The organism is Clostridium sp. Marseille-P3244, assembly GCF_900120155.1.
Taxonomy (GTDB): domain Bacteria; phylum Bacillota; class Clostridia; order Lachnospirales; family Lachnospiraceae; genus Mediterraneibacter.
This window is the reverse complement of record NZ_LT635548.1, coordinates 1-115,343: the sequence shown is the minus strand read 5'-3', so window position 1 is coordinate 115,343 and position 115,343 is coordinate 1. Positions and strand designations below refer to the sequence as shown.

The 115,343-nt window shown below is 46.9% G+C and carries 103 protein-coding genes, 3 tRNA genes, 1 other RNA gene, 1 CRISPR repeat array and 2 other annotated features (1 of these 110 running past the window's edge); of the genes, 89 read left to right on the top strand and 18 right to left on the bottom strand.

Annotation, left to right across the window (positions count from 1 at the left end; all coding sequences use genetic code 11):
* Positions 1–223, top strand: partial view of a cysteine desulfurase family protein gene (locus tag BQ7367_RS00530; protein WP_072523687.1) — the 3' portion only. Its footprint begins 932 nt before the window's first position; the window shows 223 of its 1,155 coding nt (coding positions 933–1,155); the start codon falls outside the window, past its left edge; its stop codon occupies positions 221–223.
* A gap of 56 nt (positions 224–279) precedes the next feature.
* On the top strand, positions 280–1,488 hold the full coding sequence (gene thiI / locus BQ7367_RS00525) for a tRNA uracil 4-sulfurtransferase ThiI (protein WP_442855318.1): 1,209 nt from the start codon (positions 280–282) through the stop codon (positions 1,486–1,488).
* Between the two features lie 58 nt (positions 1,489–1,546).
* Here thiI and BQ7367_RS00520 read toward each other — a convergent pair whose 3' ends face one another.
* Positions 1,547–1,780 (bottom strand): HPr family phosphocarrier protein, encoded by a 234-nt coding sequence (locus BQ7367_RS00520; RefSeq protein WP_072523685.1) that lies wholly within the window; start codon positions 1,778–1,780, stop codon positions 1,547–1,549.
* Positions 1,781–1,894: 114 nt separating this feature from the next.
* Here BQ7367_RS00520 and mtaB point away from each other — a divergent pair, with 114 nt between their 5' ends.
* From mtaB to BQ7367_RS00450, 14 genes are all read left to right on the top strand, one after another.
* Positions 1,895–3,211 carry a tRNA (N(6)-L-threonylcarbamoyladenosine(37)-C(2))-methylthiotransferase MtaB gene (gene mtaB / locus BQ7367_RS00515; RefSeq protein ID WP_072523684.1) on the top strand — a complete coding sequence of 439 codons (1,317 nt, stop codon included), beginning with the start codon at positions 1,895–1,897 and terminating at the stop codon, positions 3,209–3,211.
* A 131-nt stretch (positions 3,212–3,342) separates the two neighbouring features.
* A complete protein-coding gene (locus tag BQ7367_RS00510) occupies positions 3,343–3,606 on the top strand; it encodes an IreB family regulatory phosphoprotein (protein WP_072523683.1) in 264 nt (87 codons plus the stop codon).
* Between the two features lie 6 nt (positions 3,607–3,612).
* Entirely contained in the window at positions 3,613–4,056 is a 444-nt protein-coding gene (gene ruvX / locus BQ7367_RS00505; RefSeq protein ID WP_072523682.1) for a Holliday junction resolvase RuvX, read from the top strand.
* Positions 4,057–4,073: 17 nt separating this feature from the next.
* Complete coding sequence (locus BQ7367_RS00500) at positions 4,074–4,334, top strand: DUF1292 domain-containing protein (protein WP_072523885.1); 261 nt, start codon at positions 4,074–4,076, stop codon at positions 4,332–4,334.
* 68 nt (positions 4,335–4,402) lie between these two features.
* Positions 4,403–4,864, top strand: a complete 462-nt coding sequence (locus tag BQ7367_RS00495; protein WP_072523681.1) for a Fur family transcriptional regulator — start codon at positions 4,403–4,405, stop codon at positions 4,862–4,864.
* Between the two features lie 97 nt (positions 4,865–4,961).
* Entirely contained in the window at positions 4,962–6,632 is a 1,671-nt protein-coding gene (locus BQ7367_RS00490) for a ribonuclease J (protein WP_072523884.1), read from the top strand.
* Positions 6,633–6,634: 2 nt separating this feature from the next.
* On the top strand, positions 6,635–7,354 hold the full coding sequence (locus BQ7367_RS00485; RefSeq protein WP_083588832.1) for an O-methyltransferase: 720 nt from the start codon (positions 6,635–6,637) through the stop codon (positions 7,352–7,354).
* Complete coding sequence (locus BQ7367_RS00480; RefSeq protein ID WP_072523680.1) at positions 7,351–8,577, top strand: peptidase U32 family protein; 1,227 nt, start codon at positions 7,351–7,353, stop codon at positions 8,575–8,577. The genes BQ7367_RS00485 and BQ7367_RS00480 overlap by 4 nt, the downstream gene beginning before the upstream one ends.
* 33 nt (positions 8,578–8,610) lie before the next feature.
* Positions 8,611–8,997, top strand: coding sequence for a GntR family transcriptional regulator (locus BQ7367_RS00475; protein WP_072523679.1), 387 nt, complete (start codon positions 8,611–8,613; stop codon positions 8,995–8,997).
* A gap of 23 nt (positions 8,998–9,020) precedes the next feature.
* On the top strand, positions 9,021–11,453 hold the full coding sequence (locus BQ7367_RS00470) for an ATP-dependent Clp protease ATP-binding subunit (RefSeq protein ID WP_072523678.1): 2,433 nt from the start codon (positions 9,021–9,023) through the stop codon (positions 11,451–11,453).
* Between the two features lie 103 nt (positions 11,454–11,556).
* Positions 11,557–11,970 (top strand): endosialidase, encoded by a 414-nt coding sequence (locus BQ7367_RS00465; RefSeq protein ID WP_072523677.1) that lies wholly within the window; start codon positions 11,557–11,559, stop codon positions 11,968–11,970.
* A gap of 78 nt (positions 11,971–12,048) precedes the next feature.
* A complete protein-coding gene (radA, locus tag BQ7367_RS00460; RefSeq protein WP_072523676.1) occupies positions 12,049–13,425 on the top strand; it encodes a DNA repair protein RadA in 1,377 nt (458 codons plus the stop codon).
* An 88-nt stretch (positions 13,426–13,513) separates the two neighbouring features.
* Positions 13,514–13,969: an acyl-CoA thioesterase gene (locus tag BQ7367_RS00455; protein WP_072523675.1), complete on the top strand. Its 456-nt coding sequence runs from the start codon at positions 13,514–13,516 to the stop codon at positions 13,967–13,969.
* Position 13,970: 1 nt separating this feature from the next.
* The gene (locus tag BQ7367_RS00450; RefSeq protein WP_072523674.1) at positions 13,971–14,888 is read left to right on the top strand and encodes a DUF1848 domain-containing protein; all 918 of its coding nucleotides are present in this window, start codon (positions 13,971–13,973) and stop codon (positions 14,886–14,888) included.
* Between the two features lie 77 nt (positions 14,889–14,965).
* Here the strand turns inward: BQ7367_RS00450 and BQ7367_RS00445 are convergent, their stop codons facing one another.
* On the bottom strand, positions 14,966–15,355 hold the full coding sequence (locus BQ7367_RS00445) for a MurR/RpiR family transcriptional regulator (protein ID WP_159431599.1): 390 nt from the start codon (positions 15,353–15,355) through the stop codon (positions 14,966–14,968).
* 19 nt (positions 15,356–15,374) lie between these two features.
* Here BQ7367_RS00445 and BQ7367_RS14385 point away from each other — a divergent pair, with 19 nt between their 5' ends.
* A complete protein-coding gene (locus BQ7367_RS14385; protein WP_159431598.1) occupies positions 15,375–15,536 on the top strand; it encodes a hypothetical protein in 162 nt (53 codons plus the stop codon).
* A gap of 38 nt (positions 15,537–15,574) precedes the next feature.
* Positions 15,575–17,086, top strand: a complete 1,512-nt coding sequence (locus BQ7367_RS00440) for an FGGY-family carbohydrate kinase (protein ID WP_072523672.1) — start codon at positions 15,575–15,577, stop codon at positions 17,084–17,086.
* 96 nt (positions 17,087–17,182) lie between these two features.
* Here BQ7367_RS00440 and BQ7367_RS00435 read toward each other — a convergent pair whose 3' ends face one another.
* Positions 17,183–17,467, bottom strand: a complete 285-nt coding sequence (locus BQ7367_RS00435) for a hypothetical protein (RefSeq protein ID WP_072523671.1) — start codon at positions 17,465–17,467, stop codon at positions 17,183–17,185.
* Positions 17,376–17,948, bottom strand: coding sequence for a hypothetical protein (locus BQ7367_RS00430; RefSeq protein WP_072523670.1), 573 nt, complete (start codon positions 17,946–17,948; stop codon positions 17,376–17,378). Before BQ7367_RS00430 ends, BQ7367_RS00435 begins: the two co-directional genes overlap by 92 nt.
* Positions 17,949–18,090: 142 nt before the next feature.
* Between BQ7367_RS00430 and BQ7367_RS14520 the strand changes: the two genes are divergently transcribed.
* The 10 genes from BQ7367_RS14520 (at position 18,091) to BQ7367_RS00385 (ending at position 30,899) form a co-directional block, all read left to right on the top strand.
* On the top strand, positions 18,091–18,240 hold the full coding sequence (locus BQ7367_RS14520; RefSeq protein ID WP_200786663.1) for a hypothetical protein: 150 nt from the start codon (positions 18,091–18,093) through the stop codon (positions 18,238–18,240).
* A gap of 247 nt (positions 18,241–18,487) precedes the next feature.
* Positions 18,488–19,036: a signal peptidase I gene (locus tag BQ7367_RS00425; protein WP_072523669.1), complete on the top strand. Its 549-nt coding sequence runs from the start codon at positions 18,488–18,490 to the stop codon at positions 19,034–19,036.
* 2 nt (positions 19,037–19,038) lie between these two features.
* Complete coding sequence (locus tag BQ7367_RS00420) at positions 19,039–19,824, top strand: SipW-dependent-type signal peptide-containing protein (protein WP_072523668.1); 786 nt, start codon at positions 19,039–19,041, stop codon at positions 19,822–19,824.
* Between the two features lie 98 nt (positions 19,825–19,922).
* On the top strand, positions 19,923–20,498 hold the full coding sequence (locus tag BQ7367_RS00415) for a hypothetical protein (protein ID WP_072523667.1): 576 nt from the start codon (positions 19,923–19,925) through the stop codon (positions 20,496–20,498).
* Positions 20,499–20,511: 13 nt separating this feature from the next.
* Complete coding sequence (locus BQ7367_RS00410) at positions 20,512–25,959, top strand: RHS repeat domain-containing protein (RefSeq protein WP_072523666.1); 5,448 nt, start codon at positions 20,512–20,514, stop codon at positions 25,957–25,959.
* Between the two features lie 21 nt (positions 25,960–25,980).
* Positions 25,981–26,628: a hypothetical protein gene (locus BQ7367_RS00405; protein ID WP_072523665.1), complete on the top strand. Its 648-nt coding sequence runs from the start codon at positions 25,981–25,983 to the stop codon at positions 26,626–26,628.
* A complete protein-coding gene (locus BQ7367_RS00400) occupies positions 26,625–28,271 on the top strand; it encodes a hypothetical protein (protein ID WP_072523664.1) in 1,647 nt (548 codons plus the stop codon). Before BQ7367_RS00405 ends, BQ7367_RS00400 begins: the two co-directional genes overlap by 4 nt.
* 83 nt (positions 28,272–28,354) lie before the next feature.
* The gene (locus BQ7367_RS00395; RefSeq protein ID WP_072523663.1) at positions 28,355–29,431 is read left to right on the top strand and encodes a hypothetical protein; all 1,077 of its coding nucleotides are present in this window, start codon (positions 28,355–28,357) and stop codon (positions 29,429–29,431) included.
* Between the two features lie 27 nt (positions 29,432–29,458).
* Positions 29,459–29,947 (top strand): NfeD family protein, encoded by a 489-nt coding sequence (locus BQ7367_RS00390; RefSeq protein ID WP_072523662.1) that lies wholly within the window; start codon positions 29,459–29,461, stop codon positions 29,945–29,947.
* A complete protein-coding gene (locus BQ7367_RS00385) occupies positions 29,940–30,899 on the top strand; it encodes an SPFH domain-containing protein (RefSeq protein WP_072523883.1) in 960 nt (319 codons plus the stop codon). The genes BQ7367_RS00390 and BQ7367_RS00385 overlap by 8 nt, the downstream gene beginning before the upstream one ends.
* Before the next feature lie 95 nt (positions 30,900–30,994).
* On the opposite strand, the gene BQ7367_RS00380 is transcribed toward BQ7367_RS00385, so the two are convergent.
* The gene (locus BQ7367_RS00380; RefSeq protein WP_072523661.1) at positions 30,995–31,207 is read right to left on the bottom strand and encodes a chorion class high-cysteine HCB protein 13; all 213 of its coding nucleotides are present in this window, start codon (positions 31,205–31,207) and stop codon (positions 30,995–30,997) included.
* Between the two features lie 134 nt (positions 31,208–31,341).
* Here BQ7367_RS00380 and BQ7367_RS00375 point away from each other — a divergent pair, with 134 nt between their 5' ends.
* The 24 genes from BQ7367_RS00375 to ilvN all read left to right on the top strand — a co-directional run bounded on the left by BQ7367_RS00375 (position 31,342) and on the right by ilvN (position 49,373).
* Positions 31,342–32,250: a S8 family peptidase gene (locus BQ7367_RS00375; protein WP_072523882.1), complete on the top strand. Its 909-nt coding sequence runs from the start codon at positions 31,342–31,344 to the stop codon at positions 32,248–32,250.
* Positions 32,251–32,339: 89 nt separating this feature from the next.
* Positions 32,340–32,690, top strand: a complete 351-nt coding sequence (gene ylxM, locus BQ7367_RS00370) for a YlxM family DNA-binding protein (RefSeq protein ID WP_072523881.1) — start codon at positions 32,340–32,342, stop codon at positions 32,688–32,690.
* A gap of 13 nt (positions 32,691–32,703) precedes the next feature.
* Positions 32,704–34,065: a signal recognition particle protein gene (gene ffh, locus BQ7367_RS00365; protein WP_072523660.1), complete on the top strand. Its 1,362-nt coding sequence runs from the start codon at positions 32,704–32,706 to the stop codon at positions 34,063–34,065.
* Positions 34,066–34,148: 83 nt separating this feature from the next.
* Entirely contained in the window at positions 34,149–34,394 is a 246-nt protein-coding gene (gene rpsP / locus BQ7367_RS00360) for a 30S ribosomal protein S16 (protein ID WP_072523659.1), read from the top strand.
* A 25-nt stretch (positions 34,395–34,419) separates the two neighbouring features.
* Positions 34,420–34,647 carry a KH domain-containing protein gene (locus BQ7367_RS00355; protein WP_072523658.1) on the top strand — a complete coding sequence of 76 codons (228 nt, stop codon included), beginning with the start codon at positions 34,420–34,422 and terminating at the stop codon, positions 34,645–34,647.
* Between the two features lie 100 nt (positions 34,648–34,747).
* The gene (gene rimM, locus BQ7367_RS00350) at positions 34,748–35,266 is read left to right on the top strand and encodes a ribosome maturation factor RimM (RefSeq protein WP_072523657.1); all 519 of its coding nucleotides are present in this window, start codon (positions 34,748–34,750) and stop codon (positions 35,264–35,266) included.
* A 29-nt stretch (positions 35,267–35,295) separates the two neighbouring features.
* Complete coding sequence (trmD, locus tag BQ7367_RS00345; protein ID WP_072523656.1) at positions 35,296–36,072, top strand: tRNA (guanosine(37)-N1)-methyltransferase TrmD; 777 nt, start codon at positions 35,296–35,298, stop codon at positions 36,070–36,072.
* Between the two features lie 88 nt (positions 36,073–36,160).
* Complete coding sequence (gene rplS, locus BQ7367_RS00340) at positions 36,161–36,508, top strand: 50S ribosomal protein L19 (protein WP_072523655.1); 348 nt, start codon at positions 36,161–36,163, stop codon at positions 36,506–36,508.
* 81 nt (positions 36,509–36,589) lie between these two features.
* Positions 36,590–37,252: a signal peptidase I gene (lepB, locus tag BQ7367_RS00335; RefSeq protein ID WP_072523654.1), complete on the top strand. Its 663-nt coding sequence runs from the start codon at positions 36,590–36,592 to the stop codon at positions 37,250–37,252.
* Between the two features lie 31 nt (positions 37,253–37,283).
* Entirely contained in the window at positions 37,284–38,123 is an 840-nt protein-coding gene (gene ylqF / locus BQ7367_RS00330) for a ribosome biogenesis GTPase YlqF (protein ID WP_072523653.1), read from the top strand.
* Positions 38,124–38,146: 23 nt separating this feature from the next.
* Positions 38,147–38,683 (top strand): signal peptidase I, encoded by a 537-nt coding sequence (lepB, locus tag BQ7367_RS00325; RefSeq protein ID WP_072523652.1) that lies wholly within the window; start codon positions 38,147–38,149, stop codon positions 38,681–38,683.
* Entirely contained in the window at positions 38,676–39,443 is a 768-nt protein-coding gene (locus BQ7367_RS00320) for a ribonuclease HII (protein WP_083588830.1), read from the top strand. The genes lepB (BQ7367_RS00325) and BQ7367_RS00320 overlap by 8 nt, the downstream gene beginning before the upstream one ends.
* Positions 39,444–39,800, top strand: coding sequence for a YraN family protein (locus BQ7367_RS14200; protein WP_083588829.1), 357 nt, complete (start codon positions 39,444–39,446; stop codon positions 39,798–39,800). It abuts the gene before it with no gap.
* A gap of 50 nt (positions 39,801–39,850) precedes the next feature.
* On the top strand, positions 39,851–40,729 hold the full coding sequence (gene pgeF, locus BQ7367_RS00315) for a peptidoglycan editing factor PgeF (protein ID WP_072523651.1): 879 nt from the start codon (positions 39,851–39,853) through the stop codon (positions 40,727–40,729).
* A gap of 22 nt (positions 40,730–40,751) precedes the next feature.
* The gene (locus BQ7367_RS00310) at positions 40,752–41,738 is read left to right on the top strand and encodes a mechanosensitive ion channel family protein (RefSeq protein ID WP_072523650.1); all 987 of its coding nucleotides are present in this window, start codon (positions 40,752–40,754) and stop codon (positions 41,736–41,738) included.
* A 57-nt stretch (positions 41,739–41,795) separates the two neighbouring features.
* Positions 41,796–41,868: transfer RNA gene (locus tag BQ7367_RS00305), tRNA-Gly, on the top strand.
* A 206-nt stretch (positions 41,869–42,074) separates the two neighbouring features.
* Complete coding sequence (locus BQ7367_RS00300) at positions 42,075–42,509, top strand: MarR family winged helix-turn-helix transcriptional regulator (protein ID WP_072523649.1); 435 nt, start codon at positions 42,075–42,077, stop codon at positions 42,507–42,509.
* Positions 42,510–42,609: 100 nt separating this feature from the next.
* A complete protein-coding gene (thyA, locus tag BQ7367_RS00295) occupies positions 42,610–43,458 on the top strand; it encodes a thymidylate synthase (protein ID WP_072523648.1) in 849 nt (282 codons plus the stop codon).
* 49 nt (positions 43,459–43,507) lie between these two features.
* On the top strand, positions 43,508–43,996 hold the full coding sequence (locus tag BQ7367_RS00290) for a dihydrofolate reductase (protein WP_072523647.1): 489 nt from the start codon (positions 43,508–43,510) through the stop codon (positions 43,994–43,996).
* A 6-nt stretch (positions 43,997–44,002) separates the two neighbouring features.
* Complete coding sequence (locus BQ7367_RS00285) at positions 44,003–45,004, top strand: metal ABC transporter substrate-binding protein (protein WP_072523646.1); 1,002 nt, start codon at positions 44,003–44,005, stop codon at positions 45,002–45,004.
* Positions 45,004–45,756: a metal ABC transporter ATP-binding protein gene (locus BQ7367_RS00280; RefSeq protein WP_072523645.1), complete on the top strand. Its 753-nt coding sequence runs from the start codon at positions 45,004–45,006 to the stop codon at positions 45,754–45,756. Before BQ7367_RS00285 ends, BQ7367_RS00280 begins: the two co-directional genes overlap by 1 nt.
* Entirely contained in the window at positions 45,749–46,579 is an 831-nt protein-coding gene (locus tag BQ7367_RS00275) for a metal ABC transporter permease (protein WP_072523644.1), read from the top strand. Before BQ7367_RS00280 ends, BQ7367_RS00275 begins: the two co-directional genes overlap by 8 nt.
* A gap of 134 nt (positions 46,580–46,713) precedes the next feature.
* Positions 46,714–46,994: a binding site (T-box leader), on the top strand.
* A 69-nt stretch (positions 46,995–47,063) separates the two neighbouring features.
* Positions 47,064–48,782 carry a biosynthetic-type acetolactate synthase large subunit gene (gene ilvB, locus BQ7367_RS00270; RefSeq protein ID WP_072523643.1) on the top strand — a complete coding sequence of 573 codons (1,719 nt, stop codon included), beginning with the start codon at positions 47,064–47,066 and terminating at the stop codon, positions 48,780–48,782.
* A 93-nt stretch (positions 48,783–48,875) separates the two neighbouring features.
* Positions 48,876–49,373 (top strand): acetolactate synthase small subunit, encoded by a 498-nt coding sequence (ilvN, locus tag BQ7367_RS00265; protein ID WP_442855314.1) that lies wholly within the window; start codon positions 48,876–48,878, stop codon positions 49,371–49,373.
* 733 nt (positions 49,374–50,106) lie between these two features.
* Here ilvN and BQ7367_RS00260 read toward each other — a convergent pair.
* Entirely contained in the window at positions 50,107–50,889 is a 783-nt protein-coding gene (locus BQ7367_RS00260) for a 4Fe-4S binding protein (RefSeq protein ID WP_072523641.1), read from the bottom strand.
* Positions 50,890–51,068: 179 nt separating this feature from the next.
* Here BQ7367_RS00260 and BQ7367_RS00255 point away from each other — a divergent pair, with 179 nt between their 5' ends.
* The 4 genes from BQ7367_RS00255 (at position 51,069) to BQ7367_RS00240 (ending at position 54,650) form a co-directional block, all read left to right on the top strand.
* The gene (locus tag BQ7367_RS00255; protein ID WP_072523640.1) at positions 51,069–52,490 is read left to right on the top strand and encodes a hypothetical protein; all 1,422 of its coding nucleotides are present in this window, start codon (positions 51,069–51,071) and stop codon (positions 52,488–52,490) included.
* A 116-nt stretch (positions 52,491–52,606) separates the two neighbouring features.
* A non-coding RNA gene (gene ssrS, locus BQ7367_RS00250) (6S RNA) lies at positions 52,607–52,785 on the top strand.
* Between the two features lie 113 nt (positions 52,786–52,898).
* Positions 52,899–53,762 (top strand): YihY/virulence factor BrkB family protein, encoded by an 864-nt coding sequence (locus BQ7367_RS00245; protein ID WP_072523639.1) that lies wholly within the window; start codon positions 52,899–52,901, stop codon positions 53,760–53,762.
* An 18-nt stretch (positions 53,763–53,780) separates the two neighbouring features.
* Positions 53,781–54,650: a class C sortase gene (locus BQ7367_RS00240; protein ID WP_235837505.1), complete on the top strand. Its 870-nt coding sequence runs from the start codon at positions 53,781–53,783 to the stop codon at positions 54,648–54,650.
* A gap of 116 nt (positions 54,651–54,766) precedes the next feature.
* Here the strand turns inward: BQ7367_RS00240 and BQ7367_RS00235 are convergent, their stop codons facing one another.
* The 6 genes from BQ7367_RS00235 to BQ7367_RS00210 form a co-directional block, all read right to left on the bottom strand.
* The gene (locus BQ7367_RS00235; RefSeq protein ID WP_072523638.1) at positions 54,767–59,770 is read right to left on the bottom strand and encodes a bacterial Ig-like domain-containing protein; all 5,004 of its coding nucleotides are present in this window, start codon (positions 59,768–59,770) and stop codon (positions 54,767–54,769) included.
* Positions 59,767–60,093: a hypothetical protein gene (locus BQ7367_RS00230; protein ID WP_072523637.1), complete on the bottom strand. Its 327-nt coding sequence runs from the start codon at positions 60,091–60,093 to the stop codon at positions 59,767–59,769. Before BQ7367_RS00230 ends, BQ7367_RS00235 begins: the two co-directional genes overlap by 4 nt.
* A 157-nt stretch (positions 60,094–60,250) precedes the next feature.
* Positions 60,251–60,895: a PrsW family glutamic-type intramembrane protease gene (locus BQ7367_RS00225; RefSeq protein ID WP_072523636.1), complete on the bottom strand. Its 645-nt coding sequence runs from the start codon at positions 60,893–60,895 to the stop codon at positions 60,251–60,253.
* A complete protein-coding gene (locus BQ7367_RS00220; RefSeq protein ID WP_072523635.1) occupies positions 60,892–61,521 on the bottom strand; it encodes a hypothetical protein in 630 nt (209 codons plus the stop codon). Before BQ7367_RS00220 ends, BQ7367_RS00225 begins: the two co-directional genes overlap by 4 nt.
* Positions 61,505–61,861 carry an ABC transporter gene (locus tag BQ7367_RS00215; RefSeq protein ID WP_072523634.1) on the bottom strand — a complete coding sequence of 119 codons (357 nt, stop codon included), beginning with the start codon at positions 61,859–61,861 and terminating at the stop codon, positions 61,505–61,507. The genes BQ7367_RS00220 and BQ7367_RS00215 overlap by 17 nt, the downstream gene beginning before the upstream one ends.
* Positions 61,851–62,393: an RNA polymerase sigma factor gene (locus BQ7367_RS00210; protein ID WP_072523633.1), complete on the bottom strand. Its 543-nt coding sequence runs from the start codon at positions 62,391–62,393 to the stop codon at positions 61,851–61,853. Before BQ7367_RS00210 ends, BQ7367_RS00215 begins: the two co-directional genes overlap by 11 nt.
* Positions 62,394–62,609: 216 nt before the next feature.
* Positions 62,610–62,852, top strand: a binding site (T-box leader).
* 100 nt (positions 62,853–62,952) lie between these two features.
* On the opposite strand from BQ7367_RS00210, the gene pheS reads away from it, so the two are divergent.
* From pheS to BQ7367_RS00170, 8 genes are all read left to right on the top strand, one after another.
* The gene (gene pheS / locus BQ7367_RS00205) at positions 62,953–63,972 is read left to right on the top strand and encodes a phenylalanine--tRNA ligase subunit alpha (RefSeq protein WP_072523632.1); all 1,020 of its coding nucleotides are present in this window, start codon (positions 62,953–62,955) and stop codon (positions 63,970–63,972) included.
* 36 nt (positions 63,973–64,008) lie between these two features.
* The gene (gene pheT / locus BQ7367_RS00200; RefSeq protein WP_072523879.1) at positions 64,009–66,429 is read left to right on the top strand and encodes a phenylalanine--tRNA ligase subunit beta; all 2,421 of its coding nucleotides are present in this window, start codon (positions 64,009–64,011) and stop codon (positions 66,427–66,429) included.
* Between the two features lie 96 nt (positions 66,430–66,525).
* Positions 66,526–67,551, top strand: coding sequence for a tRNA preQ1(34) S-adenosylmethionine ribosyltransferase-isomerase QueA (gene queA, locus BQ7367_RS00195; protein ID WP_072523631.1), 1,026 nt, complete (start codon positions 66,526–66,528; stop codon positions 67,549–67,551).
* 180 nt (positions 67,552–67,731) lie between these two features.
* Positions 67,732–69,282: a DUF1538 domain-containing protein gene (locus BQ7367_RS00190; RefSeq protein WP_072523630.1), complete on the top strand. Its 1,551-nt coding sequence runs from the start codon at positions 67,732–67,734 to the stop codon at positions 69,280–69,282.
* A gap of 15 nt (positions 69,283–69,297) precedes the next feature.
* Positions 69,298–69,978: a P-II family nitrogen regulator gene (locus tag BQ7367_RS00185; protein WP_072523629.1), complete on the top strand. Its 681-nt coding sequence runs from the start codon at positions 69,298–69,300 to the stop codon at positions 69,976–69,978.
* Positions 69,979–70,046: 68 nt separating this feature from the next.
* The gene (locus tag BQ7367_RS00180) at positions 70,047–70,850 is read left to right on the top strand and encodes a C39 family peptidase (RefSeq protein WP_083588828.1); all 804 of its coding nucleotides are present in this window, start codon (positions 70,047–70,049) and stop codon (positions 70,848–70,850) included.
* Between the two features lie 65 nt (positions 70,851–70,915).
* On the top strand, positions 70,916–72,019 hold the full coding sequence (locus tag BQ7367_RS00175; RefSeq protein ID WP_442855326.1) for a glycosyl hydrolase family 18 protein: 1,104 nt from the start codon (positions 70,916–70,918) through the stop codon (positions 72,017–72,019).
* Between the two features lie 86 nt (positions 72,020–72,105).
* A complete protein-coding gene (locus BQ7367_RS00170) occupies positions 72,106–73,245 on the top strand; it encodes a cobalt-precorrin 5A hydrolase (protein ID WP_072523627.1) in 1,140 nt (379 codons plus the stop codon).
* A gap of 113 nt (positions 73,246–73,358) precedes the next feature.
* On the opposite strand, the gene BQ7367_RS00165 is transcribed toward BQ7367_RS00170, so the two are convergent.
* From BQ7367_RS00165 to BQ7367_RS00155, 3 genes are all read right to left on the bottom strand, one after another.
* On the bottom strand, positions 73,359–74,624 hold the full coding sequence (locus tag BQ7367_RS00165; RefSeq protein WP_072523626.1) for a Glu/Leu/Phe/Val family dehydrogenase: 1,266 nt from the start codon (positions 74,622–74,624) through the stop codon (positions 73,359–73,361).
* A gap of 204 nt (positions 74,625–74,828) precedes the next feature.
* Positions 74,829–76,103 (bottom strand): phosphopyruvate hydratase, encoded by a 1,275-nt coding sequence (eno, locus tag BQ7367_RS00160; protein WP_072523625.1) that lies wholly within the window; start codon positions 76,101–76,103, stop codon positions 74,829–74,831.
* A gap of 4 nt (positions 76,104–76,107) precedes the next feature.
* Positions 76,108–77,511, bottom strand: coding sequence for a glycerate kinase type-2 family protein (locus BQ7367_RS00155; RefSeq protein ID WP_072523624.1), 1,404 nt, complete (start codon positions 77,509–77,511; stop codon positions 76,108–76,110).
* A gap of 325 nt (positions 77,512–77,836) precedes the next feature.
* On the opposite strand from BQ7367_RS00155, the gene BQ7367_RS00150 reads away from it, so the two are divergent.
* From BQ7367_RS00150 to BQ7367_RS00125, 6 genes are read left to right on the top strand one after another with little or no spacing between them, the layout of a single operon-like run.
* Positions 77,837–78,958, top strand: coding sequence for a tyramine oxidase subunit B (locus BQ7367_RS00150; RefSeq protein ID WP_072523623.1), 1,122 nt, complete (start codon positions 77,837–77,839; stop codon positions 78,956–78,958).
* 20 nt (positions 78,959–78,978) lie between these two features.
* Positions 78,979–80,205, top strand: coding sequence for an NAD-dependent dihydropyrimidine dehydrogenase subunit PreA (gene preA, locus BQ7367_RS00145; RefSeq protein ID WP_072523622.1), 1,227 nt, complete (start codon positions 78,979–78,981; stop codon positions 80,203–80,205).
* Between the two features lie 41 nt (positions 80,206–80,246).
* Positions 80,247–81,593 carry a cytosine permease gene (locus tag BQ7367_RS00140; RefSeq protein ID WP_072523621.1) on the top strand — a complete coding sequence of 449 codons (1,347 nt, stop codon included), beginning with the start codon at positions 80,247–80,249 and terminating at the stop codon, positions 81,591–81,593.
* A gap of 24 nt (positions 81,594–81,617) precedes the next feature.
* Positions 81,618–82,961 (top strand): amidohydrolase family protein, encoded by a 1,344-nt coding sequence (locus BQ7367_RS00135; RefSeq protein ID WP_072523620.1) that lies wholly within the window; start codon positions 81,618–81,620, stop codon positions 82,959–82,961.
* A 16-nt stretch (positions 82,962–82,977) separates the two neighbouring features.
* Positions 82,978–84,351: a dihydropyrimidinase gene (gene hydA, locus BQ7367_RS00130; protein ID WP_072523619.1), complete on the top strand. Its 1,374-nt coding sequence runs from the start codon at positions 82,978–82,980 to the stop codon at positions 84,349–84,351.
* 12 nt (positions 84,352–84,363) lie between these two features.
* Entirely contained in the window at positions 84,364–85,584 is a 1,221-nt protein-coding gene (locus BQ7367_RS00125) for a M20 family metallopeptidase (protein WP_072523618.1), read from the top strand.
* A gap of 61 nt (positions 85,585–85,645) precedes the next feature.
* On the opposite strand, the gene BQ7367_RS00120 is transcribed toward BQ7367_RS00125, so the two are convergent.
* Positions 85,646–86,491, bottom strand: coding sequence for a MurR/RpiR family transcriptional regulator (locus tag BQ7367_RS00120; protein ID WP_072523617.1), 846 nt, complete (start codon positions 86,489–86,491; stop codon positions 85,646–85,648).
* 155 nt (positions 86,492–86,646) lie between these two features.
* Here BQ7367_RS00120 and BQ7367_RS00115 point away from each other — a divergent pair, with 155 nt between their 5' ends.
* Together BQ7367_RS00115 and BQ7367_RS00110 are read left to right on the top strand one after the other, a co-directional pair.
* Positions 86,647–87,348: a GntR family transcriptional regulator gene (locus BQ7367_RS00115; protein ID WP_072523616.1), complete on the top strand. Its 702-nt coding sequence runs from the start codon at positions 86,647–86,649 to the stop codon at positions 87,346–87,348.
* A 91-nt stretch (positions 87,349–87,439) separates the two neighbouring features.
* Positions 87,440–87,512 (top strand) — tRNA-Thr (locus tag BQ7367_RS00110).
* 272 nt (positions 87,513–87,784) lie between these two features.
* On the opposite strand, the gene BQ7367_RS14380 is transcribed toward BQ7367_RS00110, so the two are convergent.
* Positions 87,785–88,342 carry a zinc ribbon domain-containing protein gene (locus BQ7367_RS14380; RefSeq protein WP_159431597.1) on the bottom strand — a complete coding sequence of 186 codons (558 nt, stop codon included), beginning with the start codon at positions 88,340–88,342 and terminating at the stop codon, positions 87,785–87,787.
* 724 nt (positions 88,343–89,066) lie between these two features.
* Positions 89,067–89,139, bottom strand: a tRNA-Ala gene (locus BQ7367_RS00100).
* 251 nt (positions 89,140–89,390) lie between these two features.
* On the opposite strand from BQ7367_RS00100, the gene BQ7367_RS00095 reads away from it, so the two are divergent.
* The 17 genes from BQ7367_RS00095 to BQ7367_RS00010 all read left to right on the top strand — a co-directional run bounded on the left by BQ7367_RS00095 (position 89,391) and on the right by BQ7367_RS00010 (position 115,174).
* On the top strand, positions 89,391–89,786 hold the full coding sequence (locus BQ7367_RS00095) for a PaaI family thioesterase (RefSeq protein WP_072523614.1): 396 nt from the start codon (positions 89,391–89,393) through the stop codon (positions 89,784–89,786).
* Positions 89,787–89,835: 49 nt separating this feature from the next.
* A complete protein-coding gene (locus BQ7367_RS00090) occupies positions 89,836–90,960 on the top strand; it encodes a DUF362 domain-containing protein (RefSeq protein ID WP_072523613.1) in 1,125 nt (374 codons plus the stop codon).
* 117 nt (positions 90,961–91,077) lie between these two features.
* Positions 91,078–92,448: a sodium-dependent transporter gene (locus tag BQ7367_RS00085; RefSeq protein ID WP_072523612.1), complete on the top strand. Its 1,371-nt coding sequence runs from the start codon at positions 91,078–91,080 to the stop codon at positions 92,446–92,448.
* A gap of 293 nt (positions 92,449–92,741) precedes the next feature.
* Positions 92,742–93,659: a 1-phosphofructokinase gene (gene pfkB, locus BQ7367_RS00080; RefSeq protein ID WP_072523611.1), complete on the top strand. Its 918-nt coding sequence runs from the start codon at positions 92,742–92,744 to the stop codon at positions 93,657–93,659.
* 77 nt (positions 93,660–93,736) lie between these two features.
* Positions 93,737–95,665, top strand: a complete 1,929-nt coding sequence (locus BQ7367_RS00075) for a PTS fructose transporter subunit IIABC (RefSeq protein WP_072523610.1) — start codon at positions 93,737–93,739, stop codon at positions 95,663–95,665.
* Between the two features lie 72 nt (positions 95,666–95,737).
* Positions 95,738–96,484, top strand: coding sequence for a DeoR/GlpR family DNA-binding transcription regulator (locus BQ7367_RS00070; RefSeq protein ID WP_072523609.1), 747 nt, complete (start codon positions 95,738–95,740; stop codon positions 96,482–96,484).
* 552 nt (positions 96,485–97,036) lie between these two features.
* Positions 97,037–97,732 (top strand): CRISPR-associated endoribonuclease Cas6, encoded by a 696-nt coding sequence (cas6, locus tag BQ7367_RS00060; RefSeq protein WP_072523607.1) that lies wholly within the window; start codon positions 97,037–97,039, stop codon positions 97,730–97,732.
* Positions 97,733–97,742: 10 nt separating this feature from the next.
* Positions 97,743–99,503: a hypothetical protein gene (locus BQ7367_RS00055; RefSeq protein WP_072523606.1), complete on the top strand. Its 1,761-nt coding sequence runs from the start codon at positions 97,743–97,745 to the stop codon at positions 99,501–99,503.
* Position 99,504: 1 nt separating this feature from the next.
* Entirely contained in the window at positions 99,505–100,434 is a 930-nt protein-coding gene (locus BQ7367_RS00050) for a type I CRISPR-associated protein Cas7 (RefSeq protein WP_072523605.1), read from the top strand.
* Positions 100,435–101,220 (top strand): type I-B CRISPR-associated protein Cas5b, encoded by a 786-nt coding sequence (cas5b, locus tag BQ7367_RS00045; RefSeq protein WP_072523604.1) that lies wholly within the window; start codon positions 100,435–100,437, stop codon positions 101,218–101,220.
* 109 nt (positions 101,221–101,329) lie between these two features.
* A complete protein-coding gene (locus BQ7367_RS00040; RefSeq protein WP_083588825.1) occupies positions 101,330–103,948 on the top strand; it encodes a CRISPR-associated helicase/endonuclease Cas3 in 2,619 nt (872 codons plus the stop codon).
* Positions 103,949–103,966: 18 nt separating this feature from the next.
* A complete protein-coding gene (locus BQ7367_RS00035) occupies positions 103,967–104,458 on the top strand; it encodes a CRISPR-associated protein Cas4 (protein ID WP_072523603.1) in 492 nt (163 codons plus the stop codon).
* A gap of 56 nt (positions 104,459–104,514) precedes the next feature.
* Positions 104,515–105,513, top strand: coding sequence for a type I-B CRISPR-associated endonuclease Cas1b (gene cas1b / locus BQ7367_RS00030; RefSeq protein WP_072523602.1), 999 nt, complete (start codon positions 104,515–104,517; stop codon positions 105,511–105,513).
* A complete protein-coding gene (gene cas2 / locus BQ7367_RS00025; RefSeq protein ID WP_072523601.1) occupies positions 105,514–105,804 on the top strand; it encodes a CRISPR-associated endonuclease Cas2 in 291 nt (96 codons plus the stop codon). It abuts the gene before it with no gap.
* A 175-nt stretch (positions 105,805–105,979) separates the two neighbouring features.
* Positions 105,980–110,645: a CRISPR direct-repeat array (repeat unit 30 nt; unit sequence GATAAACAATAACATGAGATGTATTTGAAT).
* A 401-nt stretch (positions 110,646–111,046) separates the two neighbouring features.
* Positions 111,047–111,382: a nucleotidyltransferase domain-containing protein gene (locus BQ7367_RS00020; RefSeq protein ID WP_072523600.1), complete on the top strand. Its 336-nt coding sequence runs from the start codon at positions 111,047–111,049 to the stop codon at positions 111,380–111,382.
* A complete protein-coding gene (locus BQ7367_RS00015; protein ID WP_072523599.1) occupies positions 111,375–111,788 on the top strand; it encodes a HEPN domain-containing protein in 414 nt (137 codons plus the stop codon). Before BQ7367_RS00020 ends, BQ7367_RS00015 begins: the two co-directional genes overlap by 8 nt.
* Positions 111,789–111,865: 77 nt before the next feature.
* Positions 111,866–115,174, top strand: coding sequence for an ATP-dependent DNA helicase (locus BQ7367_RS00010; protein ID WP_072523876.1), 3,309 nt, complete (start codon positions 111,866–111,868; stop codon positions 115,172–115,174).
* The last annotated feature ends 169 nt before the right edge of the window (positions 115,175–115,343 follow it).

The following is a 115,343-nucleotide window of genomic DNA, read 5'->3' as shown; positions in this document are numbered from 1 at the left end:
TGCACTGGAGGACAAGGGCATTTATGTCTCTTCCGGGTCGGCATGCTCCTCGAACCATCCGTCAGTGAGCGGAGTGCTCAAAGGAATCGGGGCCCCGAAGGAATACCTGGACGCGACCGTCCGGTTCAGTATGTCTGAGTTTACCACGAAAGAAGAAATTGACTATACGCTGGAAACACTATATAATTGTATACCGGCACTTCGGAAATTTACACGGCGCTGACGCGTCGGCCATACCGGACGGCATAGGCAGTTGTCGACGGCAGATCCGAAGATGACATGTCAGAGATAAAGGAGAGAATCATGACATTCCATTCATTTTTGATCAAATACGGTGAGATCGGGATAAAAGGGAAAAACCGTTATATGTTTGAGGACGCTCTGGTGCGTCAGATCCGGTTCGCGCTGCGGGATGTGGAGGGTCAGTTCCTCGTCCATAAGTGCCATGGGAGAGTTTACGTGGACTGTCAGGGAGACTACGATTATGAGGACACGGTCGAAAGACTTCAGAAGGTGTTCGGCATTGTGGGGATCTGCCCTGTGGTCCGCAGGGAAGTCAAAGAGATCGGGGAACTCAAAAAAGATGTAGTTGCCTATGTCGGCGAAATGTACCCGGAGGGGAACAAATCTTTTAAAATAGAGGCAAGACGGGCCAATAAACGATATCCGATCAATTCCATGGAGATCAACTGTGAACTGGGTGAGGCGGTACTGGACGCATATCCCGGGATGAAAGTAGATGTGCATAACCCGGATGTACGTCTGAATGTGGAGATCAGGGAGGAAGTTTATCTGTATTCTGAGATCATTCCCGGACCGGGAGGAATGCCGGTGGGAACAAACGGCAGCGCTATGCTTCTTCTTTCAGGAGGGATCGACAGCCCGGTGGCAGGTTATATGATCGCCAAACGGGGCGTACAGATCGAGGCAGTTTATTTTCATGCCCCGCCGTACACAAGTGAAAGGGCAAAAGAAAAGGTCATTGACCTGGCGAAACTTGTGTCCGCCTATGCCGGGCCTGTCAGGCTGCATATTGTTAATTTTACAGATATTCAGCTCTATATTTATGAAAAATGTCCTCATGAAGAACTGACGATCATTATGCGTCGGTATATGATGAGGATCGCGGAGTATTTCGCAAAAAAGAACGGATGTCTCGGCCTGATCACGGGTGAGAGCATCGGGCAGGTGGCAAGCCAGACCATGCAGAGCCTGGCAGCCACCAATGCGGTATGTACGCTGCCGGTCTATCGCCCGCTGATAGGATTTGATAAGAAGGAAATTGTGGAGATATCAGAGAAGATTAATACGTATGAGACTTCGATCCAGCCTTACGAAGACTGCTGTACGATCTTTGTGGCGAAACATCCGGTAACGAAACCGGATCCGGCGCGCATTGAAAAGTCGGAACAGAATCTCGCCGAAAAGATCGACGGGCTTATGGAGACGGCCCTGAAGAACACAGAAGTGATCCTGGTCGGGGAATGAGCGGCCGGGACATAAAAAAGCTGCCTCATACTGAGACAGCTTTTTATATGAACAAGATTTATTTAATGATGTAAGGATCCAGCGCGGCAAGAATATCATCGATGTTACCGTCTGCGTGGATATTGAGGTCGATCGGCTTGGAGAGGTCCAGGCTGAAGATCCCCATGATGGATTTGGCATCTATAACATATCTTCCGGATACTAAATCGAAGTCATTGTCGTACTTTGTGATCACGTTTACAAAAGATTTCACTTTGTCGATAGAGTTTAAAGAAATCTGTACTGTTTTCATTCTATTGCCCTCCTTGGATCATACAGTAAAATAAGGCCGTGCGCCTTATGTATATTCTACGGGATGGCCTGGTAAAAGTCAAGGAACAATAAAGGAAAAAGAGGTAATTTTGTCATGAAAAAAGCGGCTCTGCACAACCTGGGATGCAAGGTAAATGCATATGAAACAGAGGCGATGCAGGAAATGCTGGAAAGGGCAGGATATCAGATCGTTCCCTTCCGGGAGGGCGCGGATGTCTATATTATTAATACATGTACCGTAACGAATATCGCGGACAGAAAATCCCGTCAGATGCTCCACCGGGCCAGAAAGCTGAACCCGGATGCTATTGTGGTGGCGGCGGGCTGTTATGTGCAGGCCCAGATAGGGAAAGAAAAAGATTCCTGTATCGATATCGTGATAGGGAATGACCACAAAAAAGACCTGATCCGGATCCTGGAGGAATACGAGGAGCGGAAAAGGGAGAAAAACAGCTCTAAAAACAGATCTGTGGAAGAATGGACAGATGATATCAGCCGAGACAGAGAATATGAGGAGCTGCGCCTGACCAGACCGGGGGATCACACAAGGGCGTATATCAAGGTACAGGACGGGTGCAATCAGTTCTGCACATATTGCATCATCCCTTATATGAGGGGGCGTGTCCGCAGCAGAAAAGCGGCGGATGTGCTGGAGGAAGTACATGGGCTGTCGGAAAACGGATACCGGGAGGTCGTGCTTACGGGGATCCATTTGAGTTCCTACGGGATCGATTTTGACGGCCGCAGACATCTTCTGCAATTGATTCGGGAAATCCATGAGGTGGACGGGATAAAGAGGATCCGCCTGGGATCACTCGAACCGGGGATCGTGACGGAAGAGTTTGCGAAGTCCCTTGCCGCTATGCCCAAGGTTTGCCCGCATTTTCATCTGTCTCTTCAGAGTGGATGCAATGCCACATTAAAGCGGATGAACCGCAGGTATACAAGTGAAGAATATTATGAAAAATGCCGGATCCTGAGAAAATATTTCAACTGTCCGGCTTTGACCACAGATGTGATCGTGGGATTTCCGGGGGAGACAGAGGAAGAGTTCCGTAAGTCTTATGACTTTGTAGACAGAGTGGGATTTTATGAGACACATATTTTTAAATATTCCAGAAGAGAAGGGACAAAGGCTGCGGCCATGGCAGATCAGGTCAGTGAGGAAGTGAAGGCGCAGAGAAGCGCGCGCATGATCAGCCTTGGAGAAAGAAAGCGGAGGATCTTTGAGAGTGGCTTTGTCGGAAAAGAAGTGGAAGTGCTTGTAGAAGAAGAGGCAGAGGTGAACGGCAGGACAGTGCAGACAGGCTATACAAGAGAATATATGAAAATTGCACTAGAAAGTGAGAAAAATCTGAAAAATTGTATCGTAAACGTTCAAATTGATAATGATTTACAAATTATTCATTGAATTTTAAATGGGAGTATATTAGAATTGTAAATAGGGATTCTGGGACTTCCCAGAGGAAACAAGAGCCATGTTCCGGCGTCTGCCGGATGCTCTGTCAATATATAAATTTACGGAGAAGGAGGAACATTAAGATGAGTGACCTGAGTAATACGCAGTTTTTTCAGGTAGAGCCCGGACCTCAGATCTCAGCCAAGGATATCCTTGAGATCGTGTTTAAGGCTCTGAAGGAAAAAGGATATAATCCAGTCAATCAGATCGTTGGATATGTTATGTCGGGTGACCCTACATATATAACCAGCTATAATGGGGCGAGGAGCCTTGTGATGAAAGTAGAGAGGGATGAATTGGTAGAGGAGCTGTTAAAAGCGTATATCGAACACAATTCCTGGGAATAATCAGTTATGAGAATTATGGGGCTGGACTATGGGACAAAGACTGTCGGAGTCGCGATCAGTGACGCTCTTGGGCTTACGGCCCAGGCCATAGAAACAATCAGACGAAAAGAAGAAAACAAGCTTCGGCGGACCTGCGCGCGTATCGAGGAGCTGATCGAAATCTACGACGTAGAGAAGATCGTGCTTGGTTTTCCGAAACATATGAACAATGACATAGGGGAGCGCGCCGAAAAATCACTGGAATTTAAGGACATGCTCCACAGACGGACAGGGCTTGAGATCATTATGTGGGATGAGAGGCTTACGACTGTGGAGGCAGAGCGAGCGCTGATTGAGAGCAATGTCAGGAGAGAGCACCGCAAGAGACATATTGATCAGATCGCGGCGGTCTTTATCCTCCAGGGATATCTTGACCTGACGCATATGAGGCAGGACCGGGCGCGGAATTGACGGATAAGGGGCATTTTATGGATAAGATCAGATTTGCTTTTGCGGACGGCAGCGGTGAGGATGACTTTTATGTTCTCGAGGAGACGATGATAAACGGGAATACTTACATACTCGTTACGGACTCCGAAGAGGATGAGGCCGAATGCCTTATCTTGAAAGAGGCAGGGCAGCCGGAGAAAGGCGACAGTGTCTATGAGATCGTAGAGGATGAGACAGAACTGATGGCGGTCTCAAAAGTATTCGAAGAGCTGCTGGAAGATGTGAATATAGAGATATGAGCACAGAGATGTGATCAGATAAACATAATATATTGATCTACTTACTGCGGGGAGACGAAAGGACGCGGATGGAACGGAAGAAAACAGAGGAACTGCTCAGAGAACGGCTGAGACAAAAGGGTCTTAAAGTGACGCATCAGAGACTGCTTGTTCTGTCGGTTCTGGAGCAGCACGGCGGCAGGCATATGACTGCGGAGGATATCTATGAGCTGGTGACGGAAGATTATCCGGAGATCGGGCTGGCGACAGTGTACCGTACACTTCAGCTGCTCTGGGATATGCAGCTTATAGACAGGATCAATCTGGATGATGGATGTGTGAGATATGAGATCGGACATCTGCTCCGGGACGGAGCAAAACACAACCATCACCATCTCATATGCAGGGAATGCAATAAGGTGGTTCCATTTGATGACGATCTGCTGGATGATCTGGAACGTCACATTGAGGAAGTCACCGGATTCCATGTCCTGGATCATGAGCTGAAGTTCTATGGCCTGTGCAGAGAATGCCAGAAAAGAGCAAAATGACGGTTTTTCTTTGGCAGAGCAGCTTTCAGAGACTGCTGTTCTTTTTGTGCCCGGAAGTAAAGTGATACATAAAACTTATGATGGAGGTGTTTATTTTTTGAAGAAAGAAAACAAGGGGAAATTGCGCATTATACCGCTGGGCGGCCTGGAACAGATCGGTATGAACATTACTGCCTTTGAGTACGAAGACAGCATTGTTGTCGTGGACTGCGGCCTGGCATTCCCGGAGGATGACATGCTGGGGATCGACCTGGTGATTCCGGACGTGACGTATCTTAAAGACAATATGTCCAAGCTGAAAGGTTTTGTTATCACCCACGGACATGAAGACCATATCGGGGCACTGCCTTATGTGCTCAAAGAGATCAATCTGCCGATCTATACTACAAAGCTTACGATGGGGATCATCGAGAATAAGCTGAAGGAGCATAATCTTCTGCGCAGCACGAAGCGGAAGGTTGTCCGGCATGGCCAGTCCATCAATCTGGGGAAATTCCGGATCGAATTTATAAAGACGAACCATAGCATCCAGGACGCGTCAGCTCTGGCGATCTATTCCCCGGCCGGTGTGGTGGTCCATACAGGAGATTTTAAAGTTGATTATACGCCGGTGTTCGGCGACGCGATCGATCTGCAGAGATTTGCGGAGATTGGAAAAAAGGGCGTACTGGCGCTCATGTCTGACAGTACGAATGCAGAACGCCGCGGTTTTACCCAGTCGGAGAGGACTGTGGGGATCACATTTGACCATATTTTCGCGGAACATCAGAATACCCGGCTGATCATCGCCACATTTGCGTCGAATGTGGACCGTGTGCAGCAGATCATCAATTCTGCATATAAATATGGCAGAAAGGTTGTCGTAGAGGGGCGGAGTATGGTAAATATCATATCCACCGCCTCGGAGCTGGGGTATCTGCACGTGCCGGACAAGACCCTGATCGAGATCGATGAGATGAAGAACTATCCGCCGGAGAAGATGGTGCTTATCACCACCGGGAGCCAGGGCGAGTCCATGGCAGCCCTGTCAAGGATGGCCGCGGATGTACACCGGAAGGTGACGATCCAGCCCAATGACACGATCATCTTCAGTTCGAATCCGATCCCGGGAAATGAAAAATCCGTTTCCCGCGTGATCAACGAACTGTCATCCAAAGGCGCGGAGGTCATCTTCCAGGATACCCATGTATCCGGCCATGCCTGCCAGGAAGAACTGAAACTGATCTACTCGCTTGTGAAGCCGAAATATGCCATACCGGTCCATGGCGAGTACCGCCATCTGAAGGCAAATGCCGAGGTGGCAAAATCGTTGGGCATTCCCAAAGAGAACGTATTTATCATTCAGTCCGGGGATGTGCTGGAGCTGGATGATGAATCCGCGAAGGTCGTGGATAAAGTGCATACCGGAGCTGTACTGGTGGATGGTCTTGGAGTGGGAGATGTTGGGAATATCGTACTCCGCGACAGGCAGCATCTGGCCGAGGACGGCATTATCATCGTGGTGCTGACTCTGGAGAGAAGGACCAACCGCCTGCTGGCGGGGCCTGACATTGTATCCAGGGGATTTGTCTACGTCAGAGAGTCTGAACAGCTGATGGAAGACGCCAGGAAAGCAGTGGCCGACGCTCTGGATAAATGCCTGAACGGAAGGCACACGGACTGGAACAAGATCAAGTTAGTGATCCGCGACGCCATGAACGATTATATCTGGAAAAAGACAAAGAGAAAACCTATGGTGATCCCGATCATCATGGATGTAGATGTGTAAAAATGATAGTAGATGAACGTATCGTTACATTCATCAATTCGCTTGAGACAAGAAACAGTGAGATACTGGAGACAATTGAGAGAGAGGCTCTTGCGTCGGATATCCCGATCATTAAGAAGGAGACGCAGAGCCTCCTCAAGGTGCTCCTTATGATCCAAAAACCTATGCGCATTCTGGAAGTCGGAACTGCCGTAGGTTTCTCTGCGTTATTGATGAGTGAATACGCGCCGGAAGGGTGCAGGATCACCACGATCGAAAACTATGAAAAGAGGATCCCGGCCGCCCGTGAGAATTTCCGAAGAGCGGGGCGGGATGAGCAGATCACTCTGATCCCGGGGGACGCGTCGGAAGTCCTGAAAGTTCTGAGCGGACCGTATGATTTTATTTTTATGGACGCGGCCAAAGGGCAGTACATTCATTATCTGCCGGACGTGATGCGCCTGCTTGCGCCGGGAGGGACCCTTGTCTCAGACAACGTGATGCAGGACGGGGATGTGATCCAGTCCAGGTTTGCCGTAGAACGGCGCAATCGGACGATCCATGCCCGGATGAGAGAATACCTTTATGAATTAAAACACAGTGATTCACTGGTCACCGCAGTCATCCCTCTGGGCGACGGCGTGGCAGTGAGTGTGAAACAAGACGCAAAGCCCCGGGAAACAGGGGATGCCACAAGAGATGCGGATCCATCGGAAGACCCGGAGAAAGGAAACAGACAATGAGCAGACATCCAGAATTACTGATACCGGCCAGCAGCCTGGACGTGCTGAAGACAGCAGTGGTTTTTGGCGCGGATGCAGTCTATATCGGGGGTGAGGCTTTCGGGCTTCGGGCAAAAGCGAAAAATTTTACTCTGGAAGAAATGGAACAGGGGATAAGCTTTGCCCATGCGCGGGGCGTGAAGGTCTATGTCACGGCCAATATTTTTGCCCATAATGAGGATCTGCCCGGGATCCGCAGCTATTTCAGTGAACTAAGAGAGATCCGTCCGGACGCGCTGATCATTTCAGATCCCGGTGTTTTCGATATAGCGCAAGAAATCTGCCCTGAGATTGAGTGCCATATCAGCACCCAGGCAAATAATACAAACTATGGTACGTATCGTTTCTGGCACCGGCAGGGAGCCAGCAGGGTTGTGTGCGCCAGAGAACTGTCCCTGAAAGAGATCAAAAATCTGAGAGAAAATATCCCGGATGACCTTGAGATCGAGGCGTTTGTGCACGGAGCCATGTGCATATCCTATTCCGGAAGGTGCCTTTTGAGCAATTATTTTACCGGGAGGGACGCCAACCGGGGAGCCTGTACTCATCCCTGCCGCTGGAAATACGCTGTGGTGGAGGAGTCAAGGCCCGGAGAGTATATGCCGGTTTATGAAAATGAGCGGGGAACCTATATTTTTAATTCCAGGGATCTTTGTATGATCGAGCATATCCCGGAGCTGATGGATGCCGGGATCGACAGTTTCAAGATCGAAGGAAGGATGAAGAATGCCCTCTATGTCGCGACTGTGGCTCGTACTTACCGGAAAGCCATTGACGACTGGAAGGAAGACCTTGCATTGTACCGGGAACATATGCCCTGGTATCTGGAACAGATATCAGGCTGCACGCACCGGCAGTATACGACCGGATTCTTTTTCGGGAAACCGGACGAGAATACTCAGATCTATGATAACAGTACCTATCACAAAGAATATACTTATCTTGGGACTGTGGAAGAGGTGAAAGACGGACTGTGCAGGCTGGAGCAGAGAAATAAATTTTCTGTCGGGGAGACCATTGAGATCATGAAACCGGACGGCCGTAATATCGAGACAGCCGTAAGGCAGATCCTCAACGAGGAAGGAGAAGAGCAGGAGAGCGCGCCCCACGCGAAACAGATCCTGTGGGCCAGGCTGGAAGAGATTCCGGAGAAATATGACATCCTCCGGAGGAGAGAAGCATGATCGTTATGACACTGTACGGAAGGAAGAAATAGAATGTTGATCCAAGTTGATTTTGACAGCGATGAAGCAATATACATTCAGCTTTGTAATCAGATTATCATGGGCATTGCCACGTCCGTGATCCGTGAGGGAGATTCTCTGCCGTCCGTGCGCCAGATGGCAGATATGATCGGCGTGAACATGCACACTGTGAATAAGGCGTACAGTGTCCTGAAAAGAGAAGGGTATATCAGTCTGGACAAGAGAAGGGGAGCCGTGATCGCTCTGGATATTGATAAACTGGAACAGCTGGAAGAGATGAGGCGCCAGCTTCGGATCGTGCTTGCCAGAGGATGCTGCAAGAATGTTTCCCGTGAGGAAGTACACGAGCTGGTGGATGAGATCTTTGACGAATATCGTCTTGAGATGAGGGAGTTATAACAGGAGGATTACAGGAGGAGCCTATGCAGATGTCATATACAAAACAGGCAGAGAACGCCATCCGGTATGCCGCGAAGATCGTAAAGGAAATGAACCATCCATATATTGGTACCGAACACCTGCTTCTGGGACTTCGAGATGAGTATTCCGGCGTGGCGGGACAGATCCTGGCGCAGAACGGGGTGGAGGAAGGAAGCGTCCTCCGGCTTATGGATGAACTGATCGCGCCAAGGGAAGATGTGTTTGCGGGGCGCAGGCCGGAGGAAAGTCCCAGGTACCGGTATATTCTGGAAAACAGTGTAAGAGAGGCGCACAGACTTCACGCTTCGGAAATCGGGACGGAACATCTTTTACTGTCCATAATTAAGGATGTGGACTGTGTGGCGGCAAGGATCCTTATTACATTGAACATTAATCTGCAGAAGATCTTTCAGGATATTATGAGCGCGGTGGGGGCGGATCCGAAGGAATATCAGGAGGAAACCCAGGAAGAGCACCGGGGAGCCGGTTCTGCGATCGAACAGTACTGCACGGATCTGACGGCCAGGGCCGAAGAGGGGAAACTGGATCCGGTAACAGGCAGGGAGCAGGAGATGCTCCGTCTTATGCAGGTGCTGAGCAGACGGACAAAGAATAATCCCTGTCTGGTAGGAGAACCGGGAGTAGGAAAGACTGCCGTGGTCGAGGGACTTGCGCAGCGGCTTGCGGCCGGGATCGTGCCGGAGAAAATGAAGGATAAGCGGATTTATACCCTGGATCTGCCGGGGCTGATCGCAGGGTCAAAATACCGGGGAGAATTTGAGGAGCGGATGAAAGGGCTGATCACCGAGGTGGAGGCCAGAGGAAATGTGATCCTGTTTTTAGATGAGATACACACCATGATCGGAGCCGGCGGCGCGGAAGGCGCCATCGATGCGTCAAGTATTTTGAAGCCTTCCCTGGCGAGAGGTGAACTGCAGCTTATCGGAGCGACCACTCTCACGGAATACCGGAAATACATCGAGAAAGACGCGGCTCTAGAACGCCGCTTTCAGCCGGTGTCCGTAGAAGAACCGACAAAAGAGGAGTGCCGGGAGATCCTGCTGGGACTGAAAGAAAAATATGAAGTACATCACAAAGTAGAGATCCGGCCGGATGCGGTCGACGCGGCAGTGCAGATGTCAGAGAGATATGTTACGGATCGGAATCTTCCGGACAAAGCCATTGATGTGCTGGACGAAGCCTGTTCCAAAGTCAGTCTCAGAGGATATAAGGTACCGGACAATCTGACCGCTCTCGAAGAGGCGGTAAAGGAGCTGGCTTCTCAGAAAGAAGAAAGTATTAAGGCCGGTGATTTTGACAGAGCAGCCGCTATTCAGAAGAAACAAGAGGAGACGGAGGCCAGATTAGAGGCTGTGAAGAAACGTTTTCGGAAAAAAAGTGATTCTTCCCGCCCTGCGGTGACGGAAAATGATATAGCGGATGTGGTGTCCGCGTGGACGAAGATCCCGGTGCAGAAACTCGGGGAGAGTGACGCGGACCGGCTGAAAAAGCTGGAGACGGTGCTCCACAGACGTGTGATCGGCCAGGAAGAGGCAGTCAGTGCAGTGGCCAGAGCTGTCAGGAGAGGACGGGTAGGGCTCAAAGATCCCAGACGCCCGGTCGGTTCCTTCCTGTTCCTGGGACCTACCGGCGTGGGGAAAACAGAGCTTTCAAAGGCTCTGGCGGAAGCTCTTTTCGGAAGCGATGAAGCAATGATCCGGGTAGATATGTCTGAGTATATGGAAAAGCACTCTGTATCCAAGTTGATCGGCTCTCCGCCGGGATATGTAGGATATGAAGAAGGCGGCCAGCTCAGCGACCGGGTGAGGACCCACCCGTATTCTGTCATACTCTTTGACGAGATCGAAAAGGCTCACCCAGATGTGTTCAACATCCTTCTGCAGGTGCTGGATGACGGGCATATCACGGATTCTCAGGGGAGAAAAGTTGATTTTTCCAATACGGTGATCATTATGACGTCCAATGCCGGCGCAAAAGCGATCGTAGAACCTAAGAAGCTGGGCTTTTCGGCCAAAGAGGATCCCGAGGGAGATTACAAGAGGATGAAGCAGAATGTGATGGACGAAGTGAAGCAGATCTTCCGTCCGGAATTCCTCAACCGGATCGATGAGATCATTGTATTCCATGCCCTTGACAGGAAGCATATGAAGCGAATTGTGTCGCTGATGTGCCGGGATCTGACAAAACGTCTTCTGGATCAGATGGATATCCATCTGACGCTTCGGGAGTCCGCGAAAAATCTTATCGTAGATAAAGGCACTGACGCGAAGTATGGAGCAAGACCGCTGCGTAGAGCTCTTCAGACAGAACTGGAAGACCGGCTCGCGGAAGCGATCTTAAACGGAGTGGTCAAATCCGGAGATCATGTGGAGGCAGGGGCGGCAAAAAAAGAGATCCGTTTCATTGTAAAGTAGGTAATCCACAGTTTTTTCATATATGTTTCGGTAGAAAAACGCAAGGTTTTATATTATAATATCGATAAAACAGAACATCTGAAATACGTAGGAGGAAATTAAGATGGCAGCGATAAAGGAATTATTGCGCGCGGAAAATGACGGAACACTCAGCTTCGGAGATTATACTCTGGCGGACAAGACAAAAAAGGACAATTATGAGTTCGAAGGTGACATTTATAAAGTAAAGACATTTGCGGAGATTACAAAACTTGAAAGAAACGGAATGTTTGTCTATGAATCGGTGCCGGGAAGCGCCGTAGAGGGATTCCGGGAGTCAGATACAGAGATATCGTTTACAGTCTCCGCCCGGGGTGATGTACAGTTTACGCTGGAACTGGAGCCTGAAAGCGAGTATGAGGTGTTTATAGACGGTGATTCGGCAGGAAGAATGGGCACGAATTTGAGCGGCAAACTGAGTGTAAGCGTGGAGCTTGGCGCTGAGCAGAGCGCGAAGGTCAGGATCGTGAAATGCTGATTGGACAGAGAGGCGGACTGCAGGGTGGATGGAAGTGTCCACCCTGTTTTCATGCCGGGGTCTGTGAAAGGAGATCGAATGGCAAAAGGAAAGAAAAGTGTATTTTTCTGCCAGAACTGCGGGCATGAGGAGGCCAAATGGCTGGGGCAGTGCCCGGCGTGCGGAGAGTGGAATACATTTGTGGAAGAAAAGGTTGATGCCGGAGCTACAAGGGGAAACGCGGGAGCCGCCCGTTTTGTCCGGGAGTCAGTCCGCAAGGCAGATGTAGTTCCCATTACTGAAGTGACGGCAGACGATGATGTCAGGTGCAGGACGGGGATCCGGGAACTGGACAGAGTGCTGGGCGGAGGGATCGTGCCAGGTTCTCTTGTACTGGTGGGAGGCGATCCGGGGATCGGAAAGTCCACTCTGCTTTTACAGGCCTGTCAAAAGCTGGCCGGGGAGAAAAAAATTTTGTATATTTCGGGGGAAGAGTCGCAGGCCCAGATCAAACTGCGGGCAAATCGTATGGGAGATTTTACGTCCAGTCTGCTTCTTCTCTGCGAGACAAATCTGGAGATCATCAGGGGAGTTATTGAGAAAGAAAAGCCGGAGCTGGTAGTCATCGATTCGATACAGACCATGTACAGCGAGGAGATTTCATCGGCACCCGGAAGTGTTTCTCAGGTGAGGGAATCCACAAATCTGTTTATGCAGCTTGCCAAAGGGCTGTGTATTTCCATTTTTATCGTCGGACACGTGACAAAAGAAGGGACAGTGGCGGGCCCCAGGGTCCTTGAGCATATGGTGGATACCGTTCTGTATTTTGAAGGGGACAGACATGCCTCATACCGGATCCTCAGAGCGGTGAAAAATCGTTTTGGTTCCACCAATGAGATCGGAGTGTTCGAGATGGGACAGACCGGTCTGGCCGAAGTGGACAACCCGTCAGAATATATGCTGAGTGGACGGCCTGAACATGCGTCGGGATCAGTGGTAGCCTGTTCTATGGAAGGGACCCGTCCCATACTGATCGAGATCCAGGCGCTGGTCTGCCACAGCAATTTCGGGATGCCCAGACGTACGGCGGCCGGGACGGATTATAACCGGGTGAATCTGCTCATGGCCGTGCTGGAGAAGCGTTTGGGGATGGCGCTGGGCAGTTCAGACGCTTATGTCAATATCGCCGGAGGGATCCGGATGAATGAGCCGGCCATTGATCTGGGGATCGTGATGGCCCTGGTGTCAAGTTACCGTAACAGACCCATCGATGAAAAGATGATCGTATTCGGAGAAGTGGGACTGAGCGGAGAAGTGCGGGCGGTAAATATGCCGGAGCAGAGAGTGGCTGAGGCAAAAAAACTGGGATTCGAGACCTGTGTCCTGCCTGAAGTCTGTTTAAAAATGGTGAAAGGAATACAGGGGATCAAACTGATAGGAGTGAAGACGATAGCAGACGCTGTCGGAATATTCTGAAAACATCGTTAAAAGGGGACAGGCTCCTTTTAAAAAGTGCCTGTCCCCTTTTTGCAAAGTTATCAGATAATTCAGAAAAGGAGGAGCTATGAACCCTTATTTAAGAACTGCGAAATATTATGAAACGGATCAAATGGGAGTGATCCACCATTCAAATTATATCCGCTGGATGGAGGAGGCCCGTGTAGAAATGCTGGATCAGATGGGATATCCATACCGGCGATTCGAAGAAATGGGATATATCAGCCCTGTGCTTCACGTGGAGTGTGATTATAAAAAGAGCGTGCGTTTTGATGACAAAGTAAAGATCGTGGTAAGCCTGCAGTCACTGGGGAGGGTGAAATTTACGCTCAGATATGATATCTACAACCTGTCGGAGAATGGGGAGCTCAGTGCGTGTGGTACTACGACCCACTGCTTTCTGAAGCAGAACGGCAGGCCAGTGCTGATCGACAGAGAAATGCGGGAATTTGCAGAGACGTTGAAAGGATTACAGAGTCAGGAAGCATCCGATAAAAACGAAGCTATGACGGGAGAACAGTGATATGATCCTCAGTGCCAGCAGGCGCACAGACATACCGGGTTATTACCCGGGGTGGCTGGCGCGCCGGTTTCAGGAAGGGTACCTATGTGTCAGAAATCCAATGAATCCCCGGCAGGTGAGCAGGATTTCCCTTAATCCCGATGTGATCGACTGCATTGTGTTCTGGACAAAGAATCCGCTGCCGATGTTCCGGTATCTGGATCTGTTTGAAAAATATCCGTATTACTTTCAGTTTACTTTGACCGGATATGGAAGGGAGATCGAGCCGGGACTTCCGGATAAAAGAAGTGTTTTGATCCCCGCTTTTCAGGAATTGTCAGGGAAGATCGGAAGTGACAGGATGATCTGGAGATATGATCCGATCTTTTTGTCCGGCCGTTATACTCTGGAATACCATGAAAAGGCTTTTTCGGAGATCGCCGGCAGCCTGTCAGGCTGCACAAACAGAGTGGTGATCAGCTTTCTGGACGAATATGAAAAAACAAGAAGGAACATGAGAGGAACCGGCCAGATAAGTCTGACAGAGGAACTTATAAGAGCGGCGGCGGCCAGGTTTGCCGCGGCCGCGCGGCGGTATGGAATGGAGATCGTTACCTGCGCGGAAAAGATCGATCTGAGTGATTACGGCATTGAACATGGTGCCTGTATTGACAAAGAGTATATCGAGAGACTGCTGGGGTGCCGCCTGAGAGGAAGAAAAGACCCGGGGCAGCGCCGGGAGTGCGGCTGTATGGAAAGTGTGGAGACGGGAACATACCATACGTGCAGGAATGGCTGCAGATATTGCTACGCAAATGACTCTCCGGGCAGAGTGCGTGAGAATGTGTTAAAATATGATGAATCTTCGCCTCTTCTGTGCGGCTGTCTTCAGGACAGGGACATCATCACTGAGCGGAAGATGAAAAGTCTGAAAATATGACCGAAAAAGCGGGCGCAAAAATATTTAGAGCCGGGCGGTATATCCGTCCGGCTCTCTTTGATCAATCTGCCCGGGTATCAGTTCTTGTTAAGTCTTAGATAATCATTTCCTTTATCCAGAAGAGGCTGGATATCTTTCTGCTTTTTCATCAATATTGAAATGTATAAAATGTCCAGCAGACAGAGAGAAGGAACTCTTTTAGCCAGTACTTCATCCATTACATCATACGCGAATGAAGCGGTAAGTAAAACGATATCGGAATGTTTCGCCAGAGCGGAGCCGGGGAAATTTGTGATCGAGATCACCTTGATTCCCTGTTCATGAGCAATCTTTGCCAGGTTACAGACATTGCGTGTCCTGCCGGAATGAGAGATACAGATCAGAGCGTCGGACTCAGACATCTGGGAGAGCGCGATGAGCTGGGAGTCAAAATCAGCGGACGCGGTAGTCTGGTATCCGATCCGCATAAATTTCTGAGCGGCCGAGGTGGCAAGAAAGGGGAACATGCTTCCGGTTGGACTGGCGAAAGGCGCACGGATGAAAACGGATGTGAAGAAGGATGAGATCATTACATACGACATGGTTGAGCTGAACGAAGATTCTGTCCTTCTCCAGCTCCGCAGGATGCAGGATCAGCTGCTACAATAAATATTTATACAGGGGAATATCCCGGATTGGAGGGAACCATGGCAGAGTTATATTTCCTGGGGTTGGACGCGGGAACCACAGGGTGCAAGGCGGTCGTGTTTGACCGGAGGGGACGGCAGATGGGAAGGGGATACCGGGAATATCATGTGGTCTGCGGAGAACCCTTCCAGGCAGAGCAGGATCCGGAGCTTGTCTGCTCTCTTCTCAAAGAAAGCATAAAAGAAGCCGTAAAAGAAGCCGGGATCTCAAGAATAGAGGCTTTGAGCCTGAGCGTACAGGGAGATGCGGTGATTCCGGTGGACCGGCAATTCAGAGTGCTGCATCCGGCAGTGCTGGGGATGGACTATCGTTCTCGAAAACAATGCCGGGCATTTGAAGAGAAGTATGATGAGTGGGAACTGTACAAAGAAACCGGACAGCCGCTCCATCCGATCAACATGATGGCAAAGATTATGTATTTTATGGATGAGAAACCAGAAATCTCAGAAAAAACATGGAAATTTGTCACGTATGAGGAATTCATCCTGGAGAGGCTCGGAGGAGAGCCGATGATCGATGGCAGCATGGCCAGCCGTTCTATGGGATTCAGTCTGGAAAGGGGGACATGGTCAGACGGTATTTTAAATAAAATGGGGATCCCCGGGGAAAAACTTTCCCGGGTGTGTAATTCTGGCATGCCGGTCGGACAAATGGAGAAAAAGACCGCCGAACAGATGGGGATATCCAACCGACCACTGTTGATCGCAGGCGGACATGATCAGCCGGTAGGGGCTGTGGGAGCAGGAATCGTGGAGGAGGGCACCGGGCTGGACAGTACGGGTACGGCAGAGGTACTTTCTGTGGCTTACAGGATTCCTGCGGTAAATAAAAGTATGCATGACAGTTTTTATGCCTGTTATTATCATGTCATCCCCGGTATGTATTTTTCATTTGCACATATGCAGACCGGAGGGATCCTGCAGCAGTGGTACAGGGATCAGTTCGGCAGCCCGGAGCTGGCAGAGGCCGGGAAGAGAGGTCTGGATTACTATACTTATGCACAAAGCAAATGCCCGTCAGGACCATCAGCTGTTCTTGTTCTGCCCCATTTCAACGGGAGCGGCACTCCTTTGTGTGATATGGAGAGCAAAGGCGCTTTTGTGGGACTTACATTGGCAACCACCCGGCATGAGATCCTGAAAGGGATCATCGACGGTCTCTGCTATGAACTGAAATTCAATAAAGAGACTATGGAAAGCGCGGGCGTACCCCTCAGCAGGATCAGAGCCGTCGGCGGAGGAGCCAGATCGCCCCTGTGGCTGCAGACAAAGGCGGACATTATGGAAATGCCTGTAGAAACTCTTGTCTGTAAGGAGGCGGGCTGTCTGGGAGCTGCCATTCTTGCCGCTGTCGGATCCGGTATATATACAGATATCCCGGAGGCCATTAAAGAAATGGTGAAGACAGACAAAGTTTACGAACCCCGGAAGTTATTCCGGGAACGGTACAGAGAGCAATATGCACGATACAGGAAACTCTACGAAAGTCTTGGCCCCGTCTTCCATACATAGTATGCATATTGTTTGTCACGATATATATTTAAGGCGCCGAAGCAGGGGAGATTTAAAATATTTCCTCTGTGTAAGGCGCCTTGAAGACTAAAATTTTCAGGAGGTATGTTTCTGAAAGACCGCGCTGGCCATCCGTACAGTACGGTCGATCTGTTCCTGTTCCTTTTTGCTTTTCCCTTCTTTTAAAATTTCAAGAATGAGGTTTATTTCATCCGGTGAAAACCGGATTCCTTTTTTGTTGGCTCCTGTGATGAGAGCCAGCATAACAGGGGCCAGGTCTTTTCCGGATTTACCTGCCGTCTGTGAAGCGGCCATTTTGATCAGCTCCAGTTTCGCCGGATCCAGTTTCTTTATCGCCGGATTGTCCATCCACTCGTTCATCTGTATCATCTCCTTTCTCTTCGGAGTCTGCGGGCTGGGAAAACAGATCGCTGCAGGTCTCGAATATTTCTCTTTGTTCCGGCGTCAGCATACCGGAGAGGATCTCCATAGGATCAAAAGGCATACCATTTTCACCGGAGAGGTTCGTATCCTGCATGATCTCCATAACGGACATCATTTCTTTTAGATTGATTACCATATCCAGGGCAGCGGCTTCGCGGTGGTTCAGATAAGGCCGAAAACTGCTGAGAATATCCAGAGGAGTGCTGCTGTTACTGTCCCCGAATGCCTGGGCACTGACCCCTCCCGAACCACGGAACAGCCGGACAGTCTCTCTGAATTCCCGGAATTTGACAAAGGATGCCAGTACCTGCCGGCCGGATGCGGGGGCATACGGGATGAGCAGTTTTATTATCTGGAGCTTTGGCGATGTAACAAGTTCATCAAAAGGGGTCATGAATCCGGGATGATCGTTATCCATTCCACAGAGGCTCCTGAGTTTAGCGTTGTAAATATATATGTTCTTTGGGAGTTATTTATGAATCAGGAACAGGCTATGTACCGTAGCCTTCCGGAAAAGGATTCATAAAATATAAAAGAACAGAGAGAAAGGAATAGAAAAAATGTCAAGAAAGCTGATCATTGAAGGAAACGCGGTGTATGAAGTGGACGAGGAATGCATGCTGAGGCGGCGCCTGGATGACGAGAAGGATAAAAGGGATAAATATGCCGGGGATCGTAAGGATAACAAAAATGAGAACAGAAACAGATGACCGGAGATAAATGAAACAGCAGGGAGTGTGCCATTGCGGCACCTGCCCTGCTCAGAAAAAAGAGAGATATTTAAAATGTGAATGGGAATATGTTTTATATGTACTTTATGCAGAAAAAATGTGTAAAAATTACATTAAAATTAGTTATTCTTACAATACTAATTTACAAGTGCAAAAATAATGTGATAAAATAAGTGCAATAAGAAGGAGAAAGGAGTGAAGCTCGGTCAATGAAAAGAGAGCGGTTATGAGGAGAGCGTGGAATATCCTGTCCACTGTGATATTGATCGCGGTGGTTTTTCTGTTCATCGCATTCGCAGGCATCAGACTTGTCGGTCTGACTCCGTACATGGTGGCCAGCGCAAGTATGGAGCCAGAATATCCGGTGGGATCTCTGATCTATGTAAGAGAGATTTCTCCGCAGGAGATCAGGGAAGGGGATGTGATCACGTTTTATCTGGAAGACGGACAGACTGTGGCTACACATCAGGTCTACAAAGTTGACAGGAATGAGGAACTGTTCTATACACAGGGAATCAACAACAGAGATTCTGAAGGAAATATCCTTCATGATGCTTCCCCGGTGGCCTACAGCTCTGTATTGGGATGTCCTGCAGCTGTTATCCCGTATCTCGGATATGTGAATCATTTCTGCGCCACCGCGCCCGGAATTTATATATTGATCGGGACGGCGGTCCTGGTGCCGGTCATTTCGATCTTTATTGACAGATGGAACGGAAAAGAAGTACAAGACAGAAAAAAAGAAAAAAGTAATAAAAAGAAAAGGGGGACTTGAAAATGAGTTCTGGAACACGTAAAAACACAAAGAAAAAGTCCTGGGCGATCGCGCTGCTTTTAATCTGCCTGCTGCTGGCGGCGGTGGGAGGAACAATCGCCTGGCTGACGGCCAGGGATTCTCTGGTCAATGAATTTACAGTCGGAGATTTCAACGAGCCGACGACAGATCCGGATACAGAGGAACCTCTTCCGTCGGAGGACGGAGAAAAGCTGCAGGGACATCTGTACGAAAAGAACTGGGATCCGGATAACGCGAAATTACTTCCCGGCGGCAATGTGGCAAAAGACCCCAATGTAGGCATCGGAGACGGAAGTGAAGACGCATATGTTTACCTTTATGTAAAAAATCCAGCGGAAAATGGAGCGCTTTATTTTAAGCTCAACGACAACTGGAAGGCGGTAGACGGTTTTGTGACGAAAAAAGAGGGAGTGGAAACCGGGGATCCGGGATATGAAGACGGCGCAGCCTATTACATAGAGGGACTGTTTGTATACGTAGGTCCGTCAGGCGGTGACACGGCCGCCCGGCTGAGTACGGGAGATACCGGGAAAGACGCCTGGACAGGCACATTGTTTGATGAGGTATGGGTCGATGAGGGAGCAAAGAAAACAGATCTGACAGACGAAACAGGCAAAGTGCATGATATGGAAGTGACAGCGCTTCTGCATCAGGCGTCAGACGGCGAAGGAGGAAATCTGGAAGCTGACGCGGATACCTGGGCAAAGGATCAGGCAGGAAAGCTTGCCGGTGGAGTGGATGGAGTCGGTTCTGATGAAGGACTGTAATGACCATGCTTTAAAAACAGCCACGAGAATCAGAGAAATGATCCTGTACATAGATAAAAGATAAAGGAAACAGAGCAGGAAAAAGGAGAGACTGAGATATGAAAAAAGAGAGAAAAAATATCTTTATAGCATGTGCAATGGTATTTTTGGCTCTTGCCATATCTCAGTCTCTTGCGTTTCATACGGTAAATGTAGATACCGAGAGCATCGTGACTTTCGGAAATCTTGGATTGAAGATCCATGAAACGATGCTGGATGAGAACAACAGAGAAATTCCTTATTCACCGGAAAACAGCACCCCTCTGACCAGAGACGGCAGCCAAAGCCGCATTGTCCGGGTAGAAAATACCGGACGGCAGCCTATGTTTGTAAGAGTTTCACTGGATATGGAGGGGACAGACAGAAACGGGGAAATGATCGACAATGCGGACGCACTGGCCGGATACACATGGAACCAGACCGACTGGACATACAGTGACGGATGGTATTATTACAAGCGTGTGCTCGAGCCGGGAAGTGAAACGAAAGAACTCATGACGGAAGTCATGTTCGATATAGACCGGATTTCGGCAGAATATCCGGGAGGAAACTTTAAACTGGATATTTCCGCGCAGGGAGTCCAGAGTAAAAATAATGAAGATGAGGCCCTGAAGGCTGTTGGATGGCCAAGGTAGGAGGAAGACGAAAATGAGAGAGAAAATAATAAAATATTTGCTGGCAGCGGCCTGTGGATTTCTCTTCAGTGTTCTTTTCGCCTCCGGGGCGGCAACAGAAGCGCAGGCCCAGGAACGGGCGGCCCAGACGGTTGAGATCAGGGATGAGGAAGACCTTTGGCGGGTCGCTGCGCAGAGCCGGGGGTGGAATTTTGCGGGAGATACATTGACGCTTTTGAATGATATCGAACTTACATATGCAGGACATGAGGGAGAAGCGCTGACGATCGGGAATGCGGATCTTCCTTTTGCCGGTGTTTTTGAGGGGAACGGTTATACCATCACAGGATTGAAGTACGAGGAAGACCCGCTTACTCCCAGTGCGGATACAGGACTGTTTGGTTCTGTCAGAGGAGCCAGTATTCGGAATCTGGTTTTGAAAGACGCTGATATAGACGCGGATGTGCGCGGCGGCATCGCAGTCGGTTACTCAGAGGATTCCGAGATATCCGGCGTAAGAGTGGAAGGCGGCGGCCTGAGCGTGGCGGCTGCGGATAACGTGCTGCTGATCGGTACAGATCTGGGGATCAGAGGCGGAGGCATTGTGGGCGAAGCTAAGAATTCCGTTCTCTACAACTGCGAGGTGAGGGACTGCTTTATCCGTTCCAACAATACGGCAGGCGTGGCGGCTCTGGCCGGAAAACCCCTGACCCTTGGAGGGATCGCGGGGTGCGCGGAGGCTTCTACAATAGAATACTGCCGGGTGACCGGAGAAGATCCCTATGATACCGTTACGCCGGACGACAGTTCAGATAAGACCAGGATCAGTATTCACTATGATGTGGCAGTTGGCGCGCTGGGTGGAAATACACTTTACGTAGGAGGGATCGCGGGACGTATCTGGTCCGACGATGAAGGAACGGGGACAAAGATCATTGATTCCTTTTCCACAGCAGATATGTACTACTACTGCGCGACCTATGTCTCTGTCATAGGTGTCAACATCGGACATATCGGAGGAGTGACAGCAGAGGTGTGGGACAGTGGATGCGAGATCACCCGGTGCCACTACGCGGGGACGACGGCATCGGAGCAGTGGAATCCGATCCTGGTGATTCCGATCATTCAGAAAAATGTAAATATTGACGGTGTCGCGGATCTTTTTTCAGGAGATAAGAACAAGGTTACGGGGACCCACTTTAAACCGAGTCTGAATCCCGGTGTCGATATGGAGACGTTGGGAAGCTCTGCTTCTACGGGAACTGCCGGGCCATGGAGCGATGAACTGTATGAAAACCGGGACGCCTGGGAAGCAGAGGGATATGATTTTACCGGCAGTGAGCCAAGAGATTCTGCCTACAGTGACAGCCATGTCAACAAATGGGTCATGGACTACGATCTGGGGATTCCGGTACACGGGAATTCTGTCGCGGCTGATCTGGATTTCCCGGGAGCGGGAAGCGTGACCATTGACGGGACAGGACTTGTAAATGCGCCGGTGAGTACAGATGATCCTTATAATTTCGCGGTTCAGGGCTATCGTACATATGACAGTCAGATCAAGATTACAGCCGGGCTGACAGATGTGAACGGCCAGGAAGATGCTTTCCGTCTGGAGGGGTGGTATCTGAAGCGGGGCGGTGAGGCCGACAGAGGAACTGTGACAGATATCAGGTCATACTATGGGACGGTTACCGGGGATGAGGACAACAAAGTGGGAGAAGAGGACACTTATACGGCAGATACACAGGCGCCGGAAAAAGGACTGGAAAACGGGGACCTGTATGTGGCGCACTGCCAGGCACAGGTTTTGTTCCACGATATCAACGGTGCCGTCATTGACAGGTCTACGGGAGCGACAGAAGACACGGCAGATCTGTCGGATGATTACTATGACTATCAGGCGCAGATGGAAAGCAGGGAGCCTTTGAACCTTCCAGGAAACGGAAGTGAAGAATATAAGTTTTACGGATGGACAGACGTGCCAAAAGATGGGACTTTGGGCGGATATGCCGGGATTACGTCAGACGTACTGGAAGAGCTTCGGGCAGGCGGGCATATCTATCAGTCCGGAGATTCTGTGGAAAAGCCGCTGAAACTTTACCCGATTTATACAGATTTTAAAAATAATATTATAACTGTGATAGAAGGGTATGACGTTCAGGATGACGGGACCCCTGTTTACAGCCGGAGAACGGGCGTGGGCAGTACCACTACGGAAGTAGATGAAAACGGGGAAATCCAGATCTGTGCTTTGCCGGAAAGCGGTGTTGACTGGGAAACGGCGGGTTATGTGTTCCGAGGCTGGTATGAAGTGCCGGAAAACACCGCCGATTATAATAATCCTGTGGATGCCGCCGGGAATTCCTATCCGGGCATCCTGCTCACAAAAAGCACGGAATATAAACTGGCCGATGTAGATTTCTCAAGAAAGCATGTGTATGTGGCCAGGTTCGAGTACAGGGTGGACTATTATGTGGAACCACAGGGGGTCAACGGATGGGAGGAAATCTGGGACAGCTCACAGCCATATTACAGCGACTGGCAGACATACAACAGCCCATTTAAAGATCTGGACGGACCTGCCTTTATGAGAGAGACAGTGGTACACTGGGGGAATCAATACAGAAAAGACGATTCGGCTGAAAGCTGTACAGACTATTACACTCCGGATAACCTGAGGATCACATCACCGTTTCGTGTGTATTCTCATACTACAAATCAGGGGTCCGGCGGCAATACAAATTATAATATCTATGTTGACACAGATTTCCCCGGTTCCGGATATATAGAGGATATCAGCAGAGGGACAGATGAGATATACTGTGAATTTATTTTCACCCCGGACAGCAGCCGGTATCATCTGCTCTTCTGGACGCTGGAAAGAGAGGGCGGACTGCTTGACGGGGCATGGTCATATGCAGGCAGCGGAAGCGAAAGACATCTGGAAACATATGTGTCAGCCGCAAATAACTATAAAGGCCGGGCATTTGTAACGGCGGATCTCCGTTTCTATCAGAAAGGAAGAACTGAGGGGCAGGAGTATGATACGGTGACCCGGAGATACGGGGATCCTGTATTCCTGGAAACGGAATTTACAGAGGATTTCTATTATCCGCATATATATACGGATGAGCGGGTGGACGCGAGGACAGAGGAAAGGGAAACGATAGAGACTTCATTTACCGCGCGTCCTTCGCCGGAGCCTGAGGATCTGACCGGTGACGGATACTGCTTTCTGGGATGGATCGACGGCAGCATCAGCCAGGCGGAGAAAGATTATATTTATGATGTGGAGGGAGATGAGTACTGTACTTCTGACGCCAGAAAAGTGATCCCGTATCTTCTGGACGAAGAGACCCTGCTGGTCACCGAGGCCATGGATCTTTATCCCGTGTATGTAAAGCCGGAGATTATAAGAACGACAAATATCGCGGAGAAAGGTGTGGCTTCCGTGGGAGATTATGTCCTGAACCTTCCGGAAGATCCGGCGTTCTTACTGAAGGACGGAAGTACGACAGATGTTACGCTGGAGGGACTTACGATCCATGATGACGGTACGGCTTCCTTTACGCTTGTGGTGGAAGACGGAAAGACACCGGTCTATGACGGGGCGGAACAGACATATCAGTTTGACCGTCTGGAAGCTGTCACTTCAGATGGAAAAAGAACCATTCTCCAGCCGGATGCCGGCAGTAACGGGCTCACCTTTACGGTAGAGAATCTGCCCCTGGGGCAGTCATGTAAATATATTGCGTACTATGAACCTCTTCTCGTTATCTATCATCTGAATGACGACGAGACAGACGTGGAATTCCGTAATACCGGGGAGAGCCTCGGAGCCGCGCCGCAGCCGCTGTATTCTTCAGATGAAGTGGGTACCGGCTATAGTCTGGCGGGCTGGACGACAGAAAAGCCCAATATAGGCGGCAGGCAGTATTATCTGCTGGACAGCTATGATGACCTTACCGGCATTCCTGTGGTACGGCCGGAAGACCGGGTGACCGACATAATGGAGCTGTACCCGGTATATGCTCCGGTGAAGATACAAGTCTGTTCCAATATTGACAGTCTGCTGACCGAAGCGGAAAAACAGGCGCTCCGATATTTAAACAGTGATCTGATTGCGGGAACCGTTACAGTAAACGCGCAGGATTCCACAACGGTGGCCGGCCGGAATTATGTATTCACAGGCTGGAAGAAAGTGGAACAGGATATCAGGACGGATTTTTCAGAAGACCGGACCGCGGTGGTGGAAACTGTTTTTGAGGAGGCCATCTACGAGGCTCAGTACGAGACGGGATATACAGTGAATTATCACACTTTTAATGAAAGTGGGGAGGATGAGATTCTCTGGAGTGTTCTGATCAGTGAGCATGCTGACAGAGCGCAGGAAGGAAACGCAGGATTTGTTCATGAAATAACGGTGACAAGACCGGATCCGGACGACCCGGATGAGACGATCAGCGAAGAAATAACGGTTCCCTATGACATAACTGCGTTTGAAAAGATCAGCAGCAGTCTTACGGGAAAGGAATCTTTTGAAGAATGGCAGTGGGTGAAACCGGATGGGACCTGTCTGTCCTGGGCTGAATTCAGCGGGGAGCCGGTAAGAGAGGATATGGAACTGTATCCGGTCATCTGGAAGACGGAAGTGACCCGTACAGACGAGAGGGATCCGTCTCAGACAGTGGATCTTCTCACAGACGGGAGTGTGATTTTGCAGGTGGATTTTGAACCGGAAAATGAGGACGGATCTGCCGCAGATGAGGAAGCAGTGGTCAATATTAATTTCAGCGGAGTCTATGCGTGGCCGGACCTGAAAGTGACTGTCACGAGACAGCAAGGGGCAACGGCCGGATTTACAGGAGTAAGGGATATTCCTGTAAATATATATTCAGAATATACAGTGATCCCGCCGGAGGATCCGACAGATCCGGACGCACAGCCTGGGATATCCAAAAAGCTGCTGGCATCCGGAAAGACCGACGATATGGGGATTGCAGAATTCAGTTTTGAAGGAGAACTGGTCCTCAAAAAGGAACTGAGTTCGAAAGGAGAGGACTTCGACGGACAGCCGTATATCTTTACAGTTTCCCGGTTGAATGAGAACGGTGAGGTGACAGATTCCACGAAAGTGGTTGTCAGGGCCGGAGAGGATGTGACTATGAAACTTCCCTTCGGGACATATTCTGTGGAGGAAGAAAGCGGCTGGGCATGGCGGTATGTACCGGAGTATACGGTAGACACCAGTCCTCCGGAAGAAGCAGGAAACCGGGTGAAGTCAGAATACGGAGAATCCGGGGGAAATACCGGGGTGGACGCAGATCCGCGGGAGTTGTCCGGAAGCGTGTATATCAACAGTCGGGTATCCACCGTGATCTGCAGGAACAGTATCAGTTCGGAACATGATAAATGGTTTGATCATGGCACCGATAAAGAAAATGTATTTGGGATTGTGGACAGTCTGGACGGAAAATAAACAGTGACTGGAGGAAAAGGCATGACATCAGGCAGACGCCGGAGAAGGCACAGAGGGAAAAAGAAAAATCACATATATATCCTTATTACGGTCCTGGCGGTGATCTGTGCCGGGACGGCCGGTATAACCCTGGCTTACCTCTCCGGTCAGTCCAGGCTGACAAACCATTTTGGGATCGCTGAGGTCTCGGCAGAGGTGGAGGAAGATGTATTTGACAGTGCTTCCGGAATTAAGGAGGGTGTGTCGATCAAGAATACAGGGACGACCTCTGCATATATCCGTGCCACTGTAACGATATACTGGAAAGATGAAGATCAGAACATACTGTGGGGAACGCCGGAGGAAAACGTGGATTATAAGATTCTCTGGAATCTGGGTACAAATCCGGGGGCCGGAGGTTGGATAAAGGGAGCCGACGGATATTATTATCACACAACACCGGTAGAAGAAAACACGGATACGGCAGAACTGATCCAGAGCTGTGTGGAACAGAATGCGGCAGGCCACAGGGAGGAAGGAAAATACCTTGTCGTGGATATTGCGGCGCAGGCGATCCAGGCAGAACCTGCGCAGGCAGTCCTTGAGGCATGGGACAGCGCTGTGACCGGAGTAGATGACGGTGGGGTGCTTACGGTCCATACAGAGGATACAGGAGGTGGGAACGGATGATGAATATGAGAAAATATGGTTCTGCTCTGCTCTGCGCGGGACTGCTTCTGATTTTCGGGGGAAATTTATCTGCTTTTGCGGCAGAACAGCCCGTGGTGATCTATGATGGCCAGACCAGGGAATTTAGATTTGAAAATACAGAAGATACAGATCTGTTTCCGGAGTTTAAAGAGATGATGCCTGGGGACAGTACAGTACAGAATATTGCGGTGAGAGTCGAGAATACGGAGGGGCCGGTGGATGTCTATCTGACTCCGGGAAAAGACACGGAAGAACTCCCCGGGATTTTTCAGAATGTGACGATGGAAGTGCGCGCGGACGGCAGTCTTATATCTGAGGGAGCTCTGGGGGACACGGACGAAACGGCGGAGGGAGTAAAGCTGTTTACATTCGAAAGTCCGGGAGAAAAAGAACTGGAAGTTACATTGAAAATTTCCAAAGAGGCCGGAAATGAACTGATGGACGCCAAGGCATCTATAGACTGGACATTTACTGTGCAGGACTACGGAGACGGAAATACAGTGAGGATCAGGGCGATGGATCTGACGGCATATACAGGAGGAAACTCAATGAGCGGGGACAGTTTTCCGACGGCCCGCTATTTCGTAGGAACTCCGGATAACGTGGATCTGTCGGACCTGATATTTTATATAGACGGAGCAGCCCCTTTTCGGATCGAAGAGGGGGATGGCGTTCTGATCCAGGAACTGGAAGAAGTATTTTATCATAGTTCCGAAGAGATACCGGTGACGCCCAGCGAGGATGACAGAACAGCCGGTATCTATACGATCGGAATCAAAGAAGAAGGGCACCTGACCGCGGTGTCTGACAAAGTGACATACAATGTAGAGTATGAACCGGGCACTCTTACAGTACGCTATGTCTCGGATCCGGAAGGGATCCTGGAGGGGCAGAAGGATATTGCCGTGCCTGTACGAAAAGACATGGCAGAAGAAGAGGTCGTTTTGCCTAAGGGTATGGCAGTGGGAGTAATTTCTGGAGATACTATGCTGCGCACCAATGGGAAATGGGCCGTTACGGGACTGACTGAAGAAGATGGAGAAGGGCAGATCGCTCTGCTCTGTGATGATATTCTCTCTCTTGGGACAGATGTGGAGAGCCGGATCGAACAGCTTACAGAGCGGGCAGAAGATTTTCTTGCGGACTCAGGATATTCATTAGAGGAAAGAAATTATGAATATCGATATCTGGATTTGATTAACGAGCATGATGGAAATGTATGGGTCAGCTCTTCCAAGGGAGTGGATGTCTACTATCCTTATCCGGAGGGGACATCCTATGAGACAGCAGACAAGACCGCATTTCTGATCCTTCATTATAAAGGGCTGCACAGAGAATATGGTTTCCGGCCGGGTGAAGAGATCAATGAGCTGATCGCAGACAGCAGGATAGAGATTCTAGATGCAGAGGCGACCCCCGCCGGACTGAAATTTCATGTGCCGGAAAGTGGGTTTTCTCCTTTTGCCGTTACATGGCAGCCTGCCGAAATCGCGTCGGCCGCGGCGAAGACCGGAGACTCTCTGCAAGGGCCCTGGTGGGGAACCGCATGTGTGAGTGCGTGTGTTCTGCTGCTGACCACAGTTTATATCAGGAAAAACAGAGCCTCCAGGAGGCATGACTGATTTACAAATTTATCAGGTGTGTGATATGATAAGTGCATAAGTTCAATTTAATGGGAGGATTTTTGTAAAGAGGCAGTGAGAAAATGGCAGCAAAATGCAGATTATGCGGAGGGAAACTGAAACAAAACAGATGCGAACTGTGCGGGCTCGATAATTCTATCTATGACCGGGAAGAGCGGGAACTCTACAGAAGACAAAAAGATATTTCATCTAAAGCGGCGGGCCGGACAAACGTTTCTGTGGGGACCCGCACCGTTGCGTCCAAAAAATCGGGGACAACTTCCGGTTCTGCCGTGCATACAGGAACCGGAGCGCTGCGAAAGAGATCCCTGCAAGGCAAGAAGAGAATCACAGGGATTACAGTGACCGTGATTTTATTCGTTATGCTGGCAGGGTTGATCCCGGCTTTGTTACAGGGAGCCGGGACAGTTCTGGAAGGGATTTTTGACGGGCAGGGAGAATCCTACAGTTTATCAGAAAATTATTCGTATGTTTCGGAAGATGACCCATATGCGTATGTGACCCGGGAGATTCCAGATACAGGAAGCTCCTATGAGACGTTGATCGGAAGCGGCGTTTATCAGATTGGCGTACATATACCGGAAGGGACTTACCGGATCGAATTGTGGGGCGGGAGCGGCGGCGTAATGCTGGATGATTACGACAATATTATTTTCGAATATGATTCCTTCGGGGAGGAGGAAGAGTATGGTGAGGTGACGCAGAAGGATGATGTACGGATGTATAACGGCGCGCGGCTGACTGTGGACGGCGGGGTCGTTATACGGATCTCCACTTCCAATGCCCAGCCGTTAGTCCGGGAGATAACGGAGAATCCCAATCAGGAGACAATTATTCTTGAAGAGGGGAGTTATGTGGCCGGAGAGGCATTCTCAGAGGGAATGTACAATATCTGTCCGGAAAATGAAGAGGATCTGTTCCTCTATGTGACGGTATCTTATCCCAGTGAGAATACGGATTATTTTTATCCGGAAATCAACACATATGAGGCCGACGGTGAACGTTATGAAGAAAACGGTGTAAGAAATGTGGTTTTTCCGGCCGGAACACAGATCGAAGTGGAAGGCGGAACCGTAATGCTGGAGCCCAGCGCGGAATACTATGAAATTAATTATGATAATTATCCGGCGGGATATTGACGGATAAAATTCTGGGGAGGTATCTATATGGTGATAGAGGCGGCGATCTTGTCGACATCAGCACTGAGTCTGATCTGGCTGGGGATTTTTATCATTCTGCTGGTGATTGAAATATTTACAGTAGGATTGACTACAATCTGGTTTGCGGGCGGAGCGCTTGCGGCCATGGCCGCAAATCTGCTTGGTGTGGATCTGGTATGGCAGATCATCATTTTTCTGGCAGTATCCCTTCTGCTGCTTATCTTTACCCGTCCATGGGCAGTCAAGCATCTGAACCGGAAGCGGCTCAGGACCAACTATGAAAGTGAGATCGGAAAGATCATACGAATTACGGAAAGAGTGGATAATTTAAGTCAGACAGGGAAAAGTATCGTGGACGGGCAGGAATGGACCGTACGCGCGAAGGAAGATACAGAGATCCTGGAAAAGGGTGACACTGCGGTGGTGGTGGCTGTTTCCGGGGTGAAACTTATAGTAGAAAAGGTAAAGGAGGGAAAAAATGAACGGAATGTTTAGTTTTATCAGTATCGGAGGAATATTATTTCTTATTCTGATCGTGATCGTCGTGCTTGTTTTGATTTCCTGTGTAAAGATCGTACATCAGGCGCAGGCTGTTGTGGTAGAACGTCTGGGAGCGTATCTGACAACATGGAATACAGGCCTTCATTTTAAATTGCCCATTATCGACCGGGTGGCGAGAAGGATCGATCTGAAGGAGCAGGTGGTGGACTTCCCTCCCCAGCCCGTGATCACGGAAGATAATGTGACGATGCAGATTGATACCGTTGTATTTTATCAGATCACAGACCCCAAGCTGTTCTGTTACGGTGTGGCAAATCCGATTATTGCCATTGAAAATCTGACAGCCACCACGCTCAGGAATATCATAGGAGACCTGGAGCTGGATCAGACGCTTACTTCCCGTGAGACGATCAATACCAAGATGAGGGCAGAGCTGGATCTTGCCACGGACCCGTGGGGGATCAAGGTAAACCGGGTGGAGCTGAAAAATATTATCCCGCCGACAGCGATCCGTGATGCCATGGAAAAACAGATGAAAGCAGAGCGCGAGAGACGTGAGGCCATCCTGCGCGCGGAAGGAGAAAAGAAGTCCACTGTCCTTGTGGCAGAGGGGCAGAAAGAGTCCGTGATCCTGGAGGCGGAAGCTGAGAAACAGGCAGCTATCCTGCGGGCGGAAGCCGAAAAGGAAAAAATGATACGGGAGGCGGAAGGTGAAGCTGAGGCGATCCTGAAAGTTCAGCAGGCTACCGCTGACGGCCTGAGATTCCTGAAAGAAGCCGGCGCAGACAATGCGGTGCTGACCCTCAAAAGTCTGGAAGCTTTTGAAAAAGCGGCTGACGGCAGGGCGACGAAAATTATTGTTCCCTCCAAGATCCAGGAGATCGCGGGTCTGGTAAAGTCGATTACAGAAGTGGCTGCGGATGATGAGATGTCCGAAAAAGAATAAGAAAAGTATGAAGAAAGTGTGAACGGTGCCTGACCCCTTTTAAAAGGGGTCAGGCACCGTTTGTTTAAGCTGTCAGAATTGTTTCTGATTTTGAATCAGCATCCGCAGCCATTGCCGCCAAAACCGCCGCAGCAGCAAAGAAGCAGGATGATCCACAGGCAGCTGTCATTGCCGAATCCGTTTCCGCTAAAGCCGTTGCCGCCGCATCCGCCGCAGCAGCAGAGAAGCAGGATGATCCACAGGCAGGAAGACATTCCATTTCCATTGTCGCATCCACATCCACAGTTTGTAGCAGTTAAATCACTCATGTTAAATCCTCCAGTTGGGTTATTATTTACAGTTTTATATTATGCAGCGGAGAAAAAAGTGTTCTGCTTATGTATTTAAGATACTGACGGAAATCGTCATCCGGGAATATTCTGATAAAAAAAGGTATTTATTTATGAGATGGGTAAAACAGTCAGTCGGATATTGGTGTAAAGATATAATGAGTGGAAACTATCTGGGAAAGGGGATCTGTGCGGCGGTTCTGGATACCGGGATAAGCGGACATCCGGATCTGAGGGGCAGGATCAGGGGTTTCCGTGATTTTGTCGGAAATTCAGCAAACTATTATGATGACAGCGGGCATGGGACTCATGTGGCGGGGATCTTGTGTGGCAGCGGGGAAATGTCGTCCGGTCTCTATGGGGGGATGGCACCTGAGGCAGAGCTTCTGGTAGGAAAAGTTCTGGATCACGAAGGGAACGGAAATGTGGAGAATGTTCTAAGGGGGATCGACTGGGTCTTACAGGTAAAAAGCGAGCACGATATCCGGATCGTAAATATTTCTGTCGGTACTCAGCCAGATCTTGCTGCCTGCCAGAAACAACGTTTTCTCGGCGCGGTGGAGGACCTCTGGGACAGTGGGATTGTGGTTGTTGTATCCGCGGGGAATTACGGGCCGGAAGAGGGGACCGTAGCAGTGCCGGGCAACAGCCGTAAAGTGATCACTGTGGGAGTACCGGATACCGAACTTCCTGTCGTTTCCAGGAGAAAAAGAAGAGTAAACTATTCCGGACGGGGGCCTACCGGTGACTGTGTCATAAAACCGGATGTATTTGCGCCGGGGACGGGGATCATCAGCTGCAATGGACGGTATGGCCGGCCGGGAGAACATCCTTATACAATGAAAACAGGCACGTCCATGGCTACTCCGGTTGTCTCAGGAGCGATCGCGTGTCTTTTGTCAAAATATCCGGATATGACCAATGTAGAAGTAAAATTAAGTCTCAGGAATTCCTGTGTGAAAAACCCGGGAACGGAATCCGGATGGGGAATGTTGAATGTAGAACGCCTGCTGAAAGTATGACAATGCACAGATGTAAAGAAAAAATACTTGACATCACATTTTCTTTCCTGTATGATAGCTAAGGCAGCAGCATGATAAAGGGAACAGCAATGAATAAGATTTTAGAGCAGACTTTATTATACGATTTTTACGGAGAACTACTCACTCCCCATCAGAAAGAGATCTATGAACAGTTTGTCCTTGATGACCTTTCGCTCAGCGAGATCGCGGAGGGAGCCGGCATCAGCAGGCAGGGAGTTCATGATCTTGTCAGACGGTGCCAGAAGGCTCTTGAGGAATATGAAGAAAAACTTCGCCTGGTGGAGAGGTTCCTCTCGATTAAAGAAAAGGTCGGGAAGATCGACCGGATACTGGAACAGTGGGAAGAGAAAAAAGAGGACCCGGAGGAGATCGTGAAACAGATACGGACTATTTCAGCCGGGATCATAGAAGAGTTATAGAGGAGTCACATAAATGGCATTTGACAGCTTAACCGAAAAACTTCAGAATGTGTTCCGAAACCTGCGAAGCAAAGGAAGGCTTACGGAAGATGATGTGAAAGCCGCGTTAAAGGAGGTCAAGATGGCGCTCCTTGAGGCGGATGTCAATTTCAGGGTCGTCAAAGGATTTATCAGGGATGTCCAGGAGCGGGCCGTGGGGCAGGATGTGATGAACGGTCTGAATCCGGGACAGATGGTTATCAAGATCGTAAATGAAGAACTTGTGAAGCTGATGGGGTCCGAGACCACTGAGATAAAACTGCAGCCCGGCAGCGCGATGACCGTCATTATGATGGCAGGTCTGCAGGGAGCCGGAAAGACTACCACGGCCGCGAAACTGGCGGGGAAATTTAAATTAAAAGGGAAGAAACCTCTGCTCGTGGCCTGCGACGTTTACCGTCCCGCGGCCATCAGACAGCTGCAGATCAACGGAGAGAAGCAGGGTGTGGAAGTGTTTTCCATGGGAGACAAGAACCGTCCGGCGGATATTGCGAAAGCCGCTCTCCAACATGCTGTGAAAAACAGCAATAATATCGTGATCCTGGATACAGCAGGGCGTCTTCATATTGATGAAGATATGATGGCAGAACTCCAGGAGATCAAAGAAGCGGTGGAAGTCCATCAGACGATCCTCGTAGTGGATGCCATGACGGGACAGGACGCGGTGAATGTAGCCGGGACATTTAATGAAAAGATCGGCATCGACGGCGTTATCGTCACCAAACTGGATGGAGATACCAGAGGAGGAGCTGCCCTGTCCATTAAGGCTGTGACCGGAAGACCGATTCTCTATGTGGGAATGGGAGAGAAGCTTTCGGATCTGGAACAGTTTTATCCGGACCGGATGGCATCCCGGATCCTGGGGATGGGAGATGTCCTGACCCTGATCGAGAAAGCGGGAGCTGAGCTGGATGAGGAACAGGCCATGAAGATGGCTGACAAGGTGAAAAAAGCTCAGTTTGATTTTGATGATTATCTTGAGAGCATGAAACAGATGCGCAAGATGGGCGGCCTTTCCAGTATCATGAGCATGATGCCGGGCCTGGGTGGTCTTGGAGGAAAAGGCAAGATGCCGGACCTTGACACAGAAGAAAATGAAAAAAGGATGGCAAGGATGGAGGCCATGATCCATTCTATGACTCCGGAGGAAAGGAGAAATCCGGAACTTCTGAATCCTTCCAGAAAGCACAGGATCGCCAGAGGAGCCGGTGTGGATATCTCCGAGGTAAACCGGATGGTAAAACAGTTCAACGAGTCCAGGAAGATGATGAAGAAACTTCCGGGCATGATGGGTGGAAGAGGTGGCAAAAAGGGCAGGTTCAGGCTTCCCTTTTGACACATAGATCCTGCTGAAGGAAATGTGCGACAGATCCGACGGCAGACAAACAATAAAAATAATAAAAACAGAGGTGAAAGAAAATGGCAGTAAAGATCAGATTGAGAAGAATGGGACAGAAGAAGGCTCCTTTTTATAGAATCGTAGTAGCTGACTCCAGGTCCCCGAGAGACGGAAGATTTATCGAGGAGATCGGAACATATGATCCGAATCAGGAGCCGAGCGCGATCAAGGTCGACGAGGAAGCGGCAAAAAAATGGCTCAACAACGGAGCTCAGCCGACAGAAGTCGTAGGAAAGATCTTCAAGGCAGCAGGTATTGAGAAATAAGATATTTCCGCGGAGGTGCGCGTAAATGAAAGAATTAGTTGAAGTTATCGCAAAAGCTCTGGTAGACAATCCGGATGAAGTATCTGTAAATGAGAAAAAAGAAGGAAGGACTACCGTGCTCGAACTGCACGTCGCGGACGGCGACATGGGCAAGGTCATCGGCAAACAGGGCCGTATCGCAAGAGCGATCCGCTCGGTGGTAAAAGCAGCCGCGGCAAAAGAGGACAAGAGAGTCGTTGTCGATATTGTCTGAACTGTAGTGAAAAAGAGGGACAGCCTTCCACAGCGGAGGATCTGCCCCTTTCTTTTTCATCAGAAACAGAGATTACTTAAGATCGGGAAAGAGGATAGGAATGGAACAGTTTCTGCAGGTGGGAGTGATCTCTTCCACGCACGGAATACGGGGAGAAGTGAAGGTATTTCCCACAACGGATGACCCTTCCCGTTTTAAAAAATTGAAAAAAGTGTTTTTGGACACGGGTAAGATACGGCAGGGGGAAGAACGCATCGAGCTGGAGATCCAGTCAGTAAAGTTCTTTAAACAGTTCGTGATCGTGAAGTTCAAAGGCATTGATAATATAAATGATATAGAGAAATATAAGGGCAAAAGTCTTTTTGTGCCCAGAGAGGACGCAGTGCCCCTGGATACAGATGAGTATTACATCGCGGATCTGATCGGTATGGAAGTATTTACGGAAGAGGGAAGATTCGGAGTACTCAAAGATGTGATGGAGACCGGCGCGAACCAAGTATATATTATAGACTCAGACATACACGGAGAGGTACTCGTTCCGGCAATCAGGCAGTGCATCCTGAATGTGGATGTGGAAAGAAAACAGATGAAGATCCACATACTGGACGGGCTGATCTGAGGCAGCTGCGTGTGAAGGAGGAACACGGAATGAATTTTCATATACTGACACTGTTTCCGGAGATGGTCATGAACGGATTGAATACCAGCATCATCGGACGGGCCGTGAGTGCGGGAATCCTGTCTATTGAGGCAGTAAATATCCGGGATTACGCATTTAACAAACACCAGAGTGTGGATGACTATCCTTATGGCGGAGGAGCCGGGATGCTCATGCAGGCGGAACCGGTCTATCTCGCCTATAAAGCTGTGGAAGAGAAGATCACGAAGAAAGAAAGCGGCCGTCCCCGGGTTGTCTACCTGTCTCCCCAGGGTGATGTGTTCCATCAGAAAATGGCGGAAGAGCTGGCCATGGAAGAAGACCTGATCCTGCTCTGCGGTCATTATGAAGGAATCGATGAACGGGTTCTGGAAGAAATCGTGACGGATTATGTGTCTGTCGGGGATTATGTGCTCACCGGAGGAGAACTTCCGGCAATGGTCATGGTGGACGCGATCTCCCGCCTTGTTCCGGGCGTGCTGCACAATGACGTGTCCGCGGAATTTGAATCTTTTCAGGATAATCTTTTAGAATATCCGCAGTACTCCAGACCGGAAGAGTGGCATGGCAGGAAAGTGCCGGAAGTGCTTCTGTCCGGACATCACGCGAATATTGAAAAATGGCGCCGCGAGCAGTCCATCCTCCGGACATTTAAGAGACGGCCGGATCTGCTGGAAAAGTGCAGCCTGACAGACATGGAGCGAAAATGGCTGGAAGAACAGACGGGAAAAAGCGATTTAGGGCTTGAAAATCCTGCGGAAATATGATAAACTACAACAGTTGTGAAAAGAAGAGCGATGGTCCTCTGGCACAAAGTGGTGTTAAGAACGTCAAATATGAAGGAGGTCACACAAAATGAACGAGATCATTAAGAAGATCGAAGCTGAGCAGTTAAAAGAAAATGTACCCCAGTTCAATGTCGGCGATACAGTGAAGGTATATGCCAAGATCAAAGAGGGTAACCGTGAAAGAATCCAGGTATTTGAAGGCACTGTCCTGAAAAAGCAGGGCGGCGGTGCCCGCGAGACTTTCACCGTGAGAAAGACTTCTAACGGAATCGGGGTTGAGAAGACATGGCCGCTTCATTCTCCGCATGTGGAGAAAGTGGAGGTTGTCCGCAGAGGTAAAGTGAGAAGAGCGAAGCTGAACTACCTGAGAAAACGTGTAGGTAAGGCCGCGAAGGTAAAAGAATTAGTAAAATAGCAACAGTAAGAACAGTAAGAGGGACAATTACAGAACTGTATATTGTCCCTTTTTCAATATGACAGAACATCCGGAGGAGATATGCAGGGTCTTAATTTCCGAAAAAAGCGGAAACACACACAGAAGGGATCATATGGACGGAAGCGCAGGCCGGGCGGTCTGCGGTTTGAAGAAAAGAAAGCAGGCCCTCACTTTGCGGACGAACATCCCCGCAGAAGAAAGATAGAACCTGGAGCAGTGGTCGTATGGGCAGTGGAAATACTGATCGTGTGCATGGCGGCAGTTCTGCTGGTCGCGGCTTTCGGGCAGAGAGTGAGCACAGCGGGCGACTCTATGGCCCCTGAACTCCGGAACGGAGATGTGGTCCTGGTAAACAGGCTGATCTATAAAGTGAAAGGTCCGTCCCGGGGAGATATTGTCGTATTTCAACAGGAGGAAGACAGTCATTATTCTATTAAACGTGTTGTCGGACTTCCCGGAGAGACGGTCCAGATCGTAGAAGGAAGCCTGCTGATCAACGGGGAGGAGCCAGAGGGGGATCTACAGGTTTCGGAGATCGAATATGCCGGACTGGCAGAAGAACCCGTGGAACTGGGAGCGGATGAATATTTTGTCATCGGGGACAATCACGGGGCAAGTGATGACAGCCGTGATCCTGATATTGGAAATATAAAAAGAGAGGACATCTATGGAACTCCCTGGCTGATCGTTTCTCCGTGGGGGCATTTCGGCCGGATCGGATGATCCCGTTTCCGGGGATAAAAGGAGGAGAACAATGCATTTTCAGTGGTATCCGGGGCATATGACAAAAGCCCGGAGGATGATGCAGGAAAATATAAAGCTGATCGATCTGATCATCGAGCTGGTGGATGCTCGCGTGCCGCTTGGCAGCAGAAACCCGGACATTGATGAGCTGGGAAGAAACAAGTCCAGGATCATTCTGTTGAACAAGGCAGATCTTGCAGAGGATGCCGCAAATGATGAGTGGATTGATTTTTTTAAGAAAAAAGGATATTCTGCTGTCAAGGTAAATTCGAAAAGGGGAGCCGGAATCCGATCGATCCAGACGGTCATCCAGGAAGCATGCCGTGAGAAGACAGAGCGGGACCGGAAACGGGGGATACTCAACCGGCCGGTGCGGGCCATGGTAGTGGGGATCCCAAATGTAGGAAAATCTACTTTTATCAATACGCTGGCAGGGAAGGCCTGTACAAAAACCGGAAACCGGCCGGGAGTGACAAAGGGAAAACAGTGGATACGGCTCAATAAAAGTGTGGAGCTTCTGGATACACCGGGAATCCTCTGGCCTAAATTTGAGGATCAGGAGGTAGGTCTGAAGCTGGCTTTTATTGGTTCGATCAAGGATGAGATCCTTCAGACAGAAGAGCTGGCGGCAGAGCTGATAAAGTTTTTGAACAGGGCATATCCGGGTGTGCTGGAAGAAAAGTATTCCATCCCATCTACAGAAGATGCTTTTGACTGTCTGAGAAATATTGCCGAAAGCAGGCACTGTCTGGTACGGGGAAATGAATTTGACACAGAGAAAGCGGCGTCGATCCTTCTGGATGATTTCCGGGATGGAAGACTGGGGCGGATTACGCTGGAAAAGCCTTGAATACAGCGAGGAAGTGATTTAAAATGAAAGGCATCATAAGAGAACTCTTAGGCTGGCTGGTGTTTATCGCGGCCGTGGTGGCGGCGTCGTATCTGATCGTGACGTATGTGGGACAAAGGACCCAGGTAAGCGGCTTCTCTATGGAGACGACCCTCTCTGACGGGGATCAGCTTATCGTGGATAAGATATCATACCGGTTCCGGGACCCGAAACGGTATGATATAGTGGTTTTTCCATACCGTTACGAAGAGAATACATACTATATTAAACGCATTATCGGTCTTCCCGGTGAAACTGTGCAGATCGTAGACGGTTACGTGTATATAAACGGACAGATGCTGGATGAGCATTACGGAAATGAGGTCATGAAAGAAGCCGGCCTGGCAGCAGAACCGATTACCCTGGGAGCAGACGAGTATTTTGTGCTGGGGGACAACCGGAACAACAGTCAGGACAGCCGTTCAGTCAGTGTGGGAGTGATCCACAGAGAGGAACTGCTGGGCAGGGCATGGGTGAGGATCTGGCCCCTCAGTGATTTTGGAGTGATAAAACATGAGTAAAAGTATCGCGCAGATAAAGACAGAGTTTGAACACGCCTCTGTGGAAGAACGAAAGAAGCTGTACCAGGTGTATGCGCAGGATGACCGTCAGGGAGTACGGAATCTGATCGACAGATACAGAAAAAAAGAAGAAGCGCTGCAGGCAGAAAGAAAGCGGCTCGATGGCATGAAGATCTACGAGAAAAAGTATGAAGACTCCGGGCTGATCTGCGGGATCGACGAGGCGGGAAGAGGGCCTCTCGCAGGGCCGGTGGTGGCCGGCGCGGTCATACTGCCGAAGGACTGTGAGATCCTTTATCTCAACGATTCTAAAAAGCTTTCTCCGGTAAAGCGGGAAGCTCTTTACGATGAGATTATGGAAAAAGCGCTGGCTGTTGGCGTGGGCATGGCTTCGCCGGCCCGGATCGATCAGATTAATATTCTTCAGGCTACATATGAAGCCATGAGGACTGCCGTTGCAAAACTGGGGGTAACACCGGATATCCTTTTAAATGACGCGGTTACGATCCCCGGGATCGGGATCAGACAGGTTCCTATTATCAAAGGAGACGCCAAGAGTGTTTCTATCGCGGCTGCCAGCATTATCGCCAAGGTTACAAGGGACCGGCTGATGGCGGAGTATGACAGGATCCTGCCGGGTTATGGATTTGCCCGTCATAAGGGTTATGGATCGAAGGAACATATTGAGGCGATACAGACTCTGGGGCCAACCCCCATCCACAGGAAATCTTTCATCAAAAATTTTATGGGCGGTGAATGAGTGGCTGAGAGGAAAAATAAAAGGCAGACTGGCGCGGCTTATGAACGGGCTGCCGGATATTATCTGGAACAGCTGGGATTTGAGATTCTGGAATATAACTACAGGTGCAGAGCAGGAGAGATCGATATCATTGCGAAAGACGGAGATTATCTTGTATTCTGCGAAGTCAAATACCGGTCAGATTCCAGGGCGGGAAGTCCGGCTGAAGCTGTGGACTGCAGGAAACAGAGGACGATCTTCCGGTGTGCCATGCAGTATCTGACACAGCGGCATCTGGAAGAGATGCCCTGCCGTTTTGATGTGATCGGGATAGAAGGTACGGAAGTGACATATATTAAAAACGCATTTACTGGTTGAAGGATGGGTGCACCGTCTGACGGCGGTGGGATCTGCGGGAAGATAATAAGATGAGTCTGGGACTGAACTATAAAAACAAAAAACATATATTTGACGAAATTTGTGACGGGACAGAGGGACATCCGCCTTATCTGGAGTATCCTCTGCTCCGGGAGACAGGTATTGTCCGCCACGGATTTTCCACCCGCTTGGGCGGGGCCAGCAGAGGATGTTACGCGTCTTTGAATCTGAGTTTTGACCGGGGAGATGATCCGGAGGCAGTGAAGGAAAATTTTCGGCGTATCGGGAACGCGCTGGGAGTGGACTGTAACGACATGGTCCTGTCAAAGCAGACGCATACGACCAATGTACGGGTCGTGACAGAAAAAGACCGGGGGAAAGGGATCACGCGTGACAGGGATTACACAGATGTAGACGGCCTTATAACAAATGTCCCCGGTCTTTGCCTGGTGACTTCCTATGCGGACTGTGTACCGCTGTATTTTGTGGATCCGGTGAAAAAGGTCATCGGACTGAGCCATTCGGGATGGCGGGGAACGGTCGGGAAGATTGGCCGTAATACTATAGAGATTATGAATGAGAAGTTCGGATGCGATCCGTCGGATATCCTGGCGGCGGTAGGTCCGTCTGTGTGCATGGACTGTTATGAGGTAAGCGAAGAAGTGATCGACAGATTCCGGGAGGCTTTTGAAGAACGATACTGGGAACAGCTTTTTTACAGAAAGCCGGACGGAAAATATCAGCTGGATCTCTGGAAGGCAAACCAGATCATTTTTCTGGAGGCGGGGATCCGTCCAGAGCATATCGCTGTGACAAATGTGTGTACCCACTGTAACAGCAGGATCCTCTATTCCCATCGCGCTGCCGGGAATAAAAGAGGAAACCTGTGCGCGTTCCTGGCGCTGAAGCGGCAGGATGAGGAAAGATGATTTACAAGAGGAGACTAAGCTTATGATGGCAAAGTATATGGTGCTGCTGGCAGGGAATATGTTTTATAAGGCGACTGCCGGAACTGCCGATGTAACCGATGGATCGCTGGAAGATGTTCTGGAATCCGCTGAACAGGTTACTACAGACGCGACCAGGGAAGTGAACCGGTTCATACAGTTTTTTCAGGATCATCTGCCGGATATCGCGGCATTTGGGATAAAAGTGCTTTTGGCGCTGGTCTTTTTCTTTGTCGGGAGTAAAGTGATCAAATGGATACGCAAGCTCATACGCAGGTCATTTGAGCGGAGCAACGCGGACACGGGAGTCAGCCAGTTTGTGGATTCCATGCTGAAATTTGGACTGTATGCGCTGCTGATCTTCATGATCGCGACGAATTTTGGCGTAGAATCTTCGTCTGTAGCCGCGTTGATCGCTTCCGCAGGAGTGGCCATCGGCCTGGCGCTGCAGGGCAGTCTGTCTAATTTCGCGGGAGGCATCCTGATCCTTCTGCTGAAGCCTTTCGCGGTGGGAGATTATATTGTTGTTCCCCAGGAAGGAGTCGAGGGTACAGTAAAGGAGATCCAGATATTCTATACAAAACTGGCTACAGTGGACAATCAGACAGTGGTCGTCCCGAACAGTATCCTGACCAATAACAGCCTGACAAATGTGACTGCCAGACCAGAGCGTAAACTGGACTTAAAGGTAGGTATCTCTTATGACGCGGACCTGAAAAAGGCAAAAAAGCTGGTGGAAGATATGCTGTATCAGGACCCTTCTATTAAACAGGACGAAGAAATCAGAGTATTTGTGGATTCCCTTGGTGAAAGTTCCGTAGTGATCGGGCTTCGGGCCTGGGTTAAGACAGAGGAATACTGGGCTACCCGGTGGAGGCTTCTGGAAGGGATCAAGCTCAATTTTGACGCGGAAGGTATTGAGATACCATACAATCAGCTTACCGTGCACATGAAAAATGAAAACCCGAAAAATCCTGAAAAAAACTGTTGACATTTTAAAATTAATATAGTATAGTATCTATTGTTCTGATTGCCGGAACATAGAAATGCGACAGTGGCTCAGTTGGTAGAGTACGACCTTGCCAAGGTCGGGGTCGCGGGTTCGAACCCCGTCTGTCGCTCTCCAGAGAACAGCTGTTAAAATAATTATCTGAGAGATGAGGGTAATTATTTTAGCAGCTGTTTTTGTCATACCGGAAACGGAAGCGTTGACACTCTATGGCAAAATTCGTATAATATTTTCAGTGTGGACAAAAAAGAGCAGAACAAAAACTATTTTTCAGAAAAACGATGCAGCGACGGTTCCGGAACAGGAGAGATGTACAGAATGGAGAAGAGAGAACAGCCCATCGGATTTATGATAAAGCAGATCAATAATGTGTACGAGAAGGATCTGAATGAGCGGTTGAAAAATATCGGGATCACTTCCTCACAGTGCGCTGTCCTGGATTATCTTTTCCATACCAGCAGAGAAGAGATAAGTCAGAGGGATGTGGAAAAAGCTCTTAATCTGAAAAATCCTACCGTAACAGGAATCCTCAAACGTCTGGATGAGAAAGGTTATATTCTGTGCGTTCCCAGTACAAAGGATAAACGCAGAAAAAATATATATCTTACCGAAAAGGCCTATGATATCCAGAAGCGTATGGAGACGGACCGGAGGAAACTGGACCGGGAACTGACCCGGGGAATGACAAGAAGAGAAATACACGCTTTAAGGAAAAATCTTGAGAAATTGTTGTACAATATAGCTGATCCATAAGAATTAACAGGAAACTTTGAAAAAAGGGGACAGGTACTTTTTAAAAGGGGCCTGACCCCTTTTTAAAGAATCGTCAGAAAATTCAGTAAAGGAGAAAAGAATGAGTTACGCGGATAAGGTGTTTATTGAGATGTGCAGGGATATCATTGACAACGGCACAAGTACGGAGGGAGAGAAAGTACGGCCTGTGTGGGAGGATGGGACTCCTGCCTACACGATCAAGAAATTCGGTGTAGTGAACCGCTACGATCTTTCAAAGGAATTTCCGGCGCTGACACTTCGCAGGACAGCCATTAAAAGTTGTGTGGACGAGATGCTCTGGATCTGGCAGAAGAAATCCAATAACATCCATGAGCTGAAAAGTCATATCTGGGACAGCTGGGCAGATGAAAAAGGTTCCATCGGCAAAGCCTATGGCTACCAGATGGGGGTAAAGCACCAGTATAAGGAAGGGATGATGGATCAGACGGACCGTGTGATCTTTGATCTGAAAAATAATCCGTACAGCAGGAGGATCATGACGAACATCTACGTGCATCAGGACCTCCATGAGATGAACCTGTATCCCTGTGCGTACAGCATGACGTTTAATGTGACGAAGGAAACGGACAGTGATGTACTTACTCTCAACGGGATCCTGAACCAGCGTTCCCAGGATGTGCTTACGGCAAATAACTGGAATGTGTGTCAGTACGCGGTACTGATCTATATGCTGGCCCAGGTGTGCGGCATGAAGGCGGGCGAGTTCGTCCATGTGATCGCGGACGCGCATATCTATGACCGGCACATACCGATGATCGAAGAGCTGATCGCAAGAGAACCCCTTCCGGCGCCCTCATTCTGGCTAAATCCGGAGATCACGGATTTTTATGAGTTCACGCCGGATGATGTGCGTCTGGACAATTATGAGACGCATCCGCAGATCCGCAATATACCGGTAGCCGTATAGTTCCTGTGTTATTTAAGAAGAACAGTTATTAAGAAAGGCAGTTGTTATTATGAAAGCAATACTCTCAGCAGACACAAACTGGGGAATCGGGAATAAGAACAAACTTCTCGTCAGTATTCCCTCTGATATGAAATTCTTCCGGGAGACGACCACAGGGAACGTGGTTGTGATGGGAAGGAAGACACTGGAAAGTTTTCCGGGAGGGCTCCCTTTAAAGAACCGGATCAATATCGTTCTGACAGGAAACAAAGATTATAAGGTCAAAGACGCTGTGATCGTGCACAGCGAGGAAGAGCTTATGGAAGAACTGAAGAAATATAATACGGACGATATTTATGTGATCGGAGGGGAAAGTATTTACCGTATGATGCTTCCCCACTGCGATACAGTGTATGTGACAAAGATTGACCGGGCGTTTGAGGCGGATACGTTCTTTCCCGATCTGGATGAGATGGAAGAGTGGGAAATGACGGAAGAAGGGGAGGAACAGACCTGTTTTGACCTTACATTCTGTTTTACCACATATAAGCGGAGATAGATGAGAATGCGGAAAAAAGCACTGTTATACAGAACAGCATGCGCAGCCGCCGCCCTGTGTTTTATCACTTTATCCGGCGGATGCAGCATATCCGGAAAAGAGGAAAAACAGACAAAAGAAGAGGACGGGAAGATCAGCGTGGTGACGACGAACTTCCCGCCCTATGATTTTGTACGGGAGATCGCGGGAGACAGCGTGGAGCTGAGAATGCTCTTAAAACCGGGAGAAGAGGCTCATTCATATGAGCCGACGCCACAGGATATTATCGCGATACAAAACAGCGATATCTTTATCTACACAGGCGGAGAAAATGACGTATGGGTGGAGGAGATTTTAAGTTCTGTGCCTGATAACGGGCGTTATACACTGAAAATGACCGATTGTGTGGAGACAGTGGAAGAAGAACATGTAGAGGGGATGAAATCCCCGGCCGGCCACACCCACGACGAGGAGGAAAATGAGGAGCCTCATTCCGTCCATGAGATCGATGAACATGTGTGGACCTCCCCTGTCAACGCGTCTATGATCGTGGAAAATATCAAGGATATTCTTATCAAAGCAGACCCCTCCAACAGAGAACGGTATGAAACAAACGCTGCCGGATATCAGGAAGAATTGTCGACACTGGACGGACAGTTCCGGGATATTGTGGAAAACAGTGAGAGAAAGCTTTTGATCTTTGGAGACAGATTCCCCTTCCGTTATTTTGCGGATGAGTATGGACTGGATTATTACGCGGCCTTTCCGGGATGCGCAGGGGACACAGAGCCGAGCGCGGCAACCATGGCATTCTTGATCGAGAAAGTGAAAGAAGAAAAAGTACCTGCGGTGCTGAAAATGGAGTTAAGCAACGCGGATATCGCAAATGCGGTGGCAGAGGCGTCGGGAACAGAAGTAAAGGTTTTCTACAGCTGCCATAACCTGTCAGCGCAGGAGTTCCAGGAGGGGGAAACTTATCTGGACATGATGCGGAAAAACGCAGAGACACTAAAGGAGGTATTGAACTGATGGCACTTATAAAGTGTGAGAATGTTTCCATCGGTTATGAGGGCCAGACAGTGGTAAGGGATGTGGATTTTGCGATAGAATCCGGTGATTACCTGTGTATTGTAGGAGAAAATGGCTCCGGAAAGAGCACCCTGATCAAGAGCCTTCTTGGATTAAAATCCGTAGAAAAGGGACAGATCATCTATGGAGACGGATTGAAGAAAACCGAGATCGGGTATCTGGCTCAGCAGACAGATATCCAGAGGGATTTTCCGGCCAGCGTCTACGAAGTCGTGCTTTCCGGCCGTCTGAACAGACGGGGATTGAAACCCTTCTACAGCAGCGAAGACAAAAAAGACGCCATAGATAAGATGGAACTTCTGAATATCCGGGATCTTGAAAAACAGTGTTTCCGGGATCTGTCAGGCGGACAGAAACAAAGAGCTCTTCTTGCCCGGGCCCTGTGTGCCACCAGAAGTCTTCTGCTTCTGGATGAGCCTGTGACCGGGCTGGATCCGATCGCGGCCGGTGAATTTTATGAGCTGATCCGGAAAGTAAACAGAGACTCCGGAATCGCGGTGGTGATGGTGTCCCATGATGTGGAGAGCGCAGTGGAGGATGCCAGCCATATCCTGCATCTGCAGGAGAAAATGCTCTTCTTCGGGACGGCACAGGAGTATCGGAAGAGCCGTGCGGGGAGGAAGTTTTTAGGCAGTGCTCCTTTACCTGGAAATTCAGGAGAATCGGCCACAGGAGGTGGAATACATGATTGACACAATAATTGAAATGTTTTCCTATCCGTTTATGGTGCGGGCTTTTGTGGCGGGGGCCCTGGTAGCGCTGTGTTCCGCTCTTCTTGGCGTCAGTCTGGTATTAAAACGATATTCCATGATCGGTGACGGGCTGTCTCATGTCGGGTTCGGCGCGCTCGCAGTGGCAGCCGCACTGAATGTGGCACCCCTGGCGGTGGCCATTCCGGTGGTGATCATTGCGGCAGTGCTGCTGCTTCGGATCAAGGGAAACAGCCGGATCAAAGGAGACGCGGCCATTGCCCTGATCTCCACCAGTTCGCTGGCGGTGGGAGTGATGGTAATTTCCATGACCACAGGGATGAATACCGATGTATACAACTATATGTTTGGAAGCATCCTGGCCATGAGCAGCGGTGATGTGTGGCTGAGTGTGATCCTTGCAGTAGTTGTGCTGCTTCTGTTTCTTTTATTTTATAACAAGATATTCGCGATCACTTTTGACGAGACGTTTGCCCTGGCTACAGGCGTCAGAGCGGAATTTTACAATACTATGACGGCTGTCCTGACAGCGGTTACGATCGTGCTTGGAATGCGCATGATGGGCGCACTGTTGATCTCAAGTCTGATCATCTTTCCGGCGCTCACATCCATGCGGGTATGCCGTACATTTAAGAGTGTGATCTTTCATTCCGCGGTGATCTCTGTTGTATGCCTGATCATCGGTATTTCTGTTTCCTATGTATGGGCGACTCCGGCGGGGGCAAGTGTAGTCATGACAAATATTGTGGCTCTTTTGCTTTATTCGGCGGTGAGTGTGCTGAGAAACAGGAGCAGACAAGCATGAAGATCAGAATAAAAAACATCAAGAATCCATGATTGACAATAATAATAATACACACTATAATGTATTTAAATTTCACATCTTAAGCTGTTTTTACATTTCAGATTATCCAGGTGAAATACAGCGCTAAGTATACATGAAATGCAGTGACAAGGAGGAGTACGCAGTTTTCCGATGCAAAGAGAGGAGATGGCCGGTGAGAATCTCCGTGAGGAAATTGTGGAAGGTAGCCTTTGAGCAGCAGACCCAACGATGCGGATCCCCGGAGACGGAACAAAGGGGCGTATCCAGTAGGCTCTGACGTCTTTCCCCCGTTACAGGGAAGCGGTATCGGATCAGCTGACGGATCCTGTGCCGGCAGAGTGCAGAGACAGTTCTCTGAATTCAGGTGGTAACACGGATGATATTCGCCCTGGGCATACAGATGCTCAGGGTTTTTCTTTTAGTAAGACAGAAAAATCTTTCATAAAGGATAGGAGGAAGGAAATTGAGACAGATCACAGGAAACAAATTACTGGTAAGGGCATTAAAGGAGGAAGGAGTGGATACAGTTTTCGGATATCCGGGAGCATGTACGATCGATATCAGTGACGAACTTTACCGGCAGGAGGATATCCGGATCATACTGCCGCGGCATGAGCAGGCGCTTGTCCATGAAGCGGACGCCTACGCGCGTACAACAGGAAAAGTGGGCGTATGCCTTGTAACCAGCGGCCCCGGGGCTACGAATCTGGTGACAGGACTTGCCACGGCGAATTATGACAGCGTTCCTCTTGTATGTTTTACCGGACAGGTGGCGAAACATCTGATTGGAAATGATGCCTTTCAGGAAGTGGACATTGTCGGCATCACACGCAGCATCACAAAATATGGAGTAACTGTGCGCAACAGAGAGGATCTTGGCCGGATCATCAAAGAAGCATTTTATATTGCGCGGACAGGACGCCCGGGGCCGGTGCTCATCGATCTGCCGAAGGACGTTATGTGCGAACTGGGAAGTCCGGATTATCCGGACACCGTAAATATCCGGGGCTACAAGCCGAACACCAATGTTCATATGGGACAGCTGAAGCGCGCCCTGAAGATGCTGAAAAAAGCAAAGCGTCCGCTGTTCCTGGCCGGAGGCGGAGTCAATATTGCCCGTGCGAATCAGATTTTTACAGAAGTCGTGAACAAGACAAATGTGCCGGTAGTGACGACCATCATGGGGCGGGGGGCCATTCCCACAGATCATCCGCTCTTTGTAGGAAATCTGGGAATGCACGGATCATATGCGGCGAATATGGCAGTGAGCAACTGCGATCTTCTGTTCTCCATCGGCACCCGGTTTAATGACCGTATAACAGGGAAGCTTCACGCGTTCGCGCCCAAGGCCCAGATTGTACACATAGACATTGATACCGCATCTATTTCAAGAAACATCCATGTACATGTTCCGATTGTGGCAGACGCTCTGGAAGCAGTGACAAAGATGAATGAATATGTGGAGCCATGTGAGACAAAGAAATGGATACAGCAGATCCGGGACTGGAAGGAAGAACATCCTCTTACGATGAAGGGACGGTCTTTGCTGAGTCCTCTTGATATCATCGAGGAAATCAATCGCCAGTTTGATGACGCCATCATTACCACCGACGTGGGACAGCACCAGATGCTGGTGACACAGTACGCGCAGATTACTGAGAAGAAACAGCTTGTTACGTCAGGAGGACTGGGAACGATGGGGTATGGATTCCCGGCAGCCATCGGAGCCAAACTGGGTAATCCGGACAAAACCGTTATCGCTGTGTCCGGGGATGGTGGCATGCAGATGAATATCCAGGAGTTCGCGACCGCTGTCCTGGAGGAACTTCCTCTGATCCTGTGTGTGTTTAATAATGAATATCTGGGAATGGTACGCCAGTGGCAGAAACTGTTCTACGGCAAGAGATACAGCATGACCAATATGCGTTCGGGAGCCCTGTGCCGCAGGACCAACGGCGAGAAGATGCCGGAGTATACACCGGATTTTGTAAAGCTGGCAGAAAGTTACGGAGCGAAAGGAATCCGGGTGACAAAGAAGGAGGAGATCGCATCCGCCTTTGAAGAAGCAAAGAAAAACACAAAGACACCGACCCTGATCGAATTTATCATCGATCCGGAGGAAATGGTTTATCCGATGATCCAGCCTGGCGGTACGCTGGAAGACATGATCATGGACTGCTAGAAATACGCAGGATGGAACCGTTCCGGTGCAGAGATAAAACATATAAACAGGAAAATAAATCAGGGAAAGGAATGCGTGAAAATGGATAATAATATGAAAAAAAGATGGATCTCCCTTTACGTAGAAAATCAGGTGGGAGTACTTTCGAAAATATCCGGACTTTTTTCCGGAAAATCCTACAATCTGGACAGCCTGACGGTGGGTACTACGGAAGATCCTACCGTGTCCAGGATGACCATCGCCACGGTCAGCGATGACGAAACCTTTGAGCAGATCAAAAAACAGTTGAATCGAATGATCGAAGTCATAAAAGTAATTGATTTTACAGATATTTTTGTCAGGATGAAAGAGATCCTTTATGTAAAGGTCTTTAAATGTACACCGTCTGATAAAGTGGAAGTATTTCAGATCGCAGAGACTTTTAAGGCCAAGGTGATCGATTACGGGAAAGACAGTCTGCTTGTAGAATTCGTGCAGACGGCGACGAAGAATGACGCTGTGGTAAAACTCATGAAAGAAGAGTTCAAGAGTATTGAAGTCGTAAGAGGAGGAAGCGTCGGGATCGAATCGATCAGTATGATGGAGAGGTAAATCTGAGTTTGTTGAGGGGATTCAGAAAACGCCGGGGAGGATGGATAAAGTTTAGGGAATAGAAAAATGCCGGTATCGGAAAACTGTATTCTGCGGCGGCAGATGGGTGTCCCCGCCTCCGTTCCGGAATCCGGGAAAACATAAAGGGACTTAGAACCTGCCTAAATACAAAGCAATCCGATGAGCAACTCGCGTTCGCTCAGACAATCTCATCGGATTGCTTAACGGCGGATTCTAAGTCCCTTAAGTTTTTCCATCGGATTCCTCCAAAGTCGCCGGTCCACCCATCTGCCGCCGCAGAAAGGTTCTTCCGCCCGGTACTCTTTCTCTTCCCTGCGCTTCGTTCATCTCTTCCGGCGTTACGATTCATCCCTCGCCAACCTCGCGATTATAAAGTAAGACGAAAGCGGAACGCTATTGGAGAAAAAGACATTTACGAGTCCAAAGGTCATTATGGTGGAGTAATTGGCTGGATGCCGCTTACTCCGCCTGGGTGTCGATAACGTTCCCCTTCCACATTTCCGTTTAAATCTTGAGATTGCTGAGGGGAGAGGATGAGGAGCCGGGGAAGGAAGAGATGTCCGTCAAGGGCCGTGCAGCAACGCCGGCATTTGGGGCGCGTTTTTTGCGCCCTTATGTGCCGCTGCGTTGCTGCCCCGAGCGAAAGCGTGCCCGAGATGGATATCCTCTTCCTGATCCCGGCGCTACATCCATCACCTGGGCAAACTCAGATTTACAGGAAAATTTCGGGATTTTTATCACTTTTGCACACTTTTTTGAGCTTTCTTTCCAGAGACCGTTCTTTTATGGAGCTGACCATACGTGCGCCCTGCTTGCAGACACGGACGCATTTCAGGCAGCCAATGCATTTTTTGTGGTCAGTTTTCGTCAGTGATTTTGCAGAAATCGCGCCGGAGGGACAGACTTTTGCGCAGGCTCCCCATTCGGAACAAAGTTTGGCGTCACACCGGGGAGTCAGAGCGGGTTTCCCGTACTGCCGGTAAGGTGTATTTCCCGGGACATGGAGATCGGTCTGGTCAAAGCTTTCTTCTCTGCGCAGTTTTCGGTTGAGTTCTATGCCAAATTCCGCGGCTTCTCTGAGATCTCCTTTTGTGGGACGCCTTGAGCCTATAGATGGGACGAGGGAGTGCTCTACCGGGAATGCGGCGGCTCCCATAACTTTAAACCCGTGCTTTTCTACGATATCTTTTAATTCAAGCAGAGCATCTTCGTATTCCCGGCATCCGTATGTGGCGATCAGCGCTGCAGGAGTGCCATTTCCTGAAATATTTTCCAGATATTCAGTAAAAAGATCGGGAACACGTCCATAGTATACGGGAATCCCAAAAAGGGCAAAATCATTATGGGCGAATTTCAGAACAGGCTTTTTTTCCTTGTATACGGAAAAATCAAAAGACACTGATTTCAGATCAATACTGCGCGCGGCTTCCATGAGGACTCTCCGGGTAGTGCCGGTTGGGCTGAAGTAGACAAGCTTAAGTTCATTCATCTTCATAAAGCAAAACTCCTTTGTATGTAATACAATTATGGTACCACAGAGCAAAGAAAAATGCACGTTTTCCTTTTATAAAACTATCTTGTATTCTGCGGATGAAGTGGTATAATACAGGCAACATTGAAAAGGCCCCGAAACAGGATATAGCAGGGAGCCGCTGATGGCTGGAGGTATGATGTATGCTTCTGTTTGTTATGTTTCTTGTGGTCGATCTTGTGACGATTGGCATATTTTACGCAGTTTACGGCGGAAAAAGAAAGTACTCTGAAGGAATGCTTCTGGGTGTGCATATCCCCGAAAGCGCGGCCAAAAGTGAAGAGATACAGAATTTTATGAAGGCCTACAAAAGGAAGACAAACTGGTTTTATCTGGTAAACGCAGTGGCGGGAGCGCTTGTGTGTGGCCTGTGTTTTTGGTATTTTTCTGTTTTTATGATCGTGTGGTGTGTCTGGCTGCTGGAGATGTGTATTGGCGCGGTGGCTCTGGTTTATCGGACCCACCGGAAATTGTATGATCTGAAGATGGAAAGAGGCTGGATCGGAAGTGCCGGAAGCAGGATTATGGCCGGAGTTGACACCAACACAGTCTCAGGATCGGGACGTTCAGGAGTTCCGGCCTGGTGGCATCTGATCTTCTGCGCCCTGATCCTGCTTCCGTATCTCGCGCCGGGAGTCCGGGCATATCTTGGCAGCTCGGAGGATGGATGGATCCTTCTGTGCACGGCTCTGACGGTTACTCTGCTCTTCGGATTTTTGCACATGGTGTTCCTGAGGGTGAAAGATAAGGTATACAGCGAAGATCCCGCATTGAATCGGAGCGTCAACCGGATGCAGAAGAGGGTGGAGTCCTGGGTAATGACCGGATGCAGCCTGTCCAATGCGCTGGCCTATCTTATAGTGGCCTATCATATGGATACCGAGGGATGGCTGGGAGCTGCCGTATACGCGGTATATATCGTTCTGGAGACACTGCCGGTGGTTTTTCTCCTGGCCGGATTTTTCTACATACGTTACAGAAAAGAACAGTTCCTGGCACATAATGAGGCTCCTCTGTATATCGATGATGATGTGTACTGGAAGAACGGATGGTACAGTAATCCTCACGACAAAAGACTGATCGTACAGGACTGGGTATGTTCCTGGAATTATACGACAAATATGGCAAAGCCTGCCGGAAAGATATTCCTGGCGGCAGGGATCGTGGTAACCGGGGCAGTACTGATTCTGGCGTGTGTGCTGATGTGGAGGATTGATTTTACTCCGATCAATCTGGAGGCAGAGGAAGCAAAAGTTTCAGTGACATCCGGATATTCCGACGTGGAACTAGGCTATGATGAGATCCTTGGTGTAGAATTGCTGGACCGCCTGCCGGAAGATGAGTATAAAAGAACAAACGGAGGAGATGACGGCCGGGTGCTGCTGGGGAAATTTAAGGGGAAAGAGACCGGAAAATGCAGAATGTATCTGTATGTCGGATACGCCCCTATCCTGGAGATCAGCACTCCAGATGGCCCGGTCTACGTCAACAGCAGGACCCAGGGTGAGGCTGCAGAGTGGAAGCAGGAGATAGAAAAGTACCGGAAGGAGTTTGAGGCAGAATAGGAAAGAAAGCCTGCCGGTGTCAGCTGTGCCAGAGTCAGAGCCGATAGGTTGGAAAAAAGAATCAGTTGTAAAATACATATGTTTGGAGTATAATATCCATAGAGTTGATTCAAAAAGTCAGCCTGGGATGTGCGACAACCCTGTAATTTTGAACCTACATTTCTTTAAACGGGATTCCTATATTTCTGTAATATGTCAGGCCTCCAATGTGCAGTGGACGACAAAAAAGCAGATGCGGTTGCCCACCTAGCTGTGGCTAGGACTCAAAATACAGGACCGGCATTTTGGGTGACTACGAAAGATAAAGGCGGTCGTCTTGTGCGGCCGCTTTTTCCACTTAATTACTAAGCTGAAGATGCCCGAAATAGGGCGGAGGATGTAAACAGAGGCTGTAAGAGAGTTAAGATCATGGAGAAGAGAAAGCAGATCAAATATAAGATAATCAGGATCATATTGATGATTAATTCTCATCATACGGGCGCCTATGCAGCTCAGGCGGCCTATTTCTTTGTATTGTCCCTTATCCCGATCTTTCTTCTATTGCTGACAATGGTACAATTCACTCCGGTGACCATGGACGATGTGCTCAAAGCGGTTCTGCAGGTATTTCCTGATACAGTCCAGCCGCTGATGAGAAGTATTGTGATCCAGGTATATACGCAGTCCAGCGGTTTTATTCCTGTTACCGTGCTTGTAGCCCTGTGGTCCGCAGGACGGGGGGTTCTCTCTGTGACTTCCGGGTTGAACTGTATTTATTCCAATATTGAAACACGAAATTATATCTACCTGAGAGTGAGGGCATCTTTCTATACGGTGATCTTCCTTCTGGCGATCATGCTTTCTCTGGTGCTGTCCGTATTCGGTAACAGCATCAGTGTGGTACTGTATGAGCATGTTCCGTTTCTCAGCAGAGTCGTGGATTTTATTATCCGTATCCGGACACTGGTGACTTTGATCGTACTGACAGTGTTCTGGGATCTTGTTTACAAATTTCTGCCCAACCGGAAAAACCGGGCCAAGACCACATTAAGAAAGCAGCTGCCAGGAGCAGTGTTCACAGCGTGCGGCTGGCTGCTGATCTCTTTCATATTTTCAATTTATCTGGATGTATTTACAGGATTCTCCAGTATGTATGGAAGTCTTACAACGATCATCCTGATCATGCTGTGGCTGTACGGGTGTATGTATATTATCCTTCTTGGCGGGGAACTGAACGCGATTCTGGAAAAATTCCTTGGGAATAAGCCGGACCCGCCGGTGGAAGGTGATTGATAATGCGGAGAAAAGATTATGACTGGGCAGAAGAAAAATAATATGCGGAAGAACAAGATCCTCTCTGTAGTGCTGGTCGTTTTGTTCCTGGCATTTGTCGGGATCATGGACTATCCTTTCCTGGCCCGCCTTTATAATGACCGGGTTCAGGGAAATGTGGCAGTGGATTATGAGAGGGCAATACAGGATGTGGATGACGAGCAGCTGGAAGAAGAATGGCAGAAAGCGCAGACCTATAACAAAGAACTGTCCGGAAAAGGCGTGGCTCTCGCAGACGCGTTCGTTGCTGTTTCCGGCAGTGACAGTGAATACGAGTCCCTGTTGAATGTGGACGGCAGCGGGACGATGGGAGTGATAGAGATCCCCAAGATCGGAGTCAGGCTGCCAATTTATCACGGAACTTCAGAAGAAGTGCTCCAGAAGGGAGCAGGACATCTGGAAGGATCGTCACTTCCGATAGGAGGTACAGACACTCACACTTGCATTTCCGCGCACCGCGGTCTTCCGGAAAAAACAATGTTCACCAATCTGGACCAGCTGGAAGAAGGGGACTGTTTTTTCCTGGATGTGCTGGGGGAAACTCTTTGTTACAGGATTTATGAGATTGAGACCGTGAGGCCGGAAAACACGGAATCTCTGTCCATACAGCAGGGGAAGGATCTGGCGACTCTGATAACCTGTACGCCCTATGGCATCAACACGCACCGGCTTTATCTCCACGGGGAGAGGATCCCCTATGAGGAGGCGGAAGAAGCCGCGTCAGCTGCGGGGATGGGACCGTGGCAGTTACTGGTCAGATACTGGTGGATCCCGGTCACGCTGCTGCTCCTTCTGTGGCTTGTATATCTGCTGTACAGGATCAACCGCGGTGAAAAGAAGCGGAAATAAACGTAGTCCCATTTAGTCCCATAAGGAAGTAAAAAGACTTAATCCCAAAGCCTCTCAAAGACGGATTGGGATTAAGTCTTTTTTGATGCAAATCTTCTATGCAAATATCACGAAGATTAAGATTTTCTTCTCCTGTTATAGATAAGAATTCCCGTCAGGATACATCCGGAAGCCGTCAGCAGCAGGAACCACAGTGTCAGGCTGCTGTGATCGTTGGTCCCTGGAGCATTGCCGCCCTTATCACTGTTGCCCTGGCCCTTGTCAGGAGCCGCAGGATCAGCCGGGGATACCGGTTTGTAATCCGGATCCGCGGCGCCACATTCCGTACACTTTCCATCCTTGTAGCTGTGAGCCAGCATCGGGATGGCTTCGCCTTTTTCAAGTACTTCGCCGCAGTCTTTGCAGACCTTATCTCCGGTATAGCCTTCGGACGTACAGGTGGCTTCTTTCGCTTCGGTCTTCACTGCCTTATGTCCAAGCGCCGTGCCCGCTTTTTCTCGGGTGTCGGTCTCATCGCATCGGTCACATTTTGCCGTTTCCGTTCCGTCTGCCGTACAGGTAGCGTCATTGTTATATACATAGTTTGTGAAGCTATGATCCAACGGCGCGATAACCCGCCAGGTGTCGATATCTGCGATCTCCTTTGTGCACGCCTCATCCTCAAAGAACCTGCCGCAGCTGCTGCAGCTGTAATACTCCCTGCTTCCCTCTTCGGTACAGGTGGCCTCTTTACCCTCTGTCTTAACGGGTGAATGCCCTACTGTTACATTGCATACCGCGGTTTTCTGACCGACATCTGTTGTAACTGTGATCGTTGCCGTTCCTTCTTTTAATGCCTTTATGTTGCCGTTTACATCAACCATGACCACCTCAGGATCGCTGGATGTCCAGGTGACGCCCTGTTCTTCAGGCGGCACCTGTGCGCCGTCTGCACCATGGAAAGCTGGCTCCAGCTTCAGTGTTTCCCCGACTGTCATAGACGCGCTGTCCTGATTCAGGGAAACGGATTCCAGCACAGGCTGATAGATTTCATAATAACCTGGGTTCTCCTGGCTTTCCACGACGGGGGTATAGCTGTTGATATTGCAGGCGGGGCGGATAAACGCCGTGTATCCCGGAGAATTTCTGTCCTGAATTAATCCTGTCTGCATATCGACCAGACAGTTCGAAGCTCCATACCTGACAAATACGGATCTAAGCCACCAGTAATTTTTCTGATAATAGCCATGGGTTGCTCTTGTCTCGCTTTCTCTCTGCGTATCATCAAAATATTCCAGTTTTACTCCTTCGTTCTCCTCCATATACTTCGCATTATACCCATAGGAAGTCTCATTTGCTCCTACTTCTACCAGAGACAGCAGAAAGAATTTATCTGACAGATCTTCCAGTCTAGTGCTGCCATCAGTATATGAACACTTGTATGTTGTGTCTAACACATACGGTATTTCTTCGGCGGAAAAATAGGAGGGAAATGTATCCTGCAGCCACTTTCTTACGTTGGAACTCCTGTAATTTGAATATTCCCTGTTTTCCTTCCTATCTCCGTCATTAAATTTCATGGAATTATTATTTAAAGCAAATTCACTGAGCAGGGTGGTTCCCCCATTTTTATAGCTGTCGCTCTGATCAACTACGATCCATGACAGGCTGTCCCCCGTCTCGGAATACAATGTTTCTCTGGCGCTGTCAGAGGAAAGCGCGGACCCCATAATGATCTTTGCCCCCACCGGAAGCCTTCCTGCCGTACTGACTCCTCCGCTTGCCGGATAAACCTTGAGTGGCAGAGCTGTTGTCTTTCCTTCATAGCTTATCTCGATCTGCGTGGTATCTTCCCCGATCACCTCCGGAGAACAGGTATATCCCGTCACTTCTTCCGTGTTGCCGTCGTCATAGGAGGCGGTCACTGTCATACCCGCGGGATCAAAGTTCTCGCCGACCTTATAGTCGGTCTTGTCCGGCATCCTGGTCACTTCGATACCTGTAAGCGCCCGTTCTTCCGTAGCGGGAAAGACCTTCGTGACAGTCGCCGTGTTGACGGAGACGGATACCGATACGTTCTCTTCATTGAGTGTTGCCTCAAATCCGTCGTCAAAGGCATAGCCCTCCGGCGCGGTCAGTGTGATGACTGCCGTGTAGACCTGGCTGACTTTTGCCTTGCCTGTCACCGGACTGCCGGAAGCGGTGTCCCCCTCATACCATTCCACAGCCGCCCTGATCTCATCCGACGTGTCCTCCGATGTGACCGTGACAGAGGTATCCAGCTCCTGGTTTTTCACAGGCGCGTCCAGGCTTAAGGCTGCCGTCTCTATGTAACTTGAGATCACAGTGACCGGAACCTCAGCGGTAAAGCCGTTATAAGTTACCGTGACCGCCCTTGTATCCTTTTCGATCTTCTCGGGAGATACCGAGTAGCCTGTCACTTCTTCCGCGGTGCCGTCGTCATAGACAGCGGTCACCGTCATGCCGGAGGAGTCAAAGCTGTCGCCCACATCATAGGCAGTCTTGTCCGGCATTTTTGTCACTTCGATACCTGTAAGGCTGCGCTCTTCCGTGGCAGGGAATACTTTTGTGATGACCGCCCTGCCAAGGGAGACGGATACCTGTACATCCTCTCCGTTGAGGGTTGCCGCAAATCCATCGGCGAACGCATAGCCATCCGGCAGAGTCAGCGTGATGGCCGCCATGTATGTCTGACCGCCTTTCGCACTGCCTGTCACCGGCGCTCCTTCCATACTGTCTCCCTCATACCATTCCACAGCCGCTTCGACCATATCAGGCGTAACTGTGACAGAGGTATCCAGCTCCTGGCTTTTTACCGGCGCGTCCAGGCTCAGGTCAGCGCTGCTGACAGGTTTGGCGCTTACAGTGACCGGGATCTCCGCGGTAAAACCGCTGTAGGTGACCGTGACAACAGTGGTGTCCGCCGCCATCTGCTCAGGAGATACGGTATAGTCCGTCACGGGCTCTGACGAGCCGTCGTCGTAAAGGGCTGTGACCACCATGCCGGCGGGATCAAACCTGTCCCCGGTTTGGTAATCCGTCTTAGCAGGCACGGTGGTGATCTCGATGCCGGAGAGTGCTTTCGCCTCCGTGGGGTTGAAGCTGACTTTCAGTGTAAACTGGGTTGTCGTCGCGGATCCCTCCTGTTGAAAGCTTGTCATGTCTTTACCGGTGACGTTCATGGTAAATCCTGTTGTATTAAACTTATATCCATCATCCGCTTTTATTGTTACATACGCCACGTATTCCTGACCGGCTTTTGCGGTCGTGCCCACACTGACCAGAGTACCTGTTGTTTTATCACTGCCCTCATACCACTGCACAGAGGCGGATATATAGGGCGTATCCACCGAAACGTCAGGCAGCGGCTGATTTTTTACCGGGCCGTTCAGCGTTGCGTGGGCGCTTGAAAGCACATTTGCATCGTCTATTGCTGTGGTGATCTCCCCATATACCACTGGAGACGCATTGTGGGTGGGCGTCTCTTTTATATACCAATAGATGTAGTATTTTGTATTGGGAGTCAGACCTGTAAATTCACCGGTTTCCTGCCACTCGTCTGCAGAGGGAGCGTCCGCATCTGCCGGCTTGCAGGCATATGCATATCCGGAAACCGTTTCGATGCGGATGCTGTCCTTCGTGATGCTCAGGACCTTCACCGTTGTAGCTGCAGTGGCATCTGCTTTTGCGACAGTCCCTGAGGTCTGGGCGGTGAGAGAATCCTCATAGCCGTCAGCTCCCACTGCGACTTTGATGATCTTTCCCACATCCTCTGCCTCAGACGGCGTATAAGTCCTGCCGTTGGCGCCGGAAATCGGCGTATCGTCCCGGTACCACTGATAGGTGAGCGACGCGCCGGGAGGCGTGTCTTCCGTCACCGCCGTCAGCGTCTCACCGATCTTCGGCGTGCCGGTGACGCTTACCGTACCATACATATAAGTCTTGTCCGGATCCAGGTTCAGGATTGAATCGGGATAGATTATCTGCACATCATCGGCGCTGTAGGTAAGCTTGAAGGGATCTCCGTTTTTGTCTGTAAAATTGTATCCGCCGCTGACACTGCCTGACACAGGGGACGCCATAAAATAGTAATCCGGATACCCTGACCATTCTTCATCGCAGTTCATCACATCAACCATATAGTTTTTGCCGTTGTATCTCACGATATTCCACATGTGTCCGCCGGATATGTCGGAGCCTTCTATCATTCCTGTGACAGAATAAACCTGAGTATTGTTAAAAGTGGACAGATCGCACAGGTACTGGAACGCCTTGCAATACCCCTCGCCCACCACCTTTGTATCCGGATCCTGATCGAACACATACAGAAGCTGGAACGGATCTCCGTAGTAGGTGTCATACAGCGGATGGTCCGGATCGCTGGCTATATTGCTTGCATCCTCGTTATATGCGGTAAGTTCACAGATGATGTCTTTATAGGCTTTCAGTTTCTCATAGTCGGATTTGTCCTTATTGTCCTCCACGATCTGCTTCGCGTACGCGACGATCCCTTCCGCTCTTTCAGCCGCCTGCGGGCTGAGATAATACTTGTTCTCCACCAGCTCCTCCGGGTCAGTGCCCTGGTAGGTCTCATATACCGAAATCTTGTACTGCAGCGCGGAAATGCTGACAGTGGTACCGACCACATTGTAATCGACACCCGTCGTAAAACCACTCATTTTATCATACCAGTACATATGGTATGGCAGATCCAGCACAAGACAGCTGAATATCTTTTTTGCATTGATATTCTCGTCAATGTAGTCACTAACCGCTTGATTGACCGCGTCCTCGTCTGTGCCATTCTCCAGCGGGACCTGGATTGACAGACCGGAAACCCAAAACTCCATCCGTCCGCCTGTTACCGCCTGCTGCTCAATAATAGACTTTAACTGGGTATAAATCTGCCGTTCCGTCTCGTTGAGATAGTCCATGGTGCTGCCCACGGAGCCCAGCAGCGCGGGGCTGGAGCTGACACGCTCTGTCTTTGTTTCTGCCTGCTGTACTGTCACAATTTCAGAGGCGGCTTCCGCAGGATCTTCTTCTGCCCAGGTGGTGACAGGAAATGCGGTCAGCGCCATCAGCATACAGAGCAGCATGGCTGTCATTCGTTTTTTCATCCTTTCATTCCCTCCTTCTTATGTTCCTTCTTATTGCGTTCCCGGTATCTGATGCAGAGAACAGTGATAATGGCGGCCGCGGTAAAGGAAATCACCCCTGCCAGCACATAGCCGCCCACGTCCTTATGCAGCAGAATAGAGCCATATAAAGAAAGCGTGGCAAAGTGCCCGGAACCTGCAAACGCTCCAAGCGTTCCGACCAGAGAAACAGTCAGGAAAAGGCACAGGGCGGACAGCCCAAAAAGGGCGCGCATTTCCTGTCCGCGCCGTTTCTGACGAACGCGTTTTTTTACCAATCCGACACGGGTTGCCGTATCATACATTCTTATTGCCCCCTTTCCCAAAAACCGGACCGAAAAAAACTTTCACTTATATAGGTACAAAAACTTCCAAAAACTCTCACATGGAAATTAACTTTTTCAAAAAATTTTAAGGCACAAAAAAGAGCCGCCAGATGGCGGCTCAACGCTCGTTTTCTGTTCAGTTTTCCGAATGGCCTGGAAGTGACGAAAAGAATTTTCCCGCGGCCTTTCCAAATATCACGGCCAGTACAGGCAGGGCGTAGGCCACATACTGCACCCAGCCTCCGTAGGCGATCAAAAGGTTATAAATGCCGTGGAAAATCACAGCGGTCCCCAGCAGACCGCAGATTCCGGCCACTTTCAGCCACCCATGCCGCCAGACATACATAAGCCCATAGCCCACAATGGCCCCGCAGACGATGTGCATGGCCCCCGTTCCAAAGCCCCGTATCAGCAGAAAGCTCAGGTGTTCTGCCCCATGCTGTATCAGGTAGCAGATATTTTCAAAGGTGGAAAACCCGGCGGCAACTGTGAGTACGGCAGGGCGTATCTTCTGTGGCTCCGGATCGAACACCAGCAGATAAAAAAGCATGGGAAGAAGTTTCATCACTTCTTCTACCACCGGGGCGATCTCTGCTGTAGCGTTGAAGGGGGTCGCACTGTAGATGGCTGCAAAAAAGGTATTCACATAGGCCGCCGCCAGACAGGCTCCTATGCCCGCAAGGGCAAAGATGAAAAAGCGGAGATATTTCCGTCCCATACAGAAAGCGGCAACAAGAAGCGGGGCGGCGATACACACGAAGATGTTTTCAATATAGGTCATGTCCGCACCGCCTTTCTTACTGCCGGAAACAGCGCAAGGAGTGAAGCGGTCACGGCAAAATCAAACCAGAAATAAGGATTCGCCAGGGTATCGCTCACCCAGGGATAGCTGGAGAGCCACAGACAGTTTTCCAAAACGATATAGCCTGTCATGACAACATGGAAAAACCTCTTGCCTTGATCCGGCTTAGGCTGCCTGTTTTGCCAGATAAGGCCCCGTATGGCCAGCAAAAGCATGGCGGACATCAGAGCGCCGACGATCAGGTTATAGAGCGCGTCGCCTATGCTGATAAAGTACACAGTCAGCGGTATTTCGATCACGAGCGCAAGCCACGGCGCCCGGCTGTGCAGCGCGCGCTCCTCTTTGTCCGAGAGGCTGTATTGCAGCAGAAGCAAAAAGAGGAAACAGCTTATCCATCCGATGTCCGACACATAGAACATCGGCGGTGCGTCCGCGACAAGAAGTGTGTAAAGCAGCCAGTAGAGCATGCCGAACCCGAAACAGCCATAGAAACAGCAGAGCAGGAAATAAGGCTGTCTGCGGCTTCGCAGATAGAATACTCCGGAAAGAACACAGCCGGACAGCGCGGCCAACAGCTGCGTCAGGTTGTCAATGAACTCTACCATCGCCGTCTCCCGTTTCCTCATCCTTTTCCCGAAAGGCTTTCAGCTTAAAACACAGGACAGTTACGCATACGCCCAGGGCAAAAGCCAAAAGCCCGATGATAATATATCCGGCGGCAGCGCTGCCGCCGAAAATGCTCGCTGCTGTTTCATATTCCGTATAGTTCCCGGCAGCCAGTTTCTCAGAAATGCCGGGCATGGCAAAGGATACACCCACGATCACGGCAAGACAGACCACCGTCGGGGACAGTGCCAAAAGGCGGTTCCTCCGCTGCCGTTTCTGCCCCTCGATCTGCTCCACACGCCGCTTGACAGCGGCTACACGTTCCTCGTTACTCCGCATGGGTAATCCCCTCCTCTTTCAAAAGCTTTCGCAGGCTTTGTTTTCCGCGATAGACCATGTTTGTGATCTGTTTTACACTTTTTCCCATAACCTCGGCGGCCTGTGCGTAGCTCAATTCTTCAAAGTAGGTAAGATACAGGGCTTCCCGGTACTCCGTATGCAGCCGCCCCATGCAGAGATGCAGGATACGGCTGTGCTCCCTGTCCTTTATTACTTCCTCGATCAGAGTCTCCGCCTCCGGTTCCTTTGCCAAATCTTCCAGACTGAACACAGCGGGCCGCCTGCTTTTATGCCGCAGCGCCATGTGGCGGGCGGCTTTATAGAGATAGGCTTTCAGGCCGCCGTCCCGGATACGGGGACGCTTTGCAAGCAGATAGGAAAACACTTCGATCATCAAGTCCTCGGCCTCGTGAATGTCGCGCAGATAGCCATTTATGTATAGAGTAAGGGCGTCGCCGTATCGGTTCATCAACACCGTAAGCCCCGCCTCGTCGCCGTCCAGATAGCGGCGGTAAAGTTCTTCATCAGTCATTCTTTCCGTCCCCTGCCGAATCAGTTTCTATTGTACAATTTCACAAATCTATATTCATTATATACGCATATCAGCAGAGTTACAATAGTTCGTCCCTTTTGGCGGCGGCTGCGCATCCTGTGGACGCTGAAATTTGAAATAAGTGAATAACAAGAAAAAAATTAAGAGGATCTTGACAAACCGGGAGCCTGTGATAGAATGGAAGAGTAATTTTTGATAAAGGCTATGAACGTGTAAAGTAGAGACCCATTTTCTATCAGAGAGAGAGGATCACCGGCTGCGAGTCCTCTTTAGTTCAGATGGTGATCGAATTTCCCACGGAAGCCGCGCTTCTGAAATCGGATCGGGCAGAGAAGGCAGTAGGAGGCGCCGTAGGCTGTACGTTACACAGACCGGAGTGCCCGCATCTGGCATGCGGGAATCAGGGTGGTACCGCGGGTATATGACCCCGTCCCTTTTGGGACGGGGTTTTTCTATTATGGGAAATGGTTATACGGGAATATTGCAGAAAATTTTATTGTGCCCGAAAGGCATGGACCGGGAAAGGAGTAAGTAAAAGATGAAAGAAAAACTGGAACAGATCAAGGCGGAGGCGATCGCGCAGATACAGGCTGCAGACATTCCGGAAAAGTTAAATGACGTGCGGGTCAGATTCCTTGGCAAGAAAGGGGAGCTGACAGCTGTACTGAAGGGAATGAAAGATGTGGCGCCGGAAGACAGGCCCAAGGTTGGGCAGATGGTGAATGATGCCAGAGCTTCCATCGAAGCGCTTCTGGAGGAATCCAGGACAAAAATGGAGCGGGCGATCCGGGAAAAGAAGATGCAGGAAGAAGTGATCGACGTCACCCTTCCGTCCAGAAAAAATATTATCGGACACCGTCACCCGAATACGATCGCGCTGGAAGAAGTGGAGCGTATTTTCATCGGTATGGGATATGAGGTCGTGGAAGGTCCGGAAGTAGAGTATGATGAGTACAATTTCGAGAAGCTGAATATCCCGGCTGACCATCCGGCCAAGGATGAGCAGGATACATTTTACATCAACAAGGATATCGTGCTCCGGACCCAGACTTCTCCTGTGCAGGCACGTGTGATGGAACAGGGAAAGCTGCCGATCCGGATGATCGCCCCGGGAAGAGTGTTCCGTTCGGATGAAGTGGACGCGACTCACTCCCCTTCTTTCCATCAGATCGAGGGACTGGTCATCGACAAGAACATTTCTTTTGCGGATCTGAAGGGCACCCTGGAAGTATTCGCGAAAGAACTGTTCGGACCGGAGACAAAGACGAAATTCCGTCCCCATCATTTCCCGTTCACGGAGCCCAGCGCGGAAGTGGATGTCAGCTGTTTCAAATGCGGAGGAAAAGGATGCCGTTTCTGCAAGGGGTCCGGCTGGATCGAGATTCTGGGATGCGGCATGGTACATCCCCATGTACTTGAAATGTGCGGGATCGATCCAGAGGAATACGGCGGATTCGCGTTTGGGGTCGGTCTGGAACGTATCGCTCTCCTGAAATATGAGATCGACGACATGAGGCTTCTGTATGAGAATGACATCAGGTTCTTAAAGCAGTTTTAATATTTGGAAGAACAGAGGAAGGAAAGGGTTGAAAAGATGAATACTTCATTATCTTGGATAAAAGCATATGTTCCGGGGCTTGATGTGACCGCGCAGGAATACACGGACGCGATGACACTCTCGGGAACGAAGGTGGAAGGATATGAAAAACTGGACAGGGATCTGGACAAGATCGTGATCGGCCAGATCGAGAAGATCGAGAAGCATCCGGACGCGGATAAGCTGATCATCTGCCAGGTAAATATCGGGACGGAGACGATTCAGATTGTTACAGGAGCTCCTAATGTGAAAGAGGGAGACAAGGTGCCGGTGGTTCTGGACGGCGGCCGTGTGGCGGGCGGACATGAGCCGGGCCAGAAGGTCGAGGGCGGCATCAAGATCAAGAAAGGAAAGCTCCGCGGCGTGGAAAGCTGCGGAATGATGTGTTCCATCGAAGAGCTTGGCTCCACAAAAGATATGTATCCGGAAGCGCCGGAATACGGGATTTATATTTTCCCGGAAGACGCCAAAGTGGGAGCCAGCGCCATAGAGGCTCTGGGACTGAATGACACCGTGTTTGAGTATGAGATCACATCCAACCGTGTGGACTGCTTCAGCGTGATCGGCATCGCGAGAGAGGCTGCCGCTACATTCCGAAAGGAATTTAAGCCTCCGGTAGTGACGCCTGTGGGAAATGAAGAAGACGTAAATGACTATGTCAGAGTGACAGTGGAAAATACAGATCTCTGCCCCCGGTACTGCGCAAGGGTCGTGAAGAACGTCAAGATCGGACCCTCTCCGGAGTGGATGCAGAGAAGGCTTGCTTCCGTGGGAATCCGGCCGATCAACAACCTGGTGGATATTACAAACTATGTAATGGAAGAGTACGGACAGCCTATGCACGCTTATGACCTGGATACCATCGCGGACCGGCATATCGTTGTGAAGACGGCAAAGAACGGAGAAAAGTTTGTCACTCTGGACGGCCAGGAGCGGACAATGGATGAGAACGTGCTCATGATCTGCGACGGGGAGAAGGCGATCGGCATTGCCGGGATCATGGGAGGAGAAAATTCCATGATCACAGATGACGTAAAGACAATGCTCTTCGAGGCGGCCTGCTTTGACGGGGTAAATATCCGGAAATCAAGCAAACGTGTGGGCTTAAGGACAGAGGCTTCCGCGAAGTTTGAAAAAGGACTGGATCCCAACAATGCCCAGGCGGCGATCGACCGGGCCTGCCAGCTGGTAGAAGAGCTGGGCGCCGGCGAGGTCGTGGGCGGCATTGTGGATATTTACGGCAAGAAGAAAGAGCCGGTGAGGGTGCCTTTTGACGCAGATCAGATCAATGCGCTTCTCGGGACAGCGATCCCGGAGGAAGAGATGCTGGGGTACTTCAAGATGCTTGATCTGGAGTATGATCCGGCAGCCAGGGAAGTGATCGTGCCGACCTTCCGGCAGGATCTGTTCCGCCTTGCGGATCTTGCGGAGGAAGTGGCAAGATTTTACGGCTATGACAATATTCCCACAACACTGCCGTCCGGTGAGTCCACCACGGGAAAACTGTCATTTAAGCTGCGCATCGAACAGGTGGCAAGGGACATTGCGGAGTTCTGCGGGTTCAGTCAGGGGATGACTTATTCCTTTGAGAGCCCGAAAGTGTTTGACAGGCTGCTGATCCCGGCGGATTCCTCTCTGCGCAGGACGGTGGAGATTATGAATCCTCTTGGTGAAGACTACAGCATCATGCGTACTACGTCATTGAATGGGATGCTCACCTCTCTGGCGACGAACTATAACAGGAGAAATAAAGATGTGCGTCTGTATGAGCTGGGGAATATTTATCTTCCGAAGGCGCTTCCGCTAACAGAGCTTCCGGAAGAAAGGATGCAGTTTACCCTTGGAATGTACGGAGAAGGCGATTTCTTTACCATGAAGGGTGTGGTGGAAGAATTCTTTGAGAAGATCGGAATGAAAGGCCGGGAGAAATATGACCCTGAGGCCGGCCGGTCCTATCTCCATCCAGGACGCCAGGCCAACATTATTTATGACGGAAAAGTCATGGGATATCTGGGCGAAGTACATCCGGAAGTGGCGGATACTTACGGGATCGGGGAGCGCGCTTACATTGCGGTGATCGACATGCCGGAAGTCCTGCCCTATGCCACATTTGACAGAAAGTATACAGGGATCGCAAAATACCCATCAGTCACAAGAGATATCAGTATGGTAGTGCCGAAAGAGATTCTGGTAGGACAGATCGAGGAAGTTATTGAAAAGAAAGGCGGGGCTCACCTGGAGAGTTTCCGGCTGTTCGATCTGTACGAAGGATCCCAGATCAAAAAAGGATTCAAGTCTGTGGCGTACTCGATTGTATTCCGGGCAAAGGACAGAACGCTGGAAGACGCGGATGTTACCGCTGCCATGGAAAAGATATTGAAAGGACTGGAAGGACTTGGAATAGAGTTGAGGCAGTAATTGTGAAAAAAGTGTGAACGGGGTCAGGCCCCTTTTAAAAGGGGCCTGACCCCGTTTGACGGAGCTGCCAGAATATTCAGAAAAAAGGAGAATACAGTGAAGACTAGTGATTTTTATTATGAGCTGCCCCAGGAACTGATCGCCCAGGATCCGCTGGAGGACCGTTCTTCTTCGCGGCTTCTTGTTCTGGACAAGGAGACGGGAGAGGTGGAGCACCACGTATTCCGGGAGATTATCGATTATCTGCATCCGGGAGACTGTCTTGTCATCAATGACACGAAGGTGATCCCGGCGCGGCTGATCGGAGTGAAGGAAGACACCGGGGCAAAGATCGAAGTGCTTCTCTTAAAGCGGGGCGCGGATGATGTGTGGGAGACACTGGTAAAACCCGGGCGGAAAGCCAGGCCGGGAGCCAGGATCAGCTTCGGGGACGGACTGCTGATCGGGGAGGTAGTGGATGTAGTAGACGAGGGGAATCGTCTGATCCGTTTTGAGTATGAGGGAATCTTTGAGGAGATACTGGACCAGCTGGGACAGATGCCTCTGCCGCCCTATATCACTCATCAGCTGAAGGACAAGGACAGATATAATACAGTATACGCAGAGCATCCCGGCTCTGCGGCGGCGCCTACAGCAGGACTGCATTTTACGCCGGAGCTTTTGGGAGAAATTAAGAAAAAAGGTGTGGATATCGCGCATGTAACACTCCATGTAGGGCTGGGGACATTCCGGCCGGTGAAGGTGGATGATGTAGAGAACCATCATATGCATTCGGAGTTTTATATGATCGATGAGGAGGCCGCAGAGAAGATCAACCGGGCAGGAGCCGGGGGCGGCCGTGTGATCTGCGTGGGCACCACCAGCTGCCGTACGGTGGAATCTGCGGCGGATGAGAACGGGAAACTGAAGGCCTGCAGCGGCTGGACGGACATTTTTATCTATCCGGGGTACAGGTTCAAGGTGCTGGACGCCCTGATCACCAATTTTCATCTGCCCGAATCTACGCTGATCATGCTGGTGTCCGCACTGGCGGGCAGGGAGCATATACTGGCGGCGTATGAGGAAGCGGTGAGAGAGAGATACCGGTTCTTCAGCTTTGGTGACGCCATGTTTATACATTGAGTACGGAAACTGACGACAAAGTGTTTTGCCGTCAGTTTCTTTTATCGTCAATTTCTTTTATTTGCCCGCTTTTATCTGATATGTTATAATAAATCATATTATTGTCACAAAATATACCGCTTGGAAAGAAGCCCTGTTTTTGATAAAGCAGGATAATGAGGACTTGAAAGGAGTGGATGAATGAAGACAGGACGGCTTCTGGCGGCAGGTCTACTTGAAAAATTGAAAGAATCTTTGATTTCTGTACTTCCCACGATTATTCTTGTACTGGCGCTTTCGTTTACTGTCGCGCCCATCTCATCGAGCATACTTCTGTGCTTTCTGATGGGAGGAGCGCTTCTTATTCTGGGAATGATGTTTTTTACTCTGGGGGCGGAGCTTGCCATGACTCCCATGGGAGAAAGGGTTGGCACATGCATCACCCGGAGCAAACGTTTGTGGATGATCATTGCGCTGGCATTCTTTTTGGGATTTATCATTACAATCTCTGAACCTGATCTGCAGGTGCTGGCCCGGCAGGTGGCGTCTGTGCCGGACTCCGTATTGATCCTGGCAGTGGCCTGTGGAGTCGGATTTTTCCTTGTGGTGGCATTTCTGCGCATGTTGTTCAGTATTTCTCTGCCTAAAATGCTCTCTGTTTTTTACCTTTTGGTCTTTGTGCTGGCCTTTTTCGCGCCGGACAGCTTTCAGAGCGTGGCGTTTGATTCCGGAGGAGTCACAACCGGGCCCATGACAGTTCCTTTTATTATGGCACTGGGTGTGGGTCTTGCGGCCGTGCGTAATGACCGTCATGCGGTGGAAGACAGTTTTGGTCTGGTTGCTCTGTGTTCGATCGGCCCGATCCTGGCAATCCTGATCCTGAGCCTGATCTATCGCCCTGACGGTGGAAATTATGCGGCGTCACTGACCATACCGGAGATCAGAGATTCCGTGGAACTGTGGGAGCTGTTTGCCCATGGGATCCCGGAATATATGTCGGAGATTGCGCTGTCTCTCCTTCCGATCATCCTGTTTTTCGCTGTGTTTCAGATACTGGTACTGAAACTGCCCAAAAGACAACTTTTAAAGATTCTGGCGGGTCTGGTCTACACTTATATAGGACTGGTCCTGTTCCTGACCGGCGTGAATGTGGGATTTCTGCCGGCAGGGAATTATCTTGGAAATGTGATGGGATCTTCTTCCTATCCATGGCTGCTGGTGCCGGTTGCCATGATACTCGGATTTTTTATCGTAAGAGCGGAGCCGGCGGTCTATGTACTGAACAAACAGGTGGAGGAGATTACAGACGGAGCCATATCTGAGAAATCTATGGGAATGGCTTTGTCAGCAGGTGTTGCCTTCTCACTGGGTATCGCAATGATCCGTGTCTTGACCGGTATCTCCATTATGTGGTTTATAATTCCGGGATATGCCATAGCGATCGGAATCTCTTTCTTTGTGCCGAAGATATATACAGCTATCGCATTTGACTCCGGAGGAGTCGCTTCCGGTCCTATGACTGCCGCATTTCTGCTTCCTCTGGCACAGGGAGCCTGTGCCGCGGTGGGCGGGAATATGGTGACAGATGCGTTCGGGGTAGTGGCGATGGTAGCTATGACCCCGCTGATTACGATCCAGCTCATGGGGATTTATGCAAAAGTAAAGTCAAGGATCACCGCCGGAAGGGAAAAGGTTTCGGATGCCTCGTATGGTCTGGAACTCCTGGGGGACGATGAGATCATTGAGTTATAAAAGAAAGGGAGTTGTATGAGCGAGTTATTCTGGATGACAGCTATTATTGACAGACACCGCATGAAAGAATTTGAAAAATTTTATGAGAAGAACGGTGTAATGGTAAATCTGATCACCTTAGGAAAAGGAACTGCAGGGACAGAGATTTTAAGTTATTTTGGTCTGGAGGAGACAGAAAAATCTGTGATCATGTCTGTTGTGACAGACGAGACATGGAAAAAGATCAAGAGCGGACTTCAAAAGGAAATGCAGATAGATATACCTGGAACCGGGATCGCCGTGATCATCCCGGTAAGCAGCATGGGAGGGAAAAAGCAGCTTCGCTTTTTTATCCGGGCCCAGCATTTCGAGAGAGGAGAGGAGACGGTATTGAAGAATACAAAATATGAACTTCTGGTGGTTACAGCCAACCAGGGTTATACGGAACAGGTTATGGAAGCGGCCAGAAAAGCCGGCGCCGGAGGAGGAACTATGCTGCATGCAAAGGGAACGGGAATGGAAGGTGCCCAGCATTTTCTGGGAGTGACACTTGCTGCAGAGAAAGAAGTGATCATGATCGTGGTGAAAAAAGAACAAAAAAATACGATCATGAAGGCAATTATGGAGGATGCGGGACTGCAGTCCCGGGCAAAGGCCATCGTATTCTCTGTCCCGGTTACGGATACTGCCGGAATGAGGCTTACGGAAGAAGAATAGGGCTGCCGGTATAAGCAGCATACGGTCCGCATATTGTAGTTATAATGAGAAAAGGGGAGCTCCTTTTTATGAAAGGATGTGTTTCTTCCTGTCTGCTGCTGGCAGCCCTCCTGTATTTCGCGGGCGGCCTGTTTCAGGTCCTTGGAAGGGAAACTTCTTCTATGGTGGGAATATTCGGAAATATGTCTGCACAGAGACCAGTGACTCGGACAGAAGAGCCTGGGGACAGCATTGGGGAAGAGAGAAAAGAAACCATTCCGGATGAAGCATTTCTTGCAGATTTTGCTGTTATCCTGCAGATGCCTCAACTGCCCACGGGATGTGAGATTACAGCGTTGACAATGATACTGGGCTATTATGGATATGTTGTGGACAAAACGGTTATGGCATCTGACTACCTGCCGGTCCTTCCGGCTGAATTCTATCAGGGGACAGACGGAAAGCTGTATGGTCCTGATATGGAGGACCATTTTGTCGGAGATCCGGCTTCCTCCGGATACGTATGCGGGCCGGGGGCCATTGTCGCGGCGGGGAACCGGTACCTTGCAGAACAGGGAAGCCGGATGCGGGTGGAAGATATGACAGGAGCGTCTCCGGAAACACTTTACCGGCTGGTGGCCCGGGGAATTCCGGTGCTGGTCTGGGTGACCATTGGAATGAAGGAACGGCGTGAAGTACAAGGATGGTATACAGAGGACGGACGTTATATGGAATGGAGCAGCAACGACCATGGAGCCGTGCTCATTGGCTACAGTGAAGATACGGTTACAGTGGCGGATCCGATCCTGGGACTTCGGGTATACAGCAGAAGCATGTTTGAGCGTGTATTCGCATCCCGGGAAAACCAGTGTGTGATACTTAGAAATATGTGATTTCTTCGGCATAAACCTCCATGCGGGAGCATAGGATTCTGCACGGAGGTGATTTTTTGATCTATGTGGTCGATCAGGGAGATACGCTGGAAATGATTTCCGGACAGACGGGTGTCCCTGTATGGAAGATCGTTTATGATAATCAACTTCAGGACAGAGACAGCCTGGTGCCCGGGCAGGCGCTTCTGATCCTCGGAGAGGGTGAGACGGGGAAACTGGCAGGGGCCATGACAGTGGGCGGGTATGCCTATCCGTTTGTAGAACCGGAACTGCTTAAGCAGTCCTTTCCGGCTCTTAGAGAACTTCTTGTCTTTTCGTACGGATTTACATTTGAAGGCGCTCTGATCCCACCGCCCCAGGATGATCTGTGGATGATCGAAACAGCCTGGGAGCAGGGGGCGCAGCCTCTGATGGTCCTGACTCCGTTTTCCGGAGGAGCTTTTAATAATCAACTGATAAAAGTCCTGGTGGAAAATGAAGAGATCCAGGCCAGGCTGATTGAAGAAATGCTTCAGACAGTCAGTGACCGGGGATATGCAGGGGTAGATATAGATTTTGAGTACATTCTTCCGGAAAACAGGCAGCAGTTTGTGGACTTTGTCGGGAAAGTGCGTAAGAGAATGAACGAAAACGGATATAAGGTATCTGTGGCAGTGGCTCCCAAGGTGTCGGACGGACAAAAAGGACTCCTTGTAGAGGGGCTGGACTATGCGCTGATCGGAGAAAATGCCGACTTCGTGTTCCTGATGACATATGAATGGGGATATACTTATGGCCCTCCTATGGCAGTGGCCCCTCTTGATAAAGTGCGTCAGGTGGTAGAATACGCAGTTACAAAAATACCGCAGGAGAAACTGATCATGGGCGTGCCGAACTATGGATACGACTGGCCGCTTCCCTATGAGAGGGGAATCACAAGAGCCCGAACGGTCGGAAATGTGGAGGCAGTGGAGATCGCGGCGGCCAATGGCGCTTCCATCGAGTACGCGCAGGTGGCACAGAGCCCATGGTTTACATACCGCATCGCCGGAATCGAACATGTCGTGTGGTTTGAAGATGTCAGGAGTATTGAGGCGAAATGGAATCTGGCCCGTGAATACAGTCTTTCGGGAGTGTGGTACTGGAATCTGATGCGGCCATTCCGGGCCAACTGGCTGCTGCTGGAATAGCCAGAACTTCTGCTTTTAGAATATCAGGACGGGATATACAGGTATGGAAATATGGAGTATAATCAATACCTGTAAAGGAGACACAAATGGACAGAAGAGAAACATCTGAGATTATCATTTTCAGTTTTACAAGAGAGGGAACATATCTGAATAGAAAATGGTGCGGGCAGCTTGTCGGGAACGGGAAGTCCTGCAGCGGATATGCTCCGTCAAAATATGTGGGAAAAGACGGAACACACAATAATTCAGATGGGACGGAAAGGCAGCCGGCAGACGGAGATTCCGTGAGGATCAGCGCCCTGCCGGAGGATCTGAAGAAAATGATCGGGGATCACTGGGGCAGATCAAGTTTTGTATTCATCGGAGCGGCCGGCATAGCTGTCAGGTCCATTGCACCGTATGTGAAGGACAAGTTTACAGATTCTCCGGTTCTTGTGGCAGATGAAAGAGGTCAGTACATTATCCCGATCCTTTCCGGCCATATAGGAGGCGGAGTGGAACTTGCCGATGAGATCGCGCTGCTGACCGGCGCCCTGCCGATCCATACTACGGCGACAGATGTCAGAAGAAAATTTGCCGTCGATGTGTTCGCAAAGAAAAACAGCCTGCGCCTTTTAGACAGAGCTGCGGCGAAGGAAATATCCGCAGCGGTGCTGGAAGGGGAACGTATTGCTTTCTGGCCGGAGTATGAAGGATGCAGGATTAGCGGAGAAATTCCCGAAGAACTTATACTGTGCCGCAGCAGACAGGAGACAGAACAGTACCGGTACCGTATCATCGTAATGGACAGATACTCTTGCGAGTATAAGGCAGAGATGGCGGGAACGCTTATCCTGCGGCCGGAGAATATAATCGTCGGGATCGGCTGCAGGCGGGGGATCAGAGCGGAACTGTTGGAACAGGGACTGGCAGATATCCTGGCAGAACACGGACTGGTGCCCGAGCAGATAGAGGCCGTTGCCAGCATTGATCTGAAAAGAGAGGAACCTGCTGTTCTGGCTCTGACAGAGAAATATAAGATCCCGTTTTTTACTTATCCGGCAGAGGAACTGCGGAAGATACAAAATGTTACGCAGCGATCTGACTTTGTCCAACAGACGACGGGAGTGGACAATGTCTGTGAAAGAGCGGCTCTCAGGTGCTGCCCGGAAGGAATCCTGATCCAGGGGAAATGTACCAGAGATTCCATGACAGCCGCGCTGGTGAGGCGGCCGGTGGAATTTTAAAAGAGAACAGGGTATGGGACAGCGGCTGTTTTTTATCGGCAGGCGTTCCATACCCTGTATATTAGTTGTATTGTTTTCGGAAGTGTATAAATCACGGATGGCAATCAGGGGTGTCAGGGCCAGATACCGCGGAGATTTTTTGCTTCTACAACACGTTTTACTGCTATTAAGTAGGCGCCGGTGCGCAGAGTCGTCTTGTTTTCAGCGGAAATATTCCATACAGACTCGAAGGCCTGATCCATAATATATTTCAGCTGTTCATTTACATGTTCTTCACTCCAGCTTACGGACTGGATATTCTGTACCCATTCAAAGTATGAGACAACAACGCCTCCCGCATTTGCAAGAATATCAGGAACTACAGTGATCTTTCGTCTTTTCAGTATCTCATCTGCCTCAACGGATGTAGGCCCGTTAGCCCCTTCCACGATAATTTGCGCATGAATGTTTTCAGCATTTTCAGCATTGATCTGATTTTCCAGCGCAGCCGGTATAAGCAGTGTTGTTTTCATCTGAAGCATTTCTGCATTGGAAATATGGACTATATTTTCTCTATTATAATCCTTTAATAGTTTTTCTTTTCCAGAACGTACATAATCAGTGATGGCAGGGATGTCAAGCCCGTCAGGTGAATAAATACCTCCGGAAACATCGCTGACGGCGATGACTTTTACACCCGCTCTGTAAAGGAGAGAGGCAGTTACACTGCCTACATTTCCCATTCCCTGTACGATGGCAGTCGTATCGGAAATAGAAATATCCATGGCTTTTAAGGTATTTAAAGCAGTGATCACAACGCCTCGCCCTGTAGCTTCCTGGCGCCCCACTGCTCCGCCAAGCTGAAGCGGTTTCCCGGTTACTACTCCGGGAATACAATGACCCTTTAACATACTGTATGTATCCATGATCCAGCCCATTACATTCGCATTTGTACCGACATCCGGGGCCGGAATATCCTGATCCGGGCCAATAACAGGAGCGATCATGGCCGTGAAGCGTCGGGTGAGGCGGCGGATCTCTCCTTCTGACAGTTTGGAAGGATCGCATACGACACCGCCTTTTCCGCCGCCATAGGGAATGTTTACGACAGCACATTTAAACGTCATCCATGCCGCAAGAGCCTTTACTTCGTCAATTGTTACATCCTGGTGATACCGGATACCGCCTTTGGCCGGGCCCCGGGAAGTGGAATGCTGTACCCGAAATCCTTCAAACACCCGCATACTGCCATCATCCATCCTTACAGGAATTGAAACTTTCAGTTCACGTTCCGGATAAATAATAGGGTCATAATCACTTTTTGAATAACCAAGGATTGATGCGGCAGCAGTAATAGTTGTTATAACATTGTCAAAAGGATTATATTTCTCAGTCTTCATAATGCTTTTCCTTTCTTTTAATAATATTAGAGTAGATTGATCGGAATATAAATATGCAATATGCAATATATTGCAAAAGTGAAAAAAATAAATATACTGAGGAATGAGCCTCATAAAATGCAACCGGCAGAATTGTTGAAACGGATTCAGAAGACCGCACGGCTGCATTCACAAATGAAGCTGTCATAAATGCATCGGCCAATATTAAAATTTTAGCAAAGGCGTAATATCAGATAATCGGCATCCCGGTGTCAGGTCGCAGGTCCTCATCAGAAAATTCAATTTATCAATACGTTCCCCCGACCTGGGAGCCCCGTTTTTGATAAAGCCTACCTGAAGACCGACTGCAAAGTCCATGACAACATCGCCGATCACACCGCCTGCTCTTCCGGAAGGAATCGCGAATAGCCCGTGTTCTTTTGCAAATGCGTATGTGTCCATGGCTTCGCTGATCGTTCCGATCTGATTCGGCTTCAGTATGAATCCGTCCAGGGCATTGATCTCATAAGCTTTTTTCAGTCTGCCCTGATTTGTTGCGATAAGGTCGTCTCCGATGATGTTGGTCCTGGTGATCTCCCGATGTGCCTTTGCATAGGCGTCCCAGTCCTCTTCATCCAGAAGATCTTCAATGAAAACAAAAGGAAATTTCTCAGTCAGATATTTGGCATAGAGGATCAGTTCATCGGCAGACACTCTTTTTCCTTTTAAAAGATAGGTATTTGACTCTTTGTCATACATTTCACTGGAAGCACAGTCAAGAGCAAAACCAAATTTCCCTGTATAACCGCATATGTCGATGGCTTCGGCGATCAGTTCCAGGTTTATTTCCGGGTCATCGGACGGAGAGACATAGCCGTAGGATGGAGCGACTTCCGGTTTATAGCCCAGATATTTTTCAATCGTTTTCTCCAGCTGCTGGAATGTGTTGACACCCATTTCGACGGCCTCATAGATGTCTGAGGCGCCATACGGCATAATAATAAATTCATTAAAGGGCTGGATGAAATTGTCATATCTGCCCCCGTTTATAACATTGAAACTCGGCACGGGCACCGTCTGTATTTTGTTTTTAGCAATGTACTGATACAATGGCTCCCGGAACGATTCGGCAGCGGCTCTCAGCACCGCGATAGACGTAGAGTAGATCGCATTTCCGCCAAGGACATGTTTGTTTTGTGTGCCGTCCAGGTTTATCATAATCTGGTCGATCTTCTGCTGCTCAGAGACATCTATGCCGCATAATTCCGGCGCGATCAGTGTGTTAACATTATCTACGGCTTTATGTACGCTCATGCCATGATATTCATCAGGATCATTATCGCGAAGAACCAGAGACTCAAACATTCCGACTGATGAACCGGTGGGCGCACAGCCTCTTCCAAGAAATCCTTCATCAGTGATTACATCTACCTCTACCATCGGTCTGCACTTACAGTCCAGGATCTGGCGGGCATGGATGGATTTGATTTTTGAACTCATTGTGTTAGTCCTCTACTTTCGGAATATATAATACGTTGAAATCACAGAGATTCGTTCCGGTGTTCCCGGTAAATACAGTATCCCCGATCTCTTCCAGAGCTTCGTAGCTTGCATGGCCGCGCAGCGCTCCGTGTACATCCACGCCTTTCTGTACTGCCCGGCTGTAGCTGGAGGAATCGCAGATGCCCCCTGCCGCCGGAGTGGTTCCGTCTGTTCCCTCAGAATCAATAGACAGCATGCAGGCACCCTTTGTCTTGGATGCAAGAATAGAAAAGCTTAAAACAAGTTCCTGCCCGGGCCCGCCATGTCCGGTGATCAGGCGGTTGTCCAGAATCTGTGTTGTAGTTTCACCAGAACTCAGGATAACGCAGGGCGGCTGGATCGGATTGCCATAGGCCTGCACCTCTCTTGCGACAGAGGCGAAAAAGGAGCCGGCATCTTTGCTTTCCCCCTCCAAAAAGGAGGTGAGGATCATTGCGGGAATCCCCATGTCTTCCGCGATCTGTTTTGCATAAATGCAGGAGTCGGGGAGCGTGTTGAGAAGATAATAAGTATTATCCGGAAAAGCTTTGGGCGTTTCCCATTCCGGCCCCGCATTCATAAGATGGTCTACGACTCTTTTAGGAAGACGGTCCGCAACATTGTAATTGCGGATGACCTTTCTGGCATCCTCCAGAGTGGTCTTGTCAGGCCCCATGGGAGTACTGGCATAATCCTTATAGGGGACCCCGATATCTCCGGTAGCCGGGCTGCCTACTGCGTCGCTGATTCCGAAACCAATGAGTTCAGCGCCGACAGACTGGATCCGTTTCGCGAGCATTCCTCCGTTTAATGCGGAAATATGGCGGCGTATTGCATTGATCTCATAGATACCTGCTCCAGATTTGAGCATAACGTCTGTTGTTTTTATTTCATCTTCTAGAGTGATCCCATCAATAGGACAACTCATGAGGGCAGAACTCCCTCCGCTGATAACAACGATGAAAAGGTCGTCAGGACCGGCCTGGTCGACAAGCTCCAGGATCTTTAGGCAGGCTTCATAACCAGCCTGATTTGGGAGAGGATGACCACCTATATAAACTTCTGTTTTTTGAAAATGGTCGGATTCTTCCAAGATTTTGACAATCGCAATTCCTCTTGTCAGTTTTTCCCCAAGAATCTCATCTACGGCCTTGGCCATATGATTGCAGGCCTTTCCGGCGCCAAGAAGATAGACATGTCTCTTTTTTGAGAGATCCCAGGATTTTGAACCAATATGTAATATATTGCCATCAACGCGCATAATGCTTTTGATCCGGTGATAGGCATCCAATTGTTGAAGGGTTTTTTCAGTGATATCCAGGACGATTTTTCGGGACTCTGAATCGCCATGCGCAATAAGGGCATTGTAGTTTTTGATTTTTCTCATGGATAAATCCCTCTTCTTTAATTAATAGTATTAAATAAGACTAAATACACTAAAAATAAGACAAAAATGTATTGAAATATACTTTTATATTAGTGCGATATATTAAATCTGTCAATGATTTCGGCAAATAAAAATGAAAATAGTGAAATAATTACAAAAAATTGAAATGAATATTGTGAAAATAAACAAATTATATTCTTAAAATGGCAAAAAATATTGACATATGCGATATATTATAATACTATTAATGTATTAAATAAGACATTAAGAACTAAAAAGGACAAATTACAATTGAAACTTAAATAATTGTGAAAGGAGAATTGAGATGACCCATAAAACAGAGTTTCTATATTTATCGGAACAAGATACGATAAAAGCAGGAGTTCTTAATGCAGAAAAATGTATTGACAATGCCCAGGAAGTTTTTACCTTGCTGAGCAAGGGAGATTACTTGATGGGAGGGAGCAACCATAACAGTCATGGACTTGGACTGGTTTTCCCAAAAGAGAGTCCTTTTCCAAATATGCCTGTAGCCGGTCCGGACAGAAGGTTTGTGGCTATGCCTGCATATCTGGGAGGAAGATTTGATGTATGTGGGAATAAGTGGTATGGATCGAATGCGGAAAATCCAAAGAAAGGACTGCCAAGATCAGTGCTTACAGTTACGTTAAATGATAAGGATACGGGAGAACCGCTGGCATTTATGTCTGCGAATCTGCTGAGCGCAGCCAGGACAGGAGCAGTTCCGGGAGTAGCTGCCAGACATCTGGCGAGAAAAGATTCAGAAGTGATCACTGTGCTGGGGTGCGGGCAGATCAACCGTTCCTGTCTCCGTTCTATCGTGACTCAGCTGCCCAACGTAAAAAAGATAATCTGCTACGATATTTTTAAGGAGGCGTCGGAAAGATTTCTGACATGGGAAAAGGGAGAACTGGGGATTGAAGGCGAGGTTGTCCTTGACCTGGAGAGCGCAGTGAAGGAAGCAGATGTGATCACGGTTGCCGCATCAAGGCTGAAACCGCTGTATGTGAAAGACGAGTGGATGAAAGAAGGAGTTACCGTGCTTATCACAGGTCCTATGCAGACGGATGATTCTTTCTGGATGGATACTACTCTGATCTACGACAATGTAAGGCTTCATGAGGCCTATGTGCAGGAAGCAGTTGAATCAGGGGATAAAGCGGCTTATTACAAAGGGGTGATAGGAGGCCCCGTCTATACATTGATCGATGCCGGGAAAATGCCTGCTCTTAAAGATTCAACCAGTATCGGAGAAGTTATCATGGGTGAAAAGCAGGGGAGAAAAGATGAAAAGGACAGAGTCACGTTTATCGCCTGCGGAATGGCGACCTTTGATGTGGGGCTGGGATACGATCTGTATCAGACAGCACTGAAAGAAGGGATTGGGACGAAGTTGACTTTATGGGACGATCCGTATCAGAAATAGGGAAAAGGAGGATGATCAGTATGGATTACACAAGATCGTCAAGACTGGAAACAAAATTCTGCGGAAAAACTTTGATCAATCCGTTTTTGATTTCCGCCTCTCCGTCTTCAGACAGTCGGAGCAAGGTTGAACGGGCTTTTCAGGCAGGATGGGCAGGGGTCGTATTTAAAACAACAGCACTTCCCGAATATGCACCGGTCCTGGCAGAGCCGAATATGGCCGGGATTGACTTCCAGAACAAGAAGCAGATGGGGTTTCTCAATACAGATCTTATTTCGGAGAGAGATGTGTATGAAATTGCGGAAGACATCAGGTATTTTAAGAAAAAGTATCCTGACCGCATTTTAATGGGAAGCATTATGGCTGCGGAAAAGGAACACTGGGAAAAACTTGTGGAAGTGATGGAAGACGCCGGCGCGGACATGATCGAACTGAGTATGTCATGCCCACAGGGAGAACAGAGCATTGCCGGAGATGCCGAATATGTCACCCAGCGGATCCCGGCTTCTGACCCGGAACTGATGTACAGTACAACAAAAACAATAAAAAATGCAGTAAAACATGGAACTCCGGTGATCGTGAAAATGACACCCAATGTGACGGACATAGCAGCGCTCGCAAAAGCCGCGGAAAATGCAGGAGCGGACGGTCTCTGCGCTATTGACACACTTAGAGGTTTTATCGGGGTGGATATCAATACCGGTCTGCCAAAACTGAATACGGCCGGGCTTGCTACCTGGGGAGGGTTGTCGGGGCCGATCCTGAAGCCGGTGGCTTTGGCTGCCATCACCAAAATCCTGTCTGTTTGTCCAGATCTGCCTATCGCAGGTGTCGGGGGGATCACTACCTGGGAAGACGCGGCAGAATTCCTACTGCTGGGTGCATCGGCTTTGGAAGTGTGTACAGCGATTTCTATGTATGGGCTGAATATGGTAAAGAAGCTGTGCGAAAATCTGGACAGATACATGGAAGAGAAAGATTATTCCAGTATAGAGTCCATGAGAGGTGCTTCCCTGAAATATATTGTAGAACACAGCGCTCTCAGCCGGGAACTTCATGTGAAATGCCGGATCGATGAGAATAAGTGTATCAAGTGCGGAAAATGTGCAGTCTGCTGCAATGATTTTGGATTTGAGGCTCTGCATCAGAAGGAACCGTCAACAATTCCTGTCCTTGATACAGAAAAATGCCGTGGCTGCGGGGCCTGCTCATCGGTATGCCCGGCCGGTGCTGTTACATATTGTTGATCTTAAGTGATATTAAGGTGAGTGAGAAGAGGAGAAAAACAATGAAGAAAAATGAAGTCAATACGAAAGCAGAAGTAGTAGAAAGTGATTATGCTGTAACGAATGTTCCTCTTGACAAACGTAAAGCAAGCATTCCAATCTTTGTCGTGCTCCTGGGATTTTGTTTCCTCAGTATAACGATGGAGACAGGGGCAAGCATTGCCCATGCGTTTGCCTGGAATGATCTGATCCTCATACTGGTGGCAGGGAGCGGAGTTCTGGCTCTTTATACCGGACTGATGACAGCGTTGGGGGCACGCACCGGACTGAGCACCGTGGTGCTGGCCAGATTTGCACTTGGAAGCTGGGGAGCAAAATGGGCGGATCTGATCCTGGGAGCGACACAGGTTTTCTGGTTTGCTGTACAGACCGCATATTTTGTTGAGTTGTTTATCCAGGGTCTGGGACTTTCCGAGAGTCTGTACGTTCCTCTGGCGATCGCGTTTTCTCTGGTTATGGGATTTACGGTTCTGAAAGGAAACAGGGGATTAGAGATTATTTCGTATATTGCTTTGATCCCGTTCGTTTATCTGGTATTTGCGGTGCCGACAATGGCTGTCTCAGCGGCAGGAGGATTCTCCGAACTGATGCAGATTGTTCCGGATGGAGTAGGAGAAATGACGATGATCAGCGCGATCACATCTGTAATCGGAACATTCTGTTCCGGCGGTACAAACTGCACCAACTGGACAAGGTACGCAAAATCGCCGTTAAAAGGTTTCTTTATCGGATTCGCCGCATTCTTCATTGGAACTGTTATTATGGTTGGAACAGGTATGCTGGGAGGACTGGCATTTAATGCTATAGACATGATTACAGTGTTCTTTGAACTTGGAATTGTCGGCATGGCGATCGTCGTTCTGATTTTGAACATCTGGACGACAAACGCGTCCACGGCATATGCATACGGAATGGCCGGCGCAGAGCTGTTTAATGATGAAAATAAGTCAAAATATGTATTTTGGGGTACAATTCTGGCTACGATTCTGACAGCTGTAAACGTGTATGGATATTTTATCCCGTTCCTTACGTTCCTTGGAGTATTTATCCCGCCGCTTGGCGCCATTGTTCTTGCAGATCATGCCTATAACTGGTGGAGAAAATTCCCCAAAATGGAATATGTTACTTTTAAGAAGATCAATATTCCGAATCTGATCGCGTACATCCTGGCATCAGTATGTGCCTATATTTCCAACGTTACGGCATTTTTCATCCCGGCGCTTGTCGGTATGATCGCGGCATTTATATTCTGCTTTATCTGTAATAAAATTTACGAAAGCGCCACAGGAAAGCATGGAAGGCCTGACTATGCGGAAAACGCAGAATTCCTTTATAACACGGAAAAATAGTATGACGGATGTCAGGAGGCAGAGATGATAAAATATTATATAAATGCTCAGATACTGACATTTGACGCTGATAATTATTATATCGGCAGCGGATATGTCAAAGTGGAAGGAAATAAGATCGCTGAGACAGGAACGATGGACGATTATCAGCTTCTGATCCCGGAACCGGGGTCAGAAGCTGAAGATGTAAAAAATAAAATCATCATGCCCGGGATGACATGCACACACAGCCATTTTTACGGACAGCTGATCAGAGGGATGTCCGTCGGGCGCCGTCTGAGAAACTGGCAGCAGGTACTGCAGGATTTGTGGTGGAATGTGGATCGCTCGCTGGATGAGGATATGGTCTACGCAGGTGCAGTAATGGGTCTGGCTGAAGGAGTAAAATGTGGAGTCACCACATTTATCGATCATCATGCTTCTCCGGGATGCTGTCCGGGCAGTCTCGATATTCTTGAACAGGCAGTAAAAGAGATCGGAGCAAGGGCAGTGCTGGCCTATGAGACCTCGGACAGAAACGGAGAGGAGTCCTGCAGACAGGGCCTGGAAGAAAATGTGAGGTTTATCGAAAAGTGTGCGGGAAGGGACGATACAGATACAGTCCGGGGAATGTTCGGGCTCCACGCTTTGTATTCTCTTTCGGAAAAAACGCTGCGGCAGGCGGCGGAAATGGAGAACAAGTATGATGTCGGTTTTCACATCCACTGCGCGGAAGATAAGGCGGATGTGGTCTGCTCCTATAAAAAGTATGACAGGCATGTTGTGGAAATGCTGGAAGAAACGGGGATACTGAAAGAAAAAACGATCCTTGCTCATTTTGTTCATACCGGACCGGAAGAATGGAAGCTGGTATCGCAGGCGGGAGCAACGGTGGCCCATAATCCTCAGTCTAACGCAAGCAACAGCGTGGGTATCTGCCCGGCAGAGGAAATGCTGAGAAATGGCGTACATGTTGCTCTGGGCGGCGACGGGTTTTACTATAATCTGTTCGAGGAACTTAAAATTGCCGTTTTGTTGCAGAAGCTGAGGCTGGGAAGCCCTGAAGGAATGACGGCAGATCATATTATAAAACTGGCGTTCGATAATCCCGGGCGGGTAGTGGAGCATGCGTTCCAGATTCAAACGGGGAAGATAAAGAAAGGGTATCAGGCAGATTTTATTATGGTGTCATATGACGCTCCGACTCCGCTGCATGCCGGAAATTTTATCGGACATATAACAGATGCTTTTACGGGGCACGTAACGGATACTGTCATAAACGGGGAGCGGGTCGTAAAAGACGGAACAGTCCTTCATCTGCCGGATAACGCGTGGGAAATGTGCCGGAAACAGGCAGAAAGACTGGAAAAAAAGTTTGCTGAAATGTAAGAGTGGAGGTACAGTTATGGATCTGATCATCAGGAACGGGACTATATTTAATGCCTATGATACGAAGAAGGCAGATATAGGGATCTCGGATGGGAAAATTGTACAGATAGGCAGTGATCTGGGCAGCGCGGATGAGATCATTGATGCGGATGGAATGTATATACTGCCCGGCGGAGTAGAGCCCCACGCACATTTTTCGGTGCCGTTTTATGGAACTGTCTCCTGCGATGATTATACCAGTGGGACCAGAGCAGCTGCATTTGGCGGAACAACGACAGTGATCGATTTTGCCACACAGGAAAAGGGACATGGCCTGATCGAAACAAGTGAGAGCAGGAAAAAGATGGCAGAGGGCAGGACCTATATTGACTATAGTTTCCATATGATCGTGACAGATTATTCAGAACGGATCCTGTATGAGATTCCTTTGCTTGTACGGGAAGGAATCCCCAGCATCAAGGCTTATATGGTCTATAAAAAAGAAGGGCTCATGATGAATGACGCCCAAATATTCAAACTCCTGCAGGCGGTGAAAAGCTGCGGGGCAGTCCTGAGCGTACATGCGGAGAATCCGGATATCATTGATCTGCTGACCGATGAATTCCTTGCGGCCGGCGAGACAGACGCCTGGCATCACTATCTCAGCCGTCCCGAGTTTGTGGCGTCTGAGGCTACAAAGCGGGTCATCCACTGGGCAAAAGAAGTAAAAGCTCCGCTGTATATCGTGCATGTAAGCGATAAGGAAAGCATGGAGGCGATCATTCAGGCCAAAAGGGAAGGGTATGAGATCTATGCCGAGACATGCCCGCATTACCTTGAGTTTACATCAGATGTCTATAAGCGCCCGGACGGAAGAAGGTTTATCTGCAGTCCGCCGATGAAGGGACAGGAGAGTATGGACGCGCTGTGGGAAGCAGTAAAAGACGGTATGATCTCTACGATCGGATCAGATCATTGTCCGTTCCTTGCAAAGGAGAAGGATATGGCAGTGCCCTTTCCCATGACTCCGAATGGGTGCATGGGGATCGAGACCAGATATCCTTATATACTGAGTGAGGCTTTGAAGGGAAGGATATCCGTTAACCGTGCGGTTGAACTGTGTTCTGCGGGTCCAGCCAGTATATTCGGATGCAGGAAGAAAGGAAGCATAGAAACCGGAAAAGATGCGGATGTCGTTATTTTTGATCCCCGGGATGCACATATCTTGTCCGGGGAGGACAACCATTCTGCTGTTGATTACAGCATATGGGATGGGTATGAATGTCATGGGAGAATTCGGGAGACTATATGCCGGGGCAAAAGCATCGTGAAGGATTCTCAGCTTGTCGGCAAAATCGGATGGGGAGAATTTATCCCTCGTTCAAGACAGGCAAATAATGATAAAAGTTAATCGGAGGTTAAGATGTTGACAGACAGAGACGTAATTATCAGAGCAGCGGAGGAACTTTATGACCCGATGGTCAGTTTCGCTCAGGAGCTGATCCGGCGGAGGAGTGATACAGGGCATGAAAAAGAGACGGCGGATGCGATTTATAAAGAGATGCGGAAGCTGCAGTTCGACGTGGTGGATCGTGACAGAACCGGAAATATCATCGGAATCTTAAAGGGAGACGGCACGGCAGATGCCCTGATGTTTAACTGCCATATGGATCAGGTGGATCCGGGAGACCTTTCTGCGTGGGAATATAATCCATTCGGAGGGGAAATTGCAGAGGGATATATCCACGGGCGCGGAGCCAGTGACACAAAAGGCACGATAGCGACGCAGATTTATACAGCAGCTTTGTTGAAGAAACTGGGCGTCAGGCTGAAAAGAGATCTGATTTTTACATTTGTAGTGGAAGAGGAGCCGGGCGATATGTGGGGCGCAGTCCGTATGTACAATGATTATCTGAAAGATATGAGGATCGCATTCTGCATATCCGGGGAATCTACCGGGCTGGATATTGCTCTGGGACACCGGGGAAAACTGGAAGTACAGGTGATCTCAAAGGGAAAGAACAGTCATTCCAGTGCGCCATGGCTGGGGATCAATGCAGTCTCAAAAATGGCTCCCATGATACAGGAGATCGACGCCATGGGCCGGAATATGCCGGAGGATGATTTTTTCAAAGGGTCTTTGTCAATCATCAATATTGAATGCCATCCCGGATTTAACTGTGTAGTACCGGATACGTGTACAGTGAATATCGATTATCGTTTTACTGTTTTTGAGACGGTGGACTCTATTCTGGCAAGGTTCCGTGCGGCAGCGGACAAATTAGAAAAGCTGGACCCGGAGGCGCATTATGACATACAGGTGCGCCGGCTGGAGCATACCAGTTATACAGGCGTGAAAGAATCGGCAGAACTGAATAAACCCAGCTTTGTCACAGATGTCAGAAACGAATATGTACAGCAGACAATGCAGGCATTAAAGAGTGTTGGGCAGGATCCAAAAACATATTACTGGGATTATGGAACAGATGCGGCGTATTTTGCCGCAGTTTGCAGGATCCCTTCTATCGGATATTCCCCGGCAGAGGAACAGTACTGCCATACATCCAGAGACCGGATCAATATTGAGCTTATGAAAGAGGCGCTGACGGGATATGCAGCGATCTGTATGCAGATTGCTGCCTGAAATCAGGATCTTCGGAAATAAAAACGGGAAGCTCTTTTTTACAGACGGCTTCCCGTTTTTGTTATAATCCCAGATAGAATCCCTGATTTAAGATTGATTCTGTCCGTTCCAGCACGCGCTGTGATTCGCTGTAATTCTTCTGCGCTATGGCAGCGACCAGATAATTGGACAGAGCCAGAGGAGCAGAATAAGAATTCTTGTAAGAAACACTGGAAATAGAACAGGGAAGGATATGATCGCCATACCCCTGCACTGCGCTGTAATTCTGGCTGGTGAACAGGATGATCTTTACCCCTTCATTTTTCAGCCATGAAAGAATCGTGGTGCTGAGCTTGGAATATCGGGGAAAAAGATAGGCAATGCAGACATCCCCGGGTTTCGCGCTTACAATTTCCTCCGGATAAAGCATGCCCACAGTCTGGATCAGGTGGATGTTTTCCCGGATCTCACTCAGGCGGGATGCCATGTAATAGGAGATGGAGAAGGAACTCCGCATTCCCAGAACATATACATTTGGAGCGTCAGAAACAGAATCGATGACTGCCTGAAGGGTGTCATTATCCTGGACTTCCATAGTATGCCGGATATTATTGATATCATTCTGAAAAGATGCCGCCAGCAAAGTGTCTGTCGGATAATCATTCTGATGGGATAAGCGCTCCGGCAGTCCGACTTTTGTCTGAATATTGCTCTGAATATCTTTCTGCATTTCTGTATATCCTGCGTAGCCCAATGTTCTGGAAAAGCGGATGATAGTTGTTGTACTCACCCCAATCCTTTCTGCGAGCTCTTCCAGAGTGCAGAACGCGATGGCATTCAGATTTTCCGTCAGATAATCGGCAACAATTTTCTGAGAGCGAGTAAAAGTATTGTAATTATTGTTTAGATCCTGTATGAAATTAGACATACCATATCCTCTGTTTAAAAATGTTATATGTAAAATATTAACACCTGCGAAGAAAGGTGTCAACGAACGAAAGCGGGATGAACTTTGAATAAAAAAATCTGGATTGTACAGGAAAATTCTGTTATTATTTATAAAAGAAAGAAGGGAGCCAATTTATGCCATTACCAAAGCAGGCTTTAGCTTTTGAAAGAACATCTGCAAAGCAGCGGGTCTATGAAACTGTAAAGGACTGGATTATTGAAGGTCAGTTTAAACCCGGGGAAAAAGTATCAGATATTGAGATCGCAGAATATTTTAATATAAGCAGGACGCCGGTGCGGGAAGCTCTTCAGTTACTGGAATCGCAGAAACTTGTAAAATCTTTTCCGGGCAAAGCCACGATCGTAACAGATCTTGTGACAGACAATATCGAGAAATGGTATCAGCCTATGGCAATGCTGCAGCAGCTGGCGATCACGCTTGCGGTAGACAAGATTACTCCGGCAGATTTAAGCAGGCTTAAACGGCTGAGTGACCTGTTTAAAGAGCGCGCAAAAACACAGGAGAATCCAATGCCGATACTGAAGGCAGACAAAGAATTCCACAGCTGTATTCTGGAGGCAGCCGGAAACGAGTATATCGAGGATTTCTGCGACGTACTCTGGATCCATATCCAGAGACTGGAATATGGGCATTTCCGTGACAATTCAATGGAAGAATCCGTGGAAGACCATGAAAATATTATTCAGGCACTGGAAAGAAAGGACGGATATGCCGCCTCTGTATTGATGAAGGAACATTGGGACAGGACAGCTCTGCTGATCCGTGAGTTGAATAAGGAGAATACAGGTAAGGAAGCAGGGAAATTTCAAGACTGAAAAGAGAATGGACCGAAAAGGTAAAAAAGAGTTGAAATTTCTTCGGAAAGGCGATATAATAGTCAAGGTTCGCCGGAAAGGTGGACAAAATGCCGGAATAGCTCAGTCGGTAGAGCACTTCACTCGTAATGAAGGGGTCGTCAGTTCAAGTCTGATTTCCGGCTTTTCTGTTTAAAAGTGCAGTCCCAGTGATTTCAGGGGCTGCACTTTTTGTTCATGTAATTATTGCTTAAAATTATATTGGATAGCACGTTTCTGAGACATTTCACTGTTTGAGCCTGACTATTTTATCCGCAGGTTTTTTTATGTTTTCCTCACGTGTTTCTACTTATTATCTATAATATAAATGTTACTACTGGAAGTATAGTTATAAAGATTGTCAATAATACATATACGATCGCTCCGATCAGAGCTCCTTTTCCTGCTGATTTGGATTTTAAAGGGTATTGTTTTTCCATACCAGCCAGAGAATCAATCCTGCAACGGGAAAGAAGAACCCCAATACTGCCATACCAATGGAAGGGGTATCTTGGCTGTTCATATGTTGATACGAATATTGAGGTTGCCATGATTGATCCGATATACTGCATGGACTGCCGCAGACACTACAGAATTTTGCTTCCGGAGACAAATCTGCTCCACAATTTGTGCAGGATATTTTTTTCGGCATAGCATCATCTTTTGCTGTGCTATTAAAACAAGTATTGTCTGACTGCTGTATCGGGGAAGTGGCATCAAATGACGTTCGCAGCCCGGTATAAACTAGTTTTTGTCTTTTGTAAGGATACATAATCCAGTGAGCAAGCAAAAAGAACATAGGAATCCTGAAACATACACTTAAAACAGACAGGAAACCAATTGTATTATAGTCAGACGTTAATATGAACATAACAGTAAAAAGGCATAAGGTACTAAAAGAGCCAGGAACAAACCACAATTTTTTAAATAATTTGATTCTTCTGTTGGCTTTTCCGAAGACTGCAAATCCTGCCATCAGAGTAGTCACTAAATAGCACAGAGTGGGGATTAAGTCATTCAAAAAGTAAATAATCTGCACAGAGGCAGATGTCATGCGCCAGACAGTAAAATTGGTATAACAGTAGAATGTGTTTACCAAAAAAAGGATACTCAATGACAGAACCAGCAGCGTATCTCTCCTTTTAATGAATAGTACTATGCATAAAAAAGTTATGGGAAATATGTTCAAAAATATATTTATCCAAATTACAGTAATTGAAACTCCAATAGATAAATATATGGGTGCATATAAAAACCAGTTTATCACCGAGAGTAATGTCAAAATCGCCGTAAAGATTGCCGCTATAGGAAACTTGATTTTCATATAAGATTTTTTAGTTTGTGTGTCCACTTTAATCCCCTCCTCTTTATGTATTTAATAAGTTTACTTCCTCCATTGGCGTTTATGCGGATAGCTCAGATAAGAATGGAAAAAGGTGCAGGAATATATAGAACTGTTTGCGGGTAAGCCGGTAAAAAGAAGCAAAAAAAGAGCCCCTAAGGACTCGACTCATCAGGAAAATGATATTGCAACTGGCGGACCGATTCGATGAGTCTTTAAACTCCAGTGCTGATAATCAGCCCTTATAGGGCGAAAACAAGGAACCAGCGAAGCTGGGAGTCTTGACTTCACTTTATTTCAAAACTTAACTTGCTGATTCATATTTTCAGGTCAAATACTTTGAGTAAGGTACTTTTAGTGGAGCATACGGGACTTGAACCCGTGGCCTCCACACTGCCAGTGTGGCGCGCTCCCAACTGCGCTAATGCCCCATACGGGGAGTATATCACAAATGGAAGAGTCATGTAAAGGAAAGAAATAAAATAATACAAAAATTTGCAGGAGTTCAATAGCAAGATGATAACGCATGTATTGAAATCCGGTAAACAATACTCCCAATGCAGTGAAGAGCCCATAGACGAAAGTTTATATTTTATGATATACTCATTAAGGCGTGTCGGAGCTTGAACCAGCACGTCTTAATGAGCAATATTGTTTTAAACTGGCAGGAGGCGAACAAAAGATGAAACCATCAGAGGAAACAATAAGGCTGTTCGAGAAAGACCGGTTTGCTACGGAAAACGGAGCGGTTATAGAAGAAGTAGGCGAGCATTATGCAAAATGCAGCCTGAAGATTGAAGACAGGCACAGAAATGCAATGGGCGCGGTTATGGGCGGTGTATATTTTACACTGGCAGATTTTGCGCTTGCGGTGGCCAGTAACTGGAAGAAAATGGGGAATGTATCTTTGAATTCCGAGATTACATACCTGAGCGCCGCGAAGGGGGAGAAACTCATTGCCGAGGCGGTATGTGTGAAAGATGGAAGAACTACCGGATATTACCGGATCGATGTAAAGGATGAGCTTGGAAATCTGGCGGCAGCTGTTACAGCCACAACTTTCAGAGTAGCGAAGTAATGGAATGAACGGGAAAATCAAAAGAAATTATTACAGGAGGTCAACAGCCATGGGGAAATCAAAAGTTTATTTTACAGATATGAGAGCGCTGCCGGGAACCAGTCTTCCGGACAAGCTGAAGAAACTCATTAAAAAAGCGGGGATCGGAGAAATCGATTTCGAGAAGAAAATGACAGCGATCAAGATCCATTTCGGGGAGCCGGGAAATCTGTCCTACTTACGGCCCAACTATGCAAAGGCAGTGGCGGATGTGGTGAAAGAGCTGGGAGGACGTCCGTTTTTAACAGACTGTAATACACTGTATGTGGGAAGAAGAAAAGATGCGCTGGAACATTTGAGCGCGGCTTATGAAAATGGATTTAACCTTCTCTCTACTGGTTGTCATATCATCATCGGGGACGGACTGAAGGGAACCGATGATGTGGCTGTCCCTGTTGCAGGAGGGGAACTGGTCGAGGAGGCAAAGATCGGAAAAGCCATTATGGATGCGGATGTGTTTATCAGCCTGAATCATTTTAAAGGACATGAAATGGCAGGGTTTGGCGGATGTTTCAAAAATATCGGAATGGGCTGTGGAAGCCGGGCAGGCAAGATGGAACAGCACAACAGCGGAAAACCATCTGTGGATCAGTCCCTGTGTGTGGGATGCCGTGTCTGTTCTAAGAACTGTGCCCACGGCGCGATCTCATATCCGGAGAAAAAGGCAGTCATCGACCATGATAAATGCGTAGGCTGCGGGCGCTGCCTCGGAGCGTGCAATTTTGACGCGATCTATAATGAAAATTCTTCAGCGGCAAAGGAGCTGAACATCAAGATGGCGGAATATACAAAGGCAGTGCTGGATGGACGCCCGTCATTCCACATCAATCTTGTCATTGATGTGTCACCATACTGTGACTGTCATCCGGAAAATGACGTGCCGATCATCCCGGATATAGGAATGTTTGCCAGCTTTGATCCGGTAGCATTGGATCAGGCCTGTGTCGACGCATGTAATGCACAGAAACCCGTTCCGGGAAGCCTTCTGGACGATAACATGCATGCGGACGGTTTCTGCGACCATCATGATCATTTTGTAAATACAACTCCGGACAGCGAGTGGGAGACATGTCTGGCTCATGGAGAAAAGATCGGACTGGGAAGCAGAGAGTACGAATTGATTGAAATTAAATGATAATGTCAGAATATTTCAGTAAAAGGGGACAGGCTCCTTTTAAAAAGTACCTGTCCCTTTTTTAAAGAGTGTTGAGAATATTCTGATAATTATGGGGGAAAGAGAGGATTTTTATTAATGAAAAGAGAAAGTTTTGGCTCCCGTCTGGGATTTATTTTGATTTCGGCGGGTTGTGCGATCGGATTGGGTAATGTCTGGCGATTTCCGTATATTACTGGGCAGTATGGAGGAGCAGCGTTTGTGCTGATCTATCTGATCTGTCTGGTGATGCTGGGGCTTCCTATCATGGTGATGGAATTTTCTGTAGGGCGCAGCGCCCGTTCCAGTATTGCTCTGGCGTTTGATAAGCTGGAGCCGGAAAACACCAAGTGGCACTGGTACAAATATTTTGGCATGGCCGGCAATTATCTGCTGATGATGTTTTATACGACCATCGGAGGTTGGCTGCTGCTGTATTTATTTAAGATGGCGGCAGGGAATTTTGAAGGAATGGATTCCGGACAGATTGCGGGTGAGTTTACGGAGCTGATGGGACAGCCGGTGCTGATGACAGTATTTATGGTGATCGTTGTGGTTATGTGTTTTGGCATCTGCAGGCTGGGACTTCAGAAAGGAGTGGAAGGGATCACAAAAGTTATGATGCTTTTGCTCCTGGCGCTTATGATCATCCTTGCGGTGCGTTCCATTACGCTTCCCGGTGCGGGAGAAGGGCTTCGGTTTTATCTGCTGCCCGACTTTGACAGAATGAAGGAAGCAGGGGTTATGGAAGTTATCTCCGCAGCAATGGGGCAGTCATTCTTCACTCTCAGCCTTGGCATCGGGGCGATGGCGATCTTTGGAAGTTATATTGACAAAAAGCGGGCGCTGACCGGGGAAGCGGTCTGTATTACAGCCCTTGACACAAGTGTGGCGTTTATCTCAGGACTTATTATTTTCCCGGCCTGTTTTGCTTTCGGCGTTAATCCGGACAGCGGCCCGAACCTGATCTTCATTACACTGCCGAATATTTTTAATTCCATGACCGGAGGAAGAGTCTGGGGAGCAATCTTCTTCCTCTGTATGTTTTTTGCGGCGGCGTCGACGATTATTGCAGTATTTGAGAACATTATTGCCTTTGCCATGGATCTGACGGGGTGCAGCAGGGGAAAGGCTGTGGCGGTCAATCTGGTCGCGATCATCCTTCTTTCCATGCCCTGCGTGCTGGGATATAATGTGCTCAGTGGATTTGCGCCTCTGGGTGAGGGAACCGCGATCCTGGATCTGGAAGATTTTATTGTGAGCAATAACCTGCTTCCGCTGGGAAGTCTTGTTTATGTCTTGTTCTGTACAACGCGTTACGGATGGGGCTGGAAGAACTTTCTGGCTGAAGCCAATACCGGGGAAGGTCTGAAGTTCCCGAAATGGGTGAGGATATATGTAACTTTTGTGGTTCCGCTTATTGTACTCTTTCTTTTCTTCCAGGGATACTGGAGTAAATTTGCAGGGTAGGAGTAGACAGTTGATAAAGGGATTACTACCAAGTTAGTGTGAAAGCTGTTTGCTGTGTAGACATGCGTTAATTGTACGGTGTCAGATGTGCAGTAAGAATGGGACAAGAACTGTAGAATACATTTTCTGAAAAAGGGTATGCTTAAGCGTACCCTTTTTTGTTGCCGTACTCATAATCAATCAAATTTGTGCAATATCAACTAAAACCGATCATCAAATATGTGAATTATTTTGATTGATTTTGACTGAAAATGAATATATAATACAGTTATAAAAAAGAAGGAGGAAGAAGGATGATCTACACCGTCACATTTAACCCGTCACTGGATTATATTGTTTCTGTTGACGATTTTCGACTGGGTTTGACGAACCGGACAGATTCTGAGCTGATCCTTCCGGGAGGGAAAGGGATCAACGTATCCACGATCCTGAACAATCTGGGGATTTCAAGCACGGCGCTGGGATTCGTGGCAGGCTTTACCGGAGACGAGATTACAAAAAAAGTGAAAGAGCTTGGCATATCGGCAGATTTTATTCCCATCTCTGAAGGAATCTCCCGGATCAATGTAAAGTTAAAAAATATAGACGGGACCGAGATCAATGGAATGGGCCCGGAGATCAGCCCGGAGAAGGTAGAGGAACTGATGGAAAAACTGAATGTTCTCGGAGAGGGGGATGTCCTTGTTCTGGCCGGAAGCATTCCGTCGACCATGCCTGCCGATATGTACAGCCGGATCATGGAAAGGCTGCAGGACCGGGGAATTATGTTTTTTGTGGATGCGACAGGAGATCTGCTGAAGAATGTGCTGAAATACCGGCCGTTCCTGATCAAGCCCAACAACCATGAGCTTGGAGAACTGTTTTCAGCAGAGATCACTAAGCGGCAGGAGGCCGTGCCGTACGCGCGAAAGCTTCAGGACATGGGAGCCAGAAACGTACTTGTCTCCATGGCCGGTGAAGGGGCAGTTCTGGTGGCGGAAGACGGAACCGTCCACGGAGCGCCGGTGCCAGAAGGAAAACTGGTCAACGCGGTGGGCTCCGGAGATTCTATGGTAGCCGGATTCCTGGCCGGATGGATGGAAGAAAAAGATTACGGACACGCCTTCCGGATGGGAGTGGCTGCAGGAAGCGCAAGCGCGTTTTCTGAATATCTGGCCACAGGAGATGAGATCAGGAACCTTTATAAACAGATACAGGGCAGACAGGGATAATGGCAGAACAAGAACAATGACAGAACAGGAAAAATAATGGAACAGTAGAAGAAAGGAAAGAAAGAGAGGTCAGAAAAATGAGGATTACAGATCTTCTGGACAAAAGGAGCATTTCCCTGACAGGGGCTCCGAAGACGAAGAGTGAAGCGCTGGATCAGATCATCGATCTGATGATGGAGAGCGGAAAGATTAGTGACAGAGAGGCGTACCGGGCTCAGGTGTATGCCAGGGAAGAAGAGAGCACCACCGGGATCGGAGAAGGGATTGCCATTCCGCATGGAAAATGTGATGCCGTCAAAGAGCCGGGGCTTGCGGCAATGGTCATAAAAGATGGTGTGGATTTCGATGCCCTGGACGAAGCGCCGGTGACGCTCATGTTCCTGATCGCTGCTCCCAATACAGAGGACAATGTCCATCTGGATGTCTTGAGCAAACTTTCTGTGCTGATGATGGACGAAAATTTTGCAGATTCTCTGAGAAATGCTTCCAGTGTGGAAGAATTTCTCAACATTATCGACCGGGCGGACGAAGAGCAGAAAAGTATCGATGAGCGTCTGGCAGATACCGGGGTATCCGCTGCGGCAGCAGACTCATCTCCCGCGCCTGACTTCCGCCTGCTGGCAGTTACATCCTGTCCCACCGGGATCGCCCATACGTATATGGCTGCCGAGGGGATAGAGAAGGCGGCCAGAGAAAAAGGCTGCTCCGTCAAGATTGAGACCCGGGGCTCCGGAGGAGCAAAAAATGTGCTTACAGAAGAAGAAATACGGGAGGCAGACTGCATTATCGTAGCCGCGGACGCCCAGGTGCCAATGGACCGCTTCGATGGGAAGAAAGTGATCATCTGTCAGGTGTCTGACGGTATCAGCAAGGCGCCTCAGCTCATCGATCAGGCAATGACAGGAAATGTGCCGGTATACCACGGCTCAGGAGAGGGATCATCCGAGCCGGCCAAAGGATCCGGCGGAGTGGGACATCAGATCTATACCCAGCTGATGAACGGAGTTTCTCATATGCTTCCATTCGTCGTGGGAGGCGGGATCCTGATCGCGATCGCGTTCCTGATCGACGGGCTCAGTGTGGATCTGAACTCCCTTCCCGCGGACGAACGCTCCCTGTTCGGGACCATCACTCCGGTGGCAGCGCTGTTCAAAGGGATAGGAGATACAGCGTTTGGTCTTATGCTACCTGTGCTGGCGGGATTCATAGCGATGGCGATCGGTGACCGTCCGGCTCTCGCGGTAGGTTTTGTCGGCGGAATGCTGGCGGCCGGCGGGAAATCCGGTTTCCTCGGAGCACTGGTGGCAGGATTCGCGGCAGGCTATATCATCCTGCTGCTCCGGAAGATCTGCGGAAAACTTCCCCAGGCTATTGAGAAGATCGCACCGGTCCTTCTCTATCCGGTGTTTGGCATCCTGATCATGGGACTTCTGATGAATTTTGTCGTAGAGCCGGTCATGGGCGGAATCAACACGGCGCTGAATACAGGGCTTTCCAACATGGGAGGAGCCAGCAAGATCCTTCTCGGACTGCTTCTTGGCGGTATGATGGCCGTAGATATGGGCGGCCCGTTCAATAAAGCGGCGTATGTGTTCGGTACCGCCTCCATCGCGGCAGGCAACTACGATATCATGGCGGCAGTTATGATCGGAGGAATGACGCCTCCCTGCGCCATCGCGCTGGCGACACTTCTCTTTAAGAATAAATTCACAAAGGAGCAGAGAGAGTCCGGTCCCACCAACTTTATTATGGGCCTGGCATTTATAACAGAGGGCGCGATCCCCTATGCGGCTTCGGACCCGCTCCATGTACTGCCGTCGTGTATCGCGGGATCCGCAGTGGCAGGAGCTCTTTCTATGGCATTTGGATGTACGCTGATGGCGCCTCACGGTGGAATCTTTGTCATCCCGGTCATGGGAAATCCGGTACTTTACCTGGTCGCTCTGGTGGCAGGAACGGCGGTTTCCACCATTCTTCTGGGACTTCTGAAAAAAAGAGTGGATTAATGAGGACTTCCGGCGTACAATAAAGGAAATAAAAGAGAAATGAAATAAAATAAGAAAGAAAAAGAGGCTGTTATGTTAACGGAACAACGCTATGAAAAGATCCTGGCTCTGCTGGAAGAAAAAGGCAGTATCACTGTGGCGGAGCTGACAGAACTTCTCGATATTTCTGAATCCACTGCCCGAAGGGATATTACGGCCCTGGACCGCGCCGGGAGACTGACAAAAGTATTTGGAGGAGCTGTCGCATCGGACAGCTCCTATGTGATGCAGGAGCCGTCCGTGGCTCAGAAGATCCAGGTCCAGAAGGAAGAAAAGATCCGGATCGCACGGTACGCGGCATCTCTGATAGAAGATGAAGATTTTGTCTATCTTGACGCAGGGACGACCACCGGATATATGCTGGATTTCCTTGGGAACAGGAAAGCAGCCTTCGTTACAAACGCAGTGGCTCATGCCCAGAAGCTGGTATCAAACGGGAACCGGGTGTTTCTACTGGGAGGAGAGCTGAAGAGCACCACGGAGGCGGTCATAGGCGCTCAGGCCATGGAGATGCTGTACAAGTATCATTTTACAAAAGGATTTTTCGGCACCAACGGCATCAGCAAAACGGCGGGATTTACGACTCCCGATGTGGGAGAAGCTCAGATCAAACAGACAGCCATGCGGCAGTGCCGGACCGGGTATGTGCTGGCGGACAGTACAAAGTTCGGGCACATCAGCGCGGTGACATTCGCCCCGCTGAACGCCGGGGTGATCCTTACGGAACAGCTGGCGGACGGGTATGAAGAAGGGGATGGACTGCGGGTGTGCTCAGAATAAAAAGACTGCGGAAAATGCCGGGTGGCTTTTCCGCAGTCTTTTATATATTAGGATATATGCTGTTAAAAAGAGATGTCCTAGCCACTATCGAAAGAAAAGGTGATTTTAAGGCGAAGGAAACCGATGATTCAGCACAAATTATGAGCAAATTTGAATTTAACGCTGATATCTTCAAATATATAAAGACGGAAGTTATTTGGTATACAAATTTTAAAGAATGCTGTATAATAAAACAATATTATAATAATTGATATAGTAACGGATTCAGATTATTTGAATCATAACACAAGGTGTATTTGAACAGGATTAAGATATAAAAAGCATTAACATTATAAATAGTAACATGTGATGTCTTGCTGATATCAATTTACAGATAAGGAAGTGTTATATGCAGATAAATAATTTTTCAAGTATAAAGATATAAAAAACTAAAAAATATATTGACATATATTGGAAAGGATGATAATCTGAAAATAGAAAAAATATTTTTCAATAGTTAGAAAAATATAAAGATATGTTAAATATTCTGTCGATTCTAAGGGGGTACTGTGTATGGACACATTCTCAATTCGATTAAAAGTTTATATGCTTCGCAGCGTCATGGCGAATCAAATACAGGCTAAATCGGGGGCTTTGATTGATAAAGGGTTTATGACAGATAAATCTCTTATGAAGTTCCATGAAACGAATAAATACAAGATGTATTGCTATAATAATTTATGGCCTCTTGAGAAGGATAAGTGTTATAAAAAAGGAAAGATCTATACCTTAACGATCCGGACGATTGATCCGAATCTGGCAAAGTACTTTTCAGAAATATGTCCCAATTTGTATACGGACGAACTGAAGGGACTGTCAGCAGATATACGCATTCTTCCGAAACATTGGATCCAGACACTTTACACTACGAGTCCTGTTATTATAAAAGACGCAGAGAAAGGATATTGGAGAACCCACAAAAGTCTGCCGGAATTTGAAGATCGGCTGAAGACAAATCTGATCAAAAAGTGGAATGCCTTCCAGCATGATAAGATAGATGAAGACTTTCAGCTGTATACATCACTGGAATTCCTGAATGAAGGGCCGATAGCCCTGGAGTATAAGAATATAAAACTTCTTGGCGATAAGATCCGGCTTCAGATCGCAGACAATAAACGAGCCCAGGAGATTTCCTATATGGCGCTTGGAACTGGCATCTGCGAGATGAATTCTCGTGGATGGGGCTTCGTTAATTATCGCTGGATGTAAGGAGGTACATATGCTGAGAGAGTGCATGGAGGTATTTAAAAGCGAATTAGACAAAAGTGGAGGAAGGCTGGTCCTTGATACTTATATTCCTGCGGACGGCACCTATCTTATTATCGGGAAGGACGGCAACATTAAAGTGTATGCTGACCTTGTCAAAGACAAAAAGACAAAGCAGATCAACAGAAACGTGAAGGATTTAGGGAAAATATGTTTTTATGATTATCAGAGCCAGCTGATTTCTATGAATAAGCCGATGGATTCAAAGAAAATTATTCATTCCAACAATTATTTTTCTTTCTTTGTCAAAAAGGACAGCCTGATTACTGGAAAATTAACGGAAGAAATTATTGACGGATATTATGCAGTTTTGGAAGATCCTCTTGAAAAAAAATACGGGAAATCAAAAGAAGCAGCACGTATATATGAATTGTTTTCAGAGAGAGAGGGAGCTGTAGATCAAGAAGCGGCCGAAGAAAAGAAAAAATGGATTAAAGATCATATTTTCAGGCTGGAAGAACTGGAACCGACACTTGACATGAAACGAAAGGATTATCTGAAAATCTTTTTTGAAGCTGACGATTCAGAGTATGAGCGAGAAGCGAGGAGATATTTCCTGCCGAATATATACAATAACAATGATTTTAATACGGAAATTGAACAGACCGTTTTGGGGATGCCGGACAACAATCTTGGTATGAATGCAAAGAAGCCTTTTCTTTCCATTAAGTCAAGGAAATGCGCGGCTCCATATTTGCTAAACAGTGATGAAGTGATGCTGCAGAAACAGTTTTTTGACTATCTGATGAATCTGGTATCTGCCGGAAAGTATCATGTTTACGTGGACACGATACGAAAAGAGATTGAGGGATATAACAGCGGACAGACACCATATGAAGTGGAGGCAGGATATTATCTGAGACTGCGAAAAGGGAAGACAGAAGCTGAGATCCATGATCAGGATAATATTTCCGGATACAGACGAAAACTGACTCCGGAATTCCGGTTTCATCCGATTGTGGGTGATATATATAAGAAGCACCCGGAATACAGTGAGAAATACGGGAGATATGATGACCGGATCATGGTAGGGAAATTAATTGATGAGATTTTCTTTTTGAATTTTCTGGGAAGCAACTATACGGTTGATGCCGGGGATATAAACATAAAAGACGGGGTGCTGAAACAGAATATTCTAAGATCACGCGAGGTTGTCTTTTCCTGGGTGTTTTTGGGAAACGATTATGGAATTGAGTCGGTTTTGAGCAGGGCAGCTGTGTCCATGATGAAAAGTTGTGCAGAAAATGGATATCTGGAGAAGGTAAGGCTGCAGTTTGATTTAAAATATTCACTGGAAAGGTATTTTTCAAAAGAGAAAGGAGAAAACATGAGTGAGATTATCAGTGGGCTGAGAGAAAAAGTAGAGGACAAAGTATTATCAGAAGTATTAAAACCGGTAGAAAGTGATGATGAATACTATTATTGTGTGGGGCAGTTAACTTATTATCTGCTTTCACTGAGCAAGGCAACAGGCCGTAATCATTCTCTCTTAAATCCGATTTTGAATGCCAAGACGGATGGGGAGATCAAGGAACGGTTATTGAGGCTGTATAAAAAGTATAACTATCAGATCTTGGAGGGACCGAAACGGATCCGGAATCTGATTGGAATGGTAGAAGGATATGAGCCACAGCCCGGGACAAAAGCGGATCAGGAGAAAATACTGCTAGGTTATGTTTCCGATAATGTAATGTACAAAAAGGAGGAAAAATAAAATGAAAAAAAGAGTATATGGTGTGATCGGAATTTCTTCTATTATGGCAAACTGGAATGCAGATTTCTCCGGTTTTCCGAAGACTACAAGTGAGGGACAGACTTTTGGAAGTGATAAAGCGTTGAAATATCCGATGAAGAAAATGTGGGAGGATGAAGGAGAAAAGGTACTGTATATTAAATCCATGCGTTTGTCTAAAGATGGAGATGCGCTGATCCCGCGGACGCTTAAAGAACGGTATGAGCTGATATTTGGTGTAGAGAACCTTGCAGATTGTAAAGATATAAAAGAGATCCTGAAAAATCTGATGACAGCAGTTGACGTGAAAAATTTTGGCGCTACTTTTGCAGAAGCAGGAGCGAATATTTCTATTACAGGAGCTGTTCAGATTGGCCAGGGATTTAATAAGTATGAGGGCACATACTCCGAAGAACAGCAGATTCTTTCCCCATTTCGTGATGCGACAGATACAAAGGAGGAGGCCAGAAACACGACTCTTGGTACTAAGATCGTCAGCAACGAGGCCCATTATTTCTATCCTTTTGTGATCAATCCTCTGGCATACGATGAATTAATAAAATTAGGAGTGACAGAAGGATATACAGAAGAAGATTATCAAAAGTTCCGCAGAACAGCATTAGTCTCAGCTACATCTTATGCAACAAACTCAAAAGAAGGATGTGAAAACGAATTTGCGATTTTTGTCGAGACCGCACCGGATATCTATCTGCCTAATCTGTCAGAGTATATCACTTTTGAAAAAGGAGAGGAAAAGAATACGATCAGGATGCAATTTGCGGATTTTCTGAAAACATTTGGAAGCTCTGTCCAGAAAGTTGATATATATTTTAACCCGTTTACCACAAATCTGGAGGGGGTTTCAGAAAACATGAATCTGTTTGATATCCGCACACAAAAAGAGGTGGGGTAAATGGAAGTTTTGAGATTTACGCTGAGTGGTAAAAATGCTTTCTTTAAAAAGCCGGAAGTAAATTCATATTGTTACTTCACATATGGGAACATTCATAGAATCGTGCTGCTGGGAATATTTGGTGCAATCTTGGGGTATGGCGGTTACTCACAGATGCAGGATTTTTCAAAAAAGAAAAAGAAAGAGAACCTTGCCGTAAGTTATCCTGAATTCTATGAGAAGCTTGAAAATGTACATATTTCTATTCTTCCGGTTCCGGAGCATAGAACAGGATTTATTGCCAAAAAAGTACAGACTTTTAATAATTCTGTCGGATATGCATCCAGAGAACAGGGCGGAAATCTTATTGTAAAGGAGCAGTGGCTGGAAAATCCAAAGTGGGAGATATGTCTTTTAGTGGATTGTGAGGAAGCGGAAAAAATAAAAACGGCGATTCTTGAAGGAAAATGTGTGTATTATCCATATCTGGGAAAGAATGATCATCCGGCTGATCTCAGTGATGCCCGTATAGAACAGGCAGAAAGAATAGAATTTCAGATGGGAAGAATGGACTGCCTGATCCCAAAGGATGAACTGGACATTGCAGAACTGGATTATGATGAGCAGGAGGACCTTGAGGCTTTTGGTGAATTCAAATATGTAGAAGCACTTCCTTATCGCCTGGATGGCTGGACAAATAATTATATACTTAGGACATTTTTATACACAGATGAATTTGTCAAAGAGATAAACAAAGACGTTGCTGTTTATCTGCTTCAGGATAAAAAGAAGATTGTTTTTTACTGAAAATAAAGACGGTTCTATATTGAAATATTGTTAAGGAAAGAAAGGAGTTTTCAATCGAGTTAACTGATTGAGGACTCCTTTTTGCAAAAGAAGAAAAGAGACTTACACAATGAGAGGGAAAAGAATGAACGAACAGGTAGTGGAGAGCAGAATCAGAGGATTAGTTGAGAATGTAGAAAACTATGACGCTCACATAAGAATACAAAATACAGGAGAGATTATAAGGGAATCTCTGACAGAGCATATAAAACTGACAGTAAAATATTTCGGAGAAATATGGGATATAAAGCAGGCGGATGCTATGTTAGGAAGGTTTATCAGACAGACGTGGGGTGCGCTGGCAGAAGATACTGAAAGCTTTTTAAAAGAAATGATCATGGGAATCCCTCTTTTTCATGACCTTGGAAAAATTAATCCAAAGTTTCAGATCGGACAGATGAAAAATGCACGCGTCAAAGATGACGAGGCATTTCTGTGCATTAATTCCAAGCATTCTTTAATCTCAGCAGTTTTATATCTGGATTTTTATCTGCAAAAACTGAGAGAAGAAGTAAAAGAAGCAGAAGAGAGGGAAAAAATAAGACCGTTGATTTTATATCATTCATATCTTATTTCGCGGCATCATACAGATCTCTGCGATTTTGACCTGTTTCTGGAAGAAATGATTCTGGGAAAAGGGCAGGAACTTATGGAAATATTCAGAGAAAAAGGCGGAAATGTATATAAAGAAAAGTTTACGTTAAACACAAAAAGAGTAAAGCGGATATTGGAAATAAATAAAAGAAACATCCGGGAGATTGCCAGAGAAAAAAGTATTGCTTTATATGCGTATGAAAAAATACTGTATTCTATACTGGTGGCCGCCGATTATTATGCTACAACACAATTCATGTCAGGGTTAAAGACCGTGAAATTCGGAGATTTGGAAGAGATTCAGGCATGGGTAAAAACATATGAGGATACGGATCTGATGCATTCGATTAGAAAATACCAGAAGGAACAATATCCAAAGCAAGAAAAAGAATTAGAGGCGGAGAATAACATTAATGTACTTCGGACTGAAATGCTCTGCGATGCAGAAAAAATTATGGAAGAAAATAAAAATCGTTTCCTTTTTTATCTGGAAGCTCCTACAGGAAGCGGAAAGAGCAATACGGCACTGGATTTGAGTCTGCGGCTTGTAAATGAGGATAAGAACCTGCAGAAAATATATTATATTTATCCTTTTAACACACTAATTGAACAAAACATGCAAAGCTTAAGTAAAATATTCGGGAATAAAGAAGAAATCTTCAGGGACATTGCTGTTATTAATTCGCTGACGCCTATAAAGAGAACAGATAAAGACAAGCAGGCAGAAGAACAGACAGAAAATACGTACTATTATCAAAGAGCGTTGCTGGACAGGCAGTTTTTAAATTATCCTTTGATTTTGTCAACGCATGTCAGTTTGTTTGATACGATGTTTGGAAATACAAAAGAATCAGCATTTGCTTTCCACCAGTTGATGAACAGTGTTGTCGTGCTGGATGAAATTCAAAGCTATAATAATGAACTATGGGGTGAAATTGCGTATTTTCTGAAAGTTTTCGGGGAATTGATGAATATAAAAATAATCATTATGTCCGCAACACTTCCGGATTTTGATTTATTAACAGGGGATATTTATCCTGCTGTAAAGTTGATGCAAAAACCGGAAAAGTATTTTACCATTCCATGTTTTCGTAACCGGGTAGAAATTTCATATGAGCTTCTGGAACAGACAGCATTAAAAGAACAGGATGAGATATTTGATATTCTGACAGCTCATATTAGAAAGTTTTTGCCAGGGAAGAAGAAAATTATAATCGAATTTATTAAAAAGGAGTCAGCATATCAATTTTATCAAAAGCTCAGGGGTGAGGATACATTTGGCTGTGCTGTGGAATATATGTCAGGAGATGATAGTATTGCAGAGCGCAGTAGGATCCTGAAGAATATTAAAGAAACCCAGAGTGGAATAATTCTTGTGGCGACACAGGTTATTGAGGCCGGGGTTGATATTGATATGGATATAGGATATAAAAACATATCAAAATTGGACAGTGAGGAGCAGTTCCTTGGCAGAATTAACCGATCGTGTTTAAAAAAGGGGAAAGCCTATTTCTTTAAATTGGATGATGGAAATGGAATTTATCATGGAGACATACGAATTCGAAAGGAATTTACACTGGAAAATGAGAAGATCAGAAATATTCTTAGGGATAAAGATTTTGGACAATACTATGAAAAAATATTGAAAGAATTAAAGGATAACCGAAATGACAATACGGGTGAAGTAGGACTTGATAATTTCTTTTATAAAGATGTCAGGAATTTACAGTGGCAGAAAGTAAAGGAAAGAATGAAGTTGATTCCGGATGATAAATGGAATATGCAGATTTATTTGGCACGGTTATTAGAAGACGGGGAGGGTAATCAGATCGACGGGAAGATAATATGGGAGGAGTATAAAGAACTGCTGAAGGATCTGTCAATGGACTATTCTGAAAAACGTGTAAAATTGTCAGAGATTACAAGCAAAATGAATTATTTTATTTATCAGATAAAAAGGAACCCAGATTTAATTTATCATGATAAGGTTGGAGAAATTTTTTATATAGAAGACGGAGAAAAATATTTTACAGAAGGGAAACTGGATCGTAAGAAATTACAGGGAGAAGTCGGTGAGTTTGTTGATTTTATTTAACAGCAGAGGAGCGAGATAATGAGAGTAAATGGGACACTGGTGAATTATTATTTTCATTGTAAACGACAATGCTATCTTTTTGGAAATCGAATGAATTTAGAAGACAACAGCGAAGAAGTAAGAATAGGAAAGGCACTGCATGAGGAACGGGAAGAACAAAAAAATACAGAAATATCTATAGATAATATCAGGCTGGATAAGTTGACATCAGAATATCTTACAGAACTGAAAAAGTCAGATTCAGATGAAAATGCTGCAAAGTGGCAGCTTCTCTATTATCTGAAAGTGTTGAAGGATAAAGGAATAGAACGGAAGGGTAGACTGGAATTTGCTGAGAAGAATAATAAAAATTCAAAAACTATTATTGTTGAACTGACAGAAGAATTAGAGCAGCAGTTATCAGAATATATCAGTCAGATTGAAATATTGTTGGAACAAGAGAGGGTTCCAGAGGTTATAAACGATAGAACATGTAAGAAGTGCGCTTATTATGAATATTGTTATATTTAAAAAATGTAGGAAACCTGCTGGAGTAACTATGTGAGTTAATAATAAGGAGGAATTAGATGGGAAGCACAAGATATATTTCTTCGATGGGAGAATTAATAAGAAAAGACAATTCCTTATGTTTTCGCAAAGACGGGAAAAATATTTACATACCAATTGAGAATACAAAGGAAATTTATTGTCTGAATGAGATTAGCATAAATAGTAAATTGCTTGATTTTCTCGGACAGAATCATGTGGTAGTACATTTTTTTAATTACTATGGTGGTTATAGTGGTACATTTTATCCGAAAGATCAGTATATGAGTGGCCGACTATTGGTGAAACAAGTAGAAAAATTCCAGCGGGATAGAATACAGATTGCGCGTGCTATTGTGAAAGGAATTGGTGTTAATATCTATGAGGTGCTCTATCATTATTATAAACATGATAAAAAAGAAGTAAAACAGACAACAGACTGGATAAGAAAGGAATTCTATTCGTCTGTAGAAAAAGCGGAGGATATAAAACGGCTTTTGGCTTTGGAAGGAGATGTTTGGATGCGATTCTATAACGATTTTCAATATTTCCTTCCAGAAGATTTTATAATGAATAAAAGAGTGAAAAGACCACCTGATAATCCAATTAATGCTCTGGTATCTTTTGGTAATACGCTTCTGTATACAAAAACAATCTCAGCAATTTTCCGTACTCATCTGGATCAAAGGATCAGTTATCTGCATGAACCATCGGAGGGACGTTTTTCTTTAAGTCTTGATCTGAGTGAAGTATTTAAACCAGTTATTGTATACCGAACAATATTTGATCTGGTCAATAACCGTAAAATACAAGTAACAAAACATTTTGATAAAAAGGTAAATTACTGTGTGTTAAATGAATCTGGAAGAAAGATATTTATCGAGGCATTTGAAGGCAGAATAGAATCTGTCTTTCAGCATCCCAAATTAAAACGAAAAGTGTCTTATCGTACAGCTTTAAAATTAGATTGTTATAAGTTGATTAAGTGTATCGTGGAAAACAAAGAATTTATTCCATTTAGCTTAAAAGAGGGGTGTTAGATGTCAAAGAAAATTAATTATAATTATGCATTTGTTTTTTATGATGTAGGAGAAAAACGAGTGCAGAAAGTATTTAAAGTATGCAAAAAATATTTGTCCCATTTTCAAAAATCAGTTTTTAGAGGAGAAATGTCGCCCTCAAAATTGATTTTGTTAAAAAAGGATTTGAAAAAAGTGATTAATGAAAAAGAAGATTTTGTGTGTATTATTAAATTAATGAATGATAATGTGTTTGGAGAGGAAATTTTAGGCGCTGGAGATGTAGAAAACGGAGAGAGTTTAATTCTATGATTTTACCAGGCGGTTTAGTATATGAAAGGAGAATAATGCCACAAATATCGGGGAAATAAGGCAAATTATATAGCACAGAAGGAAAAGAAAGATATGGATGGGAAAAATTGCAAAAGGATTGAAAATTAGATATATAGAGAGTATAGTGATTATTAAGAAACGCGAAAAAATGTGGGATAAACAATAACATGAGATGTATTTGAATATTTGAGCGGTATTGTACATTGCTGTATGGACTGGGATAAACAATAACATGAGATGTATTTGAATAGCGATTCTGTTCCATTCTCTAACCGGTATATCTTCGATAAACAATAACATGAGATGTATTTGAATCACTTTTCATCGAAAGGAATGAGCCGAGATGGAAAAGATAAACAATAACATGAGATGTATTTGAATATTTTTGAAGGCATATGGAATATTATTGTAGATATAGATAAACAATAACATGAGATGTATTTGAATTTGATTGCCACAAGTGCTGTCTGCTGTCCAATTTGATAAACAATAACATGAGATGTATTTGAATTTGAGTTCCTTGGCGCGCTTGGAAATTATTTCAATAGATAAACAATAACATGAGATGTATTTGAATGAGTGGACAGCTGATTTTCGGTGTTTAGATGATACATGATAAACAATAACATGAGATGTATTTGAATTAGGTTTCCGCGATCTCCTGTATGCCGGTATAGTAGATAAACAATAACATGAGATGTATTTGAATTCCCGGATCCCCGATATTTTCCGTCTTATATATTGTGATAAACAATAACATGAGATGTATTTGAATTCGAGATGCTGTCGGAGGCAATCGGACTTGCAGAGGGATAAACAATAACATGAGATGTATTTGAATTTAGTTTGGGTTATTTTATCGTTTAAAATTTTACCTGATAAACAATAACATGAGATGTATTTGAATATCTCGCACGGTTTTGTTCTGTATTTAGCCATTGGGATAAACAATAACATGAGATGTATTTGAATGTGCGGCAGAGTCGGCTATACAGCGCGAAGGTATCACGATAAACAATAACATGAGATGTATTTGAATGGACAGCTACATGACCTATAACGCCGTGTTTACTGATAAACAATAACATGAGATGTATTTGAATAGAAGGGAGCCTGCTGGACTGGGCGTATACGTACAGGATAAACAATAACATGAGATGTATTTGAATGAATGGATATAGACCCGTCAAAGACCGGATGCAAGGATAAACAATAACATGAGATGTATTTGAATTTTCTTTGCCATTTCTTCAAGGAACGGCTTGTCGATAAACAATAACATGAGATGTATTTGAATGATGCTACTATCCGAAGCACCTATACCGAAATCGGAGATAAACAATAACATGAGATGTATTTGAATTTTGAAGAGCTTGAGCGGCAAGATCCCGCCACTGAGATAAACAATAACATGAGATGTATTTGAATGTTCAATCCTGTTGCAAACTTGCTTCCGAGGTTTTTGATAAACAATAACATGAGATGTATTTGAATCGCATATCTGACCAAGGATGTTTCCGAATTCATCCGGATAAACAATAACATGAGATGTATTTGAATATTTTACCACCCTTTTTACTCAGCCTGCTCAATCCGATAAACAATAACATGAGATGTATTTGAATATCAGATCCGTTTCACACAGAACGCGATATCCAAGATAAACAATAACATGAGATGTATTTGAATCTAACTTTCGGTGCGTTTTGCATTGCTTTAAAAAATGATAAACAATAACATGAGATGTATTTGAATATTAATCGAATTGATGAACGATACATACGATAAAGCGATAAACAATAACATGAGATGTATTTGAATATGCCGAGCAGTAAGTTGAAAGTTCTTCCTTTGTCAGATAAACAATAACATGAGATGTATTTGAATAAAATTAAAGTAAAAAAGGAAAGCAAAACCCGAAATGATAAACAATAACATGAGATGTATTTGAATACTCGAATTGCGGAGGATTGCTTCCTTCCGCATAAGATAAACAATAACATGAGATGTATTTGAATATCTGAACCTGCAAAAGATTCAGGCCCTCTTCTATGGATAAACAATAACATGAGATGTATTTGAATTTTTTACTCTCTGTGGCATCCCCACCGACGAAATTGATAAACAATAACATGAGATGTATTTGAATCCACGTTGGACTCCTGCGCCTGAAGATAATGTTACGATAAACAATAACATGAGATGTATTTGAATAACATTTCTGTAAAGTCTGTAAAGATTGTTCCGGCGATAAACAATAACATGAGATGTATTTGAATTTCCTTTTCCAGGAATAGTTTTAGCGAATCCACATAGATAAACAATAACATGAGATGTATTTGAATATGTAAAAGTCAAGGAGGAAAAGTAATGAAGAAACGGATAAACAATAACATGAGATGTATTTGAATATAAAAAAGAAAAAGCAGCCCTGTTTCTGGGCCGGATAAACAATAACATGAGATGTATTTGAATGTTCTTCACGCTTACCTTTTCTCACATTTAACCTTGGATAAACAATAACATGAGATGTATTTGAATATACGGATATACAAAAAAGCCTGATAGCTACCAAGATAAACAATAACATGAGATGTATTTGAATCGGGTAATTTCATATACACTTTTGTCTACTAACGATAAACAATAACATGAGATGTATTTGAATAAGATAATTGCACGGACATCTTGTTTTTCAGCAACGGATAAACAATAACATGAGATGTATTTGAATATTGCGATCGGGGTCTATGACATCGAAGAACTTGCGATAAACAATAACATGAGATGTATTTGAATTGCTTAATCGGCAGATTGAGCAGAAGAAAGAGGAACGATAAACAATAACATGAGATGTATTTGAATCAGATCCCACCGTCCATCATAAACGCCCTGGCCCTGCGATAAACAATAACATGAGATGTATTTGAATAAAGTGCGGCTGTGGCTGCCGGACTCGGACCGGGATAAACAATAACATGAGATGTATTTGAATGGGGTATAAACAGGTTGTTGTCCTGGATGAATATGATAAACAATAACATGAGATGTATTTGAATAGCGAAATTCACAGCGACAGACAGATTTTATCAGTTGATAAACAATAACATGAGATGTATTTGAATTCAAACATAGTGACCTGGATGGGCTACACCTGGCGGGATAAACAATAACATGAGATGTATTTGAATAAGAAATGTTGTATGCTCAATATTGGTTGATACTGGATAAACAATAACATGAGATGTATTTGAATTCTTTCGGGAAAAGCATATCTTCTGTCGGGAATACCGATAAACAATAACATGAGATGTATTTGAATACGGCTGTAATAGATACGCTGATCTATCCCAGTGCGATAAACAATAACATGAGATGTATTTGAATGCATATCGGAGACGGGCGGAATTGATGGGGCTGAGGATAAACAATAACATGAGATGTATTTGAATATTTGTATTCCACGGTCGTTTTCCCGTTCTGAGTGATAAACAATAACATGAGATGTATTTGAATCTCTATGCGGCAACACAAAATCAATCGGAAGTTATGATAAACAATAACATGAGATGTATTTGAATTTCCCGAAGGAAGTAACGAAGTCAACCTCTCTCGGGGATAAACAATAACATGAGATGTATTTGAATGCACAACATTCTCTTCTTGAATGCGCGAAATTTGAGATAAACAATAACATGAGATGTATTTGAATTGACAAACAACAAAACAATGAAGGAGAACATCGAATGATAAACAATAACATGAGATGTATTTGAATTTATAGACAGCCGAAACAACTCGGTTGTGAAATACCGATAAACAATAACATGAGATGTATTTGAATGACCGCGGTGGCCACAATCGGAACGGCGGTTGTGCTGATAAACAATAACATGAGATGTATTTGAATTGAACTCCCGCCCGGACTGGTTTCCCGTCTACCGAGATAAACAATAACATGAGATGTATTTGAATAAGGAAGGGACGCCGGTGAATAAGCTGCCGTCCTAGATAAACAATAACATGAGATGTATTTGAATAGTGCTATGCCTTGTACGGGTTCGGTTGTCTTTCAGATAAACAATAACATGAGATGTATTTGAATGATCTGGAAATCCGGGAGCTGAGGACGACACAGGGATAAACAATAACATGAGATGTATTTGAATCACAAATGCGGGAGGATCGGCAAAGGGGACGTTGGGATAAACAATAACATGAGATGTATTTGAATACCCATATCTCACTTCCTCCGCGCAATTTTGGCATGATAAACAATAACATGAGATGTATTTGAATTTCCATTTGCAAGTGAAATAAGCAATGAGGAACTGATAAACAATAACATGAGATGTATTTGAATACTTCCTCCAGAAGCATGGTCCAGCTTGTCGGGCGGATAAACAATAACATGAGATGTATTTGAATGCTCGTAGTTGGCAGCAAACAGGCTGTCTGACATAGATAAACAATAACATGAGATGTATTTGAATTGGTATGCGATCAGACTGCTTGCGCTTCCCACATGATAAACAATAACAAGAGATGTATTTGAATGCGAATTAACAGTTACATGTGTAAGCCGTCTTATCGATAAACAATAACAAGAGATGTATTTGAATGCCGGTCTCGCCCGCCAACAATATCTCCGTTATCCGATAAACAATAACAAGAGATGTATTTGAATGCGATCCCGCCGATGAAATCCTTACCCCACTGCAAGATAAACAATAACATGGGATGTATTTAAATGATGAGGAGATTGAAAAGCCTCGTAAAATCCTGCCGAAGATAAAGAATAACATAAGAGGTATTTGAGACATATCTTATATCAGTTTTTCAGTCTTAAATAAGTTTAAAAAGGTCTCGAAACCTATAATAACAGAATACAAAATTGTCCTCAGACAGATCTTTTAGAACTGCCGGAGGACATTATAGGTTTTGCGCCGGCTTTTAGATTCGCTTTTTATACAAATTTTCCACCACCCCGATTACCGCATACAATACCATCGCCATAATACACAGCAGGATGATCGACATTAGTAACCAGTTCATCTTGAAGAGGTGAAGGGACAAAAAGACAAAATGACCATTGTCCGAGAAATATAGAATAATGACAAGAATGGCGAAGAACGTTGAATGTGTCAGGTATACAAATTTTAATGAATACGGTATAATAAAATACAAAATAAAAGGACTAAACTGAAAGAGGTGAGGTCAAATGACGACAAATATTACGGAAATAATGCAGCAGTTTGCAGACAGAGTGAGGGGACTTCTGGGAAATACCCTTGACAGCGTCATTGTATATGGGTCATATGCAAGAGGAGATTATTCTGAACTATCAGATATTGATGTGATGATTCTGGTCACTTTGACGGAGGAAAAGATAAAGAAAATATCTGATGAGATCAGTGATATGGCTTTTGAATATTTGATGAAGTTTGGAGTAGATATTTCGCCGGTAATAACCAATATAGATCATTTTAACTACTGGGTAGATAATCTACCCTACTATCGTAATGTAAGAGATGAGGGGGTAAGGCTTAGTGCGTGATATCAAGAAAGATATAGAATTATCAAAGTACAGGTACTCTTTGGCGAAACAGACTTATAACAATGCGAAAATGTGTTTTGATAATGGGTTTTACAGGGATTGTATTAATCGCTCGTATTATGCGGTGTTTTATGCAATACGAGCTGTGCTGGCGTTAGAAAGTATAGACTTTAAAAGGCATAAAGATGTGGTAGCATACTTTAACAAAGAATTTGTTGCTCAGGGAAAGTTCCCAGGGGAAATGGGGAGACGACTGGCACGATTGAAAATGAAAAGGGAAGAGAGCGATTACAGTGATTTTTTTATTGCATCTGCGGATGAAGCGCAAAAACAGATTCAGTCTGTTGAATATATTCTTCCACTGATAAAAGAATATTTAGCTGGACATGGTGTAGAAATAGCGTAAATCGTGGAATATAGTTAAGAATCGCTGTATTGTGAAAAGTGAAATAAAATATGTACAATGGGGAGAAGCAGACGGATATGTCATATACAGAGAGAAAAAATATCGAAAGACACATTAAGACACATTCAGAACGTTCTGCTGAAGATCATGCGGCAGTTGATGTCTTGAGAATTTTTTTAAGGTCCAATGGTAAAATAAATACTGATTTTTCCTGTGACGATAAATGGCCGAACACAGATGGTACATTTGAGTTTGTCTCAAAGCCTTATACGTCAAGAAAACCAGAACAGAATTTCTTTGTTCAGATTAAAGGAACTCATACATATACAGAAAAAGATGGAGGGATTAAGTATTTATTAAAGAGTTTGGCTTTTCCTGCATTTATGCGTTATCGAGTGACATTTGATCCAGGTATTCTTTTTGTTGTAATAAACCCTGATGAACGAGGATGTGAAAGAGTGTTCTGGAAATATATGTCTGTTGATTTTCTCCATTCACTTGATTTTAATAAGGAGAGTGCCACTATTTATTTTGCAGCAGATGAGGAAATAGAGAATACAGAGGAAAGTATTGATAAATTTTGCGATAAGCTAGAATATATTGCAAGCCAGCATTCTTTTGTGGCGCAGCTAGATGATGCAGATTATTCAAAGAATGACATATATAGTATTATAAAAGAATGTGACAGAGAGATTACAGAATGTATTGACAGGATGGAAATTTATAATGAAAGCCGTGATGATGTGTCAAAGAGAATGCTGACACGACTGAAGGACATAAGTGTTGCTGCCCTGCTGCTCAACGCATTAAATGAAGGATATGAAAAAATAAGTATTCGTCTGGCATGGGAACGTTCGCTGCTGAGCATAGAAACAAAATATCTGGGGGTGTTTTATAAAGCTTTAAAATATGTCGGATACAGAATTCCCATGGAAGGACAGTCAGAGCGGCTGATGCTCAAATATTATGATTTTCTCTGGCAGATCAGAGCTTCTTTTTGGAAAAATAATGGGATAACAGTATTGCGCAATTTGGAGAAATTTCCCCTTTGTATAGACAATACGGATAAGGAATATTATCAGTTGATATCGGCAGCAGTTGATTCTGCTGACAAAAGCTATAGAGCGGTAGAGTCTTCAAGATTTTATGTGCAGAAAAAAACTCCATTCTTTGTCGGAAAGGAAAGATATTATGAAGTCACTTTGCAGCTGGCAGGGGTTTATGCTACAAAATATAACAGGATAACTGCTTATACAACAGAAAATATTTCAACAAATTATTCTGTTCAGATAAGCTATGTGGATGCTGAGATTAATTTGTGGGATATAAATACAAAGATTAAAGTTATTACAAATTGGAAAGTATCACTTGATCCAGTATGTTTAAATAAACTTGCTAAAATACTTAAGATACCTATGAGACTCAATTCAAAATACCGAGAGTATATAGAATTGATGAATTTCCTTACAAGAACCGGTATCAATTTTCTTGATCTGATAGATTTACAGGAAGTTGAGTTTTATACACTGATCGATCCCATATACAACAGAACAAAAACTTCGGAATTTAGAAAAGTTCTGGTGGAACTGAAGAATCATTATTCTTCGGATTCGCAAAAATCGGGAAGAAATGTAATCAGGTATTTGTTACAGAACCTGCGAGAAGAAACGATAGAAAATGTATTGCCTACAAAATATAACCCCAAATGTTTGTGTGACAACTTGTCCTTGTCCAGCAGATGTTTCCCATTTGAAAAAAATCCGTTTATATCTAATTTAGCCGGAAGCAGAACAAGTGAAACAAACCATATTCGGCATGTTGCAAAAGCGGCTGGATATGACAGAATGGATGTGGTTCGTCCGTATTTGCTGATCAGAAATGCGATAAAGCAGACAGGTGAAATATATTTTGAAAATGGAATTGCAGAAACGGACGATATAAATGCGTATAATGCACAGTTGGATTGGTGGGAACGTAAACAAGGTTATAGCATAAAACAAGAAAACGGATTTGTGGGTATAGAACTTTACGAAAAGACTACAACCAGTATTCTTGAAAAACTTGTAAAGTTTTCTCATAGTGGAAATAAAGGGCAAAGGCAGTATAACCAGAGGTTTATCAGAAATGGTGGTATCGGTTTTTCGGATGATCCTTTGAAAATACAGGCTGTAAAAGAGGCTTTTGTTGAGTCTCGCCTTTTGCTGATTTACGGAGCTGCGGGAACAGGGAAGACAACACTAATCAACTATATTTCTAATCTGATAGGTGGGCAGCGAAAGCTGTTTCTTACGAAAACACACACAGCATTACAAAACCTGAAAAGGCGTATTGTCAACCCGGGACCAGCGTGTGATTTCCTGAGCATTGACAGTTTTACGAAAAAAGTGACACTTTCGGAATATGATATTATTTTCATTGATGAGTGTAGCACGATAGATAATCAGACAATGAAAGTATTTTTGGAGAAATTGAGTCCTGACACCTTTTTGGTTCTGGCTGGAGATATTTATCAGATTGAATCTATTGATTTTGGAAACTGGTTTTTTTACGCAAAAGATATTATCAAAACACGCGGATCTAAGGTCGAATTGCTCAATACGTGGCGGACAGACGATCAATCGTTGATCAGCCTTTGGGATGAAGTAAGGAAGCGAGAACCATTAATCACAGAAAAACTTGTTATTGATGGTCCTTTTTCAGAAAATATAGGTTCAAATGTATTGAGAAGAGAAGAAAAGGATGAGGTAATATTATGTCTTAATTATGATGGAAAATTTGGACTGAATAACATGAACAATTATTTTCAGACTGCAAATAAAAAGGGAAATGCTGTTTTTTGGAAAGAGTGGAGTTATAAGCCGGGAGATCCGATACTCTTTAATGAGACAAAACGTTTTCCTATCCTTCATAACAATTTGAAAGGGCACATTGTAGATATAATTAAATATGCTGATAGAATTACGTTTACTGTGGATGTTGAGATGAACTTGACAGAGATAGAATGCAAGAGAGAAGATCTGGAATTTATTGATGCTCTCGAAGTTTCCACCCGTATACGATTTACAGTATATGCCTATGAAAGCGGTGTTGGCGGGCAGGAAGAGGAGTATGCCCGGATGAGATCGGTGATTCCATTTCAACTTGCTTATGCGGTTTCTATTCACAAAGCACAAGGTTTGGAATATGACTCTGTTAAGGTGATCATTCCGAACAGTAATTCGGAGAAAATAACTCATGGCATATTTTATACAGCAATTACGCGGGCAAAGAAACGGCTGAAAATATATTGGAGTGCGGAAACAATGGCCAAAATAGTAAAAAGTTTTTCAGTAGACGAAACGAAACAGAGAAGCCTGGAAATTGTGAGATCAAAATTAGGAATATAAAATTCACAGAATACAGAAAAAAGAAATTTTAAATACCCTCAGGAGACCGTTTCAAGTTTTGTGTAAACTAAAAAACTGATATAAGATATGTCATTAGTTACTTTGGGCAGAGCCAATTTTTTGAGGTTCTGCCCTTGCTTGTATTATAATGCAGTTTCCAGACATGTCA

Coding starts and splice junctions, on each gene's coding strand:
- thiI (WP_442855318.1), top strand. CDS start 280: ATGTCAGAGATAAAGGAGAGAATCATGACATTCCATTCATTTTTGATC.
- BQ7367_RS00520 (WP_072523685.1), bottom strand. CDS start 1,780: ATGAAAACAGTACAGATTTCTTTAAACTCTATCGACAAAGTGAAATCT.
- mtaB (WP_072523684.1), top strand. CDS start 1,895: ATGAAAAAAGCGGCTCTGCACAACCTGGGATGCAAGGTAAATGCATAT.
- BQ7367_RS00510 (WP_072523683.1), top strand. CDS start 3,343: ATGAGTGACCTGAGTAATACGCAGTTTTTTCAGGTAGAGCCCGGACCT.
- ruvX (WP_072523682.1), top strand. CDS start 3,613: ATGAGAATTATGGGGCTGGACTATGGGACAAAGACTGTCGGAGTCGCG.
- BQ7367_RS00500 (WP_072523885.1), top strand. CDS start 4,074: ATGGATAAGATCAGATTTGCTTTTGCGGACGGCAGCGGTGAGGATGAC.
- BQ7367_RS00495 (WP_072523681.1), top strand. CDS start 4,403: ATGGAACGGAAGAAAACAGAGGAACTGCTCAGAGAACGGCTGAGACAA.
- BQ7367_RS00485 (WP_083588832.1), top strand. CDS start 6,635: ATGATAGTAGATGAACGTATCGTTACATTCATCAATTCGCTTGAGACA.
- BQ7367_RS00480 (WP_072523680.1), top strand. CDS start 7,351: ATGAGCAGACATCCAGAATTACTGATACCGGCCAGCAGCCTGGACGTG.
- BQ7367_RS00475 (WP_072523679.1), top strand. CDS start 8,611: ATGTTGATCCAAGTTGATTTTGACAGCGATGAAGCAATATACATTCAG.
- BQ7367_RS00470 (WP_072523678.1), top strand. CDS start 9,021: ATGCAGATGTCATATACAAAACAGGCAGAGAACGCCATCCGGTATGCC.
- BQ7367_RS00465 (WP_072523677.1), top strand. CDS start 11,557: ATGGCAGCGATAAAGGAATTATTGCGCGCGGAAAATGACGGAACACTC.
- radA (WP_072523676.1), top strand. CDS start 12,049: ATGGCAAAAGGAAAGAAAAGTGTATTTTTCTGCCAGAACTGCGGGCAT.
- BQ7367_RS00455 (WP_072523675.1), top strand. CDS start 13,514: ATGAACCCTTATTTAAGAACTGCGAAATATTATGAAACGGATCAAATG.
- BQ7367_RS00450 (WP_072523674.1), top strand. CDS start 13,971: ATGATCCTCAGTGCCAGCAGGCGCACAGACATACCGGGTTATTACCCG.
- BQ7367_RS00445 (WP_159431599.1), bottom strand. CDS start 15,355: ATGCGGATCGGATACCAGACTACCGCGTCCGCTGATTTTGACTCCCAG.
- BQ7367_RS00440 (WP_072523672.1), top strand. CDS start 15,575: ATGGCAGAGTTATATTTCCTGGGGTTGGACGCGGGAACCACAGGGTGC.
- BQ7367_RS00435 (WP_072523671.1), bottom strand. CDS start 17,467: ATGAACGAGTGGATGGACAATCCGGCGATAAAGAAACTGGATCCGGCG.
- BQ7367_RS00430 (WP_072523670.1), bottom strand. CDS start 17,948: ATGGATAACGATCATCCCGGATTCATGACCCCTTTTGATGAACTTGTT.
- BQ7367_RS14520 (WP_200786663.1), top strand. CDS start 18,091: ATGTCAAGAAAGCTGATCATTGAAGGAAACGCGGTGTATGAAGTGGAC.
- BQ7367_RS00425 (WP_072523669.1), top strand. CDS start 18,488: ATGAGGAGAGCGTGGAATATCCTGTCCACTGTGATATTGATCGCGGTG.
- BQ7367_RS00420 (WP_072523668.1), top strand. CDS start 19,039: ATGAGTTCTGGAACACGTAAAAACACAAAGAAAAAGTCCTGGGCGATC.
- BQ7367_RS00415 (WP_072523667.1), top strand. CDS start 19,923: ATGAAAAAAGAGAGAAAAAATATCTTTATAGCATGTGCAATGGTATTT.
- BQ7367_RS00410 (WP_072523666.1), top strand. CDS start 20,512: ATGAGAGAGAAAATAATAAAATATTTGCTGGCAGCGGCCTGTGGATTT.
- BQ7367_RS00405 (WP_072523665.1), top strand. CDS start 25,981: ATGACATCAGGCAGACGCCGGAGAAGGCACAGAGGGAAAAAGAAAAAT.
- BQ7367_RS00400 (WP_072523664.1), top strand. CDS start 26,625: ATGATGAATATGAGAAAATATGGTTCTGCTCTGCTCTGCGCGGGACTG.
- BQ7367_RS00395 (WP_072523663.1), top strand. CDS start 28,355: ATGGCAGCAAAATGCAGATTATGCGGAGGGAAACTGAAACAAAACAGA.
- BQ7367_RS00390 (WP_072523662.1), top strand. CDS start 29,459: ATGGTGATAGAGGCGGCGATCTTGTCGACATCAGCACTGAGTCTGATC.
- BQ7367_RS00385 (WP_072523883.1), top strand. CDS start 29,940: ATGTTTAGTTTTATCAGTATCGGAGGAATATTATTTCTTATTCTGATC.
- BQ7367_RS00380 (WP_072523661.1), bottom strand. CDS start 31,207: ATGAGTGATTTAACTGCTACAAACTGTGGATGTGGATGCGACAATGGA.
- BQ7367_RS00375 (WP_072523882.1), top strand. CDS start 31,342: ATGAGATGGGTAAAACAGTCAGTCGGATATTGGTGTAAAGATATAATG.
- ylxM (WP_072523881.1), top strand. CDS start 32,340: ATGAATAAGATTTTAGAGCAGACTTTATTATACGATTTTTACGGAGAA.
- ffh (WP_072523660.1), top strand. CDS start 32,704: ATGGCATTTGACAGCTTAACCGAAAAACTTCAGAATGTGTTCCGAAAC.
- rpsP (WP_072523659.1), top strand. CDS start 34,149: ATGGCAGTAAAGATCAGATTGAGAAGAATGGGACAGAAGAAGGCTCCT.
- BQ7367_RS00355 (WP_072523658.1), top strand. CDS start 34,420: ATGAAAGAATTAGTTGAAGTTATCGCAAAAGCTCTGGTAGACAATCCG.
- rimM (WP_072523657.1), top strand. CDS start 34,748: ATGGAACAGTTTCTGCAGGTGGGAGTGATCTCTTCCACGCACGGAATA.
- trmD (WP_072523656.1), top strand. CDS start 35,296: ATGAATTTTCATATACTGACACTGTTTCCGGAGATGGTCATGAACGGA.
- rplS (WP_072523655.1), top strand. CDS start 36,161: ATGAACGAGATCATTAAGAAGATCGAAGCTGAGCAGTTAAAAGAAAAT.
- lepB (WP_072523654.1), top strand. CDS start 36,590: ATGCAGGGTCTTAATTTCCGAAAAAAGCGGAAACACACACAGAAGGGA.
- ylqF (WP_072523653.1), top strand. CDS start 37,284: ATGCATTTTCAGTGGTATCCGGGGCATATGACAAAAGCCCGGAGGATG.
- lepB (WP_072523652.1), top strand. CDS start 38,147: ATGAAAGGCATCATAAGAGAACTCTTAGGCTGGCTGGTGTTTATCGCG.
- BQ7367_RS00320 (WP_083588830.1), top strand. CDS start 38,676: ATGAGTAAAAGTATCGCGCAGATAAAGACAGAGTTTGAACACGCCTCT.
- pgeF (WP_072523651.1), top strand. CDS start 39,851: ATGAGTCTGGGACTGAACTATAAAAACAAAAAACATATATTTGACGAA.
- BQ7367_RS00310 (WP_072523650.1), top strand. CDS start 40,752: ATGATGGCAAAGTATATGGTGCTGCTGGCAGGGAATATGTTTTATAAG.
- BQ7367_RS00300 (WP_072523649.1), top strand. CDS start 42,075: ATGGAGAAGAGAGAACAGCCCATCGGATTTATGATAAAGCAGATCAAT.
- thyA (WP_072523648.1), top strand. CDS start 42,610: ATGAGTTACGCGGATAAGGTGTTTATTGAGATGTGCAGGGATATCATT.
- BQ7367_RS00290 (WP_072523647.1), top strand. CDS start 43,508: ATGAAAGCAATACTCTCAGCAGACACAAACTGGGGAATCGGGAATAAG.
- BQ7367_RS00285 (WP_072523646.1), top strand. CDS start 44,003: ATGCGGAAAAAAGCACTGTTATACAGAACAGCATGCGCAGCCGCCGCC.
- BQ7367_RS00280 (WP_072523645.1), top strand. CDS start 45,004: ATGGCACTTATAAAGTGTGAGAATGTTTCCATCGGTTATGAGGGCCAG.
- BQ7367_RS00275 (WP_072523644.1), top strand. CDS start 45,749: ATGATTGACACAATAATTGAAATGTTTTCCTATCCGTTTATGGTGCGG.
- ilvN (WP_442855314.1), top strand. CDS start 48,876: ATGAAAAAAAGATGGATCTCCCTTTACGTAGAAAATCAGGTGGGAGTA.
- BQ7367_RS00260 (WP_072523641.1), bottom strand. CDS start 50,889: ATGAAGATGAATGAACTTAAGCTTGTCTACTTCAGCCCAACCGGCACT.
- BQ7367_RS00255 (WP_072523640.1), top strand. CDS start 51,069: ATGCTTCTGTTTGTTATGTTTCTTGTGGTCGATCTTGTGACGATTGGC.
- BQ7367_RS00245 (WP_072523639.1), top strand. CDS start 52,899: ATGGAGAAGAGAAAGCAGATCAAATATAAGATAATCAGGATCATATTG.
- BQ7367_RS00240 (WP_235837505.1), top strand. CDS start 53,781: ATGACTGGGCAGAAGAAAAATAATATGCGGAAGAACAAGATCCTCTCT.
- BQ7367_RS00235 (WP_072523638.1), bottom strand. CDS start 59,770: ATGAAAAAACGAATGACAGCCATGCTGCTCTGTATGCTGATGGCGCTG.
- BQ7367_RS00230 (WP_072523637.1), bottom strand. CDS start 60,093: ATGTATGATACGGCAACCCGTGTCGGATTGGTAAAAAAACGCGTTCGT.
- BQ7367_RS00225 (WP_072523636.1), bottom strand. CDS start 60,895: ATGACCTATATTGAAAACATCTTCGTGTGTATCGCCGCCCCGCTTCTT.
- BQ7367_RS00220 (WP_072523635.1), bottom strand. CDS start 61,521: ATGGTAGAGTTCATTGACAACCTGACGCAGCTGTTGGCCGCGCTGTCC.
- BQ7367_RS00215 (WP_072523634.1), bottom strand. CDS start 61,861: ATGCGGAGTAACGAGGAACGTGTAGCCGCTGTCAAGCGGCGTGTGGAG.
- BQ7367_RS00210 (WP_072523633.1), bottom strand. CDS start 62,393: ATGACTGATGAAGAACTTTACCGCCGCTATCTGGACGGCGACGAGGCG.
- pheS (WP_072523632.1), top strand. CDS start 62,953: ATGAAAGAAAAACTGGAACAGATCAAGGCGGAGGCGATCGCGCAGATA.
- pheT (WP_072523879.1), top strand. CDS start 64,009: ATGAATACTTCATTATCTTGGATAAAAGCATATGTTCCGGGGCTTGAT.
- BQ7367_RS00190 (WP_072523630.1), top strand. CDS start 67,732: ATGAAGACAGGACGGCTTCTGGCGGCAGGTCTACTTGAAAAATTGAAA.
- BQ7367_RS00185 (WP_072523629.1), top strand. CDS start 69,298: ATGAGCGAGTTATTCTGGATGACAGCTATTATTGACAGACACCGCATG.
- BQ7367_RS00180 (WP_083588828.1), top strand. CDS start 70,047: ATGAAAGGATGTGTTTCTTCCTGTCTGCTGCTGGCAGCCCTCCTGTAT.
- BQ7367_RS00170 (WP_072523627.1), top strand. CDS start 72,106: ATGGACAGAAGAGAAACATCTGAGATTATCATTTTCAGTTTTACAAGA.
- BQ7367_RS00165 (WP_072523626.1), bottom strand. CDS start 74,624: ATGAAGACTGAGAAATATAATCCTTTTGACAATGTTATAACAACTATT.
- eno (WP_072523625.1), bottom strand. CDS start 76,103: ATGAGTTCAAAAATCAAATCCATCCATGCCCGCCAGATCCTGGACTGT.
- BQ7367_RS00155 (WP_072523624.1), bottom strand. CDS start 77,511: ATGAGAAAAATCAAAAACTACAATGCCCTTATTGCGCATGGCGATTCA.
- BQ7367_RS00150 (WP_072523623.1), top strand. CDS start 77,837: ATGACCCATAAAACAGAGTTTCTATATTTATCGGAACAAGATACGATA.
- preA (WP_072523622.1), top strand. CDS start 78,979: ATGGATTACACAAGATCGTCAAGACTGGAAACAAAATTCTGCGGAAAA.
- BQ7367_RS00140 (WP_072523621.1), top strand. CDS start 80,247: ATGAAGAAAAATGAAGTCAATACGAAAGCAGAAGTAGTAGAAAGTGAT.
- BQ7367_RS00135 (WP_072523620.1), top strand. CDS start 81,618: ATGATAAAATATTATATAAATGCTCAGATACTGACATTTGACGCTGAT.
- hydA (WP_072523619.1), top strand. CDS start 82,978: ATGGATCTGATCATCAGGAACGGGACTATATTTAATGCCTATGATACG.
- BQ7367_RS00125 (WP_072523618.1), top strand. CDS start 84,364: ATGTTGACAGACAGAGACGTAATTATCAGAGCAGCGGAGGAACTTTAT.
- BQ7367_RS00120 (WP_072523617.1), bottom strand. CDS start 86,491: ATGTCTAATTTCATACAGGATCTAAACAATAATTACAATACTTTTACT.
- BQ7367_RS00115 (WP_072523616.1), top strand. CDS start 86,647: ATGCCATTACCAAAGCAGGCTTTAGCTTTTGAAAGAACATCTGCAAAG.
- BQ7367_RS14380 (WP_159431597.1), bottom strand. CDS start 88,342: ATGGCAGGATTTGCAGTCTTCGGAAAAGCCAACAGAAGAATCAAATTA.
- BQ7367_RS00095 (WP_072523614.1), top strand. CDS start 89,391: ATGAAACCATCAGAGGAAACAATAAGGCTGTTCGAGAAAGACCGGTTT.
- BQ7367_RS00090 (WP_072523613.1), top strand. CDS start 89,836: ATGGGGAAATCAAAAGTTTATTTTACAGATATGAGAGCGCTGCCGGGA.
- BQ7367_RS00085 (WP_072523612.1), top strand. CDS start 91,078: ATGAAAAGAGAAAGTTTTGGCTCCCGTCTGGGATTTATTTTGATTTCG.
- pfkB (WP_072523611.1), top strand. CDS start 92,742: ATGATCTACACCGTCACATTTAACCCGTCACTGGATTATATTGTTTCT.
- BQ7367_RS00075 (WP_072523610.1), top strand. CDS start 93,737: ATGAGGATTACAGATCTTCTGGACAAAAGGAGCATTTCCCTGACAGGG.
- BQ7367_RS00070 (WP_072523609.1), top strand. CDS start 95,738: ATGTTAACGGAACAACGCTATGAAAAGATCCTGGCTCTGCTGGAAGAA.
- cas6 (WP_072523607.1), top strand. CDS start 97,037: ATGGACACATTCTCAATTCGATTAAAAGTTTATATGCTTCGCAGCGTC.
- BQ7367_RS00055 (WP_072523606.1), top strand. CDS start 97,743: ATGCTGAGAGAGTGCATGGAGGTATTTAAAAGCGAATTAGACAAAAGT.
- BQ7367_RS00050 (WP_072523605.1), top strand. CDS start 99,505: ATGAAAAAAAGAGTATATGGTGTGATCGGAATTTCTTCTATTATGGCA.
- cas5b (WP_072523604.1), top strand. CDS start 100,435: ATGGAAGTTTTGAGATTTACGCTGAGTGGTAAAAATGCTTTCTTTAAA.
- BQ7367_RS00040 (WP_083588825.1), top strand. CDS start 101,330: ATGAGAGGGAAAAGAATGAACGAACAGGTAGTGGAGAGCAGAATCAGA.
- BQ7367_RS00035 (WP_072523603.1), top strand. CDS start 103,967: ATGAGAGTAAATGGGACACTGGTGAATTATTATTTTCATTGTAAACGA.
- cas1b (WP_072523602.1), top strand. CDS start 104,515: ATGGGAAGCACAAGATATATTTCTTCGATGGGAGAATTAATAAGAAAA.
- cas2 (WP_072523601.1), top strand. CDS start 105,514: ATGTCAAAGAAAATTAATTATAATTATGCATTTGTTTTTTATGATGTA.
- BQ7367_RS00020 (WP_072523600.1), top strand. CDS start 111,047: ATGACGACAAATATTACGGAAATAATGCAGCAGTTTGCAGACAGAGTG.
- BQ7367_RS00010 (WP_072523876.1), top strand. CDS start 111,866: ATGTCATATACAGAGAGAAAAAATATCGAAAGACACATTAAGACACAT.